At 28.0% G+C, this 115,343-nt stretch carries 114 protein-coding genes, 6 pseudogenes and 1 riboswitch (1 of these 121 cut by a window edge); of the genes and pseudogenes, 104 read left to right on the top strand and 16 right to left on the bottom strand.

Translation table 11 applies throughout. From position 1 onward, the window contains the following. Positions 1–42: 42 nt before the first annotated feature. Genes NGI68_RS03905 through NGI68_RS03895 form a run of 3 tightly spaced genes read right to left on the bottom strand, consistent with a single transcriptional unit; the run spans position 43 to position 2,890 of the window. Positions 43–837 carry an ABC transporter permease subunit gene (locus NGI68_RS03905; RefSeq protein ID WP_251860162.1) on the bottom strand — a complete coding sequence of 265 codons (795 nt, stop codon included), beginning with the start codon at positions 835–837 and terminating at the stop codon, positions 43–45. A gap of 18 nt (positions 838–855) precedes the next feature. Beyond that, the gene (locus NGI68_RS03900) at positions 856–1,773 is read right to left on the bottom strand and encodes an ABC transporter ATP-binding protein (protein ID WP_251860201.1); all 918 of its coding nucleotides are present in this window, start codon (positions 1,771–1,773) and stop codon (positions 856–858) included. Beyond that, positions 1,745–2,890, bottom strand: a complete 1,146-nt coding sequence (locus NGI68_RS03895) for a transcriptional regulator (RefSeq protein ID WP_251860161.1) — start codon at positions 2,888–2,890, stop codon at positions 1,745–1,747. Before NGI68_RS03895 ends, NGI68_RS03900 begins: the two co-directional genes overlap by 29 nt. A 306-nt stretch (positions 2,891–3,196) precedes the next feature. Between NGI68_RS03895 and NGI68_RS03890 the strand changes: the two genes are divergently transcribed. From NGI68_RS03890 to NGI68_RS03865, 5 genes and pseudogenes are all read left to right on the top strand, one after another. After that, entirely contained in the window at positions 3,197–3,475 is a 279-nt protein-coding gene (locus NGI68_RS03890; RefSeq protein WP_251860160.1) for a hypothetical protein, read from the top strand. Positions 3,476–3,773: 298 nt separating this feature from the next. Further along, positions 3,774–4,268, top strand: coding sequence for a pyridoxamine 5'-phosphate oxidase family protein (locus NGI68_RS03885; protein ID WP_251860159.1), 495 nt, complete (start codon positions 3,774–3,776; stop codon positions 4,266–4,268). 446 nt (positions 4,269–4,714) lie between these two features. Then, entirely contained in the window at positions 4,715–5,014 is a 300-nt protein-coding gene (locus NGI68_RS03875; protein WP_251860158.1) for a hypothetical protein, read from the top strand. Positions 5,015–5,182: 168 nt separating this feature from the next. After that, positions 5,183–5,650, top strand: a complete 468-nt coding sequence (locus NGI68_RS03870) for a YsnF/AvaK domain-containing protein (RefSeq protein WP_251860199.1) — start codon at positions 5,183–5,185, stop codon at positions 5,648–5,650. Positions 5,651–5,733: 83 nt separating this feature from the next. Then, positions 5,734–6,150 (top strand): annotated as a pseudogene (locus tag NGI68_RS03865) (YsnF/AvaK domain-containing protein); the annotation flags it as partial. A 137-nt stretch (positions 6,151–6,287) separates the two neighbouring features. Here the strand turns inward: NGI68_RS03865 and NGI68_RS03860 are convergent. The 3 genes from NGI68_RS03860 to NGI68_RS03850 all read right to left on the bottom strand — a co-directional run bounded on the left by NGI68_RS03860 (position 6,288) and on the right by NGI68_RS03850 (position 7,902). Next, positions 6,288–6,539, bottom strand: coding sequence for a hypothetical protein (locus NGI68_RS03860; protein WP_251860156.1), 252 nt, complete (start codon positions 6,537–6,539; stop codon positions 6,288–6,290). A 326-nt stretch (positions 6,540–6,865) separates the two neighbouring features. Beyond that, positions 6,866–7,297: a threonine/serine exporter family protein gene (locus tag NGI68_RS03855; protein WP_286010070.1), complete on the bottom strand. Its 432-nt coding sequence runs from the start codon at positions 7,295–7,297 to the stop codon at positions 6,866–6,868. Next, positions 7,297–7,902: a threonine/serine exporter family protein gene (locus NGI68_RS03850; protein ID WP_251860155.1), complete on the bottom strand. Its 606-nt coding sequence runs from the start codon at positions 7,900–7,902 to the stop codon at positions 7,297–7,299. The genes NGI68_RS03855 and NGI68_RS03850 overlap by 1 nt, the downstream gene beginning before the upstream one ends. A 552-nt stretch (positions 7,903–8,454) precedes the next feature. Between NGI68_RS03850 and NGI68_RS03845 the strand changes: the two genes are divergently transcribed. The 12 genes from NGI68_RS03845 to NGI68_RS03790 all read left to right on the top strand — a co-directional run bounded on the left by NGI68_RS03845 (position 8,455) and on the right by NGI68_RS03790 (position 21,925). Continuing rightward, positions 8,455–9,012, top strand: coding sequence for an HD domain-containing protein (locus NGI68_RS03845; RefSeq protein ID WP_251860154.1), 558 nt, complete (start codon positions 8,455–8,457; stop codon positions 9,010–9,012). A 208-nt stretch (positions 9,013–9,220) separates the two neighbouring features. Then, complete coding sequence (locus NGI68_RS03840; RefSeq protein ID WP_251860153.1) at positions 9,221–10,798, top strand: C1 family peptidase; 1,578 nt, start codon at positions 9,221–9,223, stop codon at positions 10,796–10,798. A 231-nt stretch (positions 10,799–11,029) separates the two neighbouring features. Beyond that, a complete protein-coding gene (locus tag NGI68_RS03835) occupies positions 11,030–12,691 on the top strand; it encodes a peptide-binding protein (protein WP_251860152.1) in 1,662 nt (553 codons plus the stop codon). A gap of 61 nt (positions 12,692–12,752) precedes the next feature. Then, positions 12,753–13,721 (top strand): ABC transporter permease, encoded by a 969-nt coding sequence (locus NGI68_RS03830; protein WP_251860151.1) that lies wholly within the window; start codon positions 12,753–12,755, stop codon positions 13,719–13,721. Positions 13,722–13,732: 11 nt separating this feature from the next. After that, positions 13,733–14,566: an oligopeptide ABC transporter permease gene (gene opp4C / locus NGI68_RS03825; protein ID WP_251860150.1), complete on the top strand. Its 834-nt coding sequence runs from the start codon at positions 13,733–13,735 to the stop codon at positions 14,564–14,566. 11 nt (positions 14,567–14,577) lie between these two features. Beyond that, positions 14,578–15,585, top strand: a complete 1,008-nt coding sequence (locus NGI68_RS03820; protein WP_251860149.1) for an ABC transporter ATP-binding protein — start codon at positions 14,578–14,580, stop codon at positions 15,583–15,585. 42 nt (positions 15,586–15,627) lie between these two features. Continuing rightward, on the top strand, positions 15,628–16,668 hold the full coding sequence (locus tag NGI68_RS03815) for an ABC transporter ATP-binding protein (RefSeq protein WP_353505343.1): 1,041 nt from the start codon (positions 15,628–15,630) through the stop codon (positions 16,666–16,668). A gap of 364 nt (positions 16,669–17,032) precedes the next feature. Continuing rightward, positions 17,033–18,640, top strand: a complete 1,608-nt coding sequence (locus tag NGI68_RS03810) for a cell shape-determining protein (protein ID WP_251860148.1) — start codon at positions 17,033–17,035, stop codon at positions 18,638–18,640. A 537-nt stretch (positions 18,641–19,177) separates the two neighbouring features. Continuing rightward, positions 19,178–19,972 (top strand): hypothetical protein, encoded by a 795-nt coding sequence (locus NGI68_RS03805; RefSeq protein ID WP_251860147.1) that lies wholly within the window; start codon positions 19,178–19,180, stop codon positions 19,970–19,972. Positions 19,973–20,182: 210 nt separating this feature from the next. After that, positions 20,183–20,731: a biotin transporter BioY gene (locus NGI68_RS03800; protein WP_251860146.1), complete on the top strand. Its 549-nt coding sequence runs from the start codon at positions 20,183–20,185 to the stop codon at positions 20,729–20,731. Further along, entirely contained in the window at positions 20,718–20,885 is a 168-nt protein-coding gene (locus NGI68_RS03795) for a hypothetical protein (protein ID WP_251860145.1), read from the top strand. The genes NGI68_RS03800 and NGI68_RS03795 overlap by 14 nt, the downstream gene beginning before the upstream one ends. A 41-nt stretch (positions 20,886–20,926) precedes the next feature. Beyond that, positions 20,927–21,925 (top strand): thiolase family protein, encoded by a 999-nt coding sequence (locus NGI68_RS03790; protein ID WP_251860144.1) that lies wholly within the window; start codon positions 20,927–20,929, stop codon positions 21,923–21,925. Between the two features lie 189 nt (positions 21,926–22,114). On the opposite strand, the gene NGI68_RS03785 is transcribed toward NGI68_RS03790, so the two are convergent. Next, positions 22,115–22,981: a MurR/RpiR family transcriptional regulator gene (locus NGI68_RS03785; RefSeq protein WP_251860143.1), complete on the bottom strand. Its 867-nt coding sequence runs from the start codon at positions 22,979–22,981 to the stop codon at positions 22,115–22,117. Between the two features lie 277 nt (positions 22,982–23,258). Between NGI68_RS03785 and NGI68_RS03780 the strand changes: the two genes are divergently transcribed. The 10 genes from NGI68_RS03780 to NGI68_RS03735 all read left to right on the top strand — a co-directional run bounded on the left by NGI68_RS03780 (position 23,259) and on the right by NGI68_RS03735 (position 34,401). Next, positions 23,259–25,748, top strand: a complete 2,490-nt coding sequence (locus NGI68_RS03780) for a hypothetical protein (RefSeq protein ID WP_251860142.1) — start codon at positions 23,259–23,261, stop codon at positions 25,746–25,748. Then, complete coding sequence (locus NGI68_RS03775; RefSeq protein WP_251860141.1) at positions 25,748–26,227, top strand: PTS sugar transporter subunit IIB; 480 nt, start codon at positions 25,748–25,750, stop codon at positions 26,225–26,227. The genes NGI68_RS03780 and NGI68_RS03775 overlap by 1 nt, the downstream gene beginning before the upstream one ends. Before the next feature lie 104 nt (positions 26,228–26,331). Then, entirely contained in the window at positions 26,332–27,135 is an 804-nt protein-coding gene (locus NGI68_RS03770) for a PTS mannose/fructose/sorbose/N-acetylgalactosamine transporter subunit IIC (protein ID WP_251860140.1), read from the top strand. Continuing rightward, on the top strand, positions 27,128–27,931 hold the full coding sequence (locus tag NGI68_RS03765) for a PTS system mannose/fructose/sorbose family transporter subunit IID (protein ID WP_251860139.1): 804 nt from the start codon (positions 27,128–27,130) through the stop codon (positions 27,929–27,931). The genes NGI68_RS03770 and NGI68_RS03765 overlap by 8 nt, the downstream gene beginning before the upstream one ends. A gap of 32 nt (positions 27,932–27,963) precedes the next feature. Further along, positions 27,964–28,377 (top strand): PTS sugar transporter subunit IIA, encoded by a 414-nt coding sequence (locus NGI68_RS03760; RefSeq protein WP_251860138.1) that lies wholly within the window; start codon positions 27,964–27,966, stop codon positions 28,375–28,377. A gap of 260 nt (positions 28,378–28,637) precedes the next feature. Further along, on the top strand, positions 28,638–30,233 hold the full coding sequence (locus NGI68_RS03755; protein WP_251860137.1) for an AMP-binding protein: 1,596 nt from the start codon (positions 28,638–28,640) through the stop codon (positions 30,231–30,233). 720 nt (positions 30,234–30,953) lie between these two features. Then, complete coding sequence (locus tag NGI68_RS03750) at positions 30,954–31,778, top strand: transporter substrate-binding domain-containing protein (RefSeq protein ID WP_251860136.1); 825 nt, start codon at positions 30,954–30,956, stop codon at positions 31,776–31,778. Positions 31,779–31,912: 134 nt separating this feature from the next. Continuing rightward, the gene (locus NGI68_RS03745) at positions 31,913–32,563 is read left to right on the top strand and encodes an amino acid ABC transporter permease (protein ID WP_251860135.1); all 651 of its coding nucleotides are present in this window, start codon (positions 31,913–31,915) and stop codon (positions 32,561–32,563) included. Continuing rightward, a complete protein-coding gene (locus NGI68_RS03740; protein WP_251860134.1) occupies positions 32,556–33,278 on the top strand; it encodes an amino acid ABC transporter ATP-binding protein in 723 nt (240 codons plus the stop codon). The genes NGI68_RS03745 and NGI68_RS03740 overlap by 8 nt, the downstream gene beginning before the upstream one ends. 40 nt (positions 33,279–33,318) lie before the next feature. Continuing rightward, entirely contained in the window at positions 33,319–34,401 is a 1,083-nt protein-coding gene (locus NGI68_RS03735) for an NAD/NADP octopine/nopaline dehydrogenase family protein (RefSeq protein WP_251860133.1), read from the top strand. 481 nt (positions 34,402–34,882) lie between these two features. Here the strand turns inward: NGI68_RS03735 and NGI68_RS03730 are convergent, their stop codons facing one another. The 3 genes from NGI68_RS03730 to NGI68_RS03720 all read right to left on the bottom strand — a co-directional run bounded on the left by NGI68_RS03730 (position 34,883) and on the right by NGI68_RS03720 (position 37,991). Next, entirely contained in the window at positions 34,883–36,244 is a 1,362-nt protein-coding gene (locus NGI68_RS03730) for an 8-oxoguanine deaminase (RefSeq protein WP_251860132.1), read from the bottom strand. Between the two features lie 49 nt (positions 36,245–36,293). Beyond that, the gene (locus NGI68_RS03725) at positions 36,294–36,980 is read right to left on the bottom strand and encodes a YczE/YyaS/YitT family protein (protein ID WP_251860131.1); all 687 of its coding nucleotides are present in this window, start codon (positions 36,978–36,980) and stop codon (positions 36,294–36,296) included. Positions 36,981–37,232: 252 nt separating this feature from the next. Further along, the gene (locus NGI68_RS03720; protein WP_251860130.1) at positions 37,233–37,991 is read right to left on the bottom strand and encodes a GntR family transcriptional regulator; all 759 of its coding nucleotides are present in this window, start codon (positions 37,989–37,991) and stop codon (positions 37,233–37,235) included. Between the two features lie 755 nt (positions 37,992–38,746). Here NGI68_RS03720 and NGI68_RS03715 point away from each other — a divergent pair. Next, positions 38,747–40,378, top strand: coding sequence for a LexA family protein (locus NGI68_RS03715; protein ID WP_251860129.1), 1,632 nt, complete (start codon positions 38,747–38,749; stop codon positions 40,376–40,378). 41 nt (positions 40,379–40,419) lie between these two features. Then, positions 40,420–40,977, top strand: coding sequence for a bifunctional adenosylcobinamide kinase/adenosylcobinamide-phosphate guanylyltransferase (cobU, locus tag NGI68_RS03710; RefSeq protein ID WP_251860128.1), 558 nt, complete (start codon positions 40,420–40,422; stop codon positions 40,975–40,977). A 337-nt stretch (positions 40,978–41,314) separates the two neighbouring features. Here the strand turns inward: cobU and NGI68_RS03705 are convergent, their stop codons facing one another. Then, positions 41,315–42,082, bottom strand: a complete 768-nt coding sequence (locus tag NGI68_RS03705; RefSeq protein WP_251860127.1) for a MerR family transcriptional regulator — start codon at positions 42,080–42,082, stop codon at positions 41,315–41,317. A gap of 435 nt (positions 42,083–42,517) precedes the next feature. On the opposite strand from NGI68_RS03705, the pseudogene NGI68_RS17225 reads away from it, so the two are divergent. From NGI68_RS17225 to NGI68_RS03595, 21 genes and pseudogenes are all read left to right on the top strand, one after another. Further along, positions 42,518–43,581 (top strand): annotated as a pseudogene (locus NGI68_RS17225) (5-oxoproline transporter, DUF979 family subunit). Positions 43,582–43,890: 309 nt separating this feature from the next. Then, entirely contained in the window at positions 43,891–44,535 is a 645-nt protein-coding gene (gene pcp / locus NGI68_RS03690; protein ID WP_251860126.1) for a pyroglutamyl-peptidase I, read from the top strand. Next, positions 44,535–44,966 (top strand): gamma-glutamylcyclotransferase family protein, encoded by a 432-nt coding sequence (locus NGI68_RS03685; protein ID WP_251860125.1) that lies wholly within the window; start codon positions 44,535–44,537, stop codon positions 44,964–44,966. Before pcp ends, NGI68_RS03685 begins: the two co-directional genes overlap by 1 nt. A gap of 278 nt (positions 44,967–45,244) precedes the next feature. Beyond that, the gene (locus tag NGI68_RS03680) at positions 45,245–45,916 is read left to right on the top strand and encodes a Crp/Fnr family transcriptional regulator (RefSeq protein ID WP_251860124.1); all 672 of its coding nucleotides are present in this window, start codon (positions 45,245–45,247) and stop codon (positions 45,914–45,916) included. 87 nt (positions 45,917–46,003) lie between these two features. After that, positions 46,004–46,190, top strand: a riboswitch (cobalamin riboswitch). Between the two features lie 258 nt (positions 46,191–46,448). Further along, positions 46,449–47,930 carry a cobyric acid synthase gene (locus NGI68_RS03675; RefSeq protein WP_251860123.1) on the top strand — a complete coding sequence of 494 codons (1,482 nt, stop codon included), beginning with the start codon at positions 46,449–46,451 and terminating at the stop codon, positions 47,928–47,930. Positions 47,931–48,008: 78 nt separating this feature from the next. Next, positions 48,009–49,010, top strand: coding sequence for an adenosylcobinamide-phosphate synthase CbiB (cbiB, locus tag NGI68_RS03670; RefSeq protein WP_251860122.1), 1,002 nt, complete (start codon positions 48,009–48,011; stop codon positions 49,008–49,010). 127 nt (positions 49,011–49,137) lie between these two features. Beyond that, positions 49,138–50,226, top strand: a complete 1,089-nt coding sequence (locus NGI68_RS03665; RefSeq protein WP_251860121.1) for a pyridoxal phosphate-dependent aminotransferase — start codon at positions 49,138–49,140, stop codon at positions 50,224–50,226. A 145-nt stretch (positions 50,227–50,371) separates the two neighbouring features. Beyond that, entirely contained in the window at positions 50,372–51,091 is a 720-nt protein-coding gene (locus NGI68_RS03660; protein ID WP_251860120.1) for an energy-coupling factor ABC transporter permease, read from the top strand. A gap of 3 nt (positions 51,092–51,094) precedes the next feature. Next, on the top strand, positions 51,095–51,394 hold the full coding sequence (locus tag NGI68_RS03655) for an energy-coupling factor ABC transporter substrate-binding protein (protein ID WP_251860119.1): 300 nt from the start codon (positions 51,095–51,097) through the stop codon (positions 51,392–51,394). Next, the gene (locus tag NGI68_RS03650; protein ID WP_251860196.1) at positions 51,372–52,058 is read left to right on the top strand and encodes a CbiQ family ECF transporter T component; all 687 of its coding nucleotides are present in this window, start codon (positions 51,372–51,374) and stop codon (positions 52,056–52,058) included. Before NGI68_RS03655 ends, NGI68_RS03650 begins: the two co-directional genes overlap by 23 nt. 333 nt (positions 52,059–52,391) lie before the next feature. Then, positions 52,392–53,030 (top strand): annotated as a pseudogene (locus NGI68_RS03645) (NAD(P)-dependent oxidoreductase). 101 nt (positions 53,031–53,131) lie between these two features. After that, positions 53,132–54,004 carry a hydroxymethylbilane synthase gene (hemC, locus tag NGI68_RS03640; protein ID WP_251860118.1) on the top strand — a complete coding sequence of 291 codons (873 nt, stop codon included), beginning with the start codon at positions 53,132–53,134 and terminating at the stop codon, positions 54,002–54,004. A gap of 75 nt (positions 54,005–54,079) precedes the next feature. After that, the gene (cobA, locus tag NGI68_RS03635; protein WP_251860117.1) at positions 54,080–55,540 is read left to right on the top strand and encodes a uroporphyrinogen-III C-methyltransferase; all 1,461 of its coding nucleotides are present in this window, start codon (positions 54,080–54,082) and stop codon (positions 55,538–55,540) included. A gap of 198 nt (positions 55,541–55,738) precedes the next feature. Next, the gene (locus tag NGI68_RS03630) at positions 55,739–55,921 is read left to right on the top strand and encodes a transcription initiation factor TFIIIB (protein WP_251860116.1); all 183 of its coding nucleotides are present in this window, start codon (positions 55,739–55,741) and stop codon (positions 55,919–55,921) included. Positions 55,922–56,037: 116 nt separating this feature from the next. After that, the gene (gene hemB, locus NGI68_RS03625; protein ID WP_251860115.1) at positions 56,038–57,012 is read left to right on the top strand and encodes a porphobilinogen synthase; all 975 of its coding nucleotides are present in this window, start codon (positions 56,038–56,040) and stop codon (positions 57,010–57,012) included. 353 nt (positions 57,013–57,365) lie between these two features. Then, positions 57,366–58,688 (top strand): cobyrinic acid a,c-diamide synthase CobB, encoded by a 1,323-nt coding sequence (locus NGI68_RS03620; RefSeq protein WP_251860114.1) that lies wholly within the window; start codon positions 57,366–57,368, stop codon positions 58,686–58,688. A 136-nt stretch (positions 58,689–58,824) separates the two neighbouring features. Beyond that, positions 58,825–59,451 (top strand): precorrin-8X methylmutase, encoded by a 627-nt coding sequence (locus NGI68_RS03615; RefSeq protein ID WP_251860113.1) that lies wholly within the window; start codon positions 58,825–58,827, stop codon positions 59,449–59,451. Between the two features lie 33 nt (positions 59,452–59,484). After that, a complete protein-coding gene (locus NGI68_RS03610; RefSeq protein ID WP_251860112.1) occupies positions 59,485–60,225 on the top strand; it encodes an AAA family ATPase in 741 nt (246 codons plus the stop codon). A 52-nt stretch (positions 60,226–60,277) separates the two neighbouring features. After that, positions 60,278–60,532: a hypothetical protein gene (locus NGI68_RS03605; RefSeq protein ID WP_251860111.1), complete on the top strand. Its 255-nt coding sequence runs from the start codon at positions 60,278–60,280 to the stop codon at positions 60,530–60,532. Positions 60,533–60,582: 50 nt separating this feature from the next. Further along, positions 60,583–61,023, top strand: coding sequence for a hypothetical protein (locus tag NGI68_RS03600; RefSeq protein WP_251860110.1), 441 nt, complete (start codon positions 60,583–60,585; stop codon positions 61,021–61,023). 219 nt (positions 61,024–61,242) lie between these two features. Then, a complete protein-coding gene (locus NGI68_RS03595) occupies positions 61,243–61,446 on the top strand; it encodes a hypothetical protein (RefSeq protein WP_251860109.1) in 204 nt (67 codons plus the stop codon). Positions 61,447–61,711: 265 nt separating this feature from the next. Here the strand turns inward: NGI68_RS03595 and NGI68_RS03590 are convergent, their stop codons facing one another. Beyond that, complete coding sequence (locus tag NGI68_RS03590; protein WP_251860108.1) at positions 61,712–63,172, bottom strand: DUF4317 domain-containing protein; 1,461 nt, start codon at positions 63,170–63,172, stop codon at positions 61,712–61,714. Positions 63,173–63,520: 348 nt separating this feature from the next. Here NGI68_RS03590 and gcvT point away from each other — a divergent pair, with 348 nt between their 5' ends. The 6 genes from gcvT to lplA all read left to right on the top strand — a co-directional run bounded on the left by gcvT (position 63,521) and on the right by lplA (position 70,747). Then, complete coding sequence (gene gcvT / locus NGI68_RS03585; protein WP_251860107.1) at positions 63,521–64,633, top strand: glycine cleavage system aminomethyltransferase GcvT; 1,113 nt, start codon at positions 63,521–63,523, stop codon at positions 64,631–64,633. Between the two features lie 133 nt (positions 64,634–64,766). Next, on the top strand, positions 64,767–65,159 hold the full coding sequence (gcvH, locus tag NGI68_RS03580) for a glycine cleavage system protein GcvH (RefSeq protein ID WP_251860106.1): 393 nt from the start codon (positions 64,767–64,769) through the stop codon (positions 65,157–65,159). 2 nt (positions 65,160–65,161) lie between these two features. Then, positions 65,162–66,502, top strand: a complete 1,341-nt coding sequence (gene gcvPA, locus NGI68_RS03575; protein ID WP_251860105.1) for an aminomethyl-transferring glycine dehydrogenase subunit GcvPA — start codon at positions 65,162–65,164, stop codon at positions 66,500–66,502. Beyond that, a complete protein-coding gene (gene gcvPB / locus NGI68_RS03570) occupies positions 66,502–67,956 on the top strand; it encodes an aminomethyl-transferring glycine dehydrogenase subunit GcvPB (protein ID WP_251860104.1) in 1,455 nt (484 codons plus the stop codon). Before gcvPA ends, gcvPB begins: the two co-directional genes overlap by 1 nt. 269 nt (positions 67,957–68,225) lie before the next feature. Then, positions 68,226–69,614, top strand: coding sequence for a dihydrolipoyl dehydrogenase (lpdA, locus tag NGI68_RS03565; protein ID WP_251860103.1), 1,389 nt, complete (start codon positions 68,226–68,228; stop codon positions 69,612–69,614). Between the two features lie 155 nt (positions 69,615–69,769). Continuing rightward, positions 69,770–70,747, top strand: coding sequence for a lipoate--protein ligase (gene lplA / locus NGI68_RS03560; RefSeq protein WP_251860102.1), 978 nt, complete (start codon positions 69,770–69,772; stop codon positions 70,745–70,747). Between the two features lie 338 nt (positions 70,748–71,085). Here the strand turns inward: lplA and NGI68_RS17220 are convergent. Beyond that, a pseudogene (locus NGI68_RS17220) lies at positions 71,086–72,350 on the bottom strand (IS110 family RNA-guided transposase). Positions 72,351–72,777: 427 nt separating this feature from the next. Between NGI68_RS17220 and NGI68_RS03550 the strand changes: the two are divergent. Further along, complete coding sequence (locus NGI68_RS03550) at positions 72,778–72,942, top strand: hypothetical protein (protein ID WP_003361493.1); 165 nt, start codon at positions 72,778–72,780, stop codon at positions 72,940–72,942. 1 nt (position 72,943) lies between these two features. Further along, entirely contained in the window at positions 72,944–73,513 is a 570-nt protein-coding gene (locus NGI68_RS03545; protein ID WP_251860101.1) for an ATPase, read from the top strand. A 415-nt stretch (positions 73,514–73,928) separates the two neighbouring features. On the opposite strand, the gene NGI68_RS03540 is transcribed toward NGI68_RS03545, so the two are convergent. After that, on the bottom strand, positions 73,929–74,810 hold the full coding sequence (locus NGI68_RS03540; RefSeq protein ID WP_251860100.1) for a DMT family transporter: 882 nt from the start codon (positions 74,808–74,810) through the stop codon (positions 73,929–73,931). Positions 74,811–74,947: 137 nt separating this feature from the next. Here NGI68_RS03540 and NGI68_RS03535 point away from each other — a divergent pair. After that, a pseudogene (locus tag NGI68_RS03535) lies at positions 74,948–75,145 on the top strand (helix-turn-helix domain-containing protein); the annotation flags it as partial. Positions 75,146–75,464: 319 nt separating this feature from the next. Here NGI68_RS03535 and NGI68_RS03530 read toward each other — a convergent pair. After that, a protein-coding gene (locus tag NGI68_RS03530; protein ID WP_251860099.1) for an IS5 family transposase occupies positions 75,465–76,234 on the bottom strand; the annotation gives its coding sequence in 2 pieces (ribosomal slippage) (positions 75,465–75,907 and positions 75,907–76,234; 771 coding nt in all). 89 nt (positions 76,235–76,323) lie between these two features. Between NGI68_RS03530 and NGI68_RS17035 the strand changes: the two are divergent. From NGI68_RS17035 to NGI68_RS03475, 12 genes and pseudogenes are all read left to right on the top strand, one after another. Then, positions 76,324–76,716: pseudogene (locus tag NGI68_RS17035) on the top strand (UvrD-helicase domain-containing protein); the annotation flags it as partial. Between the two features lie 18 nt (positions 76,717–76,734). Next, the gene (locus NGI68_RS17030; protein ID WP_353505350.1) at positions 76,735–77,286 is read left to right on the top strand and encodes an ATP-binding domain-containing protein; all 552 of its coding nucleotides are present in this window, start codon (positions 76,735–76,737) and stop codon (positions 77,284–77,286) included. Between the two features lie 165 nt (positions 77,287–77,451). After that, positions 77,452–77,973: a nitroreductase family protein gene (locus NGI68_RS03520; RefSeq protein ID WP_251860098.1), complete on the top strand. Its 522-nt coding sequence runs from the start codon at positions 77,452–77,454 to the stop codon at positions 77,971–77,973. Positions 77,974–78,034: 61 nt separating this feature from the next. Next, complete coding sequence (locus NGI68_RS03515) at positions 78,035–78,331, top strand: hypothetical protein (RefSeq protein WP_251860097.1); 297 nt, start codon at positions 78,035–78,037, stop codon at positions 78,329–78,331. 108 nt (positions 78,332–78,439) lie between these two features. After that, positions 78,440–78,961 (top strand): GrpB family protein, encoded by a 522-nt coding sequence (locus NGI68_RS03510; protein ID WP_251860096.1) that lies wholly within the window; start codon positions 78,440–78,442, stop codon positions 78,959–78,961. A 115-nt stretch (positions 78,962–79,076) separates the two neighbouring features. Continuing rightward, on the top strand, positions 79,077–80,156 hold the full coding sequence (cbiD, locus tag NGI68_RS03505; RefSeq protein ID WP_251860095.1) for a cobalt-precorrin-5B (C(1))-methyltransferase CbiD: 1,080 nt from the start codon (positions 79,077–79,079) through the stop codon (positions 80,154–80,156). Between the two features lie 195 nt (positions 80,157–80,351). Continuing rightward, on the top strand, positions 80,352–81,569 hold the full coding sequence (locus tag NGI68_RS03500) for an IS701 family transposase (RefSeq protein ID WP_251859887.1): 1,218 nt from the start codon (positions 80,352–80,354) through the stop codon (positions 81,567–81,569). Between the two features lie 226 nt (positions 81,570–81,795). Next, a complete protein-coding gene (gene cbiE, locus NGI68_RS03495) occupies positions 81,796–82,449 on the top strand; it encodes a precorrin-6y C5,15-methyltransferase (decarboxylating) subunit CbiE (RefSeq protein WP_251860094.1) in 654 nt (217 codons plus the stop codon). A gap of 34 nt (positions 82,450–82,483) precedes the next feature. Beyond that, positions 82,484–83,125: a cyclase family protein gene (locus NGI68_RS03490; RefSeq protein WP_251860093.1), complete on the top strand. Its 642-nt coding sequence runs from the start codon at positions 82,484–82,486 to the stop codon at positions 83,123–83,125. 132 nt (positions 83,126–83,257) lie between these two features. Next, complete coding sequence (cbiT, locus tag NGI68_RS03485; RefSeq protein WP_251860092.1) at positions 83,258–83,818, top strand: precorrin-6Y C5,15-methyltransferase (decarboxylating) subunit CbiT; 561 nt, start codon at positions 83,258–83,260, stop codon at positions 83,816–83,818. A 14-nt stretch (positions 83,819–83,832) separates the two neighbouring features. Then, positions 83,833–84,447 (top strand): DUF3267 domain-containing protein, encoded by a 615-nt coding sequence (locus tag NGI68_RS03480; protein WP_251860091.1) that lies wholly within the window; start codon positions 83,833–83,835, stop codon positions 84,445–84,447. Between the two features lie 220 nt (positions 84,448–84,667). Then, a complete protein-coding gene (locus NGI68_RS03475; RefSeq protein WP_251860090.1) occupies positions 84,668–85,054 on the top strand; it encodes a hypothetical protein in 387 nt (128 codons plus the stop codon). Positions 85,055–85,166: 112 nt separating this feature from the next. Here the strand turns inward: NGI68_RS03475 and NGI68_RS03470 are convergent, their stop codons facing one another. Next, positions 85,167–86,384: an IS701 family transposase gene (locus NGI68_RS03470; RefSeq protein WP_251860089.1), complete on the bottom strand. Its 1,218-nt coding sequence runs from the start codon at positions 86,382–86,384 to the stop codon at positions 85,167–85,169. Between the two features lie 265 nt (positions 86,385–86,649). Here NGI68_RS03470 and NGI68_RS17215 point away from each other — a divergent pair, with 265 nt between their 5' ends. From NGI68_RS17215 to NGI68_RS03310, 33 genes are all read left to right on the top strand, one after another. Beyond that, positions 86,650–86,742: a DUF8582 domain-containing membrane protein gene (locus NGI68_RS17215; protein WP_502799371.1), complete on the top strand. Its 93-nt coding sequence runs from the start codon at positions 86,650–86,652 to the stop codon at positions 86,740–86,742. A 35-nt stretch (positions 86,743–86,777) separates the two neighbouring features. After that, complete coding sequence (locus tag NGI68_RS03465) at positions 86,778–86,987, top strand: hypothetical protein (protein WP_251860088.1); 210 nt, start codon at positions 86,778–86,780, stop codon at positions 86,985–86,987. Between the two features lie 154 nt (positions 86,988–87,141). After that, positions 87,142–87,462: a YnaG family membrane protein gene (locus tag NGI68_RS17210; RefSeq protein ID WP_502799370.1), complete on the top strand. Its 321-nt coding sequence runs from the start codon at positions 87,142–87,144 to the stop codon at positions 87,460–87,462. A 231-nt stretch (positions 87,463–87,693) separates the two neighbouring features. Beyond that, a complete protein-coding gene (locus NGI68_RS03455) occupies positions 87,694–88,410 on the top strand; it encodes a cobalt-factor II C(20)-methyltransferase (RefSeq protein WP_251860086.1) in 717 nt (238 codons plus the stop codon). A 156-nt stretch (positions 88,411–88,566) separates the two neighbouring features. Then, complete coding sequence (gene cobM / locus NGI68_RS03450; RefSeq protein ID WP_251860085.1) at positions 88,567–89,331, top strand: precorrin-4 C(11)-methyltransferase; 765 nt, start codon at positions 88,567–88,569, stop codon at positions 89,329–89,331. A gap of 139 nt (positions 89,332–89,470) precedes the next feature. Further along, a complete protein-coding gene (locus tag NGI68_RS03445) occupies positions 89,471–90,760 on the top strand; it encodes a cobalt-precorrin 5A hydrolase (RefSeq protein ID WP_251860193.1) in 1,290 nt (429 codons plus the stop codon). A gap of 251 nt (positions 90,761–91,011) precedes the next feature. Next, positions 91,012–91,743 carry a precorrin-3B C(17)-methyltransferase gene (gene cobJ, locus NGI68_RS03440; protein WP_251860084.1) on the top strand — a complete coding sequence of 244 codons (732 nt, stop codon included), beginning with the start codon at positions 91,012–91,014 and terminating at the stop codon, positions 91,741–91,743. A gap of 155 nt (positions 91,744–91,898) precedes the next feature. Then, complete coding sequence (locus tag NGI68_RS03435) at positions 91,899–92,666, top strand: cobalt-precorrin-6A reductase (RefSeq protein WP_251860083.1); 768 nt, start codon at positions 91,899–91,901, stop codon at positions 92,664–92,666. A 147-nt stretch (positions 92,667–92,813) separates the two neighbouring features. After that, the gene (locus NGI68_RS03430) at positions 92,814–93,047 is read left to right on the top strand and encodes a PF20097 family protein (protein ID WP_251860082.1); all 234 of its coding nucleotides are present in this window, start codon (positions 92,814–92,816) and stop codon (positions 93,045–93,047) included. Between the two features lie 102 nt (positions 93,048–93,149). Then, on the top strand, positions 93,150–93,635 hold the full coding sequence (locus NGI68_RS03425) for an ECF transporter S component (RefSeq protein ID WP_251860081.1): 486 nt from the start codon (positions 93,150–93,152) through the stop codon (positions 93,633–93,635). Positions 93,636–93,702: 67 nt separating this feature from the next. Next, the gene (locus NGI68_RS03420) at positions 93,703–94,491 is read left to right on the top strand and encodes a sirohydrochlorin cobaltochelatase (protein WP_251860080.1); all 789 of its coding nucleotides are present in this window, start codon (positions 93,703–93,705) and stop codon (positions 94,489–94,491) included. A gap of 170 nt (positions 94,492–94,661) precedes the next feature. Continuing rightward, positions 94,662–95,498 carry a GHMP family kinase ATP-binding protein gene (locus tag NGI68_RS03415; RefSeq protein WP_251860079.1) on the top strand — a complete coding sequence of 279 codons (837 nt, stop codon included), beginning with the start codon at positions 94,662–94,664 and terminating at the stop codon, positions 95,496–95,498. Positions 95,499–95,684: 186 nt separating this feature from the next. After that, positions 95,685–96,206 (top strand): cob(I)yrinic acid a,c-diamide adenosyltransferase, encoded by a 522-nt coding sequence (gene cobO / locus NGI68_RS03410; RefSeq protein ID WP_251860078.1) that lies wholly within the window; start codon positions 95,685–95,687, stop codon positions 96,204–96,206. Between the two features lie 209 nt (positions 96,207–96,415). Next, the gene (locus NGI68_RS03405) at positions 96,416–97,105 is read left to right on the top strand and encodes a Crp/Fnr family transcriptional regulator (protein WP_251860077.1); all 690 of its coding nucleotides are present in this window, start codon (positions 96,416–96,418) and stop codon (positions 97,103–97,105) included. A 101-nt stretch (positions 97,106–97,206) separates the two neighbouring features. After that, complete coding sequence (locus NGI68_RS03400) at positions 97,207–97,971, top strand: formate/nitrite transporter family protein (protein WP_251860076.1); 765 nt, start codon at positions 97,207–97,209, stop codon at positions 97,969–97,971. Positions 97,972–97,989: 18 nt separating this feature from the next. Then, positions 97,990–99,018, top strand: a complete 1,029-nt coding sequence (asrA, locus tag NGI68_RS03395; RefSeq protein WP_251860075.1) for an anaerobic sulfite reductase subunit AsrA — start codon at positions 97,990–97,992, stop codon at positions 99,016–99,018. Then, on the top strand, positions 99,005–99,802 hold the full coding sequence (gene asrB / locus NGI68_RS03390; RefSeq protein ID WP_251860074.1) for an anaerobic sulfite reductase subunit AsrB: 798 nt from the start codon (positions 99,005–99,007) through the stop codon (positions 99,800–99,802). Before asrA ends, asrB begins: the two co-directional genes overlap by 14 nt. 14 nt (positions 99,803–99,816) lie before the next feature. Further along, on the top strand, positions 99,817–100,782 hold the full coding sequence (gene asrC, locus NGI68_RS03385; RefSeq protein WP_251860073.1) for a sulfite reductase subunit C: 966 nt from the start codon (positions 99,817–99,819) through the stop codon (positions 100,780–100,782). Between the two features lie 390 nt (positions 100,783–101,172). Then, the gene (locus tag NGI68_RS03380; RefSeq protein ID WP_251860072.1) at positions 101,173–101,883 is read left to right on the top strand and encodes a GntR family transcriptional regulator; all 711 of its coding nucleotides are present in this window, start codon (positions 101,173–101,175) and stop codon (positions 101,881–101,883) included. Positions 101,884–102,003: 120 nt separating this feature from the next. Further along, entirely contained in the window at positions 102,004–102,423 is a 420-nt protein-coding gene (locus NGI68_RS03375; RefSeq protein ID WP_251860071.1) for a PTS sugar transporter subunit IIA, read from the top strand. Positions 102,424–102,441: 18 nt separating this feature from the next. After that, positions 102,442–102,933, top strand: coding sequence for a PTS sugar transporter subunit IIB (locus NGI68_RS03370; protein ID WP_251860070.1), 492 nt, complete (start codon positions 102,442–102,444; stop codon positions 102,931–102,933). Between the two features lie 24 nt (positions 102,934–102,957). Next, positions 102,958–103,785 carry a PTS mannose/fructose/sorbose/N-acetylgalactosamine transporter subunit IIC gene (locus NGI68_RS03365; RefSeq protein ID WP_251860069.1) on the top strand — a complete coding sequence of 276 codons (828 nt, stop codon included), beginning with the start codon at positions 102,958–102,960 and terminating at the stop codon, positions 103,783–103,785. Then, on the top strand, positions 103,786–104,607 hold the full coding sequence (locus NGI68_RS03360) for a PTS system mannose/fructose/sorbose family transporter subunit IID (protein WP_251860068.1): 822 nt from the start codon (positions 103,786–103,788) through the stop codon (positions 104,605–104,607). It begins immediately after the preceding gene. 107 nt (positions 104,608–104,714) lie between these two features. Further along, complete coding sequence (locus NGI68_RS03355) at positions 104,715–104,963, top strand: hypothetical protein (protein ID WP_251860067.1); 249 nt, start codon at positions 104,715–104,717, stop codon at positions 104,961–104,963. A gap of 233 nt (positions 104,964–105,196) precedes the next feature. Beyond that, entirely contained in the window at positions 105,197–105,970 is a 774-nt protein-coding gene (locus NGI68_RS03350) for a glucose-6-phosphate isomerase family protein (protein WP_251860066.1), read from the top strand. Positions 105,971–105,989: 19 nt separating this feature from the next. Beyond that, positions 105,990–106,529 carry a glucose-6-phosphate isomerase family protein gene (locus NGI68_RS03345; RefSeq protein WP_251860065.1) on the top strand — a complete coding sequence of 180 codons (540 nt, stop codon included), beginning with the start codon at positions 105,990–105,992 and terminating at the stop codon, positions 106,527–106,529. A gap of 9 nt (positions 106,530–106,538) precedes the next feature. Continuing rightward, positions 106,539–108,299 (top strand): class I mannose-6-phosphate isomerase, encoded by a 1,761-nt coding sequence (locus tag NGI68_RS03340; protein WP_251860064.1) that lies wholly within the window; start codon positions 106,539–106,541, stop codon positions 108,297–108,299. A gap of 346 nt (positions 108,300–108,645) precedes the next feature. Next, positions 108,646–111,039, top strand: a complete 2,394-nt coding sequence (locus NGI68_RS03335) for a BglG family transcription antiterminator (RefSeq protein ID WP_251860063.1) — start codon at positions 108,646–108,648, stop codon at positions 111,037–111,039. A gap of 95 nt (positions 111,040–111,134) precedes the next feature. After that, complete coding sequence (locus NGI68_RS03330) at positions 111,135–111,446, top strand: PTS fructose transporter subunit IIB (RefSeq protein ID WP_251860062.1); 312 nt, start codon at positions 111,135–111,137, stop codon at positions 111,444–111,446. 32 nt (positions 111,447–111,478) lie between these two features. Then, entirely contained in the window at positions 111,479–112,558 is a 1,080-nt protein-coding gene (locus tag NGI68_RS03325) for a PTS fructose transporter subunit IIC (RefSeq protein ID WP_251860061.1), read from the top strand. A 238-nt stretch (positions 112,559–112,796) separates the two neighbouring features. Beyond that, complete coding sequence (locus NGI68_RS03320; RefSeq protein ID WP_251860060.1) at positions 112,797–113,636, top strand: class II fructose-bisphosphate aldolase; 840 nt, start codon at positions 112,797–112,799, stop codon at positions 113,634–113,636. A 105-nt stretch (positions 113,637–113,741) separates the two neighbouring features. Further along, positions 113,742–114,611, top strand: a complete 870-nt coding sequence (locus NGI68_RS03315) for a ketose-bisphosphate aldolase (RefSeq protein WP_251860059.1) — start codon at positions 113,742–113,744, stop codon at positions 114,609–114,611. Between the two features lie 246 nt (positions 114,612–114,857). Then, on the top strand, positions 114,858–115,343 hold the 5' portion of the coding sequence (locus NGI68_RS03310; protein ID WP_251860058.1) for an ROK family protein. The gene runs 408 nt beyond the window's last position; only the first 486 of its 894 coding nucleotides appear in the window; it begins with the start codon at positions 114,858–114,860; its stop codon lies off the right edge, out of view.

Below are 115,343 nucleotides of genomic sequence, written 5' to 3'. Positions count from 1 at the left end.
TAATTACGTGAGAAACAAAATTAAAAGATCAATAATATATATTTAAATCAGTTTCTCAGGAATAAACTTAGAGGAAATCCTCTTTATCAATATATAATCAAGTATCAAGAGAACACCGCCACCTATAAACATTACAACTTTGCTGAGCAAAAGTACACCTGTCATTTGAGCCACTAATATAAGAATCACTGGAATGACAAGAAGGCCGCTTACTTGCTGTGCTTCTTGGAAGGTTTCTGATTTGGACGATACCATCACAGTAAATATTAACGATAATAAATTGATTGCAGGTGAAATCCAAAGTATGATTATAAGCCATTTTACATCTGGAAAAATAAGTCCTCCAAAATAGATAAAACCACCTACATTAAATATGATGCCAAATACTATAAATGAAATCAAAGTCACGATGTAAGATGGCACAAAAACACCTAAAATCTTGGCTCTAAGCAGTTGTTCCATGGATATTGGTGTGTAAAGCAGAGACTCTAGGGTTTTATGTTCCTTTTCTCCCACAAAACTACTGGCTCCAATAACTCCTGAACACATTATTGGAATTATAAGAAAGTATGATGGAAACATAAAGTCTATCGTTATTTTTATTAAAAGTTGGGCTGGAGTATATGTTTTATATTCAGAAGGTAATTTTTTTATAAGAGGAGCTATCTTTGTAAACATACTTGAATCATTTCCAATATAGTTCGCACCTATCAATATTGCTAGGGGTATGATTACAATCAAAACAATCGGTACAATAGTCATAGGAATAATAACCCGTTTTGAACTTGTTATTTCATTTATATCTTTACGTATCAATGCTTTTTCATTTCTATTCATATTCTAACTACTCCTTAACTATAATTTCACATCATCAGATGCACCTTTTATATATTTAAAGTACAGTTGTTCCAAAGACCATTTCTGCTGTACAGCCTCATAAATTTCTCCACCACTTGTCAGTATGTTTTGTATTAGAGTATTTACCTCTTTGTCTCCTGAAACAGATTTGTTATATATATCGTTACCTTCATGGATAAATCCAAATTCTTTAGGAATATTTTTTCCCCTAATTTTTAATTTAAGGGCTGCATTTTTCCTTGAAGCAAGTTCATCAAATGTACCTAAACCAAGGATATTGCCGTTGTTTATAAAACCATATAGTGTACAAATATCTTCAGCATATTTTAATTGATGGGTACAAAGAAAGATTGTAACCTGGTTTTCCTCTGCAAGTTCTTTTATAAGTCTTGTAACATTAAGTGCATTTTCTGGATCTAAGCCAGAAGTAGGTTCATCAAGAAATAAAATTTGAGGATCGTGGATTAATGCTATAGCTAAAGAAATTCTCTTTCTCATTCCTGTGCTAAAAGATTTTACCTTTTTATCCTTTACATCTAGTAACTCTAATCTTTTGAATAAAAAGTTAGTACGTTCATTAAGCAATTTTTCCTCAATCCCATGCATTTTTCCAAAGAATATTAGATTTTCTCTAGCAGTAAGATTTTCATAGCAGGAGGAACTTTCGGTCATAACTCCACATAATCTATGGATCTCAAGATTATTTTTCCCCACAGGTATTCCTAAAATTTCAGCATGTCCTGATGTTGCTGAAAGAATTCCATTAAGGATTCTAACTGTAGTGGTTTTTCCTGAACCATTAGGGCCAAGAAAGCCAAATATCTCACCCTTTGGTATACTTAGACTTATATTGCTTAGCGCATTGGTTTGCCCATCATAGGATTTTTTAAGATTCTCTATATTTATTGCATTCACTTTTTTCACCTAACTTTTCTTTCAATTTTTTAATAAGGAAATTATACCCTTCATCTTCTCTTAAGGGTTCAAATGCAGGATTTCGAGTAACTGCATCAACAAAATTTTTCTTAATTGTTATCTCATCGATTGGAGTGTTTGCTCCAATAAAATTATTATCATCAAGCCATTTACCTACATGAGTAAAATATTCATTTTCTTTAAAACCCAATGGAAATTGGATACTGCAAACAGTGTTTATATATCGCTCTAATGCATCTATTGCCTTTTCTTTATTTTGCGCTATCAAATACCCTTGTGCAGCAACGATATGAATTGCAAAAACATCATTTGTGAAAATCTCTTTTAACTGAAAAGAATCAATAATCTGAATGCCTTGAGAATAAATTTTTTCAAATAAAACTGGGTCCATCATGTTTAGGGAAAGATAATTGTTTAAAAGTGTTAATGTGTTTATTACATTGTTGTAAAGTAGTATTTGATTCACTTTATTTGCTTCGGCAGTTTTCCCTTGCATCTGATACGCATTAATCAGTATGACGTCATCTCCTCTATATGGATCTAATTTATTATCTAATAAGCGAATAACTTCTTCGCTATTTCCTAGTATCATCTCTGCCAATGCTTCCATAGTATTTGCATTTTTTATGTAAGAAATGTTCTCTGATTCCTCTTTTATTCTCCTACTTAGCAATATACATTGTTGAAAAATTTCTTTTTTTATTTCATCATTTTTTATCAAATTCGAATAGTTTAATAATAATTGAATAATAGAAAGCAAAAAAGGAAAACAAGAATAGTATTTTTTTATTAATTTATTACACTGTCCCATTACTTCATCAAATGGTTTTAGAGCAAATTCATGAGAGAGTTTACTATAAATTTTTTTAATATCTTCCTTTGTAAGTTGTGGGGAATATCCTAATAATTCATCTACTGAAATATTAAAATAAGTTGCAAGCTCAGGAAGAAGCAAAATATCGGGATAACTTGATCCAGATTCCCATTTGGAAACAGATGCTTTAGAAACTCCAATGTAATTTGCCAACTGTTCCTGCGTTATTCCCTTCTCTTTTCTATTATGAATAATACATTTACCTATATTTAACCCTCTCAAATTTATCACCTCTAATAATATTTTATGTGTTGCTCTATTTTCTGTAAATAGATTTGTAGTTGATATTAGTAGAAAAAGTTAACTTGCAGGAAACCTGTTTTTATAATTAAAGCCTTTCTTTTTATTAAGAAAGGCTAATTTAAATAATCTTTAATTCACAATTTCTAAGGATCGTAACTCTATATAATGATTATTGCCAATCTAAATTAGATATATGTAGGGATTCTAATCTTTATAGCTCTATTTCAAGGGAATATAAAATCAAAATCATGTAAATATGATATAATTACCATTCCTTAACTCAAAATGGTAAATTTAGATGAAGTAAATATTATTTTATATAATTTTGATTACAATTCAATTTCAGAATTTAAAACAATTAACGGAGTAAATATCTCTTTCACATCATTGGAGGATTGGTGTGTAATTTATCAATTAATCCCTAATAGAGAAGGGAAAGTAAAGGTAATAGAAAGTTACCTGCTATTGAATGGAATTAAGAACCCCTTTTTATTAGAAAGAGCATTAAAGGGTAATTTACCGATAGAGGTAAGAGAGAAAATTAAAAAGATATTAAGTTCGTAACATGAAATAAAGACGAATTAAAATGTTCTTTGAAAATTGAATAGTAGGGTGTTTACAAAATGTGTTATGAATTAATTCTTAAGTAAAAAAATATTTTTATAAGACATATAACATATAGATAAAGGAGAATTTGACTCTTTTATTTAGAAATGATATTATTAAAAATAAAAGAATAATAAAAATTGCCACCGGGTAGGGATGCTATAAGCATTCATGTGGACATCATTAGGTCATAGAAGATGTACATATGGATGCTTGTTTTTTACAACATCAATAAGTTTTATGAAGGAGAAAAATTATGTTTAGAGAAATGCGTAGAAAAAATCAGTTACTTACAGAGAACGAAACAACTAAGATATTCGAAAAAGGTACGTCAGGTGTATTAGCAGTATTAGGTGATGAAGATTATCCTTATGCAGTTCCACTTAGTTATATTTATTGCGATTCTAAAATATATTTTCATGGAGCTAAGTTTGGTCATAAGATAGATGCCATAACAAAATGTAAAAAAGCATCTTTCTGTGTAATAGATGAAGATAATGTCATATCAGAAGAATATACAACTTACTTTAGAAGTGCAATTGCATTTGGAAAGATAAGAGTTATTGAGAATGAAACAGAAAAAAGAAATGCAATTGAAAAGTTAGCAGCAAAGTATACTCCAGAAGATGAAGAAGGTCGTCTAAAAGAAATTGAAGGAACATACAAAGCACTTTGCATGATTGAACTAGATATTGAACATATGACAGGAAAAGAAGCAATTGAGTTAGTACGAGCAAATAGTAAATTTTAGCTTATACAATATAAATGTAGATTGTGAATTCTACTTAAGTATAAAGCAATATTTAAATAGATTAAAAATAAGCAATCTTAAACTGTGAGTTCTTAGATAAATTTCAACTTTAAAAATAAAATAAAATGATATATTAAAACACCGTATTATTCAAAAGTGAATATGCGGTATTTTTTATGTCACAATACAAAGATATTAAGTAGTAAAATTATATATTTTTTTATTTTATAAAATAGAAATAAAATCAGATACGCAATATTTATTACAATCGGTAACAATGTATGGATTGCAGGTAGTTCAGTTATTTTGCCTGGTGTAAAAATAGGGTTGCATATTGTACAGATACCTATGTGTAATAATTAGGTTATTATGATATAATTTTCATAAAAGTTAAGTTAGATTTGGGAAAAGTTATTATGAAATAGTACTGTAGAAAGGTGAATAAAATGAGAAGAATCCAAACCTTGGAATTTAAGTTAAGCGTACTAATACTTATAATTATTTCTTTTATTGTACCAGGAAATATAGGGCAAAATGAAATTTTAATAGAATATAAATTTGGGTTTCCTTGTGATTATTTGTCAATATACCAAGAGAATAAAAGTGGTTGTCAACTATTTAGTAATCTATTTGATGGAAATAAAGGAATCCACATTGATATATTAGGCTTCTTTGCTAATGTTTTTATTATTTATGCCTTATTGGTGTTAATAAAGAAAATATATATGAAAGTTGATGTGAAATAATTACTTAAAGAATTATGGTCGTCAAGTATTATATAACCTTTTAAATGAAAGAGCATTTATTTGTTGTAAGCTATTTACTATACCTCCATATTTCACAAAGTATATATTACTTTTCTCAGGATAAAATATTAATGATTTAAAAATATATATTTGCAGGAGGTAAAATTTATTATGGGTTTATTTGATAATTTTTTTGGCGATGATGATAATAATATGGAAAATGATAATAAGAAAAGAAAAGATGAGGGAAAACTTACACTTCATAAAGAAGAGCTTGATATAAATAAAACTAATGTTCACAAAGGTGAAGTTGAATTAGGTAAGGAAATTATTGAAGAACAAAAAACAGTTGATGTTCCAGTTACTCATGAAGAAGTTATTATTGAAAGAAGATCACTAGATAACGAAGCTAGTGATACACCTATAAGTGATGAAGAAAGTATACGTATTCCAGTTAGTGAAGAACAAATTAATGTGGATAAACGCACAATGGTAACTGGAGAGGTATCTGCTCACAAACGTGAGGTTGAGGAAACAAGACAAGTAGAAGAAAATTTAAAAAGAGAAGAAGCTCGTATAAATACAAATGGTGATGCAGATATAGTGGATGACAATGAAGATGAGGGATTCCATTAAAAAATTTATAAAATAAATAAAAAACACCTCTCAAATTATATAAATTTAGGAGGTGTTTTTTAGGAGGATAGAGTATGTTAAATAAAGATATACCTAATAATTCAGATAATAATGTTAAGATGAAACTTCGTGAAGAACAGATGCAAATATCTAAAAGCAAAATAGAAACTGGTAAGGTATCTATTCACAAAGAAACTTCAACTGTGGAAAAGAATATTACTGTACCTATAAAACGACAAGAGATTGTTATTGAAAAAACTGTTTTTGATCCTAAATTTAAGGATAAATCACATAGTCATACTGAGACTATTAGAATTCCTATAATGGAAGAACGTATTGATATACGTAAGCGTCCAGTAAATTTAGAAAAAGTTTCAGTTAGTAATCATAAGTATAAAGATGTAAAACATATAACTGAAAAATTGAAAAAGGAAGTGCCTCATATTAGTATGAATGAAGATATAAAAATTCAGGATACAAAAATGGATAAAGAATATTAAAGTTAATTAGCATAATAAATAAAATTATTTCAATAATATAAAATAAAGCTAATTATTATAATATATAAAATTAATTTAGTAATATATAAGGACAAGTAGTTTTGAAACTACTTGTCCAATTAAATATTAATAAAATGCTAGTCTATTATACTTGCACTAATTTTTTCTAAATCTCCAATATTAGGAATAGTATTTTTGATGGCTTGAACGATTTTATTTTTTTGTTCATCAGTTAGTGTTGAGTTAGATGTTATTCTAAGACAAGGTAATTCAATTCTAAGATCCAAACCTAAAATTACTAAATCTATAGGGCAAGGAATAGAAACACAAAGTATTTCATCTCCAGTACAACAACCTGATGGACAAGATGTTCCGCATTTATCTGACATGAAAAAGCACTCCCTTTGTTTTTTATATTTTTCTTTTGTTACACTATTATAATATGTACATATCAATAAAATGTTACTTTAAATGTTATTATTTAAGTAATTGTAAGCTTAATCATTAAATTATATAATATTAGTTTTTTAGAACATTAGTAAAAAACTGTATTATTCAAAGTTGAATTCTACAGTTTTTTAGTGTGTTCAGTATGATTAATAACTAAAATTGTAATAGTAATAGTTAAAAAATAATTCACATAAATCTAAATAGCAATTAAACATACTTTCATAACAGATAACCTATCAATTTTTAATTGGAATTTTTTGTATTTTCATAGCAGGGATAAAAAATAAATAAAAATAACAGATACCGCAACAATACCTGCAACAATACCTACTGTTATCATTATTGTTTCTAAGCCTTTTTGTATAAATAAGTTTTCATTTCTTTGTAGCATTGCATTCATGGTATAATAAAGGGTTCCTCCTGGAAGAAGTGGAATAATTCCTGGTATCATAAAAATATTCGCTGGTGCTTTTAGTATTCTTGCCATTAATTCTGACCAAATGCATACTATCATTGCCGCAATCATATTCCCAATAAATATACTTCCTGTCATGGTATAAGTAATAAGATAAATTGTCCAAGCAAGGAGGCCTCCAATGGTTGCTGCTATTATATGCTTGTTATTTACCCGAAAATACAACGTAAATCCAAGTGTACCAATTCCAACCATCAACACTTGGATTACATTCTGTTTCATTAAAAGACACTTCCTAATAATATCACGGAACTTACAAATCCTATTGCAATTGACACAGCAATCATAAATGCTTCAATCAGCCTGTATAATCCTGTCATTATATCTTGATAAAACATTTCTTTTACACCATTTATTAAAACTAATGCCAGTATAAAGAGCATAATATTACCAATAATGACTTTATCTACCTTCATACAAAATCCTATATATTCACATAACTGTGCTAGACATCCTGACAAAAAACTGGCGATCACCGTATATATAACACGATTTAATTTACGAAGTTGAAAAAAATGATCCATTCCCAATATTCCAATTGCAATAATTGAAGCTGCCATACCGTCTATAAAGGCTCCACCAAAAAATACAGCAAAACTACCTGCAGACAACATATAGCCTAAGCATTTCACAATATTATTTTCTTTTCGTAAATTATTATTTTCTAACGCAGAACCTATTTCAGAAATGGAAGGAGCCTTACTACATATTTCCCTAGCCATAGCATTTAATGCTTCTAATTGTCCTAAATCGGTTGCTGTAGAATTAATTCGTACTGACTGTGTATAATGCCTTCTTTCTTTATCTTTCATTGTCATAACAATCAAAGTTGTAATGGCGTATATCTCACAGACTTTAATGTGGTATGCATTACAGATACACAGATACGTATAATCGTATCTTCTACACGACGGACCTCAGAGCCACACATTACCATGCGTCGCCCAATTTCCAACACATATTCTTGAAATTTATCATATTCTGCCTGTATCATAAATAACCTCTCCGTTAAAAATTGTTTTTTTATATATTTCTTAATATGAATAAATATTTATTGTCAAATAAATTTAGACATAAATAATTATATAATTATTTTTTATTTTATACTATAATTTGTTCTACATTTTTCCTTATTTTTTATACATAAATCAATCTTCATCTACCATAGTTGATGCTAAATAAGAAAACAATATGAAATAGGATTTTCCCTAATTTTTAACACAATTCTTTTGTAAAGTGTTGCCCCTAACATCACGTAATAGTTTAATATAAAAATATATTTATAAATAAGGTTTGTATGTTAATATAATTATTAATAGTTAAAAAAATAAGATTAATTTGGGACTAAATTAAAATTTATACTAAATGAGGTGCTTAAAATGAATCCAAGACAATTGATTGAATTTATGAGTATTGCAGAAAATCTAAAAACCAATACAAGACATTCATGGACTTCTACTGGACGTCATGAGAGTGTAGCAGAACATAGTTGGAGAGTATCTTTAATGGCATATCTAGTAAAAGATGAATTTCCACAGGCTGATATAAATAAAGTTATTTTAATGTGCATATTTCATGATTTAGGAGAGGCTATTACAGGTGATATACCTGCTTTTAATAAAAATAAATCCCATGAAATTGTAGAAAGTGATGCAGTGAATGAATTGATTAATAGTTTACCAAAATCATATAGTGGAGAATTAGCTGATTTATTTAAAGAAATGGAAGAACAGCAAACTTTGGAATCTAAAATATATAAAGCATTAGATAAGATGGAAACATTGATTCAACATAACGAAGCGGATATATCAACTTGGTTACCTATGGAATATGAACTTAATTTAACATATGGAACAGAACAAGTTAAATTCTCAGAATATATGAAAAAACTAAAGCAAGAAATTTATGAAGATTCTATAGAAAAAATGAAAGAATAAAAAATGAAGTTAACTTATCATAAAAAATGATAACAAAATTTATATATATTTTGTTTTAGAATAATTATTGAATACCTTATAAATTGTATACTATAATTTACTTGGTAAAATATTCATAGTTAAATATATGATGACTTTTATATTAAATATAAGGGTCATTATTTTTTTAGCATTTGTAAAAAATTTATTTGTATTTTAAGGAGGTATTATGAAAAAAAGGGTATTAGGTTTTTTATTAGTGGTATCAATAATGATGCTAGGCAATAACTTTATGGTAGTTAATGCCATAGGATATACTGAAAACTTACCAAGTAATTATGATTTAAGAAATGTAGGTGGAAAAAGTTATGTGACACCAGCAAGAAATCAAGGGATAGCAGGATCTTGTTGGGCATTTGCAGCTATGTCTTCTTTAGAATCTGCTATTATGAAAAAAAATGGTGGAGTGTCTATAAAAAATGAAGAAGAAAAGCATAAAGGCGTTGATTTCATTGATTTATCAGAAGATCATATGGATAGAAATCATGGATATGATTATAATGCCAAAGAAGGAGGACGCTACGAATGTGCAGTTTCTTATTTAGATAGCAGAAAAGGTCCTTATTTAGAAAAAGATTTTCCTTTTGGAAAAGTTAATAATGATGGCACATATGAGTCAACTCCAAAAAAAGAAGTAACAAATGAAAAGATACCTTATTTTGTTCAAGGAATAAAATTTATAGAAAATGTGGATGTACATACTTTTAATAGTGAAAATATAATGCTTGATAAAATTGCACCTATTAAAAAAGCAATTATGAATTATGGTGCAGTATCAACTAATATTTATCAAGCTCATGATGGAAGAAAAACTTTCCCTTATACAAATGATAAATATTACAATGATAAAACCTTTGCATATTACTGTGATGGAAATGATGGCAAATATAATAAAACCGCTAATCATGCTATATCTATTGTGGGTTGGGATGATAATTTCTCTAAAGAAAATTTTAAAACTAAGCCTAAATATAATGGTGCATGGATATGTAAAGAGGAACAAGGAACCGCCTTTGGAGATAATGGTTTTTATTATGTTTCTTATGAAAGTGTATGTGTAACCACAGACCAATATTGTTTTAAGGATGTGGTAAAAGCAGAAGAAGGATTTGATGGTATAGATCAAAATGAAACCTTAGGGTTAACTGGTTTTATGGGGAATGATTTTAGTTCTTCTAGTGGAAATGATACATATTTTAATGTATTTACTGCAAAGGAAGATTGCACATTAGAAGCAGCAGGTTTTTATTCTATGGGCAATAATTCTAAGTACAAATTATATGTAATAGATAATTTCAATAATTTTGCAAAAGAATTTGATGGTAGTAAAGAGTTTTCTGAAATAGGAAATAGATATTTAAATACATCTGGAAGCATATCTAGTGCTGGATATAGTACTATTAATTTAGATAAACCATTAACTTTAAAAAAAGGACAGAAGTATGCTATTGGTTTATGGATGGATAATAGTGATAGTTTTAATTGGATGAATATTAATAATATAAAAAATGATTATGTATTTGAAACTAAAAAGGATGTTAATCCAGGTAGTAAAAATGCAAAGATAAACAGTAATGAGACCTATGTATATGATGAAGAAGGAATGTTTAATATGGATGGGGATACAGGGATATTAGTAGATGCAAATACCTTAGTTAAAGCATCTTCTAGCATACCAGAGTTAAAAAATATAGGTAACTTGTGTTTAAAAGGGTATTATAATACTGACAATGGCTCAAAACATTAAATAAAATAATAGAATAAAATGAAAACGTATAATAGATTATAAAATAAAAAATATACAAGAAAATTTCTAAAACAATTTAGTGGGAATTTGTAAAATAATAAGAAAAAATGATAGTAATAGATGTATGTATTTTATTTTACTATAATGATTGAATATGGTAATAATTATATATTATAATCATTTTGGTATAATATCCATTATTATAAATAATTACTTTAGAGGTGAAATTTTATGAAATTAAGAAAATTATGTATTATTGCTTTGTCTGCTACACTTACAGCTACTATATTTTCTGGATGTGCTAGCAATAAAGAAGCAAAGGGAACTGATAAAAAGGCAAAAGACACCATAGTATATGGCATAAACACACCACCAACAGGTGTTTTTAACCCATTATTAAGCGATAGTAGATATGATATAAATGTAAATAGTATTCTTTATTTACCACTTTTAAATCTTGATGATAAAGGTGGACTAGTACCTGCTTTAGCAGAAAAATACGAAGTTTCTAAAGATCAAAAGACCATTACATATAAGTTAAATCCTAAAGCTAAATGGCATGATGGAAAAGAAATAACTGCAGATGATGTTGTGTTTACGCTTACAGCACTAGCGAATCCTAAATATACAGGAGAACTTAAAGATATAGTTTCAAAGGTAAAAGGTGCAGAAGAATATAACAAAGGAACAGCAAAAAATATAGTTGGTTTAAAAGCTGTGGATAAAAATACAGTAACAGTTGAATTAAAAGAAGTATATGCTCCTTCATTACTTCAAATTTCAGGAATACAGCCAATTCCAAAACATGTATGGGAAAAACAGCCAATAGAAAAATGGGTAGAATCTAAAAAATTACTTACAACTCCAGTTGGTTCAAATGCTTATAAACTTAAAGAATACAAAGAAGGAGAATTTGTTAAGTTTGTTGCAGCAGAAGATTTCTTTGGTAAAAAAGCTAAAACTAAAAACTTTACTTTAAAGATTACAAACCCTAATACACTACAAGCTGAATTAAAAAATCATAGTGTGGATATAGCTAACACTCAAGATATGAAAAAAGCTGATGTAGAAGCAGTTAAAAAAGAGGGATATAAAATAACAACTTATCCAGATTATATGTTCCAATACATGGGATTCAATCTTAGAAATGCAAAATTCCAAGACAAAAAAGTTAGACAAGCATTTATGTATGCTATTGATAGAGCTGCAATGGTAGATAAGCTTATAGAAGGAAGAGGACTAGCCATAAATACTGCATTGCTTCCAACCAGTTGGGCTTATCCAAAAGAAGGTTTAAATGAATATAAATATAGTGTAGATAAAGCTAAAAATCTTATGAAAGAAGCAGGATGGACAGAAAAAAATGGTTCTCTTACAAATAACAAAGGTGAAAAATTCGATGTAACTTTAAAGGTTCCAACAGGATCAAAACCAAGAGAACAATCTGCTGTAATTATACAAGAAGCTCTTAAAAAGATTGGTGTTAATGTTAAAATAGAATCAATGGAATTCCCAACGCTAATGACTCAAGTTGTTAAAAATCATGAATTTGATTTATATTTAATGGGAAATACTTTATCTGCTGATCCTGATCCAAAAGCTTTTTGGTCTTCACAAGCAGTATCAGACAAAAAAGGTGAAGTAGGATATAACATAGTTGGTTATAAAAATCCAGAAGTAGATAAACTTATTGACGAAGGACTTTCAACTATAGATAGGACTAAGAGAGCTGAAACTTATGCCAAATTTGGTAAGATAATAAATGAAGATGTGCCTGAAGTATTCTTATATGTTCAAAATAATGATATAGCATACAATAAAAATTTAGAAAACTTCAAACCATCAACATTCTCTGAATTCGCAAATATTGAAAATTGGGAAATACAAGAATAAAACTTAATTACAAATAGAGAAGGGGCATTAGTTCCTTCTCTTATTTTATAAGGAGTAAAATATGAAAAAGTACATTTTAAAAAGATTATTAATGTCAGTGGCTATGATTTTTGGTGTGTCTATTATTATATTTGTACTAATTCAAAGTCAACCAGGAGACCCGTATTCTACTATGTTAAGTCCTAATATTAGCAAAGAAACTGTAGAGAGTATGCTTCGTGAAATAGGATACTATGATCCATTATGGCTTAAATATGTTAAGTGGATTAAGATGGCCGTAGTTGGAAATTTTGGGTATTCAATAAAATATAAAATTCCAGTGATAGAAGTTATATCATCTAGATTATGTAATACATTTATTTTAGTTATAGCTTCATTTATAATAAGTGCTTTTGTATCTATATTGGGAGGGGTGCAAGCAGCTTCTAACAAGAATTCATCATTTGATAGAATAAGTAAGGGGTTATCATTTATTGGACTTTCTATTCCTACATTTTTCTTTGGTTTACTTTTAATAAAATGGTTTAGTTTTGATAGAAATATATTACCAACTTCCGGTATGGTTACCATAGACAAAGATTATACTGGATTTTATTATGTGTTAGATGTGTTTAAACATATGATAATGCCTACTATTGTATTAGCATTAACAATGATACCTAAAATATTTAGATACACTAGATCCTCTATGATAGACTCTTTAGAACAACAATATATTATAACTGCACAGGCTAAAGGATTAAATAGGAGAAAAGCAATTTGGAAGCATGGCTTTAGAAATTCTATGACCTTGATCATAACTATATTTTGTATGGATTTGCCAGCTTTATTTTCAAAATCATTAATAACTGAAACAATCTTTAGTTGGCCAGGAATAGGAAGACTGAATTATGATGCAGTACTTTCAAGAGACTATCCTCTTATTATGGGGATAGTAACAATAACAACTATTCTAATAATTTCTTCAAATTTTCTATCAGATGTTTTATGTGCTGTAATTGATCCAAGAATAAGACTTAGTAAGGAGTAGGAGGGATAAGAGTGAATTTGAAATATAAAAGAAAAAATACTTTAACTATATTGGCTTTAATAATTATTGTAAGTTTAATTATTATTTCTATACTAGCTCCTTATATAACTAAATATAAATTAGATGCCAGCGATCTTTATAACATATACGCTGGGCCAAGTAGAGAGCATATTTTAGGTACAGATGAAGTGGGTAGAGATGTGTTTACCAGATTAATTTATGGTGGTAGGGTATCATTAATGGTTGGTTTTTCTGCAATGATTGTACAACTGACTTTAGGAATAATATTAGGTGCAGTTTCAGGTTATATGGGTGGAGTTGTAGATAAGATAATAATGGGTATAGTTGATATTATACTTTGTTTTCCATTCTATGTTATAGCCATTACAATTGCTGCTATAGTAGGGCCTAGTATATGGAACTTAATAGGAATTATAGGGGTTTTATCATGGCCAGAAATCGCAAGAATCATTAGGTCTGAGATTATGTCTTTAAAAGAAAATGATTATGTTATGGCTGCTAGGTCAATGGGATTAAATAGTATGGAGATTATTTTTCATCATTTGCTACCCAATGTTATTACACCTATTATAGTGGCAGCAACATTAGCTATTGCTCAAGGAATACTTTCAGAGGCGGCTTTAAGCTTTTTAGGAATGGGAGTGCGTCCTCCAATGCCTAGTTGGGGAAATATGTTATCTTCAGCACAGGATCTAGCTACATTACAAAGGCAATGGTGGATGTGGATTCCCGCTGGCATTATGGTTATTATTATAGTTATTTCCATAAATCTATTAGGAGATGGAATCAAAGAGCATATGAATTCTAGAAATAAAAGAAAGTAAGGTGTAATAGTATGAGTCTTTTAAAAGTAAAGAATTTAACAACTTCATTTACCGTAGATAATGAAAGCTTTATTGCTGTAAATGATATTAGTTTTAAATTAGAAAAGGGTGAAGTACTAGGTATAATAGGAGAGTCCGGAAGTGGGAAAAGTGTTACAGCACTGTCCATTATGAATTTGATTCCAAAATCCAGTGCTATCATTGAAAGTGGAAGTATTACTTTAAATGGTACAGAGCTTACTGAATTAAGTGATGAAGAAATATGTAAAATTCGTGGGAAGGATATAAGCATTATATTTCAGGAACCTATGACAGCATTAAATCCAATCTTTACAATTGAAAAGCAAATAGGTGAAGTATTAATTATACATAATATTTGTTCTAAAGGAGAAATACAGCATAGAATCATAGACATTTTATCAAAACTTAAGATACCTAACCCTAAAGAGTTTATGAAAAAATATCCCTTTGAGATAAGTGGGGGCATGAGGCAAAGGGTAGTAATTGCCATGGCAATAATATGTAATCCTAAGATAATAATAGCAGATGAGCCTACCACTGCCTTAGATGTTACTACTCAAGCAGAAATATTAGATTTATTAAAAGATATTATGAAAACTATAGGAAGCTCAATTATTTTAATAACTCACGATTTAGGAGTAATAGCTGAAATGGCTACAAAGGTTGCTGTTATGTACAGAGGAAGGATTATAGAAACTTGTGATGCGGTAGAATTTTTTGATAACCCTAAGCATCCTTACTCAAAAGGACTTATAAACTCTATGCCAAGTAATTTTAATAGTAAAAATAGATTTAATTCTATAAAAGGCAATGTACCTTCAATATTTGAAAACATCAGTGGATGTGAATTTTGCAATAGATGTGTTAATGCAATGGATATATGCTCATGTGAATCACCTAAAAATATAAATTTAGTAAATAACCATATTGTTAGATGTTTACTTTATAATATCTTAGAAAATAAAAGCTTCCATATTGAACAAAGAAGTGATAATTAAAAAGAAGAATCTTATAAATTAACTAGGAGAGAAGATAATTGTATGGGAAAAAATGAAAATTATAAACTTATACATAGAGATGATAATAATTCAATAAATGGTAAACATAATTTATTAGAAGTTAAAAACTTAAAAAAGTATTTTCAAGTTAGAGGAGCAATTTTTTCTAACAATAAGAAAGAATTCAAGGCTATAGATGGAATATCTTTTAATCTTAAACAGGGAGAGATATTAGCATTAGTGGGAGAGTCAGGTTGTGGTAAATCCACTACAGGAAAAGCTATTTTAAGATTAATTGAGCCAAGCTTTGGAAAGGTAATGTATAAAGGAAAAACATTATTTGATGTAGAGAATAAAATATATATGCCTAAATTGGAATTGACAAGTTTAAGAAAAGAACTTCAATTTATTTTTCAAGATCCCTATGCTAGTTTAAATCCTAAGATGAATGTTGAAAAAATAATATCTGAGGGTATAAAAAAGCATAAGGTATTTCCTAAAGGTGAGGTTAAAGATAGATGTGAGGAGATATTAAATCTTTGTGGATTGAGTAAATCAGATTTAAATAAATTTCCTAGCGAATTTAGTGGAGGGCAAAGACAAAGAATAGGTATTGCTAGAGCCTTGGCTGTGAACCCACAATTTATTGTATGTGATGAGCCTACAGCTGCATTAGATGTGTCTATACAAGCACAAATATTAAATCTTATGCTGGATTTAAAGGATGAATTTAAATTAACATATCTTTTTATATCACATAATTTAGAAGTAGTAAGATATTTTTGTGATAATATTTGTGTTATGTATTTAGGTAAGATAGTTGAAAAAGCAAGTGTAAAGGATCTATATGATACACCAATGCATCCTTATTCTAAGGCCTTGATTTCTTCTGTTCCTAAGAGGCATCCTTTAGAAAAACGTGAAAAAATTATATTAAATGGAATCATACCAAGTGCATCTAATGTGCCTAGTGGGTGTAGATTTCATACAAGATGCCCTTACTGTGATGAATATTGTAAAACCCATGAACCAGAACTAAAACAGGTATCATCTGAACATTTTGTAGCCTGTCACAGAGTGTAAAAAATGTTGTTAAAATTCACCTTTTTATTACGATATATTAATGTTTGATATATCAATGTTTATAGATTAAAGTTTTCATTGCCATATATCAACGTTTATAGATTAAAATTTTTATTACTATATATAAATGTATGCAAATTAAAAAATTAAATCTAGTGATTTTATATATTATTGTGCACCATAATAGAAGAGGCAGTGTTGAGCCGTGGGAATACATAATTTAAAGATTGAGAGACATATATTATAAATTACATCTTAATAGGGTAATTATAATCACTTTTTAAACTTTAATTTTTTCTACATTTAGTTTAATATTAATTATAATAAATTTTCAATAAAATATTTTAAATCTTAGGAGGATTTTATGAACAAAAAAGTAAGGTCGAGTCTAATAGTACTATTTTTAATTATTTCTATGGCATTAATGTATTTTTTAACACCTGTTTTATCGGTGAAGTTTTATTCTTTTTACATTATATTTATTCCTATAGCGGCGATTATAGGAATTACTAGAAGCTTAGCGAAAAATAAGGTTAAATCTAAAGCTTATTATATTCCGGGGATATTAATAATTTTATTTTTATGTATGTTTATAATTACTTTGCCAATATTTAGAGCAAGTAGTTATAAAAATTTATTGCCCACTCCTAAATATGAGGAATTTTCAAAGAATATAACTCCAATTGATATAAAGGAAATTCCAACTGTAAATCAAAAGTATGCTGAATTATTAGCAGACAAAAAATTAGGAGAAGAAACATCTTTAGGTAGTAAGGTAGAACTAGGTGATTTAACACTACAAAATGTTAATGGTAAGCTTTATTATGTAGCACCATTAGTCCATTCTGGCTTTATGAAGTGGCTTTTAAATGATAGTACACCAGGATATGTAACAGTATCAGCCACAAATGATAAGGATGTAAAATTAGTAAGAAAATTAAATGGAAAAGATATAAAAATAAAATATCAACCTGAAGCTTTTTTTAATGATGATTTAAAAAGACACATATATTTAAAAGGAACATTAAATAAAGGTATAACAGATTTAACTTTTGAATTAGATGATAAGGGAAATCCATATTTTACAGCCACATTATATGATAATAAAGTTGGTATGTCAGGACTTAAAGCTGTGGGAACAGCAGTGGTTAATCCAGAAACTGGAGAGGTTAAAAAATATTCTGTAGAAAATACTCCTAAATGGGTAGATAGAATACAGCCACAATCTTTTGTAGAAAGTAACTTAAAAAGATGGGGTAAGTATATTAAAGGATTCTTTAATTTCTCAGGACAGGACAAGTTGAAAACTACAGAGGGAACAGGTGTTATATATAATAACGGAAAATGTTACTATTACACAGGGTTAACTTCTGTAGGAAAAGATGAATCAAGTATTGGATTCGCATTAATAGATACAAGAACTCAACAAACAAGAATATTTAAAATAGCAGGAGCCACAGAAACAGCATCTATGAAATCTGCAGAGGGAAAAGTGCAGAACTTAGGATATAAAGCAACATTCCCCATATTAATAAATGTGGATAATGTACCTACTTATTTTACAACTTTAAATGATAAAAATGATTTAACAAAAATGTTTGCTATGATTTCTGTAACTGACTATAATATCATAGGTACAGGAGAAAACATTACAGAATGTAAATCAAACTACATTAAAAATTTAGCAAGTAAAGGCAATTTAATAAATGTAGGTTCCACAGGAAAAGAAGAAAATGTAACAGATACTATAGAAAGAATAAATTCCTATGTGGTAGGCAATTCCACTATATACACATTTGTACTTAAAAATCATAAAGATCAAATATTTAATGCTGGAATATCCATTTCTAATGAATTACCTATAACTAAAGAAGGAGATAGCGTAAATATAAGATATGTGGATACAAAACAAGATATAATAAATGCAAGTTACTTTGATAATAAACAGTTTAGCCAGAAACAGAACAAATAGATAGAACTAAGAAGACCATAAAAATATATTTAAAGATAAAATAGGTAAGATTTTAATAATATGAAGATAAAGATACACTGATGAATCAATTCCAAATTTATTTACGATTTAAGGTGTATTTTTATCTTTTTTGTTAATGTTCTCATGTGTTTAATAACTTAATTTGTTTCACTAGCTAATATTACAACTGTATTAATTGAAGTTTAGACACATTTCAATTAACACATGTTAACTTCATTCTGATAAAATGAACAATTTATCCCCTTTCTTCATAGGTGATTTCATTCTTTCTATAATCTTATATATTAAAATTATATATTAATCTTAGTACAAATAGAATATGTTTATAACTTTATTGTCAACCATCATATTAAAAGCGGTTGACGAATGTTTCTCTTTATCATATACTATAATAAATTAAAAAGAAGGTGATATAAAATAGAAAATAAATATGATTTACATCATTATAAAAAAGAATTTTTACTTAAAAATTTTTCTGTCAATAAAATTACCCCTATAATGTTAATGATAGAAGGGATGAAACTTTTAAGACATAAGGTTGATGTAGGATACTTTATTGGAAAACAAGAGCTAACTATAAATAAAAAAGACATAGATATAAATAAATGTGATATTTATCAGTACATAAATTTAAATGATATTACATTAGATACTGCTATAGAAAAGAGTAAAAAAACAGCTACTGTAGATTATTTTGTGTGTAATTGTATAGCTTATAAAAATGAGAAAAGATTAATGGAATTTAGATCTACACTTATAAAAAAAAATAATAATTTATATAAAAAAAATATAAATGAATGTAGTAACCAATATGAATATGAAAAAAAGGGGAGCTTAGAGAGCGGTATTGAAGTCATAAGTAAAACGAAAAATATAGTTAAAAATAAAGAGGAGTTAATAACTAAGTTTCAAGATAAAGGTATATTTAAAGATAAAAGTAAATCAACAAATAAGGTTCATCATAAAAATAAAATTATAAATTCAGATGAAAAAGAATTTTTTAGGATTATAACTAAAGAAGAAGTATATAGATTTAGCCGCATTAGTGAAGATCCTAATTATATTCATAAAACTAAAAATCCTATAGTACAGGCTATGTTAATACTTTTATTTTTAGAGGATTATTTAGCATTAAGAAAAATTCATATATATGATTTTAAAATAACATATATAGAACCCGTATTAGCAGATAAAGAAATATTTTTGTGCTTTCATGATTTAAATAGTTTAGTAGGCATATGTGAAAATAAAATTTGCTTTAAACTAAGTTTAAAATCTTCTAATATTCGTAATGAGACTTCCTGTCAGTAGGATGTAGGAGAAGGTACTTTTAAGCTCACGGAGATTTTAAAACACTAATGTAACTTTAAGTAAGATTTACTCAAAATTTAACTTAGCAAAATATGATTACTACAGTTATTTTAACTAGCACAGCAAATTAAATTAAGTAAATATAATATGATAATTATTTTATAGAGAGTTTTATAACAAAATAATTTTAAATTTTGGAGGAAGATTATTGTGGCAAAGAAATTAACAATAAAAGATATGATATACTCGGCATTATTTGCAACTATTACAGCGATTTTAGGATATGTAATTATTCCACTCCCATTTAGCCCTATACCAATAACAGCCCAAAGTTTAGCTGTTATGTTAGCAGGTTGCATTTTGACTCCCCTGCAAGCAGCACTTAGCATGATAACTTTTTTATTTATGGGGATTATAGGAATTCCAGTGTTTTCAGGAGGAAGAGCTGGAATTGGAATTATTGTGGGGAAATCTGGAGGCTATCTCATTGGTTTTTTAGTTGGAGCTATAGTAATAAGTCTTTTAATCCGTAGAAATAAATCTTTTGTAAATATGTTAATAGGATGTTTTATAGGTGGAGTAGTGGTGGTACACCTTTTAGGTTCAGCATGGCTTGGATATGTTACAGCCATGGGAATTAAAAAAGCTTTTTTATTGGGTTCAGCGCCTTTTATAGTTGGAGATTTACTAAAGGCTGTTGTTGCTGTGTTAATTGGAAGTAGGTTGAATAGGAGAATGAGAAAAAGTGGAATACAATAACAATGCTGAAGGCAATAAGGTATATATAGTAGGAGGTCTTAGAACACCTATAGGTAAAACTAATGGAGATTTAAAAGATATATTGCCTGAGAAATTAGTAGGATATTTGATTAAAAATATTATTAAAAAGTATAATATTAAAGGGAATATGTAGAGGAAGTTATATTAGGTAATGCCATAGGCCCTGGAGGTAATTTGGCTAGATTAAGTTTGTTAGAGGGTGGTCTTCCTGTTTCTGTAATTGGTACAACAGTGGATTTTCAATGTGGTTCTAGTTTAAAAGCTATAAATATGGCAGCTTCTATGATAAAATCTGGAGAGAGAGATTTAATTATAGTAGGGGGAGTGGAAAGTACTAGTTTAGCTTCTAATAAACAATATAATGAAAGAGACCCTAGATATGAAGGAAAAGATGTGTTTTATAAAAGAGCCCAATTTTCACCTAACTTTATTGGAGATCCAGACATGATAGAAGGGGCAGAAAACACAGTCAAACACTTTAACATAAAAAGAGAAGAAATGGATAAATTAGCTGTGGAAAGTCATTTCAAAGCTATAAAGGCTAAAAAAGAAGGAAAACTAAAATCTTCAATTTGTAATATAAAATTGAAAGATTTTCCGTTACATAAAAATAAAATTGAATATTTAACAATATGTGATGATGAAAGTATAAGAAAAAATATATCTTTAAATCTTGTAAAAAGAGCTAGGCCAATTTTAAATAAACATGGAAGCATAACCTCAGCAAATGCTTGTTTAACTCATGATGGAGGGGCTATTTTGCTTATGGCTTCAGAAAAAGCTATAAAACAATATAATTTAAGTCCTAGAGCTATATGGAGAGGAGAAAGTTCTATAGGATTAGATCCTAATTTATCTCCATTAGGAGCCACATTATCCATAGAAAAGTTATTAAATAAATATAACCTAAACATAGATGATATAGATTTAGTGGAAATAAATGAAGCATTTTCTTTAAAAATAGCTCTGTTTTTAAAGAATTTTAATTATCCAAGAGAAAAGATAAATATTTATGGTGGTGCCTTAGCTTATGGTCATCCTTATGCAGCTTCTGGTGCAATTATAATGCTTCATTTATTAGAAGGACTTAAAAATGAAGGTGGAAAATTAGGAATAGCGTCTATGGGAGTAGCAGGAGGGTTAGGTGTAGCTACTCTAGTAGAAAGTTGTTAATTGTGTATAATATAAGAGGGTATGTTTAAATAGATTTGATTTTAAATTTATGGTATTAAAATTAAATTTATTTAAATATATTGCCTCTTATTTATATTATGTAGTTAAGACATTTACTTAGTGCATTATTAAATTTTATTTGTATAAAACTTATGTAAGTATGCTTATAGATTTAGTAGAGGTATAAAACTAATCAATTTTTTTATCCACTATTTTTGCTAAGGATACACGAGTGTTTAAGTTAGTATTAAAGTTTTTATTAAAATACATACTAAATAGTATATCTAAAATAAATCTTATAGAATCTGTTGTGGAATAATTAGAAATCTTAGAGTAAATGTTTTCTTTAGATGGTACAAAAAGCGTTACATTACTGATTTCACTTATTGGATTATCCTCTCTTTTGGTAATAGAAATAGTGGGAATACGGTTTTGTTTTAGCAACATAGCTACTTCAAGTATTTTCTTCGTTTTACCGCTGTAAGACACAATAATGGCTAAATCTTTAGGTGATAGCGTTTTAGCTATATAGCTCATACCTAGTTTATTTGAATTAGTAACAAACTTCCCGATACGTGTCATTCTATGGCAAAAATCATTGCTGGCAAGGTTAGAATAACCTTCTGCAAAAATATGAATTCTGTCTTTAGATAACATTAATTCCAGAGCTTTGTTTAAACTACTTATATCTAGCAAATTAAATGTATCATCTAAGATGTCTCTTTTCATTACTAATAGTTTTTTTGTGATAAAGCTAGGACTGTCATCTGGAGAGAAAGGAAAATTATAATCTACTCCACTTATATTTTTCTTTTCGATATCTAATTCTTTTAGAAAATATACTTTAAAAGAATTCCATCCATCAAATCCTAATTTTTGAGCAAACCTTATTAATGTAGATTTTGAAACATAATTTATACTGGCAATTTCTTTTACAGTTAAATTCATAATATTTTCTTTCTGATTTAAAATATAATTGCGAATAATAAGTTCTGATTGTGAGAAAATTTCATTGTTTTCCATCATTTTTAAAAGCTCCATATATAACAACCTCACTTTTAAATAATTATTAATAATAATTATATCTTATCTATGTTTATTGTAAAGTATGTATGTTAATGTGGAAATAAAATTTCATAAATTTAGAATACAAATGATTTGTATATAAATGTAAACGATGTATATTAGGAACCGCGTTCCAGATAAATCACATAAAAATACGCTTATTTTAGGAACGATGTTCAAAGTATAGCAACAAGTATTGAGATTTATTTAGATATGGATGTATAATAAAAACATCCTAGGGTGCAATATTTAAAGAGAGGTATGTATTGTGAATAAATTAAGAGAATTTACATTAGAAATGAGTTTAAAACCATTTAAAGTTAAAGAAAACGATTATATAGAGAATGTTTGTATTACTTTATTTGAACAATGGAAACCATTACTAAAGAACACCGAAGTAGTTGATGTATTGCTTTGGATAGGAGATGGAAGCGAAATCTTAGAATATTCTGGAGATGCCAATAAGAATATTGAATGGGCTAGATATATTGGTAGAGCAAATGAGTTTCATGGAGACTGGAGTAAAGAAAAAGATCCAGAAAAAATTGGTCCTCATGCTAAACGATATTTGTATTGTGAAAACCCACCGGAATTTACGTATGGTGATATAAAAACAATTATCAGAATTATCAAAAAAATTGGAAATGAAATTACAGGAAAACAAATAAAAGTGGGAGCTACTTTTGATCCAGGTCCAGAATTTGCAGTATCTGAATTCAAGTACAATAGACATCCGGAGATATGCACAGCTGGTACAATGGGTGATAAAAGTTTTGTTGTTAGTTATGAAACATTACATGAAGATAATTATGTATATAAGGCATATCCTAATGGAATAAAAGAAGGGACACCGTTTGCTACTTTTTTAGGTAAGCAATGTAATGAGTTTCTAAAGGACATGGAATTTGATTATATCTGGTTTTCCAATGGATTTGGATTTGGAGCAGAAAACTGGGCAACTACTGGTCCTTTGTTCGACGGGAAAACCTTTAGCCAAGATAACAGTAAAGTAATCGATGTAAAAAATAAAACTTTAAATTTCTGGAAATTGTTTAGAGCAGAATGTCCTGATTATGAAGTTCAGACCCGTGGAACAAATTTAAGTGTAGGTATTGATTTTGCCACAGATGGAGTAGCTACTAAAGAGATATATGATGGTGATTTTAATATTGTACCACCGCCAAATTCTCCTTGGGCAGCATTAGATAAAAACTTTGGATTAGAACTTTCTGGCTATATGTCAAGAATTTCAGAGTTACCACATGATAGTAAATATATGTATCGTTTTTATCTTCATGATCCATGGTGGATAAATAGTCCTTGGTTTGATAGATATGAAGGAGAGCCACATGACATTTATATGCCACTGGCTATATCAAGAATAAATTCAAATTTAGAAATAGAAAATCCAAGTTACATGAATTTATTAACTGTAGATACTTCTTTTGGGGAACTTCCAGATGAAGCTGTAAACACCGTTACTCCTCATGTTGCAAAAGCTATTAAAATGGCACCAGATAAAGCAGCACCTATTGTATGGGTATATCCTTTTAATGAATATCAAAATGTTGAAAAGTACAATGGAAAGTATAATCTTAAAAAAGCGTTTTTCGAAGATTGGTTCATTACATCTTCTATAAATGCTGGAATGCCAATTAGCACAGTTGTATCCACTGAAATATTTTCTAATCATACATTAGAAAATAATAAATATTACAGAGGTTCCACATTATTATGTCCTGTGCCTTATAAGGATTCTATATTTGAAAAATCATTGATTAAATATGTTGAGAATGGTGGAGATGTACTGTTATATGGTTCATTGACTAATGCAGGAGAAGAAATTTTAAATTTACTAAACATTCAAATTACAGATGCTATTTCTGGAGAATTAACTGTGAATTTCAAATCTTTAAATGAATTTGAAAAGGAATATGTTTCTAATACAATAAAGCATGATAGTAATATTTCAGATGGAGGAATAGACACTATAATTAGGGATAAGAATATATCCTATGAAGTACTTTCCACAGTAACTGATGGTATAAATGAAAGAGTTACTGGAATCTACGGTGAAAAAGATGGAAAGATTGTATGGGTTAGAGGAAGTAATGCCAATGAAGTAAAAGAAGGTAGTAACTTGCTTGTGCCTCATGATAATAAAAAATATTTCAATAGTGAACTACAATTAAGACATGCAATGAAAAAGTTTAATTATCATATTGAGTTTTTAAAGAAAGATATAAAATCAAAAATGCCAGCACTAACAATTCATAGAAATAATAATGCATTTATATTTTCAGGATATTTTCCCGACACAACTGTATCTATGAAAATGAGGTTTCCACTAGGAGTTCCATTGCTAATAGGACATGAAGTGTTTATTGAAGATGGATATGGAGTTTACAATTTTCCACGTTCTTTCAATCGTGAATGTCGTGTTTTTGTAACACAGGGGGAGAATGGTCCAATTTCAATGACTGAGTATGGTCCAGTAAGTATAGTGATGAAACGTAGAGTTTTATTAGAAGGATTAAAAAATGCAACGGTATATGTATTCCCAGAAGAAGGCAAAGAAGGTAAATGTGAATTGTTGCTTAATTCTAGTAAACCTAATATTGTTGGAGAAGATTTTAAATATGAATTAGTTGATACTAATTGGGGAAAGGCATACAAGGCAGAGAATGTAACAGGACATATTATGTATTCTACAGAATTTGACTCTGTTGATTATTTAGAAAATAGGAGGAAAAAATAATGGCTAACATTGTTGGATTAAGAATTGATGAAAGGTTGATTCATGGACAGGTGGCAACAGCATGGACAAATAAATTAAATGCTGAAAGAATAATGGTTATTGATAATAACATAATCAAAAGCAGTATGGATAAGATGGCACTAAAAATGGCTTGCCCAGCAAACTGTAAACTTTCTGTTCTTTCTATTGAAAAAGCTATTTTAAATTTACTATCTAATAAGTATCAAGATGAAAGAATTTTTATTATAAGTAAAGATCCTAAATACTTCTTACAACTTTTAGAGAACAATGTTACCTATGATAAATTGGTATTGGGCAATTTGGCTGGAAAAAGAGAAGCTAAAATGCTTAGAAGATCTGTGTATGTAAATGAAGAAGATATAGAAGTTTTAAATAAAATATGTGACCATGGAGTGAAGGTTATATTGCAAATGACACCAGCAGAAGCTGGAGAAAATTATAAAGATTTAATAAAATAATACATTCTGTAAAGTTATTATGAAAAAATAGCTAAATAGGCTTTATTAGCTCTATATTCATATGACTTTACAGAACCCAATAAAATTTATAGGAGGGGGAAAAAATGTTATTAGCATCATGGCAAATTATTGTTCTCGTAATATTTGCAGGCATAAGTTTCCTAGATGGAATGAGCCTTATGATGGGTCTTTACCATAACATAGTCTTAGTAGGTTTATTCACTGGATTGGTAGTTGGAGATCCTCATTTAGGACTAGTAGTAGGTGGAAGTTTTCAATTACTTGCTTTAGGTATGGCTGCAATTGGAGGATCATCCATTCCGGAATATCGTTCCGCAACTATCTTAGTAATTGCTTTGGCTTCATTAAATGGTGGAATGAGTGTGGCACAGCAGTATATTGTTACATTCGGAATTCCAGTAGCAGCTCTTACAATTCAACTTGATGTTGTTGCAAAAATGTGTAATTCAATTTTTCAAGGGAGAATTGATAAAGCAATACAAGATAAAGACTATAAAAAAATTCAACGATACAATACATTAGGAGCTGTTTCTTTATTTTTAGGAAGAGCTATTCCAGTAGCTGTTGGATTAATTGTAGGACCTAGTATTGTGTCTATATTAGCTACTTACACACCAATGTGGTTAGTTAATGGATTTAAGATTGCTGGAGGTATGCTTCCAATTGTAGGATTTGTAGTATTATTAAAATATTTACCAACAAAAGAAAATATCCATTTTGTATTATTGGGATTTGTATTAGCAGCCTATTTAGGACTTAATACAACAGGAGTAGCAATTATTGGAGTAATTATTGCAATGGTAATTTATAAAAATTCAAATAATCTAAATCAACAGACAGCAAATGTAGGATTAGCTGATTTTGAAGGAGATGATTATGATGAATAAAAAGTTTAGTGAAAAAGAATTAAAAAAAATCAGCTGGAGATGGGCTTTAATAGGACAACTATGCTTGAATTATGGAAAGATGCATGGGGCAGGATATGTAACAACAATGCTTCCAGTAATAGATAAGTTATATGGAGATGATGAAGAAGCTAAGCAAAAGGCCTTAGTTGCACATTCTCAGTATTACAATTGTACTCCACATTTTACACATTTGATTTTAGGCATGGATATAGCCATTGAAGAACAAGAAGGTATTTCAGCTATTGATACAGTAAGCTCATTAAAAACATCACTGATGGGACCGTTATCAGGAATAGGTGATACAATATTTGCAGTAATGAATTCAGTAGTATTTGGAAGTATAGCAGCTACAATGGCAAAGGACGGAAATCCTATAGGGCTAATTTTGTGGGAAGTATGGTATATATTTGTATTATTCTTTGTAAGACCATTTTTATTTAAGGTTGGCTACAAACAGGGAGCTAATTTGATCAGTGTATATAGTGATAAACTTAAATCAATAACTAAGTCAATATCCGTTTTGGGATTAATAGTTGTTGGATCAATGGTAGCATCAATGGTTAACATAAAATTGGCAACAATACATTTATTTTCAACTAAGTTAGATTTACAGGCTGGTTTGTTTGATAAGATTATGCCTAAATTACCACAGGCATTGCTTGCAGTGTTTCTTTATTGGTTAATAGGAAGAAAAGGAATGACAACTACTAAATTAATCTTATTTGTTATTTTAATTGCTATAGGTTTATCTGTTACAGGTATTATAGTTCCATAATATTGACTGAAAATTTAAGGAGGATATGACAAATGAAAAGAGGAATAATGTTAGTATCTCATGGTAAACTAGCTAGTGAATTAAAAAATTCAGTAGGAATGATTACCGGTAGTGTTGATGATATTTATTGTGTTTGTTTAGAAAATGGTGAAGGTATTGAAAAATTTACAGAAAAGCTTAATTCTGAGATTGGTAAATTAGAAGACTATGAAGAGATTTTGATTTTTGCTGACCTATATGGAGGTTCACCATGCAATACAGTGGTAAAACATTTGGTTAATGACGATAAATACAAGATTATAAGTGGAATGAATATATCCATGGTAATTACAGCAGTTTTGAATACAGAAGAAGAAGTGGATAGTCTTATGAATGTTGGTAGAAATGCTATAATAGATGTAAAAGAAATTTATAGAAGAATGAGTAATGATGAAGAGGAAGATTAAGGTAAGTTTATTGTTTTAGCTATTTAAAATTAGTTTAATAATAGGTACTCTTTTTAAGGTAGACAGATTTAAAAAAAATCTGTTAAAATCTACTTTAAAGAGAGTACTTTTATGTGTATAAAAAAGTTTTCGTGTGATTGTTGGGTAAATGTAATAGCATAATAGATTAAGTATAGTAGAGAACTATGTGATATAAAATAGTATTATTATGATAAAATAATGTATTACATCAAAATCAAAAGAAAGCGTGGTTATTTTTAATGTTGATTTTTTCTTCTATATATGAAAATGCAAAACAACATAAAACAAAAACATGTATGGTTTTTAATAATGACAGTATTACTTATGAAGAATTGATAAAATATATAGATAAAAAGTCTTCCTTTTTAAAAGAAAAATTTAAAAGAGGAGAAAAAGTAATAATAAAAGATTTACATCCTATAAATACTATAATTAATCTATTATCCTGTGCAAACACAGGATTAATTTCTATACCTGTGGATAATAAAATATTACATGAAAGTCGCAATAATATAAGAAAGTACACAAATTCATCTATTATGATGGAGGATAATTTTATTTATCATCTTAAAGAAAATAAAGAAATATTTAATGAAAATATAACAGAATGGAATTTATATTGCAAAGATCAGAAAGAACGTAATATATGCCATAAAAATAATATAAAAAACAATAATTTATATTATGACTATAAAGAAGACTGTGATTTGTATTGCAAGGATGATAAAGATTCAAAATTAAATGATAATGAACAAGAGGAAAAAACTTTAGGTTACAAACATAAGGAAGATTATAATGATATATTTCTTGGAGCTTTAAGTTCAGGAACCACGGGGAAGAGAAAAGTTGTATATAGAGATCATATTAGCTGGACTAGTGCTTTTAAATATCAAAGTGAAATATTTAATATTGATTCCCATGACACACTTTTCCTGGTTGGATCTTTAAGTTATACTGCTAATCTTAATAGCGCTATACATATGTTAAATGAAGGGGGAACTATAGTATTTTCTAAAAGTATTTATCCTAAAACCTGGATAAGACAAATAGAACAGGATAATATAACAAGTATATTTATGGTTCCAGCTCATTATAGATTATTACTAAAAGAGCTCAAGAATAATATTAATAATATAAAATCTTTGGTAAGTGCGGGGGCTAAAATTGATGTAGATACGGTAAAAAAGTTAAAACATAGATTTCCTAAAGCTGGTATATGTGAATACTACGGAGCCAGTGAACTGGGGCATATAACTTATATAAATTTTAGAGAAAACTTTAATGATAATAGTGTAGGAAAACCATTTCCAGGGGTAAAAATATGGATAGAAAATATTGAAATACCTATTAAAAAAGTAGAAAATAATAAAAACACAATTTTAAATGAAGATCTCAATAATGAGTTTAAATTGACACTTAAAAAAGGAAGAGTATGGGTTGAAAGCTCTTATATAGCACCAGCATTTAGACCAAAGGCTACTGTAGGGGATATAGGTAAGATAGATAAACAAGGCAATTTATATATTTTAGGTAGAGAAAATGGAATTATAAATAAAGGAGGAGTAAAAATACTACCTTATGAGGTGGAAAAAATTTTAAATAAACATCCCAAAATAGTTCAATCTGTGGTATTTCCTATAGCAGATAATATGAAAGGACAAGAGGTGGCAGCAGTTATTTTAACAAAAGATAGAGCACTTACTAGAAAAGAAATAATGGATTATTGTAGAGAACATTTAGATAGTCATAAGCGTCCTAAAAAATTAAACATAGTTTCAAATATAAAATTAAACTCTAACGGGAAAATCGATATAAGTGAGTTAGGGCGTGTCTGAAAACTATTTGATGCTATGCAAATAACTAGCTGAATGCAATTTTGGAGTATAAATTAGCCATTAATTAGTATATATTCTTGCTGTTTTTTTGTTTTTTCTTAATTTTATTTGCTCAGTTTTGAGTTTTCAGACACACCCTAATGAAAAATGGATTTTAATTTATTAAAGCACCGTATAATTATTAATGGCTAATAACAAATACATAGTGTCACAATTGTCACTAAAATAGTAATAATTACTCATGTACTTAATGTACTATTTTAATTAAGAGTGGTATTGAAAAAATATATCTATGAGGCTGTCACATTAAGAATAAATCCTACAATATATTGTGTTAACCCTAAACTTGTAAAACGATATATTGTTATTAATTTATTTAATGTCACAGTCCCATTTTTATGTAAACAATTACAAAAAAACTCTAATTAATAGGTAAAAAATACAAGGAATTAAAAACATATGCATTAATTTTCTTAATAGAAGGAATATTAAGAAAAAACAGAAGTAGTCGCATAAATATACAAATATAATAATAAATGGAATAGAGATGAAAAGAACTACTATATGATGTTAAAAGGACTGCTTAGCATATATAAGGAGATGGATACATTAAATGGAATAATTAATATACAAGAAAGTGTTGCATAATTATATAAATTTATATATAATTATACGAAACAAATAAACAATTATTAATATAAATACTTGGGGGTAAATGAAATGATAAAAAAGAGTTTAAAGAAAATTATTGCAATATCATTGGTAACTATTTCAATGTTTGCATTATCAGCATGTGGAAGTAATAAAAGTTCTTCAGATAGTAAATCAGCAGCTGTGGAAAAGATAAAGAAAAGTGGAAAGCTTGTATTAGGAACAAGTGCTGATTTTCCACCATATGAGTTTCATAAATCAGTAAATGGAAAAGACGAAATTGTAGGTTTTGATATTGAAATAGCAAAACAAATAGCAAAAGACCTTGGGGTAAAACTTGAAGTTAAAGACATGAAATTTGATGGACTACTTGCGAGTTTAAACCAAGGAAAGGTTGATTTGGTTCTATCAGGGATGACTCCTACAGACGAAAGAAAGAAAAATGTAGATTTTTCAGATCTTTATTATACATCAGTCCAATCAATAATTGTAAAAAAAGCTGATAAGGATAAATTTAAGACAGCTAAAGATTTAGATGGTAAGAAAATCGGAGTTCAAAAGGGTTCAATTCAAGAAGGAATAGCTAAAAAACAAGTTCCTGGTGCTGAAAGAGTAGGTTTAGGTAAAGTATCTGATTTGATTTTAGCACTTAATACTAATAGAGTTGATTCAACTTTAGTAGAATTACCAGTTGCCACTTCATATGTAAAAGCTAATAAGGATTTAGTTGTATCTGATATAAAAGTTGATGCAGAAGAAGCAGGATCAGCAGTAGCAGTTAAAAAGGGAAATTCAGATTTAGTTAAAGAAATAAATAAAACATTAGATAGATTAAAGAAAGAAAAAGCTGTAGACAAGTACGTTACAGAAGCAAGCAAATTAGCAGATCAATAAATCATAATAAAAATAGCATATTTAGAGGGTGTTTCAAAAGTAAAAGTATTTTGAAACAACCCTTTTGTTTATAAAAACAAGCTATGAATAGTATTAACTTATAGTTAATACACAAATATAAGGAGGAAATAGCATTGGATTTTAGCTTTTTATCAGAGTATTATAAGTTTTTCTTCGATGGTGCTAAATTTACTATAGTTTTAGCATTCTTCACAGTACTAATTGGATTTGTACTAGGATTATTGCTTTCTATGATGAGATTATCAAATAATAAAATTTTAAGAGCTATATCAGCAAGTTATGTAGAATTTATAAGGGGAACTCCTGTTCTTGTGCAATTATATATTATATATTACGGATTGCCTAATTTAGGAATTAATCTTCCAGAGATTGTTGCAGGTATTATAGCTTTATCAATAAATAGTTCAGCGTATATTGCTGAAATAGTACGTGCAGGTATACAAGCCGTTGATAAGGGACAAATGGAAGCCGCAAGATCTTTAGGTATGACTAATAATATGGGAATGAGACTGGTTATTATACCTCAAGCAATGAAAAATATTTTACCAGCACTAGGAAATGAATTTATCGTAGTTATTAAAGAATCATCAGTTGCTTCTATAATAGGTATACATGAACTTATGTATAATGCAGATACAGTAAGAGGAAATATATTTAGGCCTTTTGAACCATTAATAGTGGCAGCACTTATGTATTTTGTACTAACATTTTCATTATCTAAATTGGTAGGTTCTTTTGAAAGGAGATTGAAGACAGGTGATTAAAGTCAATAACTTATGCAAGAAATTTGGTAAATTAGAAGTTTTAAAAGGAATAAATATAGATATTAAAAAAGGAGAAGTTGTGGTTGTTATTGGACCAAGTGGTTCAGGTAAAAGTACATTTTTAAGATGTTTAAATTTACTTGAAGAACCAACTGGTGGACAGATAGATTTTGAAGGGGTGTCTATAACAGATAAAAAAACTGACATTAATAATGTAAGACAAAGAATGGGAATGGTATTTCAACAGTTTAATTTATTTCCTAATATGTCTGTCATAGATAATATTACTGCAGCTCCAAAGAAAGTTAAGGGAATGTCTCAGGAAGAAGCTAATAAGATAGCATTAAGCCTTTTAAAAAGAGTAGGCCTTGAAGATAAAGCCAATAATTATCCTTCCCAACTTTCAGGAGGTCAAAAGCAAAGAATAGCAATAGCAAGAGCAGTTGCAATGCAGCCTAGTGTAATGCTATTTGATGAACCTACATCAGCACTTGATCCAGAAATGGTAGGAGAAGTTTTAGAAGTTATGAAAAAGTTAGCATCAGAAGGTATGACAATGGTAGTGGTAACACATGAAATGGGATTTGCAAAAGAAGTGGGGGATAGAGTTATATTTATGGATGGAGGAGTAATAGTGGAGGAAAATTCACCAGACAAACTATTTTCTAATCCACAGCATCCAAGAACGCAAGAGTTCTTATCTAAAGTATTATAGTGTAAAAGCAGTTCAATCTTATTAAGGGGGCATTTTTAATATGAATAAGAATTTGAAATGGGCAATAATCGGAGCTGGAAATGGGGGTCAATCAGTAGCTGGACACCTAGGGATAATGGGGTTTAATGTAAAAATTTATGATATTTTCAAAGAAACTATAGATATAATAAATAAGCAGGGTGGAATATTTCTAGAGGGAGCAGTTGAAGGTTTTGGTAAAGTAAAAGGTACTAATGATTTAGAAGAAGCAATTAATGATGCAGATATTGTAATGGTAATTGCTCCTGCATTAGCTCATAATGATATTGCTAAATCCTGTGCACCTTATTTAAAAGACGGTCAGGTTGTAGTTTTACATCCAGGAGCAACTTTTGGAGCATTGGCATTTAGAAAGGTTTTGTTAGATGAAAACTGCAAAGCAAATGTGTCAATTACTGAAACTAGTACATTGATTTATGCCTGTAGAATGATAGAGCCAGGGAAAACTCGTATATTAGGCATTAAAGATAGATTACAAATAGCTACATTGCCTGCTGTTAAAACAGAAGAAGTTGTAGAACTTTTAAGATGTGCATATCCACAGATTGAGCCTTTGGATAATGTAATGTTAACTAGTTTAGACAATACTAATCCAATAATTCATCCAGCAGCTACATTGCTAAATACTTCAATGATAGAATCAGGGAAGGAATGGTTGTTTTATTGGGATGGTATTACTACTTCTGTTGGGGATTTGATAGATGATCTTGATAAGGAAAGATTGAACATAGCAGAGAAATTAGGATATAAGATGGATGCCATTAAGGATCAGTACAGAATAGAGTATAATGCTGAAGGAAAAAATATAAGTGAGATTTTTAGAAATACGGAAGCATATTCAGGAGTACATGGTCAGAAATCTATTGATACTAGATATATTACAGAGGATATTCCTATGGGATTAGTACCTTTTATATCTTTAGGAAAAAAATTAGGTGTAAAAGTAGAAAGAATGGAAGTTATAAGTAAACTATGTGAATTTATGCTTCATAGAGATTTGACAAGCTATGGACGTTCTCTTGAAAATCTTGGCCTTGATCATATGACCATAGATGAAATAATGTCACTTATAATGGAAGGATAGTATTTTTCAGTATCTTATTTATAATTTTATTAGTGAATTACAATAGAAAAAACAGATTTATTATAGTTACATAAGAGAAGATCACAAATAAATTAGTACATTAAAATACCAATAAAATCTAGAAGTTCATTGGTATGTTTCAATATATAGACAATTACAAATTAATTAGTATTAACCATCTAATGTAAAAAAGTAAAAGAGAATCTTTTAAAAATAGATTTAGTTTAAGATAAGAACTATAAAATTAAATCTGTTTTTGGAGATTCTCTTTTGCATTACTAAGCTTTGTTCCTTTAATTAAATGTTTAATAAGTTTTTTTCTTGAAAAAACATAATCTGGGCAACCTCCATTTTTATAAGAATATTATATTAATTTTTATGGGGTTTACACAGATTATTTTACAATCTTTATATAAATGATAATTTTTCATAAATATTAGTGTAATATAAATGATAGTTTTTTATAAATATCAATGTAATACTAAGCCTTATTAACTAATTTTTCAACAACTTTGTTAGCTTTATCAGTTACTTTCTCTTCATCAATAGTAGTAAGCTTACCATCTTTAACAACTATTTTTCCTGCAATTATTGTATAATCTACGGAACCTTTAATTCCAACAGTACCTAATATAGATCTTGGATCATATTGAGTTCCTACAAGTTCAAATCTATTTGAATCTATCATAAATAAATCGGCTGCTTTACCTACTGAAAGTTCACCAATATCCTCTCTGCCAAGGATTCTTGCACTGCCTCTTGTGGCAACTTTTAATATATCATATCCTGTAGGGGCATTTTGACTTGAATTTAATCTGTGTAATAGGTAGGCAACTCTTAACTCTTCTAGTAAATTTGATCCATCATTACTTGCGCTACCATCTACAGCTAATCCCACTGGAATATCTAATTTCAACATTTCTGGTATTCTTGCGATTCCTGATGAAAGCTTCATATTGGATATTGGACAATGGGCCACTCCAGTTTTTGTTTTAGCTAATAGTTTAAGCTCTTCATCATTAAAGTGTATACCATGAGCGAACCATACATCTTCACCTATCCAACCCAAGCTTTCCATGTATTCTAATGGTCTCATGTTGAATTTTTCTAAAGTGAATTTTTCTTCATCTTTAGTTTCAGCTAGATGAGTGTGTAATCTTACGTTTAAGCTTCTTGCAAGTTTTGCAGATTCTTTCATTAAATCTCCTGTTACACTGAAAGGAGAGCAAGGTGCTAATGCCACTTGACGCATAGCAAATTTTTCAGGTTGGTGGTATTTTTTTATAAGTCTTTCAGAATCATATAAAATTTTATCTATAGTTTGAACTACTGAATCTGGCGGAAGTCCTCCATCCTTTTTACTTAAGGACATACTTCCTCTAGATGCATGCATTCTTATTCCTAATTCTTCTGCTGCTGAAAATTGAGTATCAATTAATTGGTCACCAGCTTCATTAGGAAAGACATAGTGATGGTCGAAACAAGTTGTACATCCGTTTTTCATAAGTTCTCCCATTCCTGTAAGAGAGCTATATCTTATAACATCTGTATCTAGTCCTTTCCAAATTTCATATAATGTTATAAGCCAAGGGAATAACTCCATCTTTTGCACTTGAGGTAAATTTCGTGTGAATACTTGATAAAGATGATGATGAGTGTTTATAAGACCAGGATAAACTAACATATTCTTAGCATCTATTACCTCATCTGCATCATATATATCATTTCCAATATATTTTATAATACCATCTTCTATATAAATATTAACATTATCAAAAACTCTGTCTTCATTATCGCAAGTTATTAATGATTTAATGTTCTTAATAAATAAAGTGTTTTTCAAAATAATCACTCCTTATTTTTGATTAAGTTTATCTATTCTAAATATATTTTTATTTATTTATAGTACAGTCTGTTTTCTTATTTTTCAAGCTTAAATAGCTATCTTTTAATGTGTAATGAGCAAAAGCGTCAAAATCATAATTTAATATTTTAGCTGCAAATTTTATAAAATATCCAAGAGTTAGAGCTAGTACAATTGTTCCTATGCCAAAAGGTCCCTTTAACAGTATTCCAATAGCTAGAGCCCCTATTTCTAAACAGGCTCTTATAAGATTAACAGGTTTTTTTGTACTAGTAATTAGATATTCCATTAAAGCATCTCTAGTACCAACCCCTATTTTTGCCCTTAATGATAACACAATTCCAAATGCAAATATTATTAGACTTCCTAAAAGCATTAATATTTTAATACTCAATTGATCAGGTGTTTTAATACCAAATTTAAATGTAAGATCAATAAAAAAACCTATGAAATATGCATTTAATATAGTGCCAACTCCAGGAATAACACCTTTAGACCAGGTAAATATCAACAAAATAAATGCTACTATTTGAGATGCTTGCCCCAAAGTAATAGGAATATAATTGGTTATTCCTAAACTTAATACATCCCAAGGACTGGCACCTAAGCCACTTTGAACAGCTAAAACTATTGCAACCCCACACATGAATAGTCCCAAGATATTCATAATTATTTTGTATCCCCATTGAACAAAGGTAAGCCTTTTTTTACACAATATAATCGCCCCCCTATTTATTTTTATTTAGCTCATTCTAGATTTAGATGATTGTTAGTATACGTTATCAATAGATATACCTCCTCCTTAAAATTCTTTTGAAGATGATTTATACTTTGTTTACATTATAAGACTATTTTTATGATATGTAAATAATATCATCACTAATTCATCAGATGAATTAGTGAAAATAAAAAAACGTTAACTAGGGTTTAAGCCATTTCAAGCACCTAGTTAACGAATTGAAATTATTTATTCTTCATAAAATTTGTAGTTTGTATTTCTACACAGTGTAAATTTAATAAATCTATTTGTGTAATATTCAGTATCAAACATTAATATTTTTGATTCATAATCATATTCAAAGACTTCAAATTTAAGTAAGGGATTTCTAATTTTAATATTAAATATATTTGAAAGTTTTTTATTGGCACAATCAGTATAAATATGAACTACATCATGAGTTATTTTTGTATCGCATAATCTTTCTATTGTAGGGAATATACAAGGAGTTACTAGATCTTCTGTTATATCTAAAGAAGTTAGCCTTTTTTTAGGGATTCTATCAATATAAAATGCAGCCACATCTTCATTTGCATATAATACTTTTTCTACAACTAATATTTCTTCTTCAGAATCTAATTCTAACTTTTCTCTTTCCTCATCAGTAGCTTTTCTAAATTCCAAATTTATAACTTTAAATTTTACATTGTAACCATTTTTCCTTAAACAACCTTCTATGTCACAACCAAAATCTATTCTATTCTCCAGTTTAGTGACAAAAGTGTTAATTATAGTACCCTTTCCTTGAATTCTGGATACAATACCTTCTCTCTCTAATACAGTAACTGCTTCTCTAATAGTTAATATACTTACTCCTAATAGTTTTGAAAGTTTGTCTTCTGTTGGCAACAATTCATTTTCAGTTTCTTTTATGTATTGTTTTAAATTTTCAATTACCTTTTGAACAACAGATACTTTTTTTATACGCTTAATTCTTATATCAGCCATTGAATCACTCCTTGAATTATTAACAAGTATATTATAATATTTGTCCACCTTATTCTATCATAAGTATAGTTAAAAATCTAAGTTAGATTCAAAAAGAGAAGGCTTATAGAAAATATATATAGGATACTTTAAATGAAGTCAGATTATATTATTTAAAGGTGAAAATATAAAGAAGTTTATGTGAAATTCTATAACTAAGTTTAAAAAGAATTTTTATTTGATATAATGTATATAAGTAATGACATAAGAATGCAAACCTATATATATTATTTCTAAAATTTATACCTAACCTATTATCAGTGGAGAAAATATTCATATAAATTAGTAATTCATAAAAAAAATTAAATTAAAAATAAAAGTAATCAATGAAATTATTATAAAATTTAAATTTGAAGAATGAAAATTATTGTATTTGAATATTTAAATAAGTATAACTTAAAGTTGATAGTAATAATTATAGAGCAATAAATTTGTATCTTAAATTAGGTTTTCAAATAGAAGGTAAATTTAAAAATGATAAGATGCTATCAGATGGATCTTATATAGATGGATATGGAATGGCATTATTTCTTAAATAATAATATTTAATATGAAATTCTATATGTGGTTTAGGAGGAAAGTTGTATATAATTAAGTAAATGATACATTTAATTATATACAATAAGTTCTTCTTGGAGTCTATAGATTATGACAAATTGGTGTAAGTATAAAAAACTATATATAAACAATTATATATGGAATAAGGAGGTGGAGATATGAACTTGGAAAGTGGACAAAATAGAGTAGTAAAAAGCAAACATTTAGGATATGGATTATTAAGAGGAAAAGTAGGTACTGGTAAAACTATAGCAGCTATATATAGAGGTATTTATTTAAAAAATCAATATTGTATGTATGAAAAAGATAAAGTATTAATTTTATCAAAAACTGATAAAAATTTAAAATATATCAAAGATATATATAATGAGGCAGAAAATGAAGGAGTTCAATATATTACACTATTTTCATATATAGAAGACAAGTTATATTTTTCAGATATAGATAAAATCATAAATCAATACTTTTCTAAGTACATAAAACATAAGGATATAAAATGTAAATTGGCAACAGAGAAACAAAGATTAGCTATAATTAAAGAATGCATAAGTTATATAAAGGATAAATATAAAAATCTAAAGTATGTATATACAAAGTATAATAAATTCTTTTTAGAAGAAGTACAATGGATAAAGAATTGTATGTATTACGATTTTGAGGAATATAAAAATGCAGATAGGGTAGGTAGAAAGGTAAAAAAAGGGGAAGGACCTCAAAGGGTTGTAAAAAATTCTTTAACTAGAGAAGCCATATTTAAAATTATGCTTCTATACAATGAAAAGTTGAAGAATAATAATTTAGTTGATTATAGTGATGTGGTAAACATAGCTTTAAAACAAGCTATTAGTCATAAACAAAATAGATTTAATCACATAATAGTAGATGAAGCACAGAATTTTACTAAATTAGAATTAAAATTTATAGAGTGTTTAGGCAAAAAAGATATATATTCTAGCATATTGTTTGTTGCAGACAAAGAAGAAATATCAGATTCTAAGGGCTGGATAACTAAGGGCCGGAAATTAAGTAATCTTAACTTAGGGTTTGAATTTAAAAGATTTAACTTAAATAAAAGAATCTGTTTTGGTGATGAAATGCTAAATAAAAATGCTGAGGAAAATCTATCATATCATATAAAAGAAGATAAGCTTATAAGAAAAGATTTAAATGGCAATATAGATGTTTATAATATAAAATGTGCTAATTTTGAAGATAAAAGTTTAGATAAGAATAACAATGATAAAAGCGAAAATAAATCACATAAAGACAAGGTGAAGTATGCTATGGACAAATATAAATATATTGATATGAAACATAGAAGATCTTATGAATTTATTAAAGATTCATCTAACAGTGAAGAAATTATAGTAGAAGATGGATCAGTAAAAGAAGAGTATAAAGAAGACAATCTAATGAAGATTCCAGTATTTAATGACATAGCAGCGGGAGAACCTATACTTATGAATCCTTGTATAGAAGGGGACTTTGCTATTCCTAAGTTTTGGGTAAAAGGTATGAAAGAATGTTTTATACTAAAAGTAAAAGGAGATAGTATGATAGGTGCTAATATAGATGATGGAGACCATGTGGTGATAAAACAACAACAGATGGCTGAAAACAAAGATATAGTAGCAGTGAATATGGGTGGAAGTGCCACACTAAAAAGATTATTAATAAAAAAATCAGGTGCAGTACTTATGCCAGAAAATAAAAACTATAAACCTATAGAAATTACAGAAGAAGGAGCAAGTATTATAGGAGTAGCAGTGGGTGTAATAAAGGAAAAATAATAATTTTTATAAGTTATTCATATTGAAATGGAGAATTAAATATGAAAAATAAAGGTAAGATTACGTTAATAACCGGTGGAGTAAGAAGTGGTAAAAGTGAATTTGCAGAGAGTTTGCTTGAAAATGAAGAAAGTGTTTTATATATAGCTACAGCAAAAATTACTGACCATGAAATGGAGCATAGAGCTGAAAAACATAAACAAAGAAGAAGTGCCTCTTGGAAAACCTATGAAGGATATATGGATTTAGGAGAGGTAATAAAAAATTATAAGGAAAAAAATATATTGTTAGATTGTGTAACTACAACCATAACTAATTTAATGTTTCATAAAGAAATAGATTATGAAAATATTACAGAGGAAGAATTGGATAGAATTTTAGAAGGTATAAAAAAGCAATTCAATAATCTAATAATATCATCAACACATGAAAATAAAAATATTATATTAGTGACTAATGAAGTGGGGTATGGAGTTGTTCCGCCTTATAAGTTAGGTAGAATATTCAGGGATTTTCAGGGAATTATAAATAAATTTATAGCATCTTTAAGTGATGAAGTTTATTTGGTTGCTTGTGGAATTCCTTTGAAGATAAAATAATGAACAAACTGCTTTAGAGATATATAATAACATAAAATCAAATCACAGTAATCTTTTAGAGAAATTACTAAATAAAATGGAAGAAATATTGTAGAAAGATTAAGTTTAAAATAGAAAAGCATTATTAGAGCCTTATATTTATCTTTAATTTTATGATAAATATAAGGCCGTAATTTTGAAACAAATAAAAAGTTTTATTTATTTACTTAATGTGTAGGTAAGTAGACAGATTTGTGTAAAAACAAATTTATTTTAATGCTATGAGGCTACGAGACTTGTGAAAATTTTAATATTTAAATATTTTAAAGTTTGTATGTTTTGCATAAAATAATTATGTCTATTCCTTTATATTATCACAATAAATATTAATAGCTTCTCTTAAAAATTTAGAAAGACCCACTTTATATTTATCTATATTAGCAGTAAATCTTTCGTCATTAACATAAAGATCCCCAAGGCCTCTAAATATTTCAGTGGTACAGTTATAAAAGTTTTTTGAAATATAACTTCTATACATATGAATAGCATCTTGAACTTTTTCATCATGAGGATCTCTATCTGTAAGATCTGCCAAAGTTTTATAAATTTCATCCCAATTTTGGCTTAAAATTTCCCAATCTTCTTTTGTATATTTAGATGTTTTAGCCATACTTTCTTTGTAAGCAGATGTATGGCCGTATTTCATCCTTGTTTCTTTAGCATATTTCTTTTGATGTTCTTCTATTTTACTCATATCAAATGCGTTTAACGCCTCTTTTTTATCCATTTCAAATTCTCCTTCCAAGCTTTTTATAGTTTTATTTACAGATTGTATAATTTTTTCAAGTCTTGTTTTTTTTTCTAAAAGTAGTTGCTTATGAGTTTTTAAAGTTTCTTTTTTATCAAAGTTTGGACTGTCCAAAATGCTTTTTATTTCTTTAAGGGGAAAATTAAGCTCCTTAAAAAATAGAATTTGCTGTAATCTATCAAGATTATCATCTGTATACAGTCTATAACCTGCATCATTTATAGAGTCTGGTTTAAGCAATCCTATTTTGTCATAGTGATGAAGCATGCGAACACTTATGCCGGCCATGTCAGCAACTTCTTTTACTTTATAATGCATTATTGATCACCTCTATTTTATATTAGTCTATAACACAGTGTTAGAGTCAACAATAATTTTCAAAATTTATAATTAAAATAAATACCTTTATAGTAAAATTTTGTTGTAAATGAATACGTTTTTATGAATAAATAAAATCAGTAAAAAAATTAAGAAAACTATTTAAAATGTAGTCCAGGCTACCGAAATTTTCATTAATATTGAGTATAATTTATAGAATAATATGCAATTGTCTAAAAATTCATTTAAAAAGGGTGCAAAATGCAATGATAAAATTAATAGGTATTTTAATTGTTGTTTTAGGATTTTCATTAAAGTTAGATGTAATTGCTGTAGTGTTAATTAATATCAGGTCTAACAACAGGACTTGTTGCAGGTTTAAGTTTTAACCAAATTGTAGATATTTTAGGAAAATCATTTGCATAGAACAGATATATGACTCTATATTTATTAACTCTTCCTGCAATAGGAATATGTGAAAGATACGGTCTACCACAGATGGCTATTGAGTTAATTTCAAGGATTAAGAATGCAACTGTAGGAAAGATATTTAATATTTATGCTTTAATAAGAGAAGTAACGTCTGCAATGTCCTTGAGATTAGGGGGGCATCCTCAATTTATAAGACCGCTTATAAACCCAATGGCTCAAGGAGCTGCTATAAGCAAATATGGTAAAGTAGATGAAAAATACGAAGACAAGATAAAAGGTCAAGCAGCGGCTATGGATAATTACGGGAATTTCTTTCGACAAAATATATTTTTAGCCAATCCAGGGGTACTTTTAGAAGGATTTTATGCCTTAACTGGTATATTGATGATTTTAACAGCTCTGTTTGTAATAAGAGATACTAAACATAAAACAAGAATAGGAACTGTAAGTTTTTGGACTATATTAGGAATAATATTTATTTTTGGTAAATATATACCTTCCACATATGTTGGAGGATTAATACTTATAATAGGTGTACTAACTGTAACTAAGCAAGTTAATATAGGTAATTTAGCTCAAGTACCTGATGCATTTAGTAAAGAACAGGCTAAAAGAATAGGTGGAAAATATTTGTACCTTCAGTGACTTTAGCTGTATTGGCATTTCTTATAGCTCAATACACTAAACTAGGAGGGTAGGTAGCTATAGGAATATCTTCTGTAATATCTAAAGGAAATATATTTTTGGGAGTTGCAGCTTACTGTATAGGTATGGCATTATTTACAATGATAATGGGAAATGCTTTTGCAGCTTTCGCAGTTATAACTGTAGGTATAGGTGCCCCATTTGTATTTGCTCAAGGTGCTAATCCTGTAATTGCTGGAGCCGTTGCGTTATCAGCAGGATATTGCGGAACACTTATAACTCCTATGGCAGCTAACTTTAATGTAGTTCCCGCAGCTCTATTAGAAATGAAGGATAAAAATGGAGTTATAAAAGCTCAAGCACCTGTGGCTATAACTTTACTTTTAGTACATATAGCTTTTATGTATTTCTTTGCATTTTAATCATTAAGTATATAGGATGAAAAATATATAAAAGTAATTAGTTTGCATTTAATACAACAATTATATAAAAATAACCATTAAATATTAAAATTATATAAAAAATTATTTAATATTTAATATAACGATTATATAATAGTAATTATTTATATATAATATAATCATTAGACAAAGAATGTTTTATTTTCAAAATTAAATATTGGGACGCAGTTAATATGTTATGACATAAAAAATAAAATGTAATATTAGTAGTACCTCTTAATATGAGGTACTACATACATCTAAATTAACAAGGTAAAAGGAGGAGTTTATATGAAAAAAGTTTTAATAACTGGTTTTGACCCCTTTGGAGGAGAAAAAGTAAATCCTGCTTTAGAAGCGGTAAAGAAGATACAAGATGAGATTGCAGGTGCTGAAGTTATAAAAGTAGAAATACCAACAGTTTTTAGAAAATCTTTAGAAAAATTAGAAGAAGCTATAAAAGAACATAATCCAGATATAGTTATATGTATAGGTCAAGCAGGTGGAAGATTTGATATAACTGTGGAAAGAGTTGCTATAAATATAGATGATGCTAGAATCCCAGATAATGAAGGTAATAGTCCTATAGATATTCCTATATTTGAAGATGGAGAAAATGCATATTTTTCTACTTTGCCTATAAAGGCCATGGTAAAAGAAATTAAAGAAAATAACATACCAGCTTCAGTTTCAAATACAGCTGGAACTTTTGTATGTAATCATGTAATGTATGGACTTCTCTATATGTTAGATAAGAAATTTAAAAATGTAAAGGGCTGTTTTATACATGTACCATTTATTCCAGATCAAGTTATTACTAAAGCAAATACAGCCTCAATGTCTCTTGAAAATATAACTAAAGGATTAGAATGTGCCATTAAAGCATGTGTAGAAAACGATTCTGATATTAATGTTATAGGCGGAACTATCTGCTAATGAAACAATATTTATTTGTTTACGGAAGTTTAAGAGAAGGATTTTTTAATTTTGACAAATATATAAAAGATCAAGTAATATCAAGAAAATTAGGGAAAATAAAGGGCATTCTTTATCATATGCCTAATAAAGGATATCCGGCAGCGTTACATGGAGAAAGAGAAATAATTGGAGAGATAATTGAAATAGAAAATTGGCATAAGAATATTGAATTAATGGATAACATGGAAGGATATATATCACAAGGAAATAAAGATAATGAGTATAATAGAGAATTGTTGGAAGTAGAAATAATAGAAGGTGAACAAAAAGGTGAAAAAGTCTCAGCATTTGTATATATATATAATATGAATGATGAAGAAGTTTTTGAAAAAAATTGCATATATATTCCAGATGGCGATTGGAAAAAATTTATGCTTGAAATGAATTAAATTAAGGTTCAAATAACTTTAAAGTTATTTGAACCTTAATTTAATTTACCATGAAAAGAATAAAGTGATATAAAGTTGATAAAACTAAATTTAATACAATGTACTTTATTATTTATAAATCATATTAAATTAGCTCTATACTTAAGATTAACAAATAAGAAATTTAAATTTAACTTTTTTAGCTTTTATTTTATGAGTAAAGTATATATACTATATTGTATAATTAATATGATTTACTAAAAATGGAGATATAATATGTAAAGTTGGTGGGTAGTGATATGTATGAAAAATTATTTGATAAAGAAAAGCAGGATGAGATGAAATCTTTTTTCTTAAATAAAGTAGCCTCTCTTGGGAAAAAAGAAGTTCTTAAAAAAAATGATATAATTAATGTAAGAAATAATAAATCTTTAGGAATCGTATTAGAAGGGAAGCTTAAGCAAATACTCTATAATTCTAAAGGAGAAGAAAAGATATTATTTTTTTTAGGACCAGGAGAAATATGTGGCGAGGGAGAGTATTTTGATGGAGAAGGAATGTCAGTTATTATAAAGGCATGTTGTGAAACAGCAGTAGCAGTAGTTAAAAAAAATGTTCTAGATGATTTTTTATCTAAAAATCCCGATAGTTATAGATTTTTTATACATAGTCTTACTAGAAAATATAGAATATCTGTAAGTCAAATTCATGATATATTATTTACAACTTCAAAACAAAAAATATGCAATACCTTATATAGATTGTCAGTTCAGAGTGGTGTAGAAACTAAAAATGGTTTAATTATAGATATAAAGATCACCCATCAAGAGCTAGGAGATCTAGTTGGAGCTTCAAGAATAACTGTAACAAAGATTATAAATGAACTTAAATTAGAAAATATAATAGAGGTTAAAGATAAAAGGTTTATTATAAAAGATTTTGGAAAGCTTAAGAAATATTTAGAATACTAAATATTCATTTAAAAGTAGTTTGTGTAATTTTACATGAACAATTATTTATTGACAGCAAGGAAGATTTACTATAATCTTAGTATTATAATTAAATAAAAAGATTTAGGTGTCTTTTTAACAAAAAGATGAAAAGGGAATGTGGTAAAATCCACAGCAGCCCCCGCTACTGTAATTGAGGACAAGTCTTTCATAAAAATCCACTCTTTAAAAAGGGGAAGGGGAAAGATAAGGAAGAATCATAAGCCAGGAGACCTGCCTAGATTTTTACGAAGTAAACTTTCGGAGGGAAAGATAACTGTGCAAAATTGATATAATATAGGTAAGGTGAACTATGCCTATTTTTAGAATGCATTGGCTATAAACTCTAAAGTTTGTAGCCAATTTTTTATGCTTAATATTATTTAAATTTAATATTTATTATTACATATTAATTAACAATATATTAAATTAAGAGTATATAAATAAGAAATAAATTTTAAAATAAGTTAAAATATATATAGATAAAAAATAAATTGAAATTGGAGAGAATAGTATGGCTAAAATAATGATTCAGGGAACAGCCTCTTCTGTAGGTAAAAGTCTTATAGTGACTGCCCTTTGTAGAATATTTAAACAGGATGGGTATAGTGTGTGTCCTTATAAATCACAAAATATGTCTTTAAATTCTTACATAACTTTAGACGGAAAAGAAATGGGAAGAGCTCAGGTGCTTCAAGCTTATGCAGCGGGATTAGAACCGGAGGCATATATGAATCCAATACTTTTAAAACCAAGTTCAGATAAAAAATCTCAAATAATAGTTAACGGTAAGGTATATGGAAATAGCACTGCTATGGAATATCATATTTTAAAGCCCAAATTTAAAGAGATGTTAAAAGAACAGTTTAACAAGTTAGAAGAGAATTTTGACATAATAGTTATGGAGGGAGCAGGTAGTCCTGCGGAAATAAATTTAAGAGAGAATGATATTGTAAATATGGGCATGGCAGAACTTGCAGATGCTCCTGTACTTTTAGTTGGAGACATAGATAAAGGTGGAGTTTTTGCATCTTTAGCAGGAACTATGCTTCTTTTAACTGAAGAAGAAAAAGCAAGAGTAAAGGGAAATATAATAAACAAGTTTAGAGGAGACGTTGAAATATTAAAACCAGGATTGGACATGTTAGAGGATATAGTACATATTCCTTGTTTAGGTGTAGTACCTTATACAAGATTACAGTTAGAAGATGAGGATGGAGCAGTAGAATTTAATAAAAAAGTTTATGCACCAATTGATATAGCAGTAATAAGAATGCCCCATATATCAAACTTTACAGATTTAGATGCTTTAAAATTAGAAGAAGATGTGTCTATAAGATTTGTAACTTCAAAAGAAGAATTTAAAAAACCAGATTTATTAATAATACCTGGTAGTAAAAATACTATAGAAGATTTACTTTATTTAAGACAATGTGGTTTAGAACAAAAGATAAAAGAATATAGTAATGAGGGGAAAATAATAGGCATATGCGGAGGATATCAAGTATTAGGAAGAAAAATTAAAGATCCATATAAAGTAGAAACAGATTTAGGAGAAATAGATGGATTAAATCTTTTGGATATGGAAACAATTTTTGAAAAAGAAAAAGTCATGACTAGAGTTAATGCAAAATTGATAAATGAAGAAAATAACAATACTGTTTATGGCTATGAAATACATATGGGAATAACAAAGACTGGAGAAAATATTGAACCGTTATTTAAAATATATGATAAAAATGGAGAAAAATCAGATTGGGTTGATGGAGTCATAAATGAAAAAGGCAATGTAATGGGAACTTACATCCATGGAGTTTTCGATGGGATTGGTTTTAGAGAAAAAATAGTAAATGAATTAAGAGTAAAAAAAGGATTAAATCCAAAGAAATCACAGACATATGAGCATATAAGAGAAAAAGAATTAGATAAGCTTGCAGATATAGTGAGAGAAAGCTTAGATATGAAAAAAATATATTCCATTATGAATATTAAATAGACTATTTACAAGACAAAATATTGTGTAAGTAATTTTTAGACATAAGATAAAAGTAATGAATGTAAGGATGAAAATAAAATGTATTCAAATATAGTTATAAATTTTATAGACATAATTATAGCAGTAATTATAGATTGGATTATTGGAGATCCTTATTGGTTTCCACATCCAGTTATATATATAGGAAAGCTTATTAGTTTTTTAGAGAAAAAGTTTAGAGGGAAAGCAAAAAAAGAAGAAAGCTTAAAATGCTACGGTGAGTTAATTGTAATCATAGTTTGTATTATTAGTTTTTTAATACCATATGTACTTTTAAAAATTTTTAATTTTAATTTTTATATTTATCATGGACTAAATATTCTAATAATATGGACAACGTTGGCAGCTAGATGTCTACATGAAGAGGCTATAAAAATATACAATGCTTTACATAAAGAAAATGTAGAAGATGCTAGGGTGAGGCTTTCTTATATAGTAGGGAGAGAAACTAAGGATTTAGTTGAAAATGAAATAATAAGAGCAGATGTAGAAACTGTAGCAGAAAATGCATCAGATGGTATAATAGCACCACTTTTTTATGCCATAATTGGTGGAGCACCTTTGGCCATGATGTACAAAGGAGTTAATACCATGGATTCTATGCTGGGCTATTTAAATGATAAATACAGATATATAGGACGTTTTCCAGCCAAAGTTGATGATTTTTTTAATTTTATTCCAGCTAGATTAACAGGAATATTAATGTGCATAGCATCACCTTTAGTAGGTGGAAATCCATTTAAAAGTTTTAAAATAATGATAAGAGATAGAAAAAATCATAAGAGCCCCAACTGTGCTTATCCCGAGGGAGCCACTGCAGCAGCTTTAAGAATACAGTTAGGTGGAAATAATGTATACTTTGGTGAAGTAGTAGAAAAACCAACTATAGGAGATAAAATAAAAGAATTATCACCTATACATATAAAACATGGTATAAAGCTTATGTACTTAAGTGAAGTTTTAATGCTAATAGTATTTGGTATCATCATTAAGCTTTTATTTGTAGATAAGTTCTTTATTTACATAGTAAGTATGTTTTAAAATTCAGAACCAGTATGGTTATCATTAGAAATTACCATAGTATCATAATAAACAATTATAATTTTAGAAATTTTAAACTATAAGTTGAAATTTAGATTATTAATTTTCATAAGAGGAGGGTGCTTTTATGCATGGCGGAGACATATATACAGATGGAATATTAAAGGGTAAAGATCTTATAGATTTTAGTTCCAATATAAACCCTCTAGGATTACCAGATAGTTTTAAAAATAATTTAGAAGAAACACTTAGATTAATACAAGTTTATCCTGATATTCAATATAGAAATTTAAAAAGAAATTTAATAAATTATTTAAATTTTTCTTTAGATTATTTTTATAAAGAAAAAGTACACAAGTTCAATATAGAAGAAGAAAATTTAGTATTAGGAAATGGTGCTGTAGAAATAATAGATTTATCTATAAGCAATTTAAAGAGCATATCTATTTTAGCACCGTCCTTTGTGGAATATGAACTATGTGCTAAAAAGTGGAATGTGAAAATTGATTATTGTAATTTAAACGAAGATATGACATATGATTATAAAAAAATAAAAGAATCCTTAGAAAAAACAGAAGGCATAATATTAGGAAACCCTAATAATCCTAATGGGTCAATTATAGATAAAAAAGAATTTATATACATATTAGAGTACTGTGAAAAAAATAATAAGATTGTTATTTTAGATGAAGCCTTTATAGAATTTACGGGAAAGAACTCTTTCAGTTTTTTTAATCTATTAAAAGAGTATAAATGCATATTTATAATTAGAGCAATAACAAAGTTTTTTTCTATGCCAGGTATGAGATTTGGCTATGGTGTAAGTTTTAATAAGGATTTTTTAAATAAAATAAGAGAAAAACAAAATCCTTGGAATATAAATTGTTTTGCAGAAGTTGCAGTTAAATATGTTTTAAAAGATATAGACTTTATAGAGAAATCAATAGATTATATAAAAAAAGAAAGAAACTTTATGTATGAAAATTTAAAGGAAATTAGCATATTCAAGAATGTATATAATACCTACAGTAATTTTATACTATGTGAGTTAAATTATATTACAGGAGAAAAGCTAAAACAAATGCTCTTAAACGAAGGATTTGTTTTAAGAGTATGTAGCGATTTTAAAACTTTAAATAATAGTTATGTAAGATTTGCAATTAAAAATAGAGAGTTTAATAAATTACTAATTAATGCTTTAAAAGCTATAGAATGATATATTTAATTACCAAAGTCAGTAAGAAAAATTAACAGTTAGGGAATATAAGATTTTTTATAGAAAAAGTAGAAAGTATAGGAATCAATTTTAAACTTAATGTATATATTTAATAAATTATATTATAAAAAATAGGAGGTAAACAATGAAAAAGAAGTATTTGTTTTTATTAACAGCTGCACTTATATTATCTTTATGTCAAAATGCATACGCTATGCATATTGCAGAAGGATTCTTGCCACCTAAGTGGGCAGCATTATATTTTGTTTTAAGCGCACCATTTATAATAATAGGAGTAAGACAAGTAAGAAAAAAAACTAAAAAAAATAAAGACTTAAAAATGCTATTAGCAGTAGTAGCAGCTTATGCATTTATATTATCTGCTATGAAGATACCATCTGTTACAGGAAGTTGTTCACATCCAACAGGTACAGGCCTTGGAGCTATGATATTTGGACCGTTTGTAGCTTCAGTTGTAAGCGTAATAGTACTTTTATTCCAAGCTATATTATTAGCCCATGGTGGAATAACAACTCTTGGAGCCAATACTTTTTCTATGGGAATAGTAGGTCCTATAGTATCTTATCTAATATATAGAGGATTAAAAAATAAGAACAGAAAATTAGCTATATTTTTAGCTGCAAGTCTAGGAGATTTAGCCACATATACTGTTACATCAATGCAATTAGCCCTATCCTTTCCAGCAAAAGTAGGAGGAGTAATGGCATCTTTTACAAAATTCGCTACTATATTTTCTATAACTCAAATACCATTGGCTATAGTAGAGGGATTAATAACTATTATGATTTTTGAGTTTATAATGAAATACTCAAGAGAAGAAATAAAAACTTTAAGTGAGGTATAGTATATGAAAAAGCAAAATATTATTATAACCATAGTATCAGCAGTAGTTATACTTGCTTCTTTATTTATAGGAGGAGCAAGAGGAGGAGAATTTGCAGGAGCAGATGATCAAGCAGAAGGGGTTATTCAGGAAATGAATAAGGATTATAAACCATGGGCACATAGTGTTTGGGAACCACCATCAGGAGAAATAGAAAGTTTATTATTTGCATCACAAGCAGCTTTAGGAGCTGGAGTTATAGGATATTATATAGGTAAAAAGAGAAATGCTAAGAATAATAATGCTTCTGTCAAAAACCAGTAAGTTTTCAAACATACATCCCTTAGAAAAATCGGTTTTGAGTATAACCCCAATTATAATTTTGGGATTTACTCAAAATTATATGATTATATGCTTTAATATTTTATTTTTCCTAGTTATAAATTTAATCTTTAAAAATAATAAAAAGATAGTTATTAAGATAACTTTAGAAGTAACTGCTTTTGCCGCTATATCTTCTATAACATTTGTTTTTGATTATGGTATTTTATATACCCTAACAATTATACTTAAAAGTGTTAGTGCAGGATTATGCCTTTCATTTTTTTCTTTAACTACTCCTATAGATGATATGCTATATTGCTTGTCAAAGAGAACATATTTAAAGGACATGTGTGATATTGCCAAGGGAATGGAAAGATTTTTAGTGGTTATAAATGATGAGTATGAAATTTTGTATAGTTCTATAAAATCTAGAGGTGGATTTGATGAATTCAAGCTTAAAATAAGAAATACAGGAAAAATGGCAGGGATTCTTTTTGTAAATACACTAATTAGATGGAAAACAATAAAAGAAGGATTAGATAGTAGAGGATATGTAGGGTATATGCCCTATTTAGATAGAAATTTTGATTTTTCCTATATAAGATTTTTAAGTATATTATGTTACATTATTTTAATAATATTATTAGTAATATATTTTAAGTAAAGATTTAAGCCTAAAAACACAACCCTATATATAAAAATTGTTAATATTATAATTGGAATAAATATGTTATATATTTTATTATTTATGGAATTTGGTTTAATTAATAAATATATTAATGGTATTAAACATATGTGTATTTTAGTTATTAATGTATTAAGATACACAAAATTAATATTACATAAGTAAAACCTTATATAGTATATAAAAACATAGTATTTTTAATTATATTTTTAACAGTATATAATTAAAATACACAAGAGCAATGATTTTAATATGGTATTTCTTAATAAACTTATATTGTATATATAAAATAAAATTTTGGAGTGAATAAACTTGCAGGAAAAATATAATTTTATTGCACTAAAATCTAATAAAGTTAGAATACTAATAGTATGAGGGGGAAGGTCAGCTTTTATAAAGAGTAAGGCTTTTACAAAAACAGGCTGTAGTTTATCCATACTATCCCCTAAGTTTTCAGAGGATGTTTTAAATCTAAAGTCATATGAAACTATAGAATTTATAAAAAATAATTATAGTAAAGAATACATATTAGATAAACATTTAGTTGTTATAACCACAGAAAATGAAGAAGAAAATAGAAAAATAAGAAATGATTGTGATGCTTTGAGCAAATTATATATAGACTGTTCAGATAAAGATAAGAGTTTGTGCTTTAATAGTTTTCAAAGGGAAAGTAAAACTATGGTTTTAGCTTTAAATAACAAGGTTGGCTGTCCCAAAGCTACCTCATTTATTGGAGAAAAAATAAAAAAACAGTTAGAAGTATATGATAACTATATAGAATATGTTACTTATATAAGAAGTAACATAAAAAATCATGGATTAAAGGATGAAATAATGGATTTTGTCTGTACCAATGATTTTCACTTTTTTTTCGAAAAAGGGTATGGTAATCTAATATTATCGATGTTTTATCCAATGACTAATAATTCTAGTGATACTTTTTTATAAAGGGTAATTAGAGTTGTGAAGTTTTTGGAGTGATTCAATTAAAATTTAGATAGATTTTAAATTTAATCTGAGTTAAGTTTCAATATATGGAGGTATAGATTTTGAATTTTATAATAGCAACAAGAAGAAGTAAGCTTGCACAGGTGCAAACAGAGATAATAATAGATTTATTAAACAAAAAGCATAATATTAAATGTGAAAAATTATTAATAGAAACTTTAGGTGATAAAATATTAGAAGTATCTTTAGATAAAATAGGGGGAAAAGGATTATTTGTTAAGGATATAGAAATGGCAATGTTAGAACAAAGAGCAGATGCTGCAGTGCATAGTATGAAAGATGTGCCCTATGAAATGCCAAAAGGGTTTGAAATAATAGCTATTCCCAAAAGGGAAGATGTAAGAGATGCATTTATATCTTTAGATAATGTTAAATTTAAGGATTTAAGAAAGGGAGCTAAAATAGGTACAAGTAGCAGAAGAAGAGCTGCACAATTAAAACTTTTAAGACCAGATTTACAGGTAGTTCCTATAAGAGGAAATGTTCAAACTAGAATAGATAAAATAAGAAAAGAAAATCTAGATGGAATAATATTGGCTGTGGCAGGGCTTAAAAGGATAAATCTAGAGCATTTGATTACAGATTATTTTGATGCTAAAGAAATGGTACCTGCAGTTGGACAAGGTGCTTTAGGGGTAGAGGTTAGGTGTGAACATTCACAAAAAAATTTATTTAAAGATTTAGATCACTATAATTCAAGAGTATGTGTAGCAGCAGAAAGAGCATTTATGAGAGAATTAGATGGAGATTGTCATTCAACCATAGGAGCATATGCATCTATAAAAGGTGAGAAAATGCATATAATAGGTATGTTTGAAGTTAATAATGAGATAGTGAAAAAAGAAATTATAGGAATTAAAGAACAGTATGAAAAACTAGGTATAGAATTAGCAGATAGAATAATTAAAAGTTAGATAAGTTACTATTATAAAAAGGAAAAGTAATTTTAGAAGAAGAGGTAATAATGTACTTATATTTAGGAGGAAAATATGAGCAAAGTATATTTAATTGGTGCAGGGCCAGGAGATGAAGAGTTAATAACTCTAAAAGCTATAAGGGCCTTAAAAAAATGTACTGCAGTTATGTATGATAGATTAGCAAATGGAGAACTGTTAAAATATTTAGCACCAAATTGCAAAGTTTATTATTGTGGAAAAGAACCAGGCTGTCATTATAAAAGCCAGGATGAGATAAATGAAATGTTAGTGAAATTGGCAAAAGAAGGCCACATTGTAGGAAGAATAAAAGGTGGAGATCCATATGTATTTGGAAGAGGGGGAGAAGAAGCTTTAGACCTTATAGATGAAAATATAGAATTTGAAGTCATACCGGGAGTGACTTCTCCAGTAGCTGTGCTAAATTATGCAGGTATTCCTATAACCCATAGAGGTATTTCAAGAGGATTTCATATTTTTACAGCTATGACTAAGGATAAATTAGATATAGACTGGAAATCAGTAGTTAATATAGGGGGAACCTTAGTATTTATGATGGGACTTGGCAGATTAGAATTAATAGTTAAAGGTCTTATAGAAAATGGAATGGATAAGAAAAGTAAAATAGCAGTGGTTATGAAAGGAAGTACTTCAAAGCAAAAAAAAGTTATAGGTAACTTAGAAAATATAGTAGAAAAAGTAAAAGAAGCTAAGTTGGAATCTCCAGTAATAATAGTAGTAGGAGAAGTAGTTGATTTTTCAGATAAATTAAATTGGTATGAAAAAAAGCCTTTGTTTGGTAAAAATATATGCATAACCCGTACAAAAGAGCAAGCTAAGGAGTTGAAAGTTCAACTTTTAGATCTAGGTGCCCAAGTTACAGAAATAAATTCTATAGCAATAAAAAGCACAGAAAATGAATTAGAATCTTATTTACATAATTTAAAAGAATATGATTATATAGTACTTACTAGTGTAAATGCAGTTAAAATATTTTTTGATTATTTGATTAAAGAAAATATAGATATTAGAAATATTAATGGCAAATTTGCAGCTATAGGTCCAGCTACCAGTAAAGCAATAAAGATGAGAGGAATAATGCCAATTATTAAGTCAAAGCACTTTATAGCAGAAAGCCTATTTGAAGAAATGAAAAAGTATATAAAAATAGGAGACAAAATACTTATTCCTCGTTCAAAAGAGGCAAGACCTTTTCTAGTAGATGCATTAAAAAAGGAAGGCTGTATTGTGGATGAAGCACATATATATGAAACATTATGTGGAAAATGTGAGAATACAGAAACATTTAAAAATGTAGACACAGTAATATTCACAAGTCCATCCACTGTTAGAAATATGATTTCTATCATAGGGATAAAGAGTATAAAAGAAAAAAATATTATATCCATAGGACCAATCACAGCTAAAGAATTAGAAAAAAACAATGTAAAATATACTATTTGTGATGAATACTCTATAGATGGAATAATAGATAAACTTTTACAACCTAACTAGATATTAAAAATATAAAAGTAGATATATTTTTAATATCTAGTTATACTTACAAAATATAAGTGAGAAATATGTTTTATATAAAGTCAGGCTATTTGGCTGAAATAGTGTCTAATACATATGATGATAGCTACATATTTTAGAAAAAATATATTATATAAGAAATACCATCATGAATTTTGTATTAAGAGATGATAGTTTATGGAACATAACAAAAAGTGTCCAATCTGTGGATGTGAAAAGATTGGTGAAGGCAAACTTGATAGCTGTATGATGCGAAATGATGGAAGTTGGCTTAGTTCTAAAGTTATAGCAGATATTTGTACAGAATGTGGTCATGTCTTATCTATGAAAATTAAAAATCCAGAAAAATTTAAGGACTAAAATGTATGGTAAGTAACAATTAAGCTATTGGACTATAAATATTTTATAGTTTACATATAAAATAAATTTAATTCGCCTAGCATAAGCTGACGATAAACTAAAAGGAGACGAGTGTTATGTTTAGAAGACACAGAAGACTAAGAGAAAATGAAGCAATAAGATCTATGATAAGAGAGACAATTATTACAGAACAGGATTTTATATATCCAATGTTTGTGGTAGAAGGAGAAAATATTAAAGAAGAAATATCCTCTTTACCAGGAAATTATCATTATTCTATAGATAGATTAGAAGAGTTAGTAGATGAAGTTAGAAAATCAGGTATAAAAGGAATAATGATATTTGGAGTACCAGATCATAAAGACGAATGTGGTTCAGCAGCTTTTGATGATAATGGAATAGTTCAAAAGGGTATAAGAAGATTAAAAGAATTAATGCCTGAATTATATATAGTTGCCGATGTATGTATGTGCCAATACACAAGTCATGGACATTGTGGTATAATTCATGGCCATAATGTAGATAATGATGAATCATTAAAATATTTAGCAAAAATATCTTTATCCTATGCAAAAGCTGGTGCAGATATGATAGCTCCTTCAGATATGATGGATGGAAGAGTTTATGCTATAAGAAAAATATTAGATGAAAATAATTTTAAACATATAGGTATAATGGCATATAGTGCAAAATATTGTTCAGCTTTTTATGGTCCTTTTAGAGAAGCAGCTAATTCAGCACCACAATTTGGAGACAGAAAAACATATCAAATGGACCCAGCTAACGGAAGAGAAGCAATGCTTGAAATAGAAGATGATATAAATGAGGGCGCGGATATAGTAATGGTAAAACCAGCTCTACCATATTTAGATGTAATAAGAATGGCAAAGGATAGATTTGAATTTCCATTGGCAGCTTATAACGTAAGTGGAGAATATGCTATGGTAAAATCAGCTGCAAAATTAGGATTGATAGATGAAAGAAGAGTGGCTTTAGAAATGCTAACATCTATAAAAAGAGCAGGAGCAGATATAATAATAACTTATTATGCATTTGAAGCAAGTGCTTGGTTAAAAGAAGATAGAAAATAATATTTTAAAATAGAGATAATTTTAAAAACACAAAGATAAGAAAATATATTTATAAACCATTTATTTTGCTAAGCAGTTATAAATATGGCTACATTAAAAATTTTTTACCCGGTAAAGGTGCCATTCTTGGTTTCATCGCCGACTTCTCACGTTTTGTGAGAACTTACAAAAAATTTTTAATTCGGCCAAATTAAGAACTGCTAAAGTTTATTCATATGTGTATTTTATATATTTTTTATCTTTATTATATTGAATTAAATCTATATAAAATGAATTAGTTTAAAGTTGAGAGCGGCGTTTTTTTATTTTATGAAAAAACGCCACTCTGTACTTTAAATCAAAGGGGTGTTTTTATGAGAAGTATAATAATATCTTCTAATAGTAGTGGGGGCGGAAAGACCACAGTAACTTTAGGTCTTATGAAAGCCTTAATTAAAAAGGGGTACAAAGTTCAGGGGTATAAAGTTGGTCCCGATTACATAGATCCAGCTTTCCATTCTCATGTTACAGAAAATAGTTCTAGAAATCTAGATTTATATTTAATGGGAGCGGATGGCGTAAAGGCAGCTTATAGTAGAGGCAAAGGTGATTTAGGAGTAATAGAAGGGGTAATGGGATTGTATGATGGAAAAGGCATAGACACAAAATATTCTACGGCCTATCTATCAAAGGTTTTAAATCTACCAGTGATTTTAGTATTAACTCCAAAAGCCCAAAGTGCTACATTATGTGCAGAAATTATGGGAATATTAAATTATGAAAAGATAAATATAGTAGGAGTAATTTTTAATAAAGTAAGTGAAAGCTATTATAAATTGCTTAAGATATTAATTCAAGAAAATTGTGGATTAAAGGTCTTTGGATATGTACCAAAGGAAGAAAAACTAGAATTAAAAAGTAGACATTTAGGTCTTATACAAAGCAGTGAAATAAAAGATTTAGAAGAAAAAATAGATAGGTGTAGTGAACTGATATTAAAGTACGTAGATGTAGAAAATTTGATAAATCATTTTAAAGAAACAGAAAAATATAAGGATGATTTTTACTTAGAAAACAAGAATCTAAATATAGGCATACCTTATGATAGAGCTTTTAGTTTTTATTATAAGGAAAACATAGAACTATTAGAGAATATAGGTAATATAAAATATTTTAGTCCTATGAATGATAAAAAATTGCCAGAGCATTTAGATTTTTTATATATAGGCGGAGGATACCCAGAAATATTTATAAATGAATTAAGAGAAAACAAATCTATGCTAAGTAGTATAAATAAAGCATTAAATAATGGACTACCATGTTATGCAGAATGTGGAGGACTTATGTATTTAACAGAAGGCATAGAAGATTTAGAGGGAGATTATAAAAACACTGTAGGATTTTTTAAAGGTAAATGTCATATGACTAAAAGACTTCAAAACTTTGGCTATGCTAAAATAGAAGTAGGAAAAGAAAATAAAATACTACCTAAAGGGTTAAAAATTAATTGTCATGAATTCCATAAATCCTATGTGGATTTAAAAGAGGACAAAATATATGAACTTACTAAAGATGTTTATGATGGATCTAAGAGAAACTGGCAATGTGGATATACAAAAAACAATACATTAGGGGCTTATGGCCATGTACATTTCTTCGGAAATATGGAATTTATAAAAAACTTAATTAACAGATAAAAATATGAATTCCACGAGAAATGGAAGTGATATAATGGGAGTGTTAATAGAAAGTATTGTTTTTTATTTAAATAACGTTTAAATTACATTATATTAATTTAATATGTTTAAGCCTTAGGATTATGGAGGTAGAGTTGTGAAAGATTATATAAAAAAACCAATGGATATAGAAAAGAGAAGTTTTGAAATAATAGAAGAAGAAATGGGAGAACACAATTTTTCAGAACAAGAATTAAAGATAGTAAAAAGAGTAATACATACTACAGCAGATTTTCAATATAAGGATTTAATTTATATAAAAGAAGGAGCCATAGAGGCGGCAAAAGAGATTCTTAAAAAGGGTACAAAGATTTATACAGATACAAATATGGCTTTATCAGGTATAAATAAAAAGACTTTAAAGGATTTAAATTCTACAGTTCAGTGTTTTGTATCTAGAGAAGATGTGGTTTCAATTGCAAAGGATAGAGGTATAACTAGATCTATGGCAGCAGTAGAGTTAGCCGCAGAGGAAGGTATAGAATTTTTTGTCTTTGGAAATGCACCAACAGCACTATATAAGCTTATGGAACTTATGAAAGAAGGAAAAGCAAATCCCAAATTTATAATAGGAGTGCCAGTAGGTTTTGTAGGAGCGGCAGAATCAAAAAAAGAATTAGAAAAATTAGATATACCATTTATAACTATAAGGGGAAGAAAAGGCGGAAGTAATGTAGCAGCTTCTATAGTAAACGCACTAATGTATATGTTGGTAAAAAGATAAATTTTTTATATATAATTTGAGGGGGATACAGAAATGCAATGGGATCAATATTTAAGATATGTTGAATTATTGAGGGAAAAAGTAGAGTCATTTTCTGAATATCCATATTGTTTACCAGCTATAAAAAATTTATCTAAAATAGAATTTCATCCCAAAGTTACATATATAGTAGGTGAAAATGGTACTGGCAAATCTACCATACTTGAAGCTATTGCTATAGCATGTGGATTTAATCCAGAAGGTGGAACTAGAAATATTAATTTTTCCACAAATGATACTCATTCAGATTTATATAAAGATCTTAAAGTTGTTAGAGGAGTTAAAAGACCACGGGATGGATTTTTTCTAAGAGCGGAAAGTTTTTATAATGTGGCTACAAACATAGATGAGGTAGAAGCTTTTGCCGGGGATCCTTTTGCATCATACGGAGGAGTATCATTACATTTACAGTCTCATGGAGAATCTTTTTTATCAGTTATTAGAAATAGATTTAGTGGAAATGGGTTATATATTTTAGATGAGCCAGAGGCGGCATTGTCTCCCTCAAGGCAAATGTCTATGCTTGTTATAATGCATAAATTAATAAATAAAAATTCTCAATTTATAATAGCTACTCATTCGCCTATAATAATGTCTTATCCAGATTCAATGATTTATGAATTAAAAGATGGTATAAAAGAAGTTAAGTATAAGGATACTGAACATTATAAAATTACCAGAGATTTTCTTGATAAACCTGAAAAAATGTTAAAAATACTTTTATCTGAAGAGTAAATAATATGGTATAGTTTTAATATTTTTATGTGAAAGTTATTTGGAGGAATAAATGTATAAGGTATTAATAAATCAGACTCAAATAAAAAATGAAAACATTAAGCATATACAAAATGAAATTGAAAGAAAATATCCATTAAAAACATTGCACATTTTAAATGGATTATGTATGTTTAATTATTTTGAAGAATATGGTCTTATGAGTGAAAAAGCTAGGTACGTTCCATTTAATGAAGCTATGTGCTGGGGTGAAACGGAGGAAAAATTTTCTCATCCCAATTTATTGAAAAGAGAGCGCATTATTTAAACTCTACACCAGAAGATTATAGAAAAATTGTAATAGATCCGTTAAGGCCTTTGTTTAATGAGCAGTTTGATGTTATAGTATTGTGGTTTGGTGATGATATGTTTTGCCAAATGAATTTTATCACCATTCTTGCATATTTGGAGCAAATTCATTTTACTGGTGATGTACTTTTTTGCATGATACATGAACAAACAGATAATTTGTTATCAAATGCTGTGAAAATTCCAATAGAAGTTTATAATTATATATATAAAACTGTACTTTGCCATAGAAAAAGATGCCATGTAAAAGTGCTACCTGCAACTTACAAGGCAATGAATTTATATCTTTGCTATAGACAAAAAAATAGTGATATTATACGATATATGAAAAAAAATATTAATAAAGAAAATATAGTGAAAGAATTAATTACCCTATTTCCTCAATATGGACTTGGAGATTTACAATACCAGTGGATGATAGAAGAAATAAAGGAAGGAAGACTATATTAAATGGTTAATTTTTATTAGAAAGTATAAAAATTTATTGATACCCTTATTAGTGGTTATATTACTTTTTTCAGCATGTGCAAATAAATCAGTTTCAGCATCAAATAATATAAAGGTAAACGATATTGATACAATAACAATAAAACCTTTACCAATTCCACCTAAGATTAAAAAATATATAAAAAAGATCATATTCAAAAAATAGTTTCATTTATTAATTCAATGCCGAAAGAGAAAATAAAAGAAGCAAATATAAAAGGGTGGCAGTTCCTTATTGAAATTAAAGGAATTAAAGAACACTCTATAAGTTTTGTGGGTAACAAGATAAATATAGATCATGTTTGGTATAAAATTAGTTCTAATAAACTAAAAAAATTAACAGAAATATATAATGAATTAGATTATAAAGAAGAATGTATTAAATAAATGGGTTATTTTTCAATATAAAAAAGTAAATGAAATTAACTCTAAAAGATAATTTTATTTTGAAAAGTGAGCCAAATGTTAGATAATATAACATTTGGCTCACTCTTTAATAATATAGCTTTTATTTTAGTATAACGTTGTATTTTATATTTATTAGGCCCTAAACCATAATAACTTTTAAATGAACTATTAAATGCACCATATTACACTGTTTTAAGATGATTGAATATTGCGACCAATTGTTGATATTGCTGTATTATATAATCTAGATTAGATCATTTAAGCCATTAACTGTAGTTTGCTCATTATCATCAATGGGAATAACTATACATTTTTGTCCATCAATTATTTCAGTTTTAATTTTAGGTATCTTTTCAGGTTTTACTTGAAGTATAACATCATAATCATCAGTAAGATCATTATCATCTAAACTGTCAGTTGGAGATTCTTCTAAATTACTTTTTAAGTCATCATCTAAGGGATTATCTAAATTATCTTTTAATTTATTATCTGAATAGTCTTTTAAAGTATCATCTAAGGCTTTATCTAAATCATCCTTTAAGTCATCATCTACATCATCTTTTAAAGTGTCATCTAAAGGATCACTATGCTTTGACAAAATATTACTATCCTCATCTGTATCTAGCTCTTTCTTTACTTCTTCAAGTCTATATTGTAGAATTTCTACTTGTTTTTCAAGTTGTTCTTCCTTTTTCCTTTGAGCATTTGCTTTAAGTATTTTTGAGTCAATTAAATGTTCTGCTAAAGGAAGGTCTTCACCAAAGTTTTCTACATAAGATTTTTCAATTTTATAAGTAGCTTCTTCTGGAATCCCACTTTCTATTAAAAGATTTTGTATATCCTTTTGTTTTAATGTTATAGGTTCATCATCTGTGTCATCATATATTGAATTGTACTCATCTATCATAGTATTTAGATTTTCTTGTATTTCCATAAAAGTTTTTTCAGCTTTTTTTTCGTCAATGTCAATTGAATCTTTAATAATTGTTTCAAAAGTTTGTTTTTGGATAGTAGCAGTTTGTTTTGAAAAGCAACCTAAAGCCTGTTCCATTAATTCAGGATGAGGGTCTTTTGGATTTTTAGTGTAGTACATAACAGAATTAACATCTGAAGTACGATCAATAAAAGCAGGAAATACAAAACCTAAAGTTGGGGTATTTACCACCCAATCTCTAATACGTGCCTTTATTTTCTTTTCATCTTCAAAATATGTAAGGCCAGGATCTGAAAGTGAAACAGGACATATTGAACATAGAATATATTCATATATCTCTTCAGATTCATCTATTTTAGTATTGTCAGTAGTTTTAGTAATAACATCATAAGCATCATGAAAAACTAGTATTAAAAAATTACCAGTATAATCATAACTATCTATAATAGATTTATAAAAATCTTCAAGTAGAACATCATCTTTTAATTGGCTCTTTTTAAGATTAATAAGAGAAAGCTGTTTTTCATTCTCAAGATTTTCGTTAAGTGGAAAGTTAAGTTCTAAAATATTATTGCCAATGGTTCCAGACAACACTTTTTTAGCAATTTCTAAATACTTAAAGTATTCATCTTCATCTAAGTTTAAAAATGATTCTCTAAAATTTAAAATAATGTTTTTTTCACCATTAACATAGCAACCACATACTTTAGTGAAGGTGCAATGATCTTTTTTAAAACGTTTTTTTAATTCAAGTATATCTTTTTTTCTCATATATAAACTCCCCAATCTAGTCTTTTCTATTTATAGTTATTAATTAGCACACTATTAAGTATAGTATTTTTTTTGTATTAATTAAAGATTTTATTATTTGAGGTTAAGGTACATAACATGCAATATTATAGTAGTTATACAAAACTAATTGAAATGTAAATAAATTAATTATAAAAGTTTATGGAAAATGTTTACAAAAGCATAATAAAAGCTTATCATAATATAAAGGAAAGTTTTGGGTATGAAATTAATTTTTACAACTTGCTTTGCAGTAAATCATTTTCATAATTTTATTAAAAAATATATATAAATGGTTATATATAAATAATTTTAATTGGGGGTAAAATCATGGAAGGTTTAAAAGTTACACCTTTAAGAAGTGTGTATGAAGAGTATGGTGGAAAAATTGTAGATTTTGCAGGATATGAACTTCCAACACAATTTAAAGGCTTTTTACATGAGCATCATATTGTGCGAGAAAAGGCAGGTCTTTTCGATGTTTCTCATATGGGAGAAGTTACAGTAACAGGAAAAGAGGCTAAAAAATTTGTTCAATACTTACTAACTAATGATATAAATACTCTTAATGATAATGATGTTTTATACACATTCATGTGTAAAGAAAATGGTGGAGTGATAGATGATTTATTAGTTTATAAATTTGCAGAGGATGAGTTCTTTTTAGTTATTAATGCAAGTAATAAAGATAAAGATGTTAAGTGGATAATGGATCATAAAGGGGATTTTAATGTTGAAATTGTAGATAAATCAGATGGTATTGCTCAGCTTGCATTACAAGGACCTTTAGCAGAGGAAATACTTCAAAAAATAGTAGATGTAGATTTACAAGAAATAAAATTCTTTAAATTTAAAAGAGATGTTTTAGTTGATGGGAAGAAATGCTTAGTATCACGAACTGGTTATACTGGAGAAGATGGTTTTGAAATTTATTGTAAACCAGAGGATGCAAAAGGAATATGGCATGCTATATTAAATGCAGGAAAAGAAGAAGGTGCAGAGCCAATAGGGTTAGGTGCTAGAGACACTTTAAGATTTGAAGCTAGTCTTCTTTTATATGGCAATGAAATGGATGAAACAATTACACCATTAGAAGTAGGTATGGGATTCTTTGTGAAATCAAAAGTTGAAGAAGATTTTATAGGAAAAGATGCTTTAATAAAGCAAAAAGCAGAAGGCGTAACTAGAAAATTAGTAGGATTTGAACTTTTAGATAAGGGAATTCCAAGGCACGGTTATGAGGTTGTTAAGGATGAAAAAGTTATTGGGCATGTTACAACAGGATATAAATCTCCTACATTAAACAAACCAATTGGGTTAGCTTTAGTAGAAAAACAATACTCTAAATTAGGAACAGAATTTAATATAAAAGTTAGAAAAAAAGAATTAAGAGCTGTTGTTATAGATAAAAGATTTTATACTAAAAAAACAAAAAGCAAATAATAAATTCTATAAATTGGCAATTTAATATTTTGGGACATAACTAATTTTTACTACCACTTTAAAGAAGATGGGAGTAAAAAGTGGATAGCAATAAAATAAATCCATAATAATTGAAAACTTGGGGGTTAGTAGAATGAAGGTTTTAAATAATTTACTTTACACTAATGATCATGAATGGATAAGGGTAGAAGATAATAAGGCATATATAGGAATTAGCGATTGTGCACAGCGTATGTTAGGAGATATAGTTTTTGTTGAATTACCAGATGTTGATGATGAAATAGCTAAGGGGGAAACTTTTGCAACTATAGAATCTGTTAAGGCAGCATCAGATAGTTATATGCCAGCTAGTGGAGTAGTTATAGAAATTAATGAAGAACTAGAAGATGATCCAGCAGCATTAAATGAAGATCCATATGAAAACTGGATTATTGCAGTGGAGCTTAAGGATAAAAGTGAATTAGAAGAATTAATAAAACCAGAAGATTATGAAAAAATATGTGAAGAGTTAGATAAGGAGGCATAATTATGTTTCCATATATTCCAAACACAGAAAAAGAAACAAAAGAAATTTTAGATTTTCTTTCAATAAAATCTGTAGATGAATTATTTAGTGATATACCAGATAATGTAAAGTTAAATAGAGAGTTGAACCTAGAGAGTTCTTTATCAGAACTACAGGTTGAAAAAAGATTAAAGGATTTAGCTTTAAAAAATAAATCTATGGAAGATATGACATGTTTCTTAGGGGCTGGAATTTATGATCATTATATACCTTCTGTAATTAAACATATAACAGGAAGATCTGAATTTTATACTGCATATACACCATATCAACCAGAGGTGAGTCAAGGGACACTTCAGGCTATATTCGAATATCAGAGTATGATTTGTGCTTTAACAGGTATGGAAGTTTCAAATGCTTCTATGTATGATGGAGCAACAGCAACAGCTGAAGCCGCTATACTTTCTATTGTTAGCACTAAAAGAAATACCATTATAGTTTCTAAATCAGTAAATCCTGATACAAGAAGAGTGCTTAAAACTTACTTAAAGTATAGAGGTTACAATATGATAGAGATTGATTTAGAACAGGGTACTACAGATGTAGATAAAGTTATTAATAGTTTAGATAAAAGTGTAGCAGCAGTTGTAATTCAAAGTCCAAATTTCCTCGGATTAGTTGAAGATGCTACAAATATGGTAGATGCTATTCATAAAAATAAATCACTATTAATAATGAATGTGGACCCAATATCATTAGGTATATTAAAGAGTCCAGGAGAATTAGGTGCAGATATTGTTGTTGGTGAGGGACAATGCTTAGGTGCCAACATGAGTTATGGTGGACCAGGTTTGGGATTTATGAATACTACAAAAAAACTTATGAGAAAAATGCCAGGGAGGATAGTTGGTGAAACTGAAGATGTGGAAGGAAAAAGAGGCTTTGTTTTAACACTTCAGGCTAGAGAACAACATATAAGAAGAGAAAAAGCAACTTCTAATATCTGTTCAGACCAAACAGCGGTAGCAATAGGTGCAGCTGTTTATATGGCTACTTTAGGAAAGGAAGGAATAAAGGAAGTATCAAAACAGTGTTTAGTTAAATCACACTATGCATATAATCAGTTAATTAAATCAGGAAAATATAAACCTGTATTTAATAAACCATTTTTTAAGGAGTTTGTAGTAAAGGGAGAAACTTCACCTTGTGAAATTAACAATAAATTATTAGAAAATAATATTTTAGGTGGATATGATTTGGAGAAAGTTTACTTAGAATATAAAAATTCTATGTTAATTTGTGTTACAGAGAAAAGGACAAGGGAAGATATAGATAAATTAGTTAAAGTGATGGAGGCGATATAATGAAAGATTATAATAAAGTTATATTTGATCTGTCATCAGAAGGTAGAAAAGGCTATACACTTTCTAAGTTAGATGTACCAGAAGTAGAACTTTCAGAACTGTTACCTAAAAACTTATTAAGGGAAGATGATTTACAGCTTCCAGAAGTAAGTGAAGTTGATGTTGTAAGACACTACACAGCTCTTTCAAATAAAAATTATACCGTTGATAACGGATTTTATCCATTAGGATCATGCACTATGAAATATAATCCTAAAATAAATGAGGATATGGCTGCATTGAGCGGATTTTCAAAAATACATCCGCTTCAAGATGAAAATATTTCACAAGGTGCATTAGAATTAATGTATGATTTGAAGGGTAAATTATGTGAAATTACTGGCCTTGATGATTTTACCCTTCAACCAGCAGCAGGAGCACATGGTGAGTATACTGGTCTTTTAATTATAAAAGCTTACCATGAACAAAGAGGAGATAAAAAAAGAACAAAAATTATAGTTCCTGATTCAGCCCATGGTACAAATCCTGCCAGTGCATCAGTAGCTGGATTTGATATTGTAGAAATAAAATCTGGTGAAGATGGTAGAGTTTCTATTGATGAACTTAAAAAAGTTTTAAATGACGAAATAGCAGGATTAATGCTTACAAATCCAAGTACCGTAGGATTATTTGAAAAAGATATAAAACTTATAAGTGAGTTGGTTCATGAAGCTGGGGGACTATTATATTATGATGGAGCAAACTTAAATGCAATAATGGGAATTGCAAGACCAGGGGATATGGGATTCGATGTATGTCACCTAAATATGCATAAAACATTCTCAACTCCACATGGTGGTGGTGGACCAGGATCAGGACCTGTGGGAGTTAAAAAGCATTTAGCCAAATTTCTTCCAATACCAACAGTTGAAAAGGAAAATGATAAATTTATATTAGATTATAATAGAGAAGATTCACTCGGAAAAATTAGAAGTTTATATGGAAATTTTGGTGTTATGGTTAAAGCATATGCTTATATTTTAACAATGGGTAAGGAAGGATTAAAATCAGCTTCAGAAAATGCTGTTTTAAATGGAAATTATATAAAAGAATCTTTAAGAGAATATTATAATATTGGGAAAGATGATATTTGTAAACATGAGGTTATTTTAAGTACCCTTAAGGAAAATCCACATCACATAGCTACAGTGGATATTGCAAAGAGATTAATAGATTATGGTGTACATCCACCTACAGTTTATTTCCCATTAATAATTGAAGAGGCTCTCATGATAGAGCCAACTGAAAGTGAAAGTAAAGAGACTATTGATGAATTTATAGATGCTATGAAAAAAATAGCTGTAGAAGCTAAAGAAAATCCAGAGATTTTACATGATGCACCAGTAACAGCACCAGTAAGAAGACTAGATCAAGTAAAAGCAGCTAGAAAGCCCATATTAAAATGGCAAAAATAAGTAAGGATATGTCTATGCAATCCAATATCATATAGTTTAGTGTATAAAATATAGATATAAATTTTTAGGGAATTCAAACCAGTATTTGGTGTCAATCTATATTGTTTTAGCGAATATCGGCTATCCAAAGGAAGGTTGTATAGTACGTAAAATGTTACAACTTTAGTGGTGAAAGGTTCATAAGAGTTAAGATTTAAGAAAAGTAAAAATACAATTCTTATTTCTTAACTCTTAAATTTTAAAATTCATTAAATCATAGGGGGATTATTATGAAAGATATTATAGTTATAGGTGGAGGCCCTGGTGGATATGTAGCGGCTATAAGAGCTGCACATTTAGGTGCAGATGTGGCAGTTATTGAGATGGACAGCTTTGGTGGAACATGTCTTAATAGAGGTTGTATACCAACAAAGACTTTATATAGAACTGCAGAAATAATGAATATATTAAAACATATAGAAGACTTTGGAATAGATGCTGAAAACTATAATATAAATGTAGCGAAGGTTCAGGAAAGAAAAAATGATGTAATAAAAAAATTGGTAGGTGGAGTTGAACAATTACTAAAAGGAAATAGTGTTGAAATTATAAGAGGTAAGGCTTTCTTAAAGGATAAAAATACTGTTTTAGTAGAAACGAAAGATGGAAAAGTTACATTAGAAGGTAAAAATATAATTATAGCAACAGGATCATATTCTGAAATGCCAGCTATAAAAGGTATAGATAATAAAAATATAATAACTAGTGATGATATTTTAGAATTTAATAGAATTCCAAAACATTTAGTAATTTCAGGTGGCGGTGTTGTTGGAATGGAGTTTGCTAGTATCTTTAAAGCCATGGGAAGTGAAGTTACAGTCATTGTTGCTAGAGATTCTATATTATATGATATTGATAGAGAAATAAGTAAAAGGTATACAGCTATGGCAAAAAAATCAGGAATAAATATACTAACATCAACTAAAATATTGGAGTTTTATGAGGATGATGATAATGTAATTATAAAATATAAAGGTAAAAAAGGTGAATCTGAGCTAAAATCTGATATGGTTCTCATAGCTAAAGGTAGAAGAGGAAACTATACATGTATGAACTTAGAAGAATTAGGAATTGAACATGATAAAAAGAAAATAATTGTAGATGATAATTATAAAACTAATGTAGATGGAATATATGCTATTGGAGATGTAAATGGAATTTGTCTTTTAGCTCATGCAGCATCACATCAAGGTATACAGGTTGTAGAGCATATAATTGAAAGCAAACAGTACCATAAATCTGTGATTCCAAACTGTATATTTACATTCCCCGAAATAGCTACTGTAGGTATGACAGAGGAAGAAATTAAGGAAAAAGGTATAGAGTACATGAAAAATAAATTCCTATTTGGAGCTAATGGAAAAGCTTTGGCATTAGGTGAAGGTGAAGGATTTGTAAAAGTTATATGTGAAAAGGAAAGCAAAAAGATTTTAGGTGTTCATATAATGGGACCACATGCTTCAGATTTAATACATGAAGGAGTATTGGCAATTGAAAAGGGTATGACAGTAAATGATTTTAAAGAAGTAGTACATGCTCACCCAACATTAGGTGAAGCATTCTATGAAGCAATAATGGGATTAAATAAAGAAGCTATTCATAGTATAAATAAAAAATGAAGATTTTAGTATTTAATAACGTTGAAAGTAAATAAAAAATCCTATAATATACATTTAACATTAATAGAAACAAAGCTGTATAAGTATTAATCTATTATTATAATTGATATTGGTTTAAAACTTAAAAGAGATCAAGTTACATTGGAGGAAAAATGATGAAATATATTGACAATTCAAATACCAATCCATATTTTAATTTAGCAGCTGAAGAGTATTTTTTAAGAAACAAAGATGATGAATACTTTATTTTATGGAGAGATGAGCCCTGTGTTATAGTTGGAAAGAATCAAAATACATTATCAGAAATAGATATGGATTATATAGAAACTAATAAAGTTAAAGTAGTAAGAAGACAGACAGGCGGTGGCGCTGTATTTCATGATTTAGGAAATTTGAATTATACTTTTATAGTTAATGATGATGGGAAGAGTTTTAATGATTTTAAAAGGTTTTGTAAACCTATAATAGGAGTTTTGAATACATTAGGGGTTAAAGCTGAATTCTCAGGACGAAATGATTTATTAATAGATGGTAAAAAAATTTCTGGAACAGCTCAATGCAAACATAAAAATAGAGTTATGCATCATGGAACTCTTTTATTTTCATCAGATATAACAAATTTAAGTGGTGCCCTAAAACCTAAAAAGATAAAATTTCAAGATAAGGCTGTTAAGTCAGTTATAAGCAGAATAACTAATATTTCAAAGTACTTAAATTCTAAAATGGATGTTTTAGAGTTTAAAAATGAGATTTTTAATTATATTTTAAAAAGTGAAAAAGATGCAAAGGTTATGCCACTAACTGAATATGAAATAAAGGAAATAGAAAAAATTAAAAATAATAAATATGAAACCTGGGCTTGGAACTTTGGAAGTTCTCCTAAATATGATTTTTATAATGAAGGAAAATTTACAGGTGGAACTATAGAGATAAATATAAAAGTAGAAAAAGGGATAATTGAAGATATAAAGATATTTGGAGATTTCTTTGGTGTGAAGGATGTAAAAGAAATAGAAGATTTATTAAAGGGTACCGAACACAAAAAAGAAGAAATAAAGAATGCAATAAAGAATGCTAATATAGATGAATATTTTTCTAGAATAACTATGGAAGAATTTTTAAGTTTATTTTAATACAATAAAAAGGTATAAAAGAATATATTTTTGAAGTAGTTAGAGATGTTAAATACTTGAAAGTAGATTCTTTTTTATATTTAATAGTTAGAAAAGTTTAGAATATGATATGGAGAAGCGTATCTATGGAGAGCCAAAATTAGCAGGTAATTTAAAAGAGAGTAGGTTTATTATTTGATGAATTCGGTATATAATATTATATAAATAACTTTCTTTTAGACCAGCTAGTAAAAGTCAATAAAAATTTTAAAAAAAGTTATTTTTAAAAAAATGTATGACAAAAAGGTATTGCTCAAAGGACGAACAATACAAAAATTGGTAACAATTTTTGCGGCCGATTAGGCTGCCCAATTATTGGAGTTTTTAAGATACATTTTATGATGAATTTTTGGTAAACGTTGTTCATATTCTTTTTGATCACGTAGAACGGCAAAAATATAGTTAATAAGTTTATGCATAATAGCTACTAAGGCTACCTTCTTCTTTTTACCATTTAGATTATTTTTGTAGTAGTCTAGTAAGATTTTATTGTTGGCTTCCCCAGTACGTTTAGTTCTTATAGAAGCTAATGCTATTGCATATAAAGCTCTACGTCCAAATCGAGTACCTCTTTTGGATATTTTGTCTTTATCACTTTTAAATTTACCAGATTCATTAACAGAGGGGTCAACACCAAAGTATGCAACTAACTGCTTAGGTTTTAAGAAACATTGAAAATCTCCGATTTCAGTTAGTATAGTTACAGCTGAAATAAAACCAACTCCAGGTATTGACATCAATAACAGGATATTTTTTTTAAACTTTGAAGAAACTTCATTGCTATATAAGACATTTTCTATTTCTTTTAATATTAGTTCTATTTGTTTATTAAAGTTTTCAATAGTTCCAATATTAATAATTACTTTTGTTGATAATCCAATGGATGATATAGCAATATCTTTAGCATTAGAAGCAGTCTTAATTAATTTATCATAAGTATTGTTACACCAAGCCAAATTCTTTTTATAGGAGTATCAAGAATAGATTGAGGTGTTTGGTAACACTTAAGAATAGCAATTGAAGTTGCTCCAGTTATATCACAAAATACACTGTTATATCCTGGAAATACCACACGTAAGTCAGCAGATAATTTTTTCTTGAATGTTGATCTTGTATCAACAAGTTTATAGTAATCTCGGCATAAAGATTTTAAAGTAAAAATAGAAACATCAAAGTAGCTAGAAGCTTTAATATTTTCAAATTTACCTATTTTAGCCATAGCTAAGGCATCCTTTTTATCATTTTTCACTTTTCTTATGTTTTTATTTTTGTTAGAATTAGTAACTAGAGGATTAATAACAAAAGCCTCTAAGTTGTTGGTTTTAAGAAAGTGGAAAAGAGATAAGTGGTACACGCCAGTGGACTCCATGAAAATGCCTGTTTTCATGTCAAACTCTTTTTCCACTTTCTTTATTTCTTTAACTAAGTGGTTAAAGCCGTCCACGTCATGTTTAATCTTAAATGCCTTCCTATAAATATCACCGTTAGGTGCAAGAATAGAAACTATAGAAAAGTCTGCTGAAACATCAATACCTACTGTTGGATTATAAAAATAATTAGACATAATTAATATCTCCTTTACCTTAATTAGTTTGAGATAGAATAGAGTATCCACTTCTATCAATGAGCCTATAACCTTATTTGTGACACGGGTAATTCTCAATAGGAACACCCTACGGGAAACCCAACCAGCTAAACCATAGAAATCTCACTGATGGAATGATACGCTAATTTACGGGTATAATCTCTACGAGATTCCCTGGAGGTTTCCATCTAACCTCTATTCAGGAGATATTATACAATGATTTAATTTTAACGTTAAGTTTCCTGTCAGATATTTTAATAGAAAACATAAAATGAAGGGATTAATTATCTGATAGGCTAAATAAAATATAAGAATAATTTTCAAAAGTAGATTGATAATGTTCGTTAGAAAATAAAGATGTTTTCTATCAAATGTTACAACTACATTATATAAGGAGGTACTTTATATGGAAAATAAGGATATTAATTTATATGATATTTTTACAAGATATTCCTATAATGATATTATGAAATTACTTCAAAGCTCAAAAAGCAAAGAAGAACAAGATTTTTATGCGAATTTATCCAACATTATATTACAACGAGAACAAATGAAAGTTATAGGTAAGTAATATGAAAAATTACACTATATTTGCAGGAGTTAATGGAGCAGGAAAAACTTCTATATATAAATCTATTTATTATAATGAAAATATAAATGAGAAAAGAATAAATACTGATGAAATGGTTGCAAGAATAGGTTCTTGGCAAGATAATAATATTCAAATTAAATGTGCAAGAGAAGCTGTAAAATTAATAAAAAAATATATACTTGAAGGTATATCATTTAATCAAGAAACTACTTTATCAGGGAAGAGTATAATTAGTAATATAAAGCTGTCAAAGGAAAAAGGATTTTATGTTACTATGAATTATATAGGGGTTGAAAATGTTGATATTGCTAAAGAGAGAGTTGCAATACGAGTGAGCAAGGGTGGTCATGGAATACCAGATGAGGCTATAGAAAGAAGATATGGTGATTCATTAGCAAATTTGAATAAAGTAATCAGTATGTGTGATAAAATTAATATATATGATAATACGGAAATGTTCAAATTAGTAATGGTTGTTAATAATGGAGAAATAATTTGGAAAGATAGGAATAGGCCTAATTGGTTAAATATGGATTCGAATAATAAGTAGTAGAAGTTGAGTAAATTTTACTACTTATTTTTTGCTGAAAATTAATTAGGACTTGAAATTGAAATATTATTAATTATATTGTATATGAATCTAACCTTTTTTACTTACGATTCGGTGAACCATACCACAAGTAAATGAGGTTTTTAAGCAGTATAGTATCAATACCATATTAAGGTTTAAAGCGAGAACTAAATATTAAAAAGACAGTTGACTTTAAGTTACATATAATAGTAAACTGTCTATTATTTATTTGAACTGTATTTTTAAGAGACGATAAGTATGGACAAAAATATTGCATGTTATATTGAAAAGCAAGTTGAGAGAAGTATAAAAAATGCCTCTGTAGATTAGTGCAGTGGCATTTTTGAGTCTAAATTTATTAGTTAAATTAGTTGGCTATATAATCTAGAATTTACTATAGAATATTGCTAGTCTTCTTTTTTTGAGCATATATTTCATTGAAAAAGGTTGCCCCAAGTATCAGAATACCACCAATTATCTGTACAATCGTCATTTTTTCATGCAGAAATATGGATGCTAAAAGGATAGCGACTACCGGATCAATATAACTTAAAGCTGCTACGCTCTGAGAAGAAAGTTGTCGCATAGATGAAAAATATAATAGATAAACAACTCCAGTATGTATGACACCTACAATCAAAAGCAATACAATCGGTGTTACTGTCATTTTGTCAAGCTTAAATCCTTCACTCATAAGTACGTAGGCAAGCAGTGAAATAGCTGAAACCCCTAACTGTACAATAGAGCTTTCAATTCCTTTAATATCCTTCAAGCACTTATTTAAGAATATTACAGTTGAATAAAGAACAGCTGATCCAAGACCGTATAGAATACCTACAAAATCATTGGCACCGGTTTTTTTGCTTATCCCTGCAATACAAGCCAGTCCCACTAAGGCAGCAACAATACACAGTACCTTTAATACACTTAATGGCTCCTTCAAAATGAGTGGAGACAGAATCATTACAAGTACAGGAGCGAAGTAGTAACATATGGTCGCATTGGATATGGTTGTGTACTTATAAGCTTGAAAAAGAAGAATCCAGTTTACACTGAGTGCAATACCTGAAGCAATCAAAATCCATAGGTTTGCCTTTATATTCTTTCCACTTATCTTCTGACCTGATATTAAACTAAAAACAAAGACAAATGCACAGCCCAATATGCCTCTTACCAGTGCAATCTGTGCAGATGAGAACGGAATACTCCTAACGAACAAACCAATGCTTCCTACAATCAACATTGACAAAAGAAATTGAATCCTTGCTATCTTCATTATTATCCTCCTTTAAACTGCCTTTTGCTCGCAATAGCAATAGCAATTCGGTAAAATATATTTTACAACTATTCGTTTTATTGAACGTTAGTTATATTTTACGATTGTACTATATATTTGTCAATAGGAGGATTACTATGAACTTGAATTATATAATTTCAGCAAATTTAAAGAAGTTAAGAACACATCGCAATCTTAGTCTAGGTCAGTTATCCGAGTTATCCGGTGTTAGTAAGGTAATGCTCTCTCAGATAGAGAAAGGAGAATCCAACCCAACCATCAACACAATTTGGAAGATTGCCAACGGACTACAGGTCACATATACTAGTTACATTCATTGTATAAATGAATCCAGTTGGTATTTTATCTTGTAAAAGACTTGAGCGATGTGTATCATAAGCTAAATATTCCTTAACGGAAGAAGGAATGACATTAGTACCAATTCTTGAACTTATGAATAAAGGGTTAAATTACTTTTACATTTAGTCTAATAGTAATTGTAAATGAATCATCTATTTTTTAAGTATATAAATTACCATTATGCATTTCTATGATTTTAGTGCATGTTTTTAATCCTATTCCTGATCATAAGTAATACTATATTTACAAAATATGCTATAATTAGGGCGTGTCTGAAAACAATATATCAAGAGCTTATTTAGATAAAACAAAAATGGCAGAAATATAAACAAATGCAAGAAAAGAAGAAGAAAGCTTATCATGTCTAGTAGCAATTCTTCTAAAATGCTTCACTTTATTAAAAAAGCATTCAACTAGATGACGCTGCTTATATGTCCACCAATCACAAAGCCAAGGATTCTTTGAATTAGATTTTGGTGGAATAGTATATGAGGCTCCCTGTGACGTTATATATTCTCTAATTTCATTTGTGCCATATGCTTTATCAGCTAAAATATTACTACTTTGTATATCAATGTTTGAAAGGATATCTATGGCTTGTGTACTGTCATGTAAATTACCAGATGACAATTGGAAGTATACCGGATTGCCAAGGGCATCCACAACTGCATGAATTTTTGTCGTATGTCCTCCGTGGCTTAATCCAATATGTTGTTTCGTTTCGTTGTTTACAGCCCATTTTTAGCACCTGCACTATGTTGGTGGGCTTTAATGCATGTTGAATCGATACTTAAATTTTCATAATCTGCTTCTGAGGTTAGCTCTTTAAAAATTACTACTAAAGTACCGTCATCACGCCACTTACAAAAACGACTATATACTGTTTTCCATGACCCAAAGCGTTCAGGTAAATCACGCCATGCAGCACCGCTTCTTGCAATCCATAGTATGGCATTGAACATAATTCTATTATCTTTGGGTGGTCTTCCTGTTTTTGCAACAGGAAATAAGTTTTTTATTTGATTCCATTGTTCATCTGATATTTCGTAGCGTTTTTGTGTCATTGTTTTAACCTCATAGTTTTTTATATTATTATAGCTAAAATTTAAGTCTTTTGCACTAGTTAGTTTTCAGACACACCCTAGATAAAAATGAAATAGTTAAAGTAAGTAAATCATTAGTAGGGAAAGAAATTAAAACTATAGTTAATAAGCTAGAACAAAAAACTAAATTTCATTTGATGGATTGCTATAAAGCCTTTTATAAAGATTTAGAGGTTTTATTAAAAATGGAAAATATTAAATATGATAATAAAAGTATTATAGAAATTAAAAGGTATACCATAGAAAACTTAACAGCTAAAAAGATAAATTATGAAGATCAAATAGCTTTGTTATTTATAAAAGGAGCTGTAGGAGATATTTTAAAAACAGAAGAAGTAAAGTATTTAATTATTGATGAGGCTCAAGATTATTCACCATTACAGTATGAAATTTTTAATCAATTATTTGAAAAAGCAAATAAAACAATTCTTGGTGATATATCTCAATCTATTAACCCTTATATGAATGTTGAAAATTATAACAATGTTGTAAATATACTTAAAGCTGAAGATACTTCTATAATAAATTTAACTAAAAGTTATAGGTCAACAATGGAAATAACTAAATTTTCACGAAAAATATTAAGTAAAGAAATTCAGGATGAATACGTGCAAAGAAGTGGAGATTGGCCAAAATTAACTGGCCTTTTAGATGAAAAAGATATAAACAAAAGAATAGTTAAAGAGGTAAAACTTCATAAGGATAATGGACATAATTCCATAGCAATAATAACAAAAAATATTTATGAAGCAAAGAAAGTTTACAATTATTTAAAGGATAGCATTAATGTTAAAATCATTGTAAGTGAAGATGATGAGTATGTTAATGATATTATAGTTATTCCTGCATACCTTGCCAAGGGGTTAGAATTTGATGTGGTTATGATATATAATGCTAGTGATGTAAGGTATAGGGATGAAGAGGATAGGTTATTACTTTATACAGCTTGCACAAGAGCCCTTCATATTTTAAATATATTTTATTTAGGTAATGTATCACCATTATTAAAGTGAAATAAATAGGATAGACTGAAAAAGTCTATCTTATTTTTACAAAATATTTAAAGTAATATTAAAAAAATAATATATGTTTCTATTGCTAATATTATATAATAATGTTAAGCATGAGAAAGTATGAAATTGAAAATATATATAAAGGATTTGGAGGTAAATAAAATTATGATAGATTTATTAAAACAAAGAAGAAGTATAAGAAAATTTCAACAAAAGCCAATAGAAAAGGAAAAATTAGAAACTTTAAAAAAATCACTGCTTTTAGCCCCATCCTCTAGAAATTTAAAACCTTTAGAGTTTATATTCTTAGGTGATAAAGAAATTTTAAATGATATTTCAAAATGTAAACCTCATGGAGGAACCTTTATAAAGGATGCAGCTTTAGCAGTAGTTATATTAGGCGATGAAGATAAAAGTGATGTGTGGGTAGAGGATGCTTCTATAGCATCTATAATATTACAACTTGAAGCAGAATCTTTAGGCTTAGGATCTTGTTGGTCACAAATAAGAAATAGAAAATATGATGAAAATAAAATGGCAGAGGATTATATAAAAGAAAAATTAAATATAAAACAAAATTATAAGGTAGAATGCATAATAGCTATAGGGTATAAAGACGAAGTTAAGGAGCCTATAAGTGAAGAAAAATTAGATTATAGTAAAATTCATATTAATGAATTTAATTAGAAAATTAAAGTTAATATTTAAAAAGATAGATTAATAGTGGAATTGATTGGAGCTTAAAAATATGAAGATAATACTACAATTTGTAGTTTTTATGACTGTTATTATATGTGTTGAAAAGATAATTGAAAAATCTAAATTTCATGTTGTATTAATAGGTAAATTAAAAGAGTATAAACATTATAAGAAAATTGTATTCATAGCATTAATGATTATTGGCTTTATGATAGAAACAGCTAAACAATCATTAAATGTAAAGTTTGGTAAGCATAATACACCAAGTATTGTATTAGGAGCAATTATGTTTGGCATATACTTGAAATTATTACCTTATATTTTCTCAAAAAAACAAATGTCTTAGTATTTTACATTGCATATGTATGGAGTTAACAACAATAATTTTATATAAAATTGGTAAAAGCAAGTATTAGATTGCTGTAGACAGAACATATATAAAGGGGGTAAAAATATGAGTGAGAAAAAACAAATTAGAATAATAGAAGTAGTTCCACATAATCCTGAATGGAAAATAAAATATGAAAAAGAAGCAGCTAACATATGTAATATAATGAAGGAAGAAATAGTTAAAATTCATCATATTGGTAGCACATCTATAGAAGGGATTATAATAGATATATTAGTAGAAGTAGAACATATTAACAATATGGATAATTATAATGAAGATATGAAATCCTTAGGTTATATTGCAAAAGGGGAATATGGAATAAAAGGATGTAGATTTTTTATGAAAGGATTATATCATAGAACTTACCATGTTCACATATTTGAAAAAGGTGACTATGAAATAGAAAGACACATAAATTTTAGAGATTATATGATAGAACATAAAGAAGAAGCTAAAGAATATGAAGAGTTAAAAAAAGAATTAGCTTTAAAATTTAGATATGATATAGATTCATATTGTAATGGTAAGGATAGGTTTATTAAAAAAATAGATGAAAAAGCTAAGGTTTGGGCAAATGGAAGATAAATATTTTAATATATTTAATTATAGCAATGTAGCTAAATGAAAATAGGAATATTAAGTGCTATTTTGGTGAAAAGAAAAAAATTGTAGCATTAACAAAATATAATTTGGAGGATTTATGCTAGATTTATATGTAAATTGTGATGGAAAAAAATTAAGATGCGGATATACTACTGGTTCTTGTGCAGCTGCAGCAGCTAAAGTAGCCGCCATAGCTCTTTTTTATAATAAAGAATTAAAAGAAATAAGTATAGATACACCTAAGGGCATAGAGATAACTATTCCTATTGAAAAAATAGTAATAGATGATAATTTTGTAGAATGTGCAGTTATAAAGGATGGGGGAGATGATGTAGACATAACCCATGGAATAGAAATATGGGCAAGAGCAGAAAAAAGGCCTAGTGGATATACCTTAAAGGGTGGAAAGGGTGTTGGAGTAGTTTGTGGTGAAGGGTTATATGTAAAAAAAGGAGAGCCAGCTATAAACCCAGTGCCCCGTTCTATGATAGAAAAAGAGGTAAGATTAGTAACACCAAAGGATTTAGGTATAGAAATAACTATATTTGTTCCTAAAGGAGAAGAAATAGCTAAAAAAACTTTCAATCCAAGATTAAATATCTTAGGGGGAATATCCATATTAGGCACCACGGGAATAGTAATGCCTATGTCTGAAGATGCCCTAAAAGCATCCGTAGAACTAGAAATAAATCAAAAAACTTGCCATGGTGAAAAAGAATTGATACTTTTATTTGGTAACATGGGAGAAAAATTTGCCAAAGAACTTAATTTGAAAGAAAATAATATGATTATAATGTCCAACTATGTAGGGTTTGCCCTTAATTGTTGTATGGCAAAGAAATTAGATAAAGTAATTGTAGTAGGACATATAGGTAAAATATCTAAAATAGCATCAGGTTGTTTTAATACTCATAGTAGGATATGTGATACTAGATTGGAAACTTTAGCCTTAGAATTAGCACTTATGGGATATGATAGAGAATTAGTAACTAAAATATACAATGAAAAAACCACAGAAGGTGCAGTAAATTTACTAGGAGAAGGTTTTGAAAAACTCTATAAAAATTTAGGAGAGAAAATAATAAACAAAATACAGCAGTATACTTATGACACTATAAAAGCAGATATTGTAATGTATTCTATGGAGAAAGGAATTTTATACTCATCTATAGAATAAATGAAGACAATACAATTTTTACAGCTTAAGTCTATGTTACTTAATTTTTCATATAATATTAAATCAATTATAACTTTAGTTATGCAAAATAAAAATCTAAATTGGTAAAACTACCAAAAAATAAATATGGCATACTTTCTCTCACTGTGTTATATAAAAGTTACCATACAAATATAAACACAGGAGGTAAAAAGTATGCCAAGTACTAATATTGTATCCATTAATAATGAACTTTACAATTACTTAAATGATGTAAATTATGGAATGTCTAAGCCTCAATTTAATCATTTAACCAATATTGCCAATGGATTAATTAATTTACCTGGCACTAAAACTTTATCTGAAATTGCTAAAAATGTGTTGCATTCAAAAGACAAAAGTTGTATTTATAGATTTTTAAGCCATTCTAAATGGGACCATAGTCTTCTGAACAACAATAGAATTAGCTATTTAAACTTTTTCCTTGAGCATAATATTAAACCTAAATCCGTAGGGTTTTTGATTATAGATGATACTGTAAATCCCAAGAAATCAGCAAAGAAAATGCAAGGATTATCTTATAATTACTCTCATACAGAAGACAAAAATATTTGGTCACATTGTGTGGTTACTTCAAATTTTGTTGTAAATGATAAATCTATTCCTTTACAATATAAACCTTACTATAAAAAGGAATTTTGCAAAGATTTAAATAAAAATTTTAAATCTAAGATTGATATTGCAAAAAATTTTATAACTTCTTTTAAAACTCCATCTAATTGTGAAAAAATGTATTGTCTTATGGATTCATGGTATACAAATAATAATTTAATAGAAGCATCTTTAGCAAAGGGCTACCACCTAATAGGAGCAATTAAATCTAACAGAAAAATATCTCCATTAGGAATTTCAATGCAGTTATCAAAATTTGAAAAATTCCTTAGTCCTAACACCTTAGACCTTGTTACAGTTGAAGGTAAGGACTATAGAGTATATACCTATGAAGGTAATGTTTCTAAATTCCCTTATGCTAAAATACTTATTTGCTATGAAGTCACCCATGATGGATTCAAGAACCCAGTATATTTGCTGTCTACCGACATCTTATTAAATGCAGAAACTATAATTAAATATTATTCTCACAGATGGACTATAGAAACTTCATATAAATATTTAAAAAGCAATTTAGCTTTTGATAAATATAGAATGCGTAGCATTTTGTCTATAGAACGATATTTTCTTATAGTATTCTTAATCTATAATTTTTTAGAATTATTTAGAGTTAGTTCCAACCACGGAGATTTTAAGACTATAGGTGAAACTCAGAAATATCTAAACAGCCTGACGGCAAAAGCACTTGTGTGCTTTATATATGAAAAATCAAAACAGAATATTGAACTAAAAGATATTTTATGTGAGCTAAAAATCCCTTAGAGTTTTTAAAAATTCATCATATAAAATTGGGCAAGTGTTTTCATATTATATGGATAATATATCATAATAAGTATAATATAGTCTCAATAGGTAATTTAGCTTTTGAAATTGCCTAACTAAAGTTATAAATTAAATATTAATCTTTTAAATGAATATATACATTAAAATCTTAAAGAATAAATTTATATAAAACTATAAGTGCACAATATGCACAAGGAGGACCTTCATGAGTACTATACATAAAAATTCACAATTTAAAAAGATTTACATAGTGGGTTTGGGACCAGGACATAAAGATTATATGTTATCTGTTGCTATAGAAAAATTAGAAAATGTAGATATAATAATAGGATTTAAAAGAGCTATGGAAAGTTTAAATTTTATAAAAAATGATAAAATTATAGTGAACAAATTAAGTGAAATACTAAATTATATAAAAGAAAATACACATAGAAATATAGCTATAGTAGCCTCTGGGGATCCATGTTTTTATGGTATAAGCAATTATATTAAAAATAGTTATGAAGGTGAAATAGAAGTAATTCCTGGTATAAGCTCTTATCAATACATGATGGCAAAGATAAATGAAAGTTGGCAAAATAGCTTTTTAGGTAGTCTTCATGGCAGGGAAGAAGAATTTATAGAAAAAGTTAAAGCTTATGAAAAATCTATTTGGCTTACAGATAAAAATAATAGTCCAGATAAACTGTGCAAAAGATTAATGGAAAACAATATAAAAGCAGAAGTGGTAGTAGGAGAAAACTTATCATATGAAGAAGAAAGAATAATAAAGGGAAATCCTAAAGAATTAAAAAATATGAGCTTTTCAGATTTAACAGTAGTATATGTGAAAGTTAATTTTAAAATCAATGATAAGTAGCTGCTAGAATACTATTATGTAGTGAGGTGTTATTATGAAAGTAATTGATTTAACTCATACTATTTCAGAAGATATGCCAGTTTATCCAGGTACGGAAAAACCAAAATTAGAAATTATAAATTCTTATGAGAAAAGTGGTTTTAAAGAAACATTGATAACACTATCTTCTCATACAGGAACACATATGGATTCACCATCACATGTGTTTTTTGAAAAGATTAATTTGAATTCAATAGCTGTAGAACAATTTGTAGGAAAAGCATTAGTTATAGATTGCAGTGGTGTAAAAGAGGGACAAAAAATTACTATGGATTATGTTAATAGGGTAAAGGAAAAAGCCGATGAAGCGGAATTTATTTTATTTTACACTGGTTGGGATAAATTTTGGGGTACAGAAAAATATTTTGGAAATTACCCATATATAACGGAACAAGTGGCAGAATACTTAATTAATAGTAACAAAAAAGGGGTAGGATTAGATGTTATAGGTATAGATCCAATAGATGATGAAAATTTAACTATACACAAAAAACTTTTTTCAAAAGGAAATATATTTATTATAGAAAATCTTACTAATTTGGACATGGTGGGAAATGAATTATTTACATTATGTGCTGCTCCAATAAAGTATGAGAATTCTGATGGGGCTCCTGTTAGAGCAATAGCCATAATATAAAATTAGATTATAAATAAGTAATGGTGTAATTAGACTATAAATAACTGATATTATGTTTTTTATAATATATTTTCTTAGGATAAGATATGTTAATTTTAATTTTATAAATATAAGAATATGGAGTGTAGGTTCATGAAATATATAAAGGATGAAGAATTTATAAGAGGAAATTGTCCCATGACAAAAGAAGATATAAGAATTTTATCTATAGCAAAGATGAATTTAGATGAGAATTCAAAAGTTCTAGATGTGGGAGCGGGCACAGGGAGTATTAGTATACAAGCAGCTAATATATGTACAAAAGGACAAGTTATAGCTATAGAAAAAGATGAGGAAGCTTTAGATATTATAAAAAAAAATAAAGAGAAATTTAACTGTAAAAATTTAAAAATAATAGAAGGGAAAGCTTTACAAGTTGAAAAAAACATAAATGAAAGATTTAATAGTATATTCATAGGTGGCAGTGGAGGAAACCTAGAGGAGATAATAGAGAAATATGCACAGAAACTTTTAAATAAAGGCATAATGGTTTTAAACTTTATAACCATTAATAATTTATATATAGCGCTAGACACTTTAAAAAAATTAAATTATAAAACAGAATGTATACAAGTTTCTATAAGCAAATCTAAAGGAAAATCAAACATGCTCATGGCAAATAACCCCATATTTATAATAACAGCTGAAAAATGAAAGGATTCTAAATAATGAAATACACTAGAAAAATACCATCTACAGATAAATCACTGAGCAAGAAGCTAATATCAGAGGGATGGACAAAACTAAAAGAACCATCTAATCTAATTATGGCAACTTTATTTTCAATACCCTTTATGCTTATAAATGGTGCTATTTCTATAGCTATTCTACTTTATTTATATACACCCCTTAAACAGTTTTTTAATAATGGACAAGGTTTTAAAATTTCTCTTAAAATAAATCTATTTACACTAATATATGTTGTTATAATTTTTATGTTTATGATGATACATGAATTTATTCATGCTCTTTTTATACCTAATGTATTAAAATCAGATAAAACTTATTGGGGTATTAATGGGTTCTATGGATTTGTTTATACTACTGAAAAAATTAGAAAAGGAAGATTTATAATTATTTCTATTATGCCATTTGTTTTATTGTCAGTAATATTACCATTTATTTTAAATGTTTTTGGATGGCTAAATGATTTTACTACTTTATTATGTTTAATAAATTCAATGGGCTCCTGTGTGGATTGTTTAAATATATTTATGGTAGCAATGCAAGTCCCTAAAGGCTCATATGTTATAAATAATGGGCTTGAAACATATTTTAAGTAATTTTGAAATAGGAAAATTAAGTTAATATAATTTTTTAAGATGTAAAATTAGTGAAAATGAAGCAATCATTGCATCTGATATATATTACATTGTTTTACATATTATTACAGTTATTGTGTTTACTTGCATGAATGTATACTTTGTGGCAACAAAGAAAAGAAGGTAAGGATGACAAAATCAACATTCTTTTGTTTATGTTAAATTAAAGGGGAATATTTATATGGTCAATTGGATTGTAGTTATTTTATTTATAGGGATTATTTTTGATAATTTTAGGATTTTAAATCAATTAGTAATAAAAACAGAGAAGAAGTTTATGGAAATAATATTTTTGATAATAGGCATCATAGTTTTCTTTTATATTACTTATGTGTATGGGAAAACACAGATACATTATTTGGTAGGAATATTAGGTACAATTGTATATATAGTAGCTTATTTAAAAGATGGTATAACTTTAAAAGGCTTTGTATCTACATATCGGTTAGCACAATTAGTTCCTTGGAATAAGATACAGGAAGTTCATATAAATAAAGGGAAAAATATAAAAGTTTCATATTCAGGAAATGGAATTTGTAATACAATTTATTTTAAAAACTTTAGTTAGGCAATTTCAAAAGCTAAATTACCTATTGAGACTATATTATACTTATTATGATATATTATCCATATAATATGAAAACACTTGCCCAATTTTATATGATGAATTTTTAAAAACTCTAAGGGATTTTTAGCTCACATAAAATATCTTTTAGTTCAATATTCTGTTTTGATTTTTCATATATAAAGCACACAAGTGCTTTTGCCGTCAGGCTGTTTAGATGTTTCTGAGTTTCACCTATAGTCTTAAAATCTCCGTGGTTGGAACTAACTCTAAATAATTCTAAAAAATTATAGATTAAGAATACTATAAGAAAATATCGTTCTATAGACAAAATGCTACGCATTCTATATTTATCAAAAGCTAAATTGCTTTTTAAATATTTATATGAAGTTTCTATAGTCCATCTGTGAGAATAATATTTAATTATAGTTTCTGCATTTAATAAGATGTCGGTAGACAGCAAATATACTGGGTTCTTGAATCCATCATGGGTGACTTCATAGCAAATAAGTATTTTAGCATAAGGGAATTTAGAAACATTACCTTCATAGGTATATACTCTATAGTCCTTACCTTCAACTGTAACAAGGTCTAAGGTGTTAGGACTAAGGAATTTTTCAAATTTTGATAACTGCATTGAAATTCCTAATGGAGATATTTTTCTGTTAGATTTAATTGCTCCTATTAGGTGGTAGCCCTTTGCTAAAGATGCTTCTATTAAATTATTATTTGTATACCATGAATCCATAAGACAATACATTTTTTCACAATTAGATGGAGTTTTAAAAGAAGTTATAAAATTTTTTGCAATATCAATCTTAGATTTAAAATTTTTATTTAAATCTTTGCAAAATTCCTTTTTATAGTAAGGTTTATATTGTAAAGGAATAGATTTATCATTTACAACAAAATTTGAAGTAACCACACAATGTGACCAAATATTTTTGTCTTCTGTATGAGAGTAATTATAAGATAATCCTTGCATTTTCTTTGCTGATTTCTTGGGATTTACAGTATCATCTATAATCAAAAACCCTACGGATTTAGGTTTAATATTATGCTCAAGGAAAAAGATTAAATAGCTAATTCTATTGTTGTTCAGAAGACTATGGTCCCATTTAGAATGGCTTAAAAATCTATAAATACAACTTTTGTCTTTTGAATGCAACACATTTTTAGCAATTTCAGATAAAGTTTTAGTGCCAGGTAAATTAATTAATCCATTGGCAATATTGGTTAAATGATTAAATTGAGGCTTAGACATTCCATAATTTACATCATTTAAGTAATTGTAAAGTTCATTATTAATGGATACAATATTAGTACTTGGCATACTTTTTACCTCCTGTGTTTATATTTGTATGGTAACTTTTATATAACACAGTGAGAGAAAGTATGCCATATTTATTTTTTGGTAGTTTTACCAATTTAGATTTTTATTTTGCATAACTAAAGTTAAAAATAAAGATTATAATAAAATAATAGAAATTTTAAATGAAAATTTAGGTAGTAATTTAATCAATATTGACCTATGATAAAAAGAATTAATATTATTAGTAGTTTTGTATTAATTATTAAAAATTTAAGGAGAGTTAATAATGAAATTAAAACCTTGGATAATGTGGACAATTGCTTCCATATGCTTTGCTTTGGTATCAGTAATGTATTTTATTGAAAAAAATATTATTTAGCAATTGTTTATGGGATTATAGCTGTATCATATATTATGATTACTATAAGTAATTATAAAAATCCTAATGAGTCTAATAAAAACACATTATCAGATATTGAATTAAAAGCGTTAGATAATGAACTTATAGATCTCATTAAAAAGGGTAAACATGTTAAAGCCATTAAAAAATATAGACTAGCTACTGGAGCTGGATTAGTTAAAGCAAAAGAACATATTGATTTTTTAAGTAAAGTAGAACTATAATAGATAAAATCTTTTATTAAAAATAAACATACTATTTTCTCAAATAAAATGTATAATATGATAATCTATGATTGTTGAAAAAAGTACAATATATACTATAATGAATTTTAGTAACGAATTGTTTAACATTTGAAAGACAAGGTTGGTGTAATACATGAAAAGCAAAAATTCTCGCAAAAATATTGGTAATATACTGGGTATTGTTTCTTTACTAATATCTATGGTTGTAGTGTTACTAATGTTAAATTATTTTCTTAAAATAGTGCTATATAAAAGCTTAAATAGTACACTTTTGTTAACAACATTTTGTATAATTCCCATAGGTTTTAGCATTGGATTTACATCAATAAAAGTATCATATAATAAATTTGGGAAATGGGGAACTATTATTAATGCTATATTATTTCTACCACTATTTATATACTTTTTAATTTTCATTTTCACATTATTGTTTAGATTCCTAGTGAAATATTAATGTGTAATAACCAAAATTTTAATAAAAATAAATTTATTTAAAATTAAGTGATATAAAAAGTTTTTATATTTATAAAGGAGATAATCTAATATGGACATAAATATAAGACAATAGAGTGAAATCTATAATAAGTGTTATTAAAAGTTTAATACATACTTTTTTATGGATGATAAATACTTAAAATTAATTCATATGAAGAAATATAAATCACTGATATTAAGGAGTTAATAAATGAAAGATATACATAATAATATAGAATTTGAAAATAGCGCTTCAGATAAAAAATACGGAACCTTATATGGAATTGGGGTAGGACCAGGCAATGAAGAACTTTTAACTATAAAGTCTGTAAGAATTTTAGAAAGTTGTGATGCTGTTATAGCACCAACGGCAAAAGAAGGAGGAGAAAGTATTGCTTTAAATACAGCTAAAAACTTTATAAATTCTAATGCAGAAATATATCTAAAATATTTTCCAATGAAAAAGGAAAAGGAAGCAGAGATATATGAAAACTATAGATTTATGGAAAAACTATTATCAGAAGGTAAAAATGTAGCTTTTCTAACCATAGGAGACCCATTTGTATATAGTACTTATATATATTTATTAGAATATATGAAAAGTCATAATTTAAATATAGAAACAGTACCAGGAATAACATCCTTTTGTGCAGCAGCAAGTTTAGCAGGAGAAACATTAGTTATAGGTGATGAACCACTTTTAATATTGCCAGGAAATAGATTGGATACTATAAAAGATGAAAAGTATTTAGTAATAATGAAATATTATAAAAATGCAGAAGAAGTTTTAAACAAATTAGATGAAAAAGGTTTTAAATATGTATGTGTAAAAAGAGCATATAGAGATGGACAAGAAATATTAAAAACAAGAGAAGAGATCTTAAATTCTAAAGACTATATGTCCCTTATAATAGCTAACAAGGAATAGAATGCATTTATAGATTCTGTAGGTTTATATTTGTTTGTAGACTATAGGGAGTATTAGAGCGGTTATTAATAGTATAAAATTATTGAGAAAATAATAGAAAAATTAATGTTAATATTATAAGAGTTACTTTATTTTGAAGAAGATTGGAGATTTAAAATGGAAAGTAAAGTTTATTTTGTAGGAGCTGGTCCTGGAGATCCAGATTTAATAACTATAAAGGGAAGAAATATTTTAACTAAAGCAGATGTAGTCATATATGCAGGTTCATTGGTAAGTAAAGAACATTTAAATTATTGTAAAGAAGGAGTAGAAATTTATAATTCAGCATCTATGACACTAGATGAAGTAATAGAAGTTATAAAAAATGCTCATAAAAATCACCAGTGTATAGTAAGACTTCATACAGGAGATCCATCCATATATGGGGCTATAAAAGAACAAATGGATGAACTAGATAAATTGAATATATGCTATGAAGTTATACCTGGAGTAAGCTCCTTTACTGCAGCGGCGGCATCTATAAAAAAAGAATTTACACTACCTGGAGTTAGCCAAACCCTAATACTTACAAGAGTGGAAGGAAGAACACCTGTACCAGAAAAAGAGGACTTAAAGATATTAGCAAGTAGAGGGGCATCCATGGCACTATTTTTATCTGTAGGCATGATAGATAAAGTAGTAGAAAAGTTAAGAAAAGGATACGGAAGAAACGTACCAATAGCAGTTATTCAAAGAGCAACTTGGGATGATGAAAAGATGGTTATAGGAACTTTAGATGATATATCAGAGAAAGTTAAAAAAGGAAACATAACAAAAACAGCTCAAATATTAGTGGGAGATTTTATAGATTGTAAATACGATAAAAGTTTACTATACGATAAGAAATTTACCCATGAATTTAGAAAAGGAATAAAAGAGTAGCAGCTTTAATTAGCACAACAGATTAATATATGCAACATTGGTGGTGAGAAATATTATAGTTTATAGCAAGGAATGGAAAAATCATAGATTATATAAACAACAAGAAAAAAATAAAATAGCCATAATTAATGTAACTAAAATGGGTAATTATATAGCTTATAACGTTAAGAATAATATGGATGTGGATATATATTCTAAATATATTAAAAAAATTTTACCATTAACTAATGATTTTAAATATAAGGGAATATATTTATTGAAAAAATATACTAATTTACCACATGAAAAAAATTACTTGAATCATAAAAATTCAAAGTTAGTTTATAACAATAGTTATTTAAATCACAGAAATTTAAATTTACTACATAAAAAAATGTATTTTAAAGATGAAAAATTTAATTTAAAAGAAATAGTAGAAAAAGCCTTTGCAAACTATGAAGCTATAATATTTATAAGTTCTACAGGTATAGCAGTAAGAGCCATTGCACCTTTCATAAAAAGTAAAGACAAAGATCCTGCAGTTATAGTAATAGATAGCACAGGTAAATATGTTATAAGTCTTCTAAGTGGACATTTAGGTGGAGCTAACGAATTAACAGAAAACATAGCTAAAATATTAGAAGCAGAACCTGTAATAACTACAGCTACAGATAATTTAAATATAAAGGCACCAGATATTATAGCAAAAGAAAATGATTTAGTAATAGAGGATTTAAAGAAAGCAAAGGATATATCTGCTTTACTTGTAAATGGAGAGAAAGTAGCCTTTGTAGATGAAGAAAATTTAGTCGGTTTTCCTAAAGGTTATATTCATAATATAGAAGATGCTAAAGGAGTAGTTTTAGTAACAAGCAAAGATAATGTAGAGAAATATTTAATAAATAAAGCTAGAGCATTATATTTAAATAAATTTAATGGAGATAACAGTGAAGAAAAAAATATAAAGGATTATAAAAAAACAAAATTACGACTTAAACATTGGAAAATGGAAGATAACAATAAGTATTTACTACAAAATCAAAGTTTAAATTTAAATTTAAAATCAACTTTAAAATTAGTAAGAAAAAACATAGTTTTGGGCATTGGTTGCAAAAAAAATTATGATGAAAATGAAATGAGAGAAAATGTAATAAGGACTTTAAAAGAAGAAAATATAGATTTAAATAGTGTAAACTCCATTGTTTCCGTGGAAATAAAGAAAGATGAAAAAGCATTAATAGAACTTTCAAAATTTCTAAATTGTCCTCTTATAATTTATAATATAGAAGAACTAAAAAAAGTTGAACATAAATTTAAAGGTAGTGATTTTGTAAGAAAAACTATAGGTGTAGGATCAGTGTGTGAGCCATGTATAGAATTAAAAGGTGGAAAAATAATTAAAGAAAAACAAAAATTAAATGGCATGACTTTGGCTATAGGGAAACTATAATTTTAGAACTTATTTGATGGTTAAAATTTTAGACATTATAAAAATTAGATTATTTAAAAAGGTTAAAATAGCAAAGATATGATTTTATATTTTTAGTTAGTTAATTTCTAAAAATATTTCTATGTTTACAAGTATATGTGAAAAGTATAAAAAGAAAAGAGGTGAAAATTTAGTGAGGTTTAGTAATTATAAAGCATATTTTCATTAAAGATCATTAATGAAAGCTTAATATAAATCTTACTAAATAAAGCATGGGAAAACTTTATGTAGTTGGCATAGGGCCAGGAAGCTTAGAACATATAACAGTAAAAGCTAAAAAGGTATTAGAAGAAAGTGATGTAATAGTAGGTTATTCAAAATATATAGATTATGTAAAGCTTCTTATAGAAGGAAAAGAAGTACATACTACAGGAATGAAAAAAGAAGAAGAAAGGTGCCAAAGAGCATTACAATTAAGTAAAGATAAAATTGTTTCAGTAATAAGTACAGGTGATGCAGGCATATATGGCATGGCAGGTCTTATATTAGAAATGAACAAGAATAAAGATTTACAAATTGAAATAGTTCCAGGTGTAACAGCCTCTACTTCTGCAGCTTCCATAATAGGAGCACCTCTTATGCATGATAATTGTAATATAAGTTTAAGTGACTTAATGACACCTTATGAACTTATAAAAAAGAGAGTTAAATTGGCAGCAGAAGGGGATTTTGTTATATCTTTATATAATCCTAAGAGTAAGGGAAGACCTCATTATTTAAGAGAATGTATAGAAATAGTGAGGGAATATAGGAGTAAAGATACACCTATTGCAGTGGTAAAAAATGCACTAAGGAATGGTGAAGAAATACATATTTATACTTTGGAAAATTTCACAGATGAGTTTGCAGATATGCTATCTACAATAATAATAGGTAACAGTAGTAGTTTTATTAAAGAGGGAAAATTTATAACTAGAAGAGGTTACAAAGTAAATAAAGATTAAAAAATGTTATATAGGATTTTGAGTAAGGTTAACAAAAAATAATTAAATATAAATTAATAGTGGTAAAGCACTACTATGGGGAAGTTAAAATTAAAGTTATAAATCCTATATATGAAAATTAAAACTAATAATATGTGAAATGCAGGAGAAATTAAATGATAGCTTTAATATTAGGAACTTCAGAGGGAAGAGAAATACTTTCCATGTTAAATGAGTTTACAGATGATATATTAATATCCACAGCCACTGCCTATGGTGGAGAAATTTTAAAAGGATATAAGTATAAAAAAATAAATACCAAACCTTTAGATAAAGAAGAACTTTCATCCATGCTAAAAGAAAATCAAATTAATGTATTAATCGATGCCTCCCATCCCTACGCTTTGGAAGTAACTAAAAATGCTAGAGATGTATCAAAGAAACTCAGCATAGAATATGTAAGATATGAAAGACCATCCTCAGCAGAAGAGTTTAAAAAAAATGATAAGGTAATATTTTTAGATGATTACAAAGATTTAAATGAGGCCGTGCAAAATGTAAAAGGAAATATATTAAATACGTCTGGTAGCAGAAACATAGGAAAAATTTTAGATTTAAAATTAGAAAATAGAATAATACATAGAGTACTGCCATCTGTAAAAGTTTTAGATGAATGTTTTAAATTAGGGGTTAAGGTAGAGGATATTATGGCTATAAAAGGGCCAATAAGCAAAGAACTAAATAAAGCATTTATAAAAGATTATGATGCAAAAGCATTAATATTAAAAGATAGCGGACCTCAGGGAGGCACAAAGGAAAAAATATTGGCTTGCATAGAATGTGATATATACGCTTTGGTAATAATGAGAAAGAGGATAGATTACAAAAGAGAATTTAATAATACAAAAGACTTAGTGAAATATATAAAATTAACTGTGATTTAGAATTCTAAATAATTATTAAATGTGAACAGTTTATATTTAATAGTTAATTTTCAATGGAGAATTATAAATTATATACTAAGTCCTAGTATAGGTTTAAAATAAATATTACAAGAATTTAATATAATAAAAACACAGGAAGGTGATAAAATGAAGTGTCCATATTGTACTAATGAAATGGCTAAAGGTGAAATTGAAGGTAGTGGCATTGCACCTTTAAGGTGGGTACAAAATTCAGGACATAATGGAATATTGCATAAGATGGAAGTTAATTTAGATAGAGATAATATAATTGCAGAAGGTCATAATAGTAAATTGAAGAAAACTACTATACAATGTTATAAATGTAAAGTATGCAATAAAATTATTATAGATCTTAAATAAAATAATATAAAAGCAATGACTTATTTATGCTTTATAATTAAATAAGAGCATATAAAAAATAGTTATAATACTAAAAACTTAATATTGGAGGAAACAGATAGGATGAAAACTAAAAGATTAGTTGTTATAGGGCTACTTATAGCTTTAAGTTTCATAGGAGCAAATATAAAAATACTGGAAAGTATAGCATTTGATTCTATGCCAGCATTTTTAGGAACATTAATATTAGGCCCTATTATAGGAGCTATTATAGGGGCAGTAGCTCACTTTTTAAGTGCCTTAACTAGTGGATTCCCATTAAGCTTACCAGTACATATGATAGTTATGGTAGATATGGCAGTAACAATGATATTATTTGGAATAGTTTATAATAAATTTAAAAATAAAAATAATATTTTAGCAGCTATAGCTGCAGTAATAGTAGCAGTTATTATAAATGGACCAGTATCTGTGTTTGCTATAATTCCTATAGCAGGTAAAGGGGTGATAGTTTTATTACCAATCCTTTCTTTAGCAGCTTTAGCAAATGTAATAATAGCTATTATAATATATAGATTTATTCCAGAAAGTATTTTCAGTAAAATATAATACATAGTGAGTGATTATTAGAAAATATGAAAGTTTAATAATAGTACAAAAAGTTAGGAGAAAATATATGGGTAAAAACAAAAGAGCTATACTAGTGGTGAGTTTTGGTACTAGTTATGAAGAAACATTAAAGGATTGTATAGAAAGTACAGAGAATTTTATAAAAGAAAGCTTTGAAGGTTATGATATAAAAAGGGCATTTACTTCCTATATGATAATAAATAAAATTTATGAAAGAGATAATATAAAAATAAATAATCCTATGGAAGCGTTAGAGGAACTTAAAAAGCAAGGTTATGAGGAGGTAATAGTTCAGCCTCTTCATATAATGTTTGGAGAAGAATATGAGAAAATAGAGAAGGCTGTTGAAAAATTTAAAGACGAATTTAAGGTAATAAAATTAGGAAAACCTTTATTATTTAAAAATGAAGACTATAAGATAGCAACAGAAGCTTTAAAAACTCAATTACCTAAGTTGAATGATAAAGAAGCTGTAATACTTATGGGACATGGAACAGGACATCCAGCTAATGCTGCTTATTTTCAATTTGATTATTATTTAAGAGAACATATAAATTGTAATATGTATCTTTGTAGTGTAGAAAGTGATCCTTCTATACAATCTGTAATACCAAAGTTAAAAGAAAATAAAGTAAAAGATGTATTATTAATGCCGTTTATGTTAGTTGCAGGGGATCATGCTAATAATGATATGGCAGGAGAAGATGAAAATTCATGGAAAAGTATCTTAAAAAGAGAAGGATTTAATGTAAAATTATATTTAAAAGGATTAGGTTCCAATAAAGAATTCCAAAAAATATATAGAGATCATATAAAAGAAGAAATAGATCAATAAAAAGTATAATTATATATTTATAATCATTGGATAAATTGTTATAACACAAGTATAGATGTATTATAAATTTACTAGTTGCTTGATTAAAGTCTTATCAGGTAAATTTTAGATTGGTTAAAGAAACATAGTTATAAAATAATGCATACCATATATGTTAAGGAGAATATTTCATGGAAGTTACATCAAGATATCCAGGAAGTTTCGGCGAAATACTTCAAGGGAATTTAGGGGAAAAGCCTGTATTGGTTTCTTCCCCTATAAATCTATATACTTATGTCAGGTTATTTGAAAGTAGAAAACAAAAAAAATTATACAAGAATATTAAAGCCAATAAATTTATAGAAAATATACTTATAGACTGGGGTTATACATATTATATAAATAATATACATATAGAAATAAATAGTAAAATTCCAAGAGGAAAGGGATTAGCTAGTAGTACTGCAGATTTATGTGCTACTTATAAGGCATTGACTCAATTATTTAAAAAGAATTATTATATAGAAGAACTACAGAAGAATTGTTTAAAAATAGAACCAACAGATAGTATAATATTTGATGAATTTACTCTGTTTGATTATAAAAATGGAAGCTTTAAAGAAAAATTAGGGCCATATATAAAATTCTATATATTAGTTTTTCAAGGAAATAGAATTATAAATACTTTAGATTTTAATAATATTCCACAAAAAATGAATTCCATAGAAGATTTAATACCTGATGTAACAAAAAGTATAGAAAAAAAAGATATTAAAAATATAGCTAAAATTTCAGAGGAAAGTATAAAAAGAAACTTCCATAGATTAAGTTATGATTATTTTAATATAGTTTCTGAATATAAAAATAGAAATGGTGGACTAGGCATAATAGGGTGCCATAGTGGTGATGCATTAGGAATAGTATATGATAATAAAGAAGATTTAATGAGAGTGAAAAAAAAGCTTACTCCTATAAAAAATATTAAGAACTATACTTTAGAAACGGTTTTAAATATTAAGAATGTATAGCTTTAGATAATTAAGATACCAATAAACATAATTTGAATATATTAAAAGTTATTAAATCATAATATTACAGTTATTATAAAAATTTTGTGTTTTACTAATAAATATATGTTTTTTTATAATAATATTATATATATGAAGCAAGAGTAAACATTAACTATAACATAAAATTAATAAGAAGGTGTAATTATGAAATCAGAAAAGGGATACATACAAGTTTATACAGGAAATGGAAAAGGCAAAACTACAGCAGCTTTAGGAATTTCATTAAGAGCGGTTTGTGCAGGAAAAAAAGTTTTCTTTGGACAGTTTACAAAAGGAATGAACTACAGCGAATTAAAAGCCCCTACCATATTGCCTAATTTCACTGTGGAACAGTTTGGACAAGGTAAATTTATACTTGGTAAACCAGATGAAGAAGATATAAGATTGGCTCAAATGGGTCTAAAAAAAATAGAAAAAATATTAACTTCTGGTGAATATGATATAGTTGTTATGGATGAAATTAATATAGCTTTATACTATGGATTATTTAATGTAGAGGAAGTAATAGAAGTGCTAGATAAGAGAGATGCTAAAGTAGAAGTCATATTAACAGGAAGATATGCAAAAGAAGAAATAATAAAAAAAGCTGACTTGGTAACAGAAATGAAAGAAATAAAACATTATTATAAAAAAGGGGTAATTGCAAGAGTAGGAATAGAAAATTAGAATATAGGAAAATATAGGTCTAAAATATATTTGTATAAATGTTTAAGTAAAATAGATATTTATAATAAAAATAAGCAATTTATAATTTTAATATATATAACTTAAATAAGAATTATCAGTGGGTATTTAAAAGTACATAATTAGGTTAAAAATTAAAAGTGCTTACAGTAAACCATATATAAACATAAAAAATGGAGTGATTAATTCTTATGAATGGATCAACAAAGAATAAAATAAAAAATTTAAGTATATTTTCTACCCTTAAAAATAGAGAATTAGATATAATAGAAGAAAATGCTATATTAATAAATCTAAAAAAGGGAGAAGTTTTATTTTATGAAAGAGATTATATAGATACTGTATATATACTTCTAGAGGGAAAAGTTACACTATACAGAAATTCAGAAAATGGTCAGAAAAGAATAATATTTATAATAGATGAAGGTAAAATTATAAATGAGGTTATATTAGATAAAAAAGCAGCATCTATATGTTGTGAAGGATTTGAAAATAGCAAAATTTTATCAATAAAGAGAAGAGACTTTTTACATATAATGCAGAAAAACTTTGATTTTACACAAGAAGTAATGTTTTCAATGACTAATAAAATAAGAAGAATGTATAGACAACTAAAAAATACAGTGCCTCTTAAAATTGAAAAAAGGGTAGCGGCTAAGTTATGGAAATTAGCTAAAGATTATGGTGAGGATAAAGAAAATGGAGAAGTTATAAAGCTAAATATAACAGTAACTTATCTTTCAGAAATGTTAGGAAGTTCAAGAGAGACTATATCTAGAGCATTAAAAGAACTAAAAAATAGAGAATTAATATATTATGAAGGTAAAAAAATAATAATTAAAGATAGAAATAAGTTGTCAGAATTTTTTAAGAGTATGTGATATTTATCACATACTTTTTTTAGTTACCACTGTAAAATTAATTATAAAGCAATAATACAGTTTGTATAATTTATTAAAAGAATAAAAGGAGATGGTAGGTTATGTATAGTGAAGAAATTAACAAAATCAGTAATGCAGCAGAAGGCAAAGTAAATTTACTAAAAAATAATAAAGTGGGATATTTAATATCTTCTGCACTTGCAGGAATTTATGTGGGCATAGGTATCATACTTATATTCACATTGGGGGGAGATCTAACTCAAAGTAAATCTCTTTATGTAAAGCTTATTATGGGATTATCTTTTGGTATAGCCTTAAGCCTTGTAATAATGGCAGGATCAGAACTTTTTACAGGAAATAATATGGTCATGACTATAGGAACTTTAAATAAAAAAACTACATGGAAAGATACATTAAATATATGGGTTTTTAGTTTTATAGGAAATTTAATAGGATCTATGGTTTTAGCTTTAATATTTGTTAATACAGGATTAGCAAAAGGAGCTGTAGGTAAATTTATTTTAAAAGTAGCACAAACAAAAATGACGCTACCACCAATGGAATTATTACTAAGGGGAGTATTGTGTAATATTTTAGTATGCTTGGCTGTATGGTGTAGTTTAAAAATGAAAGAAGAGGTAGGAAAGCTTATAATAATATTCTGGTGCTTATTTGCATTTATTTCATCAGGATTTGAACATAGTGTGGCAAATATGACACTACTTTCTATAGCTTTATTTATACCACATGGAGTAGGAGTATCCATAGGTGGATTAGCCCATAATTTGATTTTTGTTACCTTAGGAAACATTATAGGTGGAGCTTTATTTGTAGGATTATCTTATTATAAAATATCAAAAAAATAGTTTTAAGGGGTGAAAATAATGGGTTTTAAAATTAAAAAAGAAAATTTTGATAATGCACTAAAAGCTTTAAAAAGGGATTTTAAAGTTTATGCACCAGTTACTTTAAAAGGAAAAGGTACTTTTTCAGATACAGATTCTATAAGATATAAAGAAATAGAATCTGTAGAAGAAATAAATTTCAAAGAAAAGTCCAATTTTTCATTTAAAGAAGTAGTGTTGCCAATAACACAAACATTGTTCTATTTCACAGAGGATAATTGGATGGAACCTAAGACAGATAAGGAAAATATACTCATATTTTTGAGAAGTTGTGATCTACATGGATTAAAAAGGATAGATGAGATATATTTAAAAAATGGAGCAGAAGATCCTTATTATGAAGCTATAAGAGAAAGAGTTAAATTTGTAGTTATGGGATGTAGTGAAAGCTTTGAAAATTGCTTTTGCGTTTCTATGGGAACTAATAAATCAGAAGACTATAATTTAGGAATAAATATAAATGAAGAAAATGTATATGTAGACATTAAAGATAATTCTTTAGAAAAATATTTTCATGAAGTGGAAATAGAAGAAAACCTTCAGGTACAGCCAAAATTTGTTAAAGAAAATAAAATTAAAGTAAATATATCAGATAAAATTGAGTTATCTAAAATAGTAAATTTGGATTTTTGGAATGAATACTCTAAAAGATGTATAGCCTGTGGAAGATGTAACTTTGTATGCCCAACGTGTACTTGTTTCACTATGCAGGATATATTCTACAAAGATAATGATAAATCGGGAGAGAGAAGAAGGGTATGGGCTTCTTGTCAAATAGATGGATACACTAATATGGCTGGAGGTCATGGATTTAGAATAGATAAAGGGCAAAGAATGAGATTTAAGGTTATGCACAAGATAAATGACTATAAAAAGAGATTTGGATATCATATGTGTGTAGGATGTGGTAGATGTGATGATGCCTGTCCAGAATATATATCTTTTTCAAATTGTATAAATAAACTTTCAAATTTGGTAGAAGAGGTGAATTCTAATGAATGCAAATAATGTGTATATGCCTTTTAAATCTGAAATATTAGATATCAAAAAACATACCGATATAGAATATACCTTTAGAATGTCTTATATAGGAGAAGTAAAACCAGGACAATTTTTTGAAGTATCATTACCTAAGTATGGAGAAGCACCTATATCTGTATGTGAAATAGGAGAAGGATATGTAGATTTAACTATAAGAAGAGTGGGTGTAGTTACAGATGAAATCTATAATTATAATATTGGACAAAATCTATTTTTAAGAGGTCCTTATGGTAATGGATTTAATCTAGATAATTACAAAAATAAAGAAATAGTTGTGGTAGCAGGTGGTACAGGATTGGCACCAGTTAAAGGAATAATGGATTATTTCTCAAAGAATTCTAAAGAGTGCAAAGATTTTAATCTTATAGTTGGATTTAAAACTATAAACAACATATTGTTTAAAGAAGATATAGAAAAATGGAAAGAAAATATAAATGTAACTGTAACATTGGATGTGGCAGATGAAGGTTATGAGGGGAATACAGGACTTGTAACTAAATATATTCCACAGTTAGATATAAAAGATAAGGAAAATGTACAAGTTATAGTAGTAGGACCACCTATAATGATGAAATTTGCAGTGGTAGAGTTTTTAAAACTAGGAATAAAAGAAGAAAATATATGGATATCTCAAGAAAGAAAAATGTGTTGTGGGCTTGGAAAATGTGGTCATTGTAAAATAGATGATACTTATATTTGCTTAGAAGGACCAGTTTTTAATTATGTAAAAGGGAAGACTCTTATAGATTAGGGGGGAGATTTTAAATGGATATTAATACTAAGGCTATAAAAAAGAATGCATTTAGAGTTACAAAACATAGAGGGAAAACAGCTTTAAGAGTAAGAGTTCCAGGCGGAGACTTACCAGTAAAATATTTTGCTATATTAGCTAAAATAGCTGAGCAATATGGTAATGGAAAAGTTCATGTAACCACAAGACAGGGTTTTGAAATTCCAGATTTAGATTTTGATAAAATGGATGAAATAAATAAATTAATACAGCCAGTTATAGAAGGGTTAAATATAAATCAAGATGAAAAAGATAAAGGATATACAGCGGCAGGAACAAGAAATGTAACATCATGTATAGGAAACAAGGTATGTCCTTTTGCAAACTATAACACTACAGAGTTTGCTAAAAAAATAGAAGATGCTATATTCCCTAATGATTATCATGTAAAAGTAGCTCTTACAGGATGTCCAAATGACTGTATAAAGGCTAGAATGCACGACTTTGGAATATTGGGAATGACAGAACCTGAGTATGATAAATATAGATGCATAGGATGTAGAGCATGTGTTGATAATTGCCAGAAAAGAGCCACAGGAGCATTAAGATTTGAAAATTTTAAAGTTATAAGAGATCATGAAAAATGTATAGGCTGTGGAGAATGTGTAGGTAAATGCCCAACGGCAGCATGGACTCGAAGTAGTGAAAAGTATTATAGATTAGCTATAATGGGAAGATCAGGAAAGAAAAATCCTAGACTAGCAGAAGATTTTATAAAGTGGGTAGATGAAGACAGCATAATAAAAATAATAGTAAATACTTATGATTATATAGATAAGTATATAGATAAAGATGCTCCAGGAGGAAAGGAGCATATAGGATATATTGTGGATAGAACAGGGTATCAAGAATTTAAGAAATGGGCATTAAAAGATGTAACATTAAAGGAAAAGGCAGAATTAGCACCAAATATAAATTGGGCAGGAATAAAGTATAGATAATTATATTGGCATAGTAATATAAATTACACTAAAATTAGCGGATACTGGTCTTATAGGTGCCGGTGTATTAGCAAAAGAATTAAAATAGATAATTAACTATAACTAGAATTAATACTAATTTTGGTTATAGTTTTTTTAAAAAATTTTTATTAAAAATAAATGATCTTTTAAAGTACAAACTTAAAGGTATTAAATATTATACATATATAATATTGCTAGTTATTATTTAGTAAAAGATTATGTTCAATTAAATGAAAAATTTAGTTTATATCGAAGTTATATAACTATGGATAGAGTTAATTATTATAAAACTAAATGTTATAACATTATTAGTAATTTGTAATTTTATATGATATAATATGCTTATAGACATAGGAAAGGGGAGTATATATGATTTTAGATCATAATATTGGAGCTAAACCACTATGGAGTCAAGTAGCAGATATTATAAGAGAAGATATAAAAAATAATGAATATAAAGTAGGGGATACATTACCTCCAGAAATGCAATTGATAGAGAAATTTGGGGTTTCAAGAATAACCATGAGGCAGGCTTTAGATTGTCTTGTTAATGAAGGTTATATAGTAAGAAAAAGAGGAAAAGGTACTATAGTACAAAAAAGAGAAGATGTTTCAACTTCTATGAAATCATCCTTTGTAACATTAGAAGAAAAAGGAGAGAGAGCACAAAAAAAATTTATAGATGCTAAACTTATAAATCCACCAAAAGAGGTAGCAGAATATTTTAATATTAAAGAAACAGATACATTAATTATGATGAAAAGGATTGTAGAAGTTGATAATAAAATTGTTGTGTTATTTAGACACTTTATTAATCCTCAAGTTTCATTAACTGTTGAAGATAATTTTAAAGAATCTTTTTATAAACTATTATCTGATAAAGGATATCCCATTACATCAGGAAAAGAAGAGATTTCAGCAATAATTTCTAATGAAGAAGATAAAGAAATTTTTCAGCTGGAAGAGAAAAAGGCTATAATAACTAGAAAAAAATATGGATTTTCTAATGATATACCAGTTGAATTAACTTATTCAAGATACATTGCAGACGGATATACAATAACTGTGGATTTAAATTAGTATTGTTTTAATTTTTTTATACAATACTAAAAAAATACTAAAAAACGATAAAAATATTGTTGACTTATAAATGTTATAACATTATAATATAAGTATGATAAGATATTAAGAGGTGATATAGTGAGAGAATTATTAATAGTAAGTCACGGAACACTAGCAGAAGGCATTATTGAATCAGGAAAAGTTATTTTAGGAGATGCTATCAATGCTAAAAGTTGCTGCTTAAAAATGAACATGGGAATAGAAGATTTTAAGAGGGAAGTAAACGAAATCATAAGAAGTTTTAAATTAGCTGATGAAATAGTAATATTAGCAGACTTAAAAGGAGGATCTCCTTACACTGCAACTCTTGCTGCACTTGATGAAAACGGTTTGCTTTCTAAATCCGTTATAATTACTGGAGTAAATTTACCTTTACTTATAAATGTATCTTTAAAAGAAGATACTATAACAGAAGAAGATATAGAGAGTCTAATCTCTGAAAGTAGAAAAGCAATTGATAGATTTGAAATTATAGATGATGAAGAAGACAGTTTATAACTTTAAGGAGGAATTAATATGGCAATAGAATTTTTAAGAATAGATGACAGAATAATACACGGACAGGTAGTTACTAGATGGGCAATGGAATATCCTTGTGATGGAATAATAGCTATAAATGATAAAGCTGCATCAGATAAATTAATTAAATCAGTTTTAAAGGCAGCATCAGAAAAGAAAACATTTATATTTACTTTTCAACAATTTGAAGAAAAAAAGCAAAAGATGATAGATAGTGAAAAGAAATATTTCCTAATAACAAAAAACCCAATAGATATGGCTAAAATTCTAGTAGATTATGATATGACTGTAAATACAGATCTTGTAAATGTAGGACCTCAAAGTGCAAGAGAAAATACTACTACAGTAAATAAAAATGCAGATATAACAGCTGAAGAGGCATTAGCATATGAAAAAATTTATAACAAAGGGTACAAAATTGACTTTAGGTTAGTTCCAGATGAAAAGAGTGTCCTATGGAAAAACGTAAGAGAAAAATTTATAAAATAACATATTAAAAAGGGAGGATGAAGTATGGAGATATCAATTTTTCAAGCCTTACTCATAGGTATACTTTCTTATGCAGGATCATTGTCTGCAGTACCTTTACTTGGATTATCTGGTGGATGGTATGTATTAAGTAGACCAATAGTATCAGGATTTTTAATCGGACTTATATTAGGCGACGTTACTACAGGAGTTCTAGTGGGAGTAGCAGTACAAGTTGTTTTTATAGCATTGGTTACTCCAGGTGGAGCAATGCCACAAGATTTAAATTCAGCAGCATATATTGGAGTGGCCCTTGGTATCTTAGCAGTTAAAGGGGGAGCTACAGTTCAATCTTCAGTTGCAATAGCTACCGCAGTAGGTGTTATAGGAACAATATTCCACAACTTTATGATGCTTACTAACTCATTTTGGAATCACAGAGCTATTACTAGTATGGAAAAAGGAGACTATAAGGGCATGATATTTAATCACTTTATAGGACCACAAATAGTACAAATGGCTTATAGAATCATACCAACAGCAGCAATTCTATACTTCGGGGCAGATTTAGCTAATAATATAATCTCCATGTTCCCAATGACTTCATTTACTATGAGAGTTTTAACAGCGTTAGGTGGTATGTTGCCAGCTGTAGGTGTTGCAATATTGCTTAGACAGGTAACTAAAAAGAATTTAGAAATAATTTACTTTTTATTTGGATTTACATTAATAGCAGCATTAAAAATAAATATGATTGCTTTAGCTATAATAGGAGCATTCTTTGCACTATTACACTTTAATTATACTGCACCAAAGGCACAAGCTGCTACTGCATCAGGAGGAGATTTAGATGATGAGGAGGATGATTTATAGATGGAAAATACACCAAGAAAATTAGATAAAAAAACTTTAAGAAAATCCTGGTTATTATGGACATTCGGTAATCTTTCATCTATGTCATTTGAATGGCTTGAAGCAATGGGATTTGCAGTATCCATGATACCTGTAATCAAGAAACTTTATGGTGGAAATAAAGAAGAAGAAATAAAAGCATTAAAAAGAAGTTCAACTTTTTATAATACAGAACCACAATTAGGTTCCGTAATAAATGGTATAGTATGCGGATTGGAAGAAGAAAGAGCCAACGGAGCAGCAATAGATGATGAAATGATAAATAGTATAAAACTTGGATTAATGGGACCTTTAGCTGGTATTGGTGATGCAATGCTTCCAGGAATGTATATTCCATTACTTATATCAATAGCTATAGGAATGTCTAAAGATGGAAGTCCTATGGGAGCAATATTCTATATACTTACTTATTTAATTACAGTAACAGGATTATCCTACTATGTATTCTTTAAAGGATATCAATTAGGAACTAAATCTGTAGATTTGATTGTTGGGGATGTAGCAAATAGAGCAAGAGAAGCTTTTAATTTACTAGGATCAATAGTTGTAGGTGGAGTTGGAGCATCTTATGTAGTAATCAAAACTGGGCTTGTTATTAGTACTGGTGGAGCTAAAGGAATAGAAGTAATGCCTATTTTAAATAATATATTCCCAAATATATTAGGATTATTTGCTATCATATTTAGTTGGTGGCTAATGAGTAAGAAAAAGATGTCACCACTTAAGGTTATGGGAGTATTAACAATAATATCTATCATAGGTGTTGGGGTGAAATTCTTTTAGAAATATTAATAATAAATATATAATTACAGCTTAAGGAACACAGAGTTAATTTTAATATAGGAAGGGTGACTTTAAAGTTGCCTTTCCTTAAAATATAGGAGGTAAAAATGGATACTAAACAAAAGATAGTAAAAGAATATAAATATTTTTTAACCATAAAGAAGATGATAATTTTCTTTGGGGTGTTAAGTACATTAAGTTTAACTTTTACCTTTTATATTAAAGATAGAAGTACAGGGCTTTTAATAGCAGCATTATCATTATCTATAATAAGTTTTATTATATTTATTTTATTATGGATTTGTATCCCAAAGATAAAAAGACACATTTTAGAAATGACTAAAAAGGTTTTATAGAAAATTTTTTATAAGTTAAATAGAGTAATGTTTTAATAATATAAATAAATTATATTAAGAACAAATTAATGTTGTAATAGGTTATATAGAAAGTATAATTTCTCAATTATAAGAAGAAGTAAGCTTGATTTTTATATAAGAATAAAAAATTATATTTATCTAAGGTAAAGTTAGTTTTGCCTTTAATTTTTTAGAAAAACAAATGTTATAACATTATTATAAAGGAGAAGAGCATGTTTGATAATGGAATGGGGCTAAGATATGATTTTAATACAAAAGAATTTGTATATGGAAATAAAAATTTTGGCCCAATAACAGAAAAAAGAAGGCTAGAGGATATAAGAAAAAGTCTTAAAAATCCTAACTGTGAAGGACCAGATATAGTATATAGTATAGCAATGGATATAGGACTTATAGAAGACAAAAAAGATCTTGTAGATAGAAATTTATTATATGGCGCATGTATTTACTCAAAAGGAATTATGGGAGATGAACCTGTAAGATCTCAAGGTCATATTCATGCAATTTCAAAATCGTGTAATTGTTCCACAGGAGAATTATATGAAATATGGCATGGAAAGGCCATAATATTTATGCAGGAAAGTGCAAAGAACAATCCAGGAAGAGTTTTTGCAGTGGAAGCTGAAAAAGGAGATATAGTACTTGTTCCACCAGGTTGGGCACATTATACAACTAATGCTAATGTGGATGATTTTATGGTGTTTGGAGCATGGTGCATTAGAGATTTTGGCTTTGATTATGAGGATGTAAGGGCACATAATGGATTGGCATATTTTCCCATAGTGAAAGATGGAAATATAGAATTTGAAAAAAACCTTAAGTATGATGAGTGTAAATTAGAAATAAAAAAACCAAGAAGATATACAGAACTAAATTTGAACTATACAAAGTCAATTTACTCTCAGTATAAAGAGGATAAAGATAGATTTAGATTTATTACTAAGCCATTAGATTATAAAGAAGTATGGGAAAACTTTATTCCCTAAGAAGATAGGAGGGGCAGATTTGGAAATAAGAGAGCCAAAATACAAACAAGATTTTTTTAATGGAGTTATACAGGGAGATAATGTTCAATGCTATAAAAAATTATATAAAGATATTTCAGTAGCTTATGATTCAAAAGATAATAGTTTGGATGAGAATACTGAAATGTATGAAGTTTATTCCTTTGACGAAGGAGGAGAAAACACAATACTTTGGGGATTAACTATATTACATCCTATTACAGTAAACGGTGAATGTAACTTAACACGAGGACATTTTCATGAAGATAGAAAAGAACCAGAAATATACTTTGGATTGGGTGGTAATGGATTACTTTTATATATGAACAATACAGGAGAATGTTTTGCAGAGAAGGTATCAAAAGGATCCATACATTATATCCATGGAGAATATGCTCATAGGCTTATAAATACCGGGGATACTGACTTTAGAGTTGGTGCAGCTTGGAGAAAGGCAGCAGGTCATGATTATAAAGCAATAGAAAATAAGAGTTTCCCGTACAGAGTTTATAAAGTACATGGAGAAATAATAGTAAAATAGGAGGTCATTATGAGTTTCAAATATGATAAACAACCATATGTAGAAGTTAAAGGATATGAAAAAGGACATTCATTTGAAGGGTATGATAAAATAGTACAGGTTATAAAATCTGATTTAAATAAAATAAATAAAAAAAGAAAAGTAGTAGTAGTAGATTTTTATCCAGGAGTTAGAGTAGAAGAAATTAAATCAGGTATTGTAGATAGGCTAGGAGAAAGCTTAAATATATACACAGATGAGGCCATATTTGAAGACATAGATACTGTAGAGAAAAAGATAAAAGATACAGTTACAGATGATAGAGTTTTTGGGAAAATGACTTTAAGTACTTTAGAGGATTATGTAGATAAAGATAAATTAGTTAAAGTACAAAAACAAATTGAAAATGCAAAAGGATTAGTTGTTATTTATGGTGTTGGAGCAGAATTTTGTATAAAGCCTGATATATATATATACGCAGATTTAGCTAGGTGGGAAATTCAACAAAGGTACAGAAGTCACGAAATTCCCAACTGGAAGGGTAGAAACTATAATGAAGATCCATTAAGAAAACTTAAAAGAGGACATTTTTTTGAGTGGAAGGTAGCAGATAGATATAAGAAACGTAGATTTCACAAGTTTAATTATATATTAGATACAAACTTAAAAAACACTCCTAAAATGATATCAGGAGAAGCTTTTAGAGCAGGATTAAAGGAAACTTCTAGTAGACCATTTAGAGTTGTACCATTCTTTGACCCAGGGGTTTGGGGAGGACAATGGATGAAAGAAGTTTGTGATTTAGATAGAAATATAGAAAATTATGCATGGTGCTTTGATTGTGTGCCTGAAGAAAACTCTCTATTACTTAAAGTTGGAGATACAATAGTTGAAATACCTTCAATAGATGTGGTGTTTACTCATCCTATAGAATTGCTAGGTGACAAAGTTCATGCTAGATTTGGATCAGATTTCCCTATTAGATTTGATTTTTTAGATACTATGGAAGGTCAAAATCTTTCACTGCAAGTTCACCCATTAGTAGAATATGCACAAGAAAAATTTGGAATACATTATACTCAAGAAGAATCTTATTATATATTAGATGCTAAAGAAGATCAGAATCCTTGTGTGTATCTTGGGGTAAAAAATGGAGTTACTAAAGAAAAATTCTTTGGCGATTTGAAAAAAGCACAAAACGGAGAAGGGGATTTTAATGCTGAAAATTACTCCAATAAAATTAAAGCTAAAAAGCATGATCATTTTTTAATACCACCAGGAACGGTACATTGTTCAGGTGCTAATACCATGGTACTTGAAATATCATCAACTCCTAATATTTATACCTTTAAACTATGGGATTGGGGTAGACTTGGTATGGATGGAAAACCAAGACCAATAAACATAGCTCATGGAGAAGAAGTTGTTCAATTTGATAGAGATACAGATTGGACAATGAAAAATTTAGTAAATAGAGTAGAAGTTGTGGCAGAAGGTGACGGCTGGATTGAGGAAAGAACTGGGTTACATGAAAAAGAATTTATAGAAACAAGAAGACATTGGTTCACTAAAAAGGTAAGTCATAATACCAATGGAGAAGTAAATGTATTAAATCTTGTGGAGGGAGATAAAGCAATAGTAGAATCTCCAAATAATAAATTTGAACCATTTGTAGTTAATTATGCAGAGACATTTATTATACCAGCTAGTGTAGGAGAATATACTATTAGACCTTATGGAGATTCTATAGGTGAAAAAATAGCCACATTAAAAGCTTATGTAAGAGTTTAATATGAGGCAATAGTGATTTAATATTAGTAAAATAAATTCATGTATTTAATGGTTAAGAGAAAAAGTAAAATAAAAAATTTAAGTAGTAGTTATAAAAATAGAGCCAGAATTATTCTGGCTCTATTTTAAATTTTATATGATTGGCTTAAAAGGTTTATTAAATGTTGTATTAATTAAACTATATAATTTTTTATTTTTAAATTAAGACTATGTAATGGTTTAAAAGCGGTACATAAATTCTATATAAAAGGGAACTTATTTGTTATTTTATAATATTTATATTCATGATATCTTGTATATAAAGAAGAAAAGTAAAGATAATAAAAGAAGGGAGGAGAGCACAAATATGGACAGATTAAATTTAAGACAAATTCAATTTATAAATTTGCTTTTAAATGAAAATGAATTTAAACCAATTGAATATTTTACTAAATTCTTAAGAGTTTCTAATAAAACTTTAAAAAAGGATCTTATAATAATTGAACATTATTTAAGTGGATTTCATATTAAGCTAGATAAGAAACATGGCAGTGGAATAATGATAAAAGATGTTTGGAATGCAAAACTTGTCTTACGTGATAATCTAAACATTGAAAAAAACAAGGATGAAAAAATCTCCATAAATCATAGAAGAATAGAAATTATAAAGGATATGCTAATTAACTCTCACAGCAGTACTTCAATTCAAAAGCTGGCTGATAAATACTATGTTAGCAAGACAAGTATAATAAATGATTTTAAATATATAGAACAGTGGCTTTCCTCCTTCAATTTAATATTAGAAAAAAATGTTGAGGGAACTAAATTAAAAGGTTTAGAAGTAGATATTAGACGTGCTATTGCATCTTTATTGTTTCAATATTCTAATAACGATAAAAATGAAAAAAATATTAAGGAATTGGCAAGTAGATTAGATGCCGTTACATTAAATGGACTATCAGAATTATTTGAAAAAGAAAGAATAATATATGTAAATAAGTTATTACTTGATTTAGAGAAAAAATATAACTGCAGAATAGATGATATTTATTATATGAATTTGATTACGCATATTTTGATTTCTATGTCTAGGGGAGAAGAAGGAAAATCTATAAGAATAAAAGAAGAAGAGGAAAATTTTAAATCTAAAAAAGAGTATAGAGAAGCTATTTTATGTGTAGATAGGATTAATAAAGAATTCAAAATTAATTTAGGAGAATCAGAAGTTTATTATTTATACCAATACTTTACATCATTTGGATTAATTAAAGAGGAAGCTAAAAATGAAGATAAGATATTAAATAAGTTAGATCAGAGAGCCATAACTTTTAGAAATAAGTTAACAGAATGTATACAGAAAATATTACAAATAAACATTGAAAAAGACAAGGTTGTTATGGATAAACTATTACTTCATATAAGAGCTATGTTAAATCGTATGCAGTATAATATAGAAATATCTAATCCACTTATTCAGGATATAAGAGAACAATATACTACTATTCTAAACATATGCAAAATTGCTTCAATAATTGTATCTCATGATTTAAAAGAAAAAGAAGTACCTTTAGATGAAATTGGTTATTTGGCTTTATATTATCAGTTGGGGTTAGAAAATTCATCTACCAAAAGGAAGGTATTAGTTATTTGTCACAGTGGATACGGAACATCTAAGCTTTTGAGTGTAAAACTTGAAAGACATTTTCCACAGTTTGAAATTATAGAAAGTACATCTGCAACTAGAGTAACAAATATGAATCTTGATAGCATAGATTTAATAATTTCAACTGTTCCGTTAAGTTTGCAAAACAAACCATATTTATTAGTATCAACATTTTTAAATGAACAGGATATTAAAACTATATCTAATTTTTTAACTGAGAATAAAAATTATAAATCAAAAGTAACTGTTGAAACTAAATTAATTGCAAAATATTTAAATGAAGATTTAATATATTTCAATGAAAAAAAGGGGGAAGTTATAGAGGGATTCCATAAACAAATTAACAAAAATATTATTTTTCATGAGATAGAATTAAACAAGAATTTAAAAATATGTATAAGCTTTTTTAACAAAAAGGACACATTAGGATTTAGCATAAACAATATAGAAAACAATGAAAAGCAAATAGTTTTTTATATTGCTACAGAAAATACTAAGATTATGATAGATCTTGTAAAAGAAATAGCTAATTTTCAAATTACTGAAGATTACGCAAGTTATCTAACAAAGTGTAAAAAGAAAGAGGATGTAAAATCATATTTTAAATTAAATAATGAAGGTTGGGATAATATGGGCGTAGATTTAAAGAAAGTAGTAAGAAAAGAAACAATAAAATTAGACATGAAGGCAACAACAAAAGATGAAGCTTTAAAAGAATTGACAGATTTATTATATGAAGCAGGAACTATTTCAAATAAAGAAAAGTTTTTGAAAGATGTATATTATAGAGAAACTTTAGGGTCAACAGGCATAGGAAATGGTATTGCCATACCTCATGGAAAGTCTGAATTTGTTAGCAAAACATCAATAGCCTTTGGAAAATCAAAGTCACCTATTAAATGGGAAACACTAGATGGTGAACCTGTACATTTTGTAATTTTGTTTGCTGTAACAGAATCAGATAAAAATAGCGTTCATGTAAGGTTACTTTCAAAGGTAGCTGCAAAGTTGGGAGATGACAAAGCTTGTGATGCATTATTAAAAGCCACAACACCAGAGAAAGTATATGATATAATCACAGGTTCAGAAGAAGACTAAGATTAATAAATATTAAATTATGTTAAGTATGATAACGATTAATTAATGATATTTATGAAATTATTAAAAATCAAAATAGAAAGGAAGAATTAAAGATGAAAATTGTAGGAATAGCAGCTTGCACATCTGGTATCGCACATACTTATATAGCAAAGGAAAAATTAATACGTGCTGCAAAAGCACTAAATCATGAAATTCATATTGAAACACAGGGAACTATAGGAACAGAAGATGAGCTTACTTTAAAAGATATTAAATCAGCAGATATTGTAATTATAGCAGCAGACATCAAAGTTGGGGGAAGAGAAAGATTTGAGGGAAAAAAGATTGTAGATGTTTCAACAGAAGTTGTAATTAAATCTCCAAAAGCATTACTAAATAAAATTCAAAAAGAACTAGGGCTATAATATAAATTTTAATAAAAAAGGGAGGAGTTATTATGCTAAAAAGACTAGAATTAAAAAAACATGCTATGACAGGTATATCATATATGCTTCCATTAGTTGTGGCCTCTGGTTTATTAATTGCTATTGGAAACTTAGCAGGAGGAAATCCAGCATTAATATCTAACTACAAAGATTCTTATAATATTTGGCAGGCGGCTGTTTCTTTAGGAGTATTTGGTATGGGCTTGTTGCCAGCAGTTATAAGTGCTGCTATTGCATATTCAATAGCTGATCGCCCAGGAATTGCACCAGGGCTTTTAATGGGTATGATTGCAAATGCTATGGGTGCTGGATTTTTGGGCGGAATGCTAGGTGGATATCTTGTAGGGTATTTTGTAAGTTTTTTAAAGAAAAATATAGTAGTACCTAAATGGGCTGAAGGATTATTACCAATGATGATCATTCCATTATTATCTTCAATAGTTATAGGACTAATTATGTTCTTTGTAATTGGTAGACCAATAGCAGTAGCATCAGCCTCACTTACAAATATGCTTAACAATATGCAAGGTGGTTCAAAAGTAATATTCGGAGCCATCATGGGAGCTATGGCAGCGTTTGATTTTGGAGGCCCAGTCAATAAAGTAGCTTCTTTATTCGCAGATGGATTATTACTACAAAAAGTTTATGGACCAGAAGCTATTAAGATATGCGCTTCTATGATTCCTCCTTTTGGAGTTACTTTATCTTGGCTAATAAGAAAGGCTAGATATAGCAAACGTGAAGCTGATAATATAAAGATTGCTTTTCCAATGGGAATATGCATGATTACAGAAGGAGTTATTCCAATTGCAGCTGTTGATCCGCTTCGTGTTATATTCTCTTGTTCTTTTGGATCTGCTATTGGTGGAATGCTCATTATGTTATTTAATGTTGGTTCACCGGTTCCTTCTGGAGGAATGTTTATAGTACCTGCTATGACAAATCCAATAGGATTTCTAATAGCTCTAGGAGTAGGATCTATTGTTACAGCAATATTACTTGTAGCACTTAAAAAAGATGCAACAGAAGAAATTGAAGAAGATGATGAGGAGGAAGAAGAAATAGATTTATCAGATATAAAGATAAAATAACTAGAGAAAAATTGTATAGACAGATATAAATTTTAAGTGCAATTAAAAGTAGAGAGGAGGATTTGTTACAAAAATATACCTAAAAAATAATAATTAATAGATTATATAGATTATATGATTATATCATTTTAGAAATATGAGAAAAAATAAATATTTTCTATAATTAAATAGAATAAAAATATATAAATAAAGTTTTATTGGTATATTTAAGTAACAAAAAAATTATATGTATGTTTCAATGAAGAAGATGCTAGATAAAGCAAACAAAGAAAATTATGCAGTTATGGCCATAAATTGTTTTAATTTAGAAACTGTAAGAACAGTAATTACAGCTGCAGAATTAGAAAATGCACCAATCATAATTAATTTGGTTCAAGAGCATTTGATTGATCACTGTGATAGTGAACTCATAACTCCAATAGTAAAAACTTTAGCAAATAGAACCCCTATAAAAGTAGCATTAAATTTTGATCATGGGGAAGAGGTTTTATTTTTAAAAAAGGCTATAGATGATGGATTTTCTTCTGTAATGGTAGATGCCTCACGATTTGGATTACAAGGCAATATTAATATGACAAGAGAAATTGTAGAGTATGCTCATCCTAAAGGTGTCAGTGTCGAGGGTGAGATTGGGTGCATGGGGGCTACTGAAAATTTAGAATTTACAGAAAATGATATGTATACTAATCCAAAAGATGCTTTGGAATTTGCGAGGGAAACAGGTATTGATGCTTTAGCTGTATCTATAGGAACATCACACGGTAATTATCCTGAAGGAATGGTACCTAAATTTGATTTTGAAAGATTAAAAAAAATTAAAGAATTGACAAAAATGCCACTGGTACTTCATGGAGGTTCTGGTTCTGGAAGAGACAATATTTTAAATTCAGTAAAATACGGTATAAATAAAATAAATGTAGGCTGTGATTTTATGAATGCTAATGTTAAAGCTATTAAAGATATATTAAAAGAAGAGTCTGATATTAATTATTATGTATTGATGCATAAAGTGGAAAAAGATAGTATAAGCCTTGTAAGAGAGTATATTAAATTATCAGGCTCAAGTAATAAAAATTAAATTTAAATTATAAATCTATTAATTTTATTACAATGAGTTGTAATAAAATTAATAAAAAATAAAAATATCTAAATATAAAATTATGAGAAAAGGAAGTGCAATGTTATGTTAATGAATATGAAAGAATTATTATTAGTAGCTAAAGAAAATGGATTTGCAGTACCAGCTTTTAATACAAGTAGTAATATGATTTTAAGAGGAGTTATGGAAGGGTGTAAAGAAAAAAATTCTCCAGTTATTATAGCAATACATCCGGATGAGCTTTCTTTTGTAGAGGATAGCTTTATAGAAAGTGTAAAAGCAGAAGCTGAAAAAACTAACATACCTGTAGTTATTCATTTAGATCATGGTGGAACTTTTGAACAAATTCTTAGAGCTATAAGATGTGGATTTACATCTGTAATGATAGATGCTTCAACTTTATCATTTGAAGAAAATATTGCAATTACAAAAAAGATAATTGAAGTAGCACATCCTCTTAGTGTTTCTGTTGAAGCAGAACTTGGAACTATAGGTTCAACAGGAAATGGTGGAGAAGAGGGAACTAGTAAAATAATATATACAGACCCAGAAGATGCAAAGGAATTTGTTGAAAGAACGGGAGTGGATACATTAGCAATTGCTATTGGTACATCTCATGGAATATATCCTAAAGATATGAAACCAAAATTAAAATTAGATTTATTAAAAACTATAAAAGAAAAAGTAGAGGTACCATTAGTGCTTCACGGTGGATCAGCTAATTCAGATGACGAAATTGCAAAATCTGTAGAGCTTGGAATATGCAAAATAAATATTTCAAGTGATATAAAGGATGCATTTTACAAAAAATGTCGTGAAATATTAAAAGAAGATCTAGGTGCTCGTGAACCAAATGCTATTTATCCACCATGCATAGATGCTATGAAAGAAGTTATATATCATAAGATAAAATTATTTAATGCTGAAGATAAGGTAACATGTTACTATAAATAAAAATCAGTCAATATATTTAAATAGGTGTTTATAAAAATATAAGTGAATATTTGGTTGAAAGTTAGGGCTGAAAGTAAGTAGATTGCTTTCAGCCTTAGGCTATATCACAATATATTTTAATAATGATTGCATTTGAAAGTATACAAAATATAATGAGTTAAAGGAAACTTAAAATACATCATAACATAGAATAGTTAATTAATTATGGTATGAGTAATTATTAAATAACATATTTAGGAGGGTAAGATGAAATATTATATAGGTATAGACATAGGAGGCACAAATCTTAGAGCTGGAATAATAGACGAAAATTGCACTTTACTAGATAAGTTTAAAATATTAAATAAAGTTGAAAAAGGGCCAGAACATAATATAGACAAGTTGTTAGAAGAAGTAAAAAAAAGATGGGTAAATAAAGAAATAATAGCAATAGGGGTAGGATGTCCAGGACCATTAGATATTAAAACAGGTACTATTTTAGTAACTCCAAACTTAAAAAACTGGGAGTACTTCAATTTAAAAAAATATTTAGAACAGAAATTAAATGTACCTGTGGCTGTCAATAATGATGCCAATGTGGCAGGCTACAGTGAAGCCATGGTTGGTGCCGGTAAGGGTGTAGAAAGTGTGTATTATATAACTTTGTCCACAGGAGTTGGGGGAGGTTTTGTATATAAAGGGGAGATAGTTTCAGGATTCAATAGTATAGCAGGGGAAATAGGCAATATGATT

The organism is Clostridium sp. Marseille-Q2269 (assembly GCF_943736985.1).
Lineage (GTDB): Bacteria > Bacillota > Clostridia > Clostridiales > Clostridiaceae > Clostridium_F.
The sequence above is the reverse complement of the archived record's forward strand: the minus strand, read 5'-3'. Positions and strand labels throughout refer to the sequence as shown.

Bases quoted from the DNA above. Each gene is read 5' to 3' on its own strand.
- NGI68_RS03675 (WP_251860123.1), top strand. From the start codon at position 46,449: ATGGCTAAAATAATGATTCAGGGAACAGCCTCTTCTGTAGGTAAAAGT.
- gcvT (WP_251860107.1), top strand. From the start codon at position 63,521: ATGGAAGGTTTAAAAGTTACACCTTTAAGAAGTGTGTATGAAGAGTAT.
- gcvPA (WP_251860105.1), top strand. From the start codon at position 65,162: ATGTTTCCATATATTCCAAACACAGAAAAAGAAACAAAAGAAATTTTA.
- NGI68_RS03510 (WP_251860096.1), top strand. From the start codon at position 78,440: ATGAGTGAGAAAAAACAAATTAGAATAATAGAAGTAGTTCCACATAAT.
- NGI68_RS03420 (WP_251860080.1), top strand. From the start codon at position 93,703: ATGGGTAAAAACAAAAGAGCTATACTAGTGGTGAGTTTTGGTACTAGT.
- NGI68_RS03335 (WP_251860063.1), top strand. From the start codon at position 108,646: ATGGACAGATTAAATTTAAGACAAATTCAATTTATAAATTTGCTTTTA.
- NGI68_RS03620 (WP_251860114.1), top strand. From the start codon at position 57,366: ATGAGAAGTATAATAATATCTTCTAATAGTAGTGGGGGCGGAAAGACC.
- NGI68_RS03720 (WP_251860130.1), bottom strand. From the start codon at position 37,991: ATGGCTGATATAAGAATTAAGCGTATAAAAAAAGTATCTGTTGTTCAA.
- NGI68_RS03470 (WP_251860089.1), bottom strand. From the start codon at position 86,384: ATGCCAAGTACTAATATTGTATCCATTAATAATGAACTTTACAATTAC.
- NGI68_RS03540 (WP_251860100.1), bottom strand. From the start codon at position 74,810: ATGAAGATAGCAAGGATTCAATTTCTTTTGTCAATGTTGATTGTAGGA.
- NGI68_RS03815 (WP_353505343.1), top strand. From the start codon at position 15,628: ATGGGAAAAAATGAAAATTATAAACTTATACATAGAGATGATAATAAT.
- cobU (WP_251860128.1), top strand. From the start codon at position 40,420: ATGAAAAATAAAGGTAAGATTACGTTAATAACCGGTGGAGTAAGAAGT.
- NGI68_RS03430 (WP_251860082.1), top strand. From the start codon at position 92,814: ATGAAGTGTCCATATTGTACTAATGAAATGGCTAAAGGTGAAATTGAA.
- cbiT (WP_251860092.1), top strand. From the start codon at position 83,258: ATGAAATATATAAAGGATGAAGAATTTATAAGAGGAAATTGTCCCATG.
- NGI68_RS03660 (WP_251860120.1), top strand. From the start codon at position 50,372: ATGAAAAAGAAGTATTTGTTTTTATTAACAGCTGCACTTATATTATCT.
- NGI68_RS03630 (WP_251860116.1), top strand. From the start codon at position 55,739: ATGGAACATAACAAAAAGTGTCCAATCTGTGGATGTGAAAAGATTGGT.
- NGI68_RS03860 (WP_251860156.1), bottom strand. From the start codon at position 6,539: ATGTCAGATAAATGCGGAACATCTTGTCCATCAGGTTGTTGTACTGGA.
- NGI68_RS03665 (WP_251860121.1), top strand. From the start codon at position 49,138: ATGCATGGCGGAGACATATATACAGATGGAATATTAAAGGGTAAAGAT.
- NGI68_RS03595 (WP_251860109.1), top strand. From the start codon at position 61,243: ATGCCGAAAGAGAAAATAAAAGAAGCAAATATAAAAGGGTGGCAGTTC.
- NGI68_RS03550 (WP_003361493.1), top strand. From the start codon at position 72,778: ATGGAAAATAAGGATATTAATTTATATGATATTTTTACAAGATATTCC.
- NGI68_RS03810 (WP_251860148.1), top strand. From the start codon at position 17,033: ATGAACAAAAAAGTAAGGTCGAGTCTAATAGTACTATTTTTAATTATT.
- gcvPB (WP_251860104.1), top strand. From the start codon at position 66,502: ATGAAAGATTATAATAAAGTTATATTTGATCTGTCATCAGAAGGTAGA.
- gcvH (WP_251860106.1), top strand. From the start codon at position 64,767: ATGAAGGTTTTAAATAATTTACTTTACACTAATGATCATGAATGGATA.
- NGI68_RS03545 (WP_251860101.1), top strand. From the start codon at position 72,944: ATGAAAAATTACACTATATTTGCAGGAGTTAATGGAGCAGGAAAAACT.
- NGI68_RS03775 (WP_251860141.1), top strand. From the start codon at position 25,748: ATGGCTAACATTGTTGGATTAAGAATTGATGAAAGGTTGATTCATGGA.
- NGI68_RS03365 (WP_251860069.1), top strand. From the start codon at position 102,958: ATGGAGATATCAATTTTTCAAGCCTTACTCATAGGTATACTTTCTTAT.
- NGI68_RS03325 (WP_251860061.1), top strand. From the start codon at position 111,479: ATGCTAAAAAGACTAGAATTAAAAAAACATGCTATGACAGGTATATCA.
- NGI68_RS17030 (WP_353505350.1), top strand. From the start codon at position 76,735: ATGAATGTTGAAAATTATAACAATGTTGTAAATATACTTAAAGCTGAA.
- cobJ (WP_251860084.1), top strand. From the start codon at position 91,012: ATGGGAAAACTTTATGTAGTTGGCATAGGGCCAGGAAGCTTAGAACAT.
- NGI68_RS03875 (WP_251860158.1), top strand. From the start codon at position 4,715: ATGAGAAGAATCCAAACCTTGGAATTTAAGTTAAGCGTACTAATACTT.
- NGI68_RS17210 (WP_502799370.1), top strand. From the start codon at position 87,142: ATGAAAAGCAAAAATTCTCGCAAAAATATTGGTAATATACTGGGTATT.
- NGI68_RS03405 (WP_251860077.1), top strand. From the start codon at position 96,416: ATGAATGGATCAACAAAGAATAAAATAAAAAATTTAAGTATATTTTCT.
- NGI68_RS03770 (WP_251860140.1), top strand. From the start codon at position 26,332: ATGTTATTAGCATCATGGCAAATTATTGTTCTCGTAATATTTGCAGGC.
- NGI68_RS03520 (WP_251860098.1), top strand. From the start codon at position 77,452: ATGATAGATTTATTAAAACAAAGAAGAAGTATAAGAAAATTTCAACAA.
- NGI68_RS03425 (WP_251860081.1), top strand. From the start codon at position 93,150: ATGAAAACTAAAAGATTAGTTGTTATAGGGCTACTTATAGCTTTAAGT.
- NGI68_RS03820 (WP_251860149.1), top strand. From the start codon at position 14,578: ATGAGTCTTTTAAAAGTAAAGAATTTAACAACTTCATTTACCGTAGAT.
- NGI68_RS03845 (WP_251860154.1), top strand. From the start codon at position 8,455: ATGAATCCAAGACAATTGATTGAATTTATGAGTATTGCAGAAAATCTA.
- NGI68_RS03715 (WP_251860129.1), top strand. From the start codon at position 38,747: ATGAACTTGGAAAGTGGACAAAATAGAGTAGTAAAAAGCAAACATTTA.
- NGI68_RS03455 (WP_251860086.1), top strand. From the start codon at position 87,694: ATGAAAGATATACATAATAATATAGAATTTGAAAATAGCGCTTCAGAT.
- NGI68_RS03835 (WP_251860152.1), top strand. From the start codon at position 11,030: ATGAAATTAAGAAAATTATGTATTATTGCTTTGTCTGCTACACTTACA.
- NGI68_RS03330 (WP_251860062.1), top strand. From the start codon at position 111,135: ATGAAAATTGTAGGAATAGCAGCTTGCACATCTGGTATCGCACATACT.
- cobA (WP_251860117.1), top strand. From the start codon at position 54,080: ATGAGCAAAGTATATTTAATTGGTGCAGGGCCAGGAGATGAAGAGTTA.
- NGI68_RS03840 (WP_251860153.1), top strand. From the start codon at position 9,221: ATGAAAAAAAGGGTATTAGGTTTTTTATTAGTGGTATCAATAATGATG.
- NGI68_RS03370 (WP_251860070.1), top strand. From the start codon at position 102,442: ATGGCAATAGAATTTTTAAGAATAGATGACAGAATAATACACGGACAG.
- NGI68_RS03465 (WP_251860088.1), top strand. From the start codon at position 86,778: ATGATTACTATAAGTAATTATAAAAATCCTAATGAGTCTAATAAAAAC.
- NGI68_RS03480 (WP_251860091.1), top strand. From the start codon at position 83,833: ATGAAATACACTAGAAAAATACCATCTACAGATAAATCACTGAGCAAG.
- NGI68_RS03680 (WP_251860124.1), top strand. From the start codon at position 45,245: ATGTATGAAAAATTATTTGATAAAGAAAAGCAGGATGAGATGAAATCT.
- NGI68_RS03765 (WP_251860139.1), top strand. From the start codon at position 27,128: ATGAATAAAAAGTTTAGTGAAAAAGAATTAAAAAAAATCAGCTGGAGA.
- NGI68_RS03830 (WP_251860151.1), top strand. From the start codon at position 12,753: ATGAAAAAGTACATTTTAAAAAGATTATTAATGTCAGTGGCTATGATT.
- NGI68_RS03755 (WP_251860137.1), top strand. From the start codon at position 28,638: ATGTTGATTTTTTCTTCTATATATGAAAATGCAAAACAACATAAAACA.
- NGI68_RS03685 (WP_251860125.1), top strand. From the start codon at position 44,535: ATGAAACAATATTTATTTGTTTACGGAAGTTTAAGAGAAGGATTTTTT.
- cobM (WP_251860085.1), top strand. From the start codon at position 88,567: ATGGAAAGTAAAGTTTATTTTGTAGGAGCTGGTCCTGGAGATCCAGAT.
- hemB (WP_251860115.1), top strand. From the start codon at position 56,038: ATGTTTAGAAGACACAGAAGACTAAGAGAAAATGAAGCAATAAGATCT.
- NGI68_RS03705 (WP_251860127.1), bottom strand. From the start codon at position 42,082: ATGCATTATAAAGTAAAAGAAGTTGCTGACATGGCCGGCATAAGTGTT.
- lpdA (WP_251860103.1), top strand. From the start codon at position 68,226: ATGAAAGATATTATAGTTATAGGTGGAGGCCCTGGTGGATATGTAGCG.
- NGI68_RS03340 (WP_251860064.1), top strand. From the start codon at position 106,539: ATGAGTTTCAAATATGATAAACAACCATATGTAGAAGTTAAAGGATAT.
- NGI68_RS03355 (WP_251860067.1), top strand. From the start codon at position 104,715: ATGGATACTAAACAAAAGATAGTAAAAGAATATAAATATTTTTTAACC.
- NGI68_RS03605 (WP_251860111.1), top strand. From the start codon at position 60,278: ATGTATAAGGTATTAATAAATCAGACTCAAATAAAAAATGAAAACATT.
- NGI68_RS03445 (WP_251860193.1), top strand. From the start codon at position 89,471: ATGGGTAATTATATAGCTTATAACGTTAAGAATAATATGGATGTGGAT.
- NGI68_RS03515 (WP_251860097.1), top strand. From the start codon at position 78,035: ATGAAGATAATACTACAATTTGTAGTTTTTATGACTGTTATTATATGT.
- cobO (WP_251860078.1), top strand. From the start codon at position 95,685: ATGAAATCAGAAAAGGGATACATACAAGTTTATACAGGAAATGGAAAA.
- lplA (WP_251860102.1), top strand. From the start codon at position 69,770: ATGAAATATATTGACAATTCAAATACCAATCCATATTTTAATTTAGCA.
- NGI68_RS03475 (WP_251860090.1), top strand. From the start codon at position 84,668: ATGGTCAATTGGATTGTAGTTATTTTATTTATAGGGATTATTTTTGAT.
- NGI68_RS03500 (WP_251859887.1), top strand. From the start codon at position 80,352: ATGCCAAGTACTAATATTGTATCCATTAATAATGAACTTTACAATTAC.
- NGI68_RS03750 (WP_251860136.1), top strand. From the start codon at position 30,954: ATGATAAAAAAGAGTTTAAAGAAAATTATTGCAATATCATTGGTAACT.
- NGI68_RS03315 (WP_251860059.1), top strand. From the start codon at position 113,742: ATGTTAATGAATATGAAAGAATTATTATTAGTAGCTAAAGAAAATGGA.
- NGI68_RS03350 (WP_251860066.1), top strand. From the start codon at position 105,197: ATGTTTGATAATGGAATGGGGCTAAGATATGATTTTAATACAAAAGAA.
- NGI68_RS03490 (WP_251860093.1), top strand. From the start codon at position 82,484: ATGAAAGTAATTGATTTAACTCATACTATTTCAGAAGATATGCCAGTT.
- NGI68_RS17215 (WP_502799371.1), top strand. From the start codon at position 86,650: ATGAAATTAAAACCTTGGATAATGTGGACAATTGCTTCCATATGCTTT.
- cbiD (WP_251860095.1), top strand. From the start codon at position 79,077: ATGCTAGATTTATATGTAAATTGTGATGGAAAAAAATTAAGATGCGGA.
- NGI68_RS03435 (WP_251860083.1), top strand. From the start codon at position 91,899: ATGATAGCTTTAATATTAGGAACTTCAGAGGGAAGAGAAATACTTTCC.
- NGI68_RS03400 (WP_251860076.1), top strand. From the start codon at position 97,207: ATGTATAGTGAAGAAATTAACAAAATCAGTAATGCAGCAGAAGGCAAA.
- NGI68_RS03905 (WP_251860162.1), bottom strand. From the start codon at position 837: ATGAATAGAAATGAAAAAGCATTGATACGTAAAGATATAAATGAAATA.
- pcp (WP_251860126.1), top strand. From the start codon at position 43,891: ATGAAAAAAGTTTTAATAACTGGTTTTGACCCCTTTGGAGGAGAAAAA.
- NGI68_RS03650 (WP_251860196.1), top strand. From the start codon at position 51,372: ATGCTTCTGTCAAAAACCAGTAAGTTTTCAAACATACATCCCTTAGAA.
- NGI68_RS03735 (WP_251860133.1), top strand. From the start codon at position 33,319: ATGAATAAGAATTTGAAATGGGCAATAATCGGAGCTGGAAATGGGGGT.
- cbiE (WP_251860094.1), top strand. From the start codon at position 81,796: ATGAGTACTATACATAAAAATTCACAATTTAAAAAGATTTACATAGTG.
- NGI68_RS03805 (WP_251860147.1), top strand. From the start codon at position 19,178: ATGAAACTTTTAAGACATAAGGTTGATGTAGGATACTTTATTGGAAAA.
- NGI68_RS03590 (WP_251860108.1), bottom strand. From the start codon at position 63,172: ATGAGAAAAAAAGATATACTTGAATTAAAAAAACGTTTTAAAAAAGAT.
- NGI68_RS03415 (WP_251860079.1), top strand. From the start codon at position 94,662: ATGGAAGTTACATCAAGATATCCAGGAAGTTTCGGCGAAATACTTCAA.
- NGI68_RS03320 (WP_251860060.1), top strand. From the start codon at position 112,797: ATGAAGAAGATGCTAGATAAAGCAAACAAAGAAAATTATGCAGTTATG.
- asrA (WP_251860075.1), top strand. From the start codon at position 97,990: ATGGGTTTTAAAATTAAAAAAGAAAATTTTGATAATGCACTAAAAGCT.
- asrB (WP_251860074.1), top strand. From the start codon at position 99,005: ATGAATGCAAATAATGTGTATATGCCTTTTAAATCTGAAATATTAGAT.
- NGI68_RS03855 (WP_286010070.1), bottom strand. From the start codon at position 7,297: ATGAAACAGAATGTAATCCAAGTGTTGATGGTTGGAATTGGTACACTT.
- NGI68_RS03610 (WP_251860112.1), top strand. From the start codon at position 59,485: ATGCAATGGGATCAATATTTAAGATATGTTGAATTATTGAGGGAAAAA.
- cbiB (WP_251860122.1), top strand. From the start codon at position 48,009: ATGTATTCAAATATAGTTATAAATTTTATAGACATAATTATAGCAGTA.
- NGI68_RS03360 (WP_251860068.1), top strand. From the start codon at position 103,786: ATGGAAAATACACCAAGAAAATTAGATAAAAAAACTTTAAGAAAATCC.
- NGI68_RS03655 (WP_251860119.1), top strand. From the start codon at position 51,095: ATGAAAAAGCAAAATATTATTATAACCATAGTATCAGCAGTAGTTATA.
- NGI68_RS03885 (WP_251860159.1), top strand. From the start codon at position 3,774: ATGTTTAGAGAAATGCGTAGAAAAAATCAGTTACTTACAGAGAACGAA.
- NGI68_RS03760 (WP_251860138.1), top strand. From the start codon at position 27,964: ATGAAAAGAGGAATAATGTTAGTATCTCATGGTAAACTAGCTAGTGAA.
- asrC (WP_251860073.1), top strand. From the start codon at position 99,817: ATGGATATTAATACTAAGGCTATAAAAAAGAATGCATTTAGAGTTACA.
- NGI68_RS03890 (WP_251860160.1), top strand. From the start codon at position 3,197: ATGGTAAATTTAGATGAAGTAAATATTATTTTATATAATTTTGATTAC.
- NGI68_RS03380 (WP_251860072.1), top strand. From the start codon at position 101,173: ATGATTTTAGATCATAATATTGGAGCTAAACCACTATGGAGTCAAGTA.